Source organism: Pedobacter sp. 22163 (assembly GCF_052045595.1).
GTDB lineage: Bacteria > Bacteroidota > Bacteroidia > Sphingobacteriales > Sphingobacteriaceae > Pedobacter.
This window is the reverse complement of the sequence record NZ_JBQEPM010000005.1, coordinates 1-115,343: the sequence shown is the minus strand read 5'-3', so window position 1 is coordinate 115,343 and position 115,343 is coordinate 1. Positions and strand designations below refer to the sequence as shown.

General features: G+C 40.5%; 86 protein-coding genes (1 of these 86 running past the window's edge). 35 read left to right on the top strand and 51 right to left on the bottom strand.

Going from position 1 to position 115,343, the window contains the following annotated elements; translation table 11 throughout:
• The 7 genes from ACTJKN_RS14520 to ACTJKN_RS14490 form a co-directional block, all read right to left on the bottom strand.
• Window positions 1-183 carry the 5' portion of a molybdopterin-binding protein gene (locus ACTJKN_RS14520; protein WP_440826042.1) on the bottom strand. It extends 315 nt beyond the left edge of the window, so only the first 183 of its 498 coding nucleotides appear in the window; it begins with the start codon at window positions 181-183; its stop codon lies beyond the left edge, outside the window.
• A gap of 1 nt (window position 184) precedes the next feature.
• Window positions 185-925, bottom strand: coding sequence for a sulfite exporter TauE/SafE family protein (locus ACTJKN_RS14515; protein ID WP_440826041.1), 741 nt, complete (start codon window positions 923-925; stop codon window positions 185-187).
• 3 nt (window positions 926-928) lie between these two features.
• Complete coding sequence (locus ACTJKN_RS14510) at window positions 929-2,107, bottom strand: molybdopterin molybdotransferase MoeA (protein WP_440826039.1); 1,179 nt, start codon at window positions 2,105-2,107, stop codon at window positions 929-931.
• A 7-nt stretch (window positions 2,108-2,114) separates the two neighbouring features.
• The gene (moaA, locus tag ACTJKN_RS14505; protein WP_440826037.1) at window positions 2,115-3,095 is read right to left on the bottom strand and encodes a GTP 3',8-cyclase MoaA; all 981 of its coding nucleotides are present in this window, start codon (window positions 3,093-3,095) and stop codon (window positions 2,115-2,117) included.
• Window positions 3,092-3,682: a nucleotidyltransferase family protein gene (locus ACTJKN_RS14500; RefSeq protein ID WP_440826035.1), complete on the bottom strand. Its 591-nt coding sequence runs from the start codon at window positions 3,680-3,682 to the stop codon at window positions 3,092-3,094. Before ACTJKN_RS14500 ends, moaA begins: the two co-directional genes overlap by 4 nt.
• A gap of 3 nt (window positions 3,683-3,685) precedes the next feature.
• Window positions 3,686-4,801, bottom strand: coding sequence for an XdhC family protein (locus ACTJKN_RS14495; protein WP_440826033.1), 1,116 nt, complete (start codon window positions 4,799-4,801; stop codon window positions 3,686-3,688).
• A 253-nt stretch (window positions 4,802-5,054) separates the two neighbouring features.
• Window positions 5,055-5,285 carry a hypothetical protein gene (locus ACTJKN_RS14490; protein WP_440826032.1) on the bottom strand — a complete coding sequence of 77 codons (231 nt, stop codon included), beginning with the start codon at window positions 5,283-5,285 and terminating at the stop codon, window positions 5,055-5,057.
• Between the two features lie 216 nt (window positions 5,286-5,501).
• Between ACTJKN_RS14490 and ACTJKN_RS14485 the strand changes: the two genes are divergently transcribed.
• The 5 genes from ACTJKN_RS14485 to ACTJKN_RS14465 all read left to right on the top strand — a co-directional run bounded on the left by ACTJKN_RS14485 (window position 5,502) and on the right by ACTJKN_RS14465 (window position 8,590).
• Window positions 5,502-6,092 carry a sigma-70 family RNA polymerase sigma factor gene (locus ACTJKN_RS14485; RefSeq protein WP_440826030.1) on the top strand — a complete coding sequence of 197 codons (591 nt, stop codon included), beginning with the start codon at window positions 5,502-5,504 and terminating at the stop codon, window positions 6,090-6,092.
• A gap of 52 nt (window positions 6,093-6,144) precedes the next feature.
• Window positions 6,145-6,360, top strand: a complete 216-nt coding sequence (locus ACTJKN_RS14480; RefSeq protein WP_440826028.1) for a hypothetical protein — start codon at window positions 6,145-6,147, stop codon at window positions 6,358-6,360.
• 58 nt (window positions 6,361-6,418) lie between these two features.
• Complete coding sequence (locus ACTJKN_RS14475) at window positions 6,419-7,000, top strand: peroxiredoxin family protein (RefSeq protein WP_440826026.1); 582 nt, start codon at window positions 6,419-6,421, stop codon at window positions 6,998-7,000.
• Window positions 7,001-7,479: 479 nt separating this feature from the next.
• Window positions 7,480-7,965, top strand: coding sequence for a hypothetical protein (locus tag ACTJKN_RS14470; protein WP_440826024.1), 486 nt, complete (start codon window positions 7,480-7,482; stop codon window positions 7,963-7,965).
• A 7-nt stretch (window positions 7,966-7,972) separates the two neighbouring features.
• The gene (locus tag ACTJKN_RS14465; protein ID WP_440826022.1) at window positions 7,973-8,590 is read left to right on the top strand and encodes a glycine-rich domain-containing protein; all 618 of its coding nucleotides are present in this window, start codon (window positions 7,973-7,975) and stop codon (window positions 8,588-8,590) included.
• Window positions 8,591-8,774: 184 nt separating this feature from the next.
• On the opposite strand, the gene ACTJKN_RS14460 is transcribed toward ACTJKN_RS14465, so the two are convergent.
• Entirely contained in the window at window positions 8,775-9,746 is a 972-nt protein-coding gene (locus ACTJKN_RS14460; protein WP_440826020.1) for a Gfo/Idh/MocA family protein, read from the bottom strand.
• Between the two features lie 276 nt (window positions 9,747-10,022).
• Here ACTJKN_RS14460 and ACTJKN_RS14455 point away from each other — a divergent pair, with 276 nt between their 5' ends.
• Window positions 10,023-10,220 (top strand): hypothetical protein, encoded by a 198-nt coding sequence (locus ACTJKN_RS14455; RefSeq protein ID WP_440826018.1) that lies wholly within the window; start codon window positions 10,023-10,025, stop codon window positions 10,218-10,220.
• 9 nt (window positions 10,221-10,229) lie between these two features.
• On the opposite strand, the gene ACTJKN_RS14450 is transcribed toward ACTJKN_RS14455, so the two are convergent.
• Window positions 10,230-10,892: an RNA polymerase sigma factor gene (locus tag ACTJKN_RS14450; protein ID WP_440826016.1), complete on the bottom strand. Its 663-nt coding sequence runs from the start codon at window positions 10,890-10,892 to the stop codon at window positions 10,230-10,232.
• A 163-nt stretch (window positions 10,893-11,055) separates the two neighbouring features.
• Between ACTJKN_RS14450 and ACTJKN_RS14445 the strand changes: the two genes are divergently transcribed.
• The 4 genes from ACTJKN_RS14445 to ACTJKN_RS14430 all read left to right on the top strand — a co-directional run bounded on the left by ACTJKN_RS14445 (window position 11,056) and on the right by ACTJKN_RS14430 (window position 18,255).
• On the top strand, window positions 11,056-12,174 hold the full coding sequence (locus ACTJKN_RS14445) for a FecR family protein (protein ID WP_440826014.1): 1,119 nt from the start codon (window positions 11,056-11,058) through the stop codon (window positions 12,172-12,174).
• Window positions 12,175-12,386: 212 nt separating this feature from the next.
• Window positions 12,387-15,602, top strand: a complete 3,216-nt coding sequence (locus tag ACTJKN_RS14440; RefSeq protein ID WP_440826012.1) for a TonB-dependent receptor — start codon at window positions 12,387-12,389, stop codon at window positions 15,600-15,602.
• Between the two features lie 7 nt (window positions 15,603-15,609).
• Window positions 15,610-17,310 carry a RagB/SusD family nutrient uptake outer membrane protein gene (locus ACTJKN_RS14435; RefSeq protein ID WP_440826010.1) on the top strand — a complete coding sequence of 567 codons (1,701 nt, stop codon included), beginning with the start codon at window positions 15,610-15,612 and terminating at the stop codon, window positions 17,308-17,310.
• A 132-nt stretch (window positions 17,311-17,442) separates the two neighbouring features.
• Window positions 17,443-18,255 carry an endonuclease/exonuclease/phosphatase family protein gene (locus tag ACTJKN_RS14430; RefSeq protein WP_440826008.1) on the top strand — a complete coding sequence of 271 codons (813 nt, stop codon included), beginning with the start codon at window positions 17,443-17,445 and terminating at the stop codon, window positions 18,253-18,255.
• A gap of 20 nt (window positions 18,256-18,275) precedes the next feature.
• Here the strand turns inward: ACTJKN_RS14430 and ACTJKN_RS14425 are convergent, their stop codons facing one another.
• Window positions 18,276-19,229: an alpha/beta hydrolase gene (locus ACTJKN_RS14425; RefSeq protein WP_440826006.1), complete on the bottom strand. Its 954-nt coding sequence runs from the start codon at window positions 19,227-19,229 to the stop codon at window positions 18,276-18,278.
• 515 nt (window positions 19,230-19,744) lie between these two features.
• Here ACTJKN_RS14425 and ACTJKN_RS14420 point away from each other — a divergent pair.
• Complete coding sequence (locus tag ACTJKN_RS14420) at window positions 19,745-19,975, top strand: hypothetical protein (RefSeq protein WP_440826004.1); 231 nt, start codon at window positions 19,745-19,747, stop codon at window positions 19,973-19,975.
• A gap of 175 nt (window positions 19,976-20,150) precedes the next feature.
• Here ACTJKN_RS14420 and ACTJKN_RS14415 read toward each other — a convergent pair whose 3' ends face one another.
• Entirely contained in the window at window positions 20,151-21,974 is a 1,824-nt protein-coding gene (locus tag ACTJKN_RS14415) for a M60 family metallopeptidase (protein ID WP_440826002.1), read from the bottom strand.
• Between the two features lie 749 nt (window positions 21,975-22,723).
• Here ACTJKN_RS14415 and ACTJKN_RS14410 point away from each other — a divergent pair.
• Window positions 22,724-23,611, top strand: coding sequence for a helix-turn-helix domain-containing protein (locus ACTJKN_RS14410; RefSeq protein ID WP_440826000.1), 888 nt, complete (start codon window positions 22,724-22,726; stop codon window positions 23,609-23,611).
• 228 nt (window positions 23,612-23,839) lie between these two features.
• Here the strand turns inward: ACTJKN_RS14410 and ACTJKN_RS14405 are convergent, their stop codons facing one another.
• Together ACTJKN_RS14405 and ACTJKN_RS14400 are read right to left on the bottom strand one after the other, a co-directional pair.
• On the bottom strand, window positions 23,840-26,191 hold the full coding sequence (locus ACTJKN_RS14405; protein ID WP_440825998.1) for a glycoside hydrolase family 31 protein: 2,352 nt from the start codon (window positions 26,189-26,191) through the stop codon (window positions 23,840-23,842).
• Between the two features lie 90 nt (window positions 26,192-26,281).
• The gene (locus ACTJKN_RS14400) at window positions 26,282-28,864 is read right to left on the bottom strand and encodes a two-component regulator propeller domain-containing protein (RefSeq protein WP_440825996.1); all 2,583 of its coding nucleotides are present in this window, start codon (window positions 28,862-28,864) and stop codon (window positions 26,282-26,284) included.
• A gap of 585 nt (window positions 28,865-29,449) precedes the next feature.
• Between ACTJKN_RS14400 and ACTJKN_RS14395 the strand changes: the two genes are divergently transcribed.
• The 6 genes from ACTJKN_RS14395 to ACTJKN_RS14370 all read left to right on the top strand — a co-directional run bounded on the left by ACTJKN_RS14395 (window position 29,450) and on the right by ACTJKN_RS14370 (window position 38,800).
• Complete coding sequence (locus ACTJKN_RS14395; protein WP_440825994.1) at window positions 29,450-32,623, top strand: SusC/RagA family TonB-linked outer membrane protein; 3,174 nt, start codon at window positions 29,450-29,452, stop codon at window positions 32,621-32,623.
• Window positions 32,624-32,649: 26 nt separating this feature from the next.
• Window positions 32,650-34,245: a RagB/SusD family nutrient uptake outer membrane protein gene (locus ACTJKN_RS14390; RefSeq protein ID WP_440825992.1), complete on the top strand. Its 1,596-nt coding sequence runs from the start codon at window positions 32,650-32,652 to the stop codon at window positions 34,243-34,245.
• Between the two features lie 445 nt (window positions 34,246-34,690).
• Window positions 34,691-35,179 (top strand): Crp/Fnr family transcriptional regulator, encoded by a 489-nt coding sequence (locus ACTJKN_RS14385; protein ID WP_440825990.1) that lies wholly within the window; start codon window positions 34,691-34,693, stop codon window positions 35,177-35,179.
• A 64-nt stretch (window positions 35,180-35,243) separates the two neighbouring features.
• Window positions 35,244-36,254, top strand: a complete 1,011-nt coding sequence (locus ACTJKN_RS14380; RefSeq protein ID WP_440825989.1) for an NAD-dependent epimerase/dehydratase family protein — start codon at window positions 35,244-35,246, stop codon at window positions 36,252-36,254.
• A 633-nt stretch (window positions 36,255-36,887) separates the two neighbouring features.
• Window positions 36,888-38,531 (top strand): glycoside hydrolase family 97 catalytic domain-containing protein, encoded by a 1,644-nt coding sequence (locus ACTJKN_RS14375; RefSeq protein WP_440825987.1) that lies wholly within the window; start codon window positions 36,888-36,890, stop codon window positions 38,529-38,531.
• Between the two features lie 20 nt (window positions 38,532-38,551).
• Window positions 38,552-38,800, top strand: coding sequence for a glycoside hydrolase family 97 C-terminal domain-containing protein (locus ACTJKN_RS14370; protein WP_440825986.1), 249 nt, complete (start codon window positions 38,552-38,554; stop codon window positions 38,798-38,800).
• 62 nt (window positions 38,801-38,862) lie between these two features.
• On the opposite strand, the gene ACTJKN_RS14365 is transcribed toward ACTJKN_RS14370, so the two are convergent.
• The 4 genes from ACTJKN_RS14365 to ACTJKN_RS14350 form a co-directional block, all read right to left on the bottom strand.
• Window positions 38,863-39,297: an SRPBCC family protein gene (locus ACTJKN_RS14365; protein ID WP_440825984.1), complete on the bottom strand. Its 435-nt coding sequence runs from the start codon at window positions 39,295-39,297 to the stop codon at window positions 38,863-38,865.
• 185 nt (window positions 39,298-39,482) lie between these two features.
• Window positions 39,483-39,848, bottom strand: a complete 366-nt coding sequence (locus ACTJKN_RS14360) for a response regulator transcription factor (RefSeq protein WP_440825982.1) — start codon at window positions 39,846-39,848, stop codon at window positions 39,483-39,485.
• A gap of 16 nt (window positions 39,849-39,864) precedes the next feature.
• Entirely contained in the window at window positions 39,865-41,394 is a 1,530-nt protein-coding gene (locus ACTJKN_RS14355) for a PAS domain-containing sensor histidine kinase (protein ID WP_440825980.1), read from the bottom strand.
• A gap of 304 nt (window positions 41,395-41,698) precedes the next feature.
• The gene (locus tag ACTJKN_RS14350; RefSeq protein ID WP_440825978.1) at window positions 41,699-43,915 is read right to left on the bottom strand and encodes an alpha-N-acetylglucosaminidase; all 2,217 of its coding nucleotides are present in this window, start codon (window positions 43,913-43,915) and stop codon (window positions 41,699-41,701) included.
• A 1,023-nt stretch (window positions 43,916-44,938) separates the two neighbouring features.
• Between ACTJKN_RS14350 and ACTJKN_RS14345 the strand changes: the two genes are divergently transcribed.
• The 9 genes from ACTJKN_RS14345 (at window position 44,939) to ACTJKN_RS14305 (ending at window position 66,438) form a co-directional block, all read left to right on the top strand.
• A complete protein-coding gene (locus ACTJKN_RS14345) occupies window positions 44,939-48,112 on the top strand; it encodes a SusC/RagA family TonB-linked outer membrane protein (protein ID WP_440825976.1) in 3,174 nt (1,057 codons plus the stop codon).
• Between the two features lie 11 nt (window positions 48,113-48,123).
• Window positions 48,124-50,013: a RagB/SusD family nutrient uptake outer membrane protein gene (locus ACTJKN_RS14340; protein ID WP_440825974.1), complete on the top strand. Its 1,890-nt coding sequence runs from the start codon at window positions 48,124-48,126 to the stop codon at window positions 50,011-50,013.
• Between the two features lie 34 nt (window positions 50,014-50,047).
• The gene (locus ACTJKN_RS14335; protein WP_440825972.1) at window positions 50,048-53,089 is read left to right on the top strand and encodes a SusC/RagA family TonB-linked outer membrane protein; all 3,042 of its coding nucleotides are present in this window, start codon (window positions 50,048-50,050) and stop codon (window positions 53,087-53,089) included.
• 21 nt (window positions 53,090-53,110) lie between these two features.
• Window positions 53,111-54,871 carry a RagB/SusD family nutrient uptake outer membrane protein gene (locus tag ACTJKN_RS14330; RefSeq protein WP_440825970.1) on the top strand — a complete coding sequence of 587 codons (1,761 nt, stop codon included), beginning with the start codon at window positions 53,111-53,113 and terminating at the stop codon, window positions 54,869-54,871.
• A 28-nt stretch (window positions 54,872-54,899) separates the two neighbouring features.
• Window positions 54,900-55,871 carry a DUF5627 domain-containing protein gene (locus ACTJKN_RS14325; RefSeq protein WP_440825968.1) on the top strand — a complete coding sequence of 324 codons (972 nt, stop codon included), beginning with the start codon at window positions 54,900-54,902 and terminating at the stop codon, window positions 55,869-55,871.
• Between the two features lie 28 nt (window positions 55,872-55,899).
• Window positions 55,900-57,588: an endo-1,4-beta-xylanase gene (locus ACTJKN_RS14320; RefSeq protein ID WP_440825966.1), complete on the top strand. Its 1,689-nt coding sequence runs from the start codon at window positions 55,900-55,902 to the stop codon at window positions 57,586-57,588.
• A 401-nt stretch (window positions 57,589-57,989) separates the two neighbouring features.
• Window positions 57,990-59,912, top strand: a complete 1,923-nt coding sequence (locus tag ACTJKN_RS14315; protein ID WP_440825964.1) for a sialate O-acetylesterase — start codon at window positions 57,990-57,992, stop codon at window positions 59,910-59,912.
• A 130-nt stretch (window positions 59,913-60,042) separates the two neighbouring features.
• On the top strand, window positions 60,043-64,185 hold the full coding sequence (locus ACTJKN_RS14310; protein WP_440825963.1) for a hybrid sensor histidine kinase/response regulator transcription factor: 4,143 nt from the start codon (window positions 60,043-60,045) through the stop codon (window positions 64,183-64,185).
• A gap of 597 nt (window positions 64,186-64,782) precedes the next feature.
• Window positions 64,783-66,438, top strand: a complete 1,656-nt coding sequence (locus ACTJKN_RS14305; protein ID WP_440825960.1) for a glycoside hydrolase family 43 protein — start codon at window positions 64,783-64,785, stop codon at window positions 66,436-66,438.
• A gap of 164 nt (window positions 66,439-66,602) precedes the next feature.
• Here ACTJKN_RS14305 and ACTJKN_RS14300 read toward each other — a convergent pair whose 3' ends face one another.
• A complete protein-coding gene (locus tag ACTJKN_RS14300) occupies window positions 66,603-67,970 on the bottom strand; it encodes a glycoside hydrolase family 43 protein (RefSeq protein WP_440825958.1) in 1,368 nt (455 codons plus the stop codon).
• Window positions 67,971-68,219: 249 nt separating this feature from the next.
• Here ACTJKN_RS14300 and ACTJKN_RS14295 point away from each other — a divergent pair, with 249 nt between their 5' ends.
• Window positions 68,220-69,770, top strand: a complete 1,551-nt coding sequence (locus ACTJKN_RS14295) for a glycoside hydrolase family 43 protein (RefSeq protein WP_440825956.1) — start codon at window positions 68,220-68,222, stop codon at window positions 69,768-69,770.
• A 724-nt stretch (window positions 69,771-70,494) separates the two neighbouring features.
• On the opposite strand, the gene ACTJKN_RS14290 is transcribed toward ACTJKN_RS14295, so the two are convergent.
• From ACTJKN_RS14290 to ACTJKN_RS14230, 13 genes are all read right to left on the bottom strand, one after another.
• Window positions 70,495-71,595: a glycoside hydrolase family 43 protein gene (locus ACTJKN_RS14290; RefSeq protein ID WP_440825954.1), complete on the bottom strand. Its 1,101-nt coding sequence runs from the start codon at window positions 71,593-71,595 to the stop codon at window positions 70,495-70,497.
• A 21-nt stretch (window positions 71,596-71,616) separates the two neighbouring features.
• Window positions 71,617-74,469: a glycosyl hydrolase 115 family protein gene (locus ACTJKN_RS14285; protein WP_440825953.1), complete on the bottom strand. Its 2,853-nt coding sequence runs from the start codon at window positions 74,467-74,469 to the stop codon at window positions 71,617-71,619.
• A 3-nt stretch (window positions 74,470-74,472) separates the two neighbouring features.
• Window positions 74,473-75,579, bottom strand: coding sequence for an endo-1,4-beta-xylanase (locus ACTJKN_RS14280; protein ID WP_440825951.1), 1,107 nt, complete (start codon window positions 75,577-75,579; stop codon window positions 74,473-74,475).
• Between the two features lie 38 nt (window positions 75,580-75,617).
• Window positions 75,618-76,457, bottom strand: a complete 840-nt coding sequence (locus tag ACTJKN_RS14275; RefSeq protein ID WP_440825949.1) for a sialate O-acetylesterase — start codon at window positions 76,455-76,457, stop codon at window positions 75,618-75,620.
• A gap of 90 nt (window positions 76,458-76,547) precedes the next feature.
• The gene (locus ACTJKN_RS14270) at window positions 76,548-77,627 is read right to left on the bottom strand and encodes an endo-1,4-beta-xylanase (RefSeq protein WP_440825947.1); all 1,080 of its coding nucleotides are present in this window, start codon (window positions 77,625-77,627) and stop codon (window positions 76,548-76,550) included.
• Window positions 77,628-77,945: 318 nt separating this feature from the next.
• Window positions 77,946-78,827 (bottom strand): glycoside hydrolase family 43 protein, encoded by an 882-nt coding sequence (locus tag ACTJKN_RS14265; RefSeq protein WP_440825945.1) that lies wholly within the window; start codon window positions 78,825-78,827, stop codon window positions 77,946-77,948.
• Window positions 78,828-79,047: 220 nt separating this feature from the next.
• Window positions 79,048-79,605 carry a YciE/YciF ferroxidase family protein gene (locus ACTJKN_RS14260; RefSeq protein ID WP_230145298.1) on the bottom strand — a complete coding sequence of 186 codons (558 nt, stop codon included), beginning with the start codon at window positions 79,603-79,605 and terminating at the stop codon, window positions 79,048-79,050.
• Between the two features lie 98 nt (window positions 79,606-79,703).
• The gene (locus ACTJKN_RS14255; RefSeq protein ID WP_440825943.1) at window positions 79,704-80,498 is read right to left on the bottom strand and encodes an inorganic diphosphatase; all 795 of its coding nucleotides are present in this window, start codon (window positions 80,496-80,498) and stop codon (window positions 79,704-79,706) included.
• A 29-nt stretch (window positions 80,499-80,527) separates the two neighbouring features.
• Window positions 80,528-81,205, bottom strand: coding sequence for a DUF6766 family protein (locus tag ACTJKN_RS14250; RefSeq protein ID WP_440825941.1), 678 nt, complete (start codon window positions 81,203-81,205; stop codon window positions 80,528-80,530).
• A gap of 5 nt (window positions 81,206-81,210) precedes the next feature.
• Window positions 81,211-81,702, bottom strand: a complete 492-nt coding sequence (locus tag ACTJKN_RS14245) for a CinA family protein (RefSeq protein ID WP_440825939.1) — start codon at window positions 81,700-81,702, stop codon at window positions 81,211-81,213.
• A gap of 189 nt (window positions 81,703-81,891) precedes the next feature.
• Complete coding sequence (locus ACTJKN_RS14240; RefSeq protein WP_440825937.1) at window positions 81,892-82,173, bottom strand: hypothetical protein; 282 nt, start codon at window positions 82,171-82,173, stop codon at window positions 81,892-81,894.
• Window positions 82,174-82,260: 87 nt separating this feature from the next.
• Window positions 82,261-83,832, bottom strand: coding sequence for an FAD-dependent oxidoreductase (locus ACTJKN_RS14235; protein WP_440825935.1), 1,572 nt, complete (start codon window positions 83,830-83,832; stop codon window positions 82,261-82,263).
• A 185-nt stretch (window positions 83,833-84,017) separates the two neighbouring features.
• Entirely contained in the window at window positions 84,018-84,938 is a 921-nt protein-coding gene (locus ACTJKN_RS14230; RefSeq protein ID WP_440825933.1) for a diacylglycerol/lipid kinase family protein, read from the bottom strand.
• A 66-nt stretch (window positions 84,939-85,004) separates the two neighbouring features.
• Between ACTJKN_RS14230 and surE the strand changes: the two genes are divergently transcribed.
• Complete coding sequence (gene surE / locus ACTJKN_RS14225) at window positions 85,005-85,733, top strand: 5'/3'-nucleotidase SurE (RefSeq protein WP_440825931.1); 729 nt, start codon at window positions 85,005-85,007, stop codon at window positions 85,731-85,733.
• 55 nt (window positions 85,734-85,788) lie between these two features.
• On the opposite strand, the gene ACTJKN_RS14220 is transcribed toward surE, so the two are convergent.
• Window positions 85,789-85,989: a hypothetical protein gene (locus tag ACTJKN_RS14220; RefSeq protein WP_230145306.1), complete on the bottom strand. Its 201-nt coding sequence runs from the start codon at window positions 85,987-85,989 to the stop codon at window positions 85,789-85,791.
• 262 nt (window positions 85,990-86,251) lie between these two features.
• Between ACTJKN_RS14220 and ACTJKN_RS14215 the strand changes: the two genes are divergently transcribed.
• Window positions 86,252-86,755, top strand: coding sequence for a hypothetical protein (locus ACTJKN_RS14215; protein WP_440825930.1), 504 nt, complete (start codon window positions 86,252-86,254; stop codon window positions 86,753-86,755).
• A gap of 102 nt (window positions 86,756-86,857) precedes the next feature.
• Here the strand turns inward: ACTJKN_RS14215 and ACTJKN_RS14210 are convergent, their stop codons facing one another.
• From ACTJKN_RS14210 to ACTJKN_RS14195, 4 genes are all read right to left on the bottom strand, one after another.
• Entirely contained in the window at window positions 86,858-87,238 is a 381-nt protein-coding gene (locus ACTJKN_RS14210; RefSeq protein ID WP_440825928.1) for a response regulator transcription factor, read from the bottom strand.
• A 58-nt stretch (window positions 87,239-87,296) separates the two neighbouring features.
• Window positions 87,297-87,572 carry a hypothetical protein gene (locus ACTJKN_RS14205; RefSeq protein ID WP_440825927.1) on the bottom strand — a complete coding sequence of 92 codons (276 nt, stop codon included), beginning with the start codon at window positions 87,570-87,572 and terminating at the stop codon, window positions 87,297-87,299.
• A 111-nt stretch (window positions 87,573-87,683) separates the two neighbouring features.
• Window positions 87,684-88,427 (bottom strand): DUF72 domain-containing protein, encoded by a 744-nt coding sequence (locus ACTJKN_RS14200; RefSeq protein WP_440825925.1) that lies wholly within the window; start codon window positions 88,425-88,427, stop codon window positions 87,684-87,686.
• A 38-nt stretch (window positions 88,428-88,465) separates the two neighbouring features.
• On the bottom strand, window positions 88,466-88,777 hold the full coding sequence (locus ACTJKN_RS14195; protein WP_440825923.1) for a hypothetical protein: 312 nt from the start codon (window positions 88,775-88,777) through the stop codon (window positions 88,466-88,468).
• 233 nt (window positions 88,778-89,010) lie between these two features.
• On the opposite strand from ACTJKN_RS14195, the gene ACTJKN_RS14190 reads away from it, so the two are divergent.
• Window positions 89,011-89,484 carry a response regulator gene (locus tag ACTJKN_RS14190; protein WP_440825921.1) on the top strand — a complete coding sequence of 158 codons (474 nt, stop codon included), beginning with the start codon at window positions 89,011-89,013 and terminating at the stop codon, window positions 89,482-89,484.
• Window positions 89,485-89,731: 247 nt separating this feature from the next.
• On the opposite strand, the gene ACTJKN_RS14185 is transcribed toward ACTJKN_RS14190, so the two are convergent.
• The 9 genes from ACTJKN_RS14185 to ACTJKN_RS14145 all read right to left on the bottom strand — a co-directional run bounded on the left by ACTJKN_RS14185 (window position 89,732) and on the right by ACTJKN_RS14145 (window position 101,940).
• Window positions 89,732-89,923, bottom strand: coding sequence for a hypothetical protein (locus tag ACTJKN_RS14185; RefSeq protein WP_440825919.1), 192 nt, complete (start codon window positions 89,921-89,923; stop codon window positions 89,732-89,734).
• An 87-nt stretch (window positions 89,924-90,010) separates the two neighbouring features.
• On the bottom strand, window positions 90,011-90,658 hold the full coding sequence (locus tag ACTJKN_RS14180) for a response regulator (protein WP_440825917.1): 648 nt from the start codon (window positions 90,656-90,658) through the stop codon (window positions 90,011-90,013).
• Between the two features lie 16 nt (window positions 90,659-90,674).
• Window positions 90,675-91,673, bottom strand: a complete 999-nt coding sequence (locus ACTJKN_RS14175) for a chemotaxis protein CheB (protein WP_440825915.1) — start codon at window positions 91,671-91,673, stop codon at window positions 90,675-90,677.
• A gap of 2 nt (window positions 91,674-91,675) precedes the next feature.
• The gene (locus tag ACTJKN_RS14170) at window positions 91,676-93,289 is read right to left on the bottom strand and encodes a PAS domain-containing sensor histidine kinase (protein ID WP_440825913.1); all 1,614 of its coding nucleotides are present in this window, start codon (window positions 93,287-93,289) and stop codon (window positions 91,676-91,678) included.
• 6 nt (window positions 93,290-93,295) lie between these two features.
• Window positions 93,296-96,232, bottom strand: coding sequence for a CheR family methyltransferase (locus ACTJKN_RS14165; RefSeq protein ID WP_440825911.1), 2,937 nt, complete (start codon window positions 96,230-96,232; stop codon window positions 93,296-93,298).
• Window positions 96,233-97,034: 802 nt separating this feature from the next.
• On the bottom strand, window positions 97,035-97,541 hold the full coding sequence (locus ACTJKN_RS14160) for an RNA polymerase sigma factor (protein WP_440825909.1): 507 nt from the start codon (window positions 97,539-97,541) through the stop codon (window positions 97,035-97,037).
• 652 nt (window positions 97,542-98,193) lie between these two features.
• Window positions 98,194-98,556: a response regulator gene (locus ACTJKN_RS14155; RefSeq protein WP_440825907.1), complete on the bottom strand. Its 363-nt coding sequence runs from the start codon at window positions 98,554-98,556 to the stop codon at window positions 98,194-98,196.
• A gap of 285 nt (window positions 98,557-98,841) precedes the next feature.
• On the bottom strand, window positions 98,842-99,849 hold the full coding sequence (locus ACTJKN_RS14150) for an SDR family oxidoreductase (RefSeq protein ID WP_440825905.1): 1,008 nt from the start codon (window positions 99,847-99,849) through the stop codon (window positions 98,842-98,844).
• A gap of 1,734 nt (window positions 99,850-101,583) precedes the next feature.
• Window positions 101,584-101,940 carry a response regulator gene (locus tag ACTJKN_RS14145; RefSeq protein ID WP_440825903.1) on the bottom strand — a complete coding sequence of 119 codons (357 nt, stop codon included), beginning with the start codon at window positions 101,938-101,940 and terminating at the stop codon, window positions 101,584-101,586.
• Between the two features lie 587 nt (window positions 101,941-102,527).
• Here ACTJKN_RS14145 and ACTJKN_RS14140 point away from each other — a divergent pair.
• Entirely contained in the window at window positions 102,528-104,030 is a 1,503-nt protein-coding gene (locus tag ACTJKN_RS14140) for an MFS transporter (RefSeq protein WP_440825901.1), read from the top strand.
• Between the two features lie 2 nt (window positions 104,031-104,032).
• Here the strand turns inward: ACTJKN_RS14140 and ACTJKN_RS14135 are convergent, their stop codons facing one another.
• Window positions 104,033-104,677, bottom strand: a complete 645-nt coding sequence (locus ACTJKN_RS14135; protein WP_440825899.1) for a response regulator — start codon at window positions 104,675-104,677, stop codon at window positions 104,033-104,035.
• 221 nt (window positions 104,678-104,898) lie between these two features.
• Between ACTJKN_RS14135 and ACTJKN_RS14130 the strand changes: the two genes are divergently transcribed.
• From ACTJKN_RS14130 to ACTJKN_RS14120, 3 genes are read left to right on the top strand one after another with little or no spacing between them, the layout of a single operon-like run.
• Window positions 104,899-106,674: a carbamoyltransferase family protein gene (locus ACTJKN_RS14130; RefSeq protein ID WP_440825898.1), complete on the top strand. Its 1,776-nt coding sequence runs from the start codon at window positions 104,899-104,901 to the stop codon at window positions 106,672-106,674.
• The gene (locus ACTJKN_RS14125) at window positions 106,616-107,587 is read left to right on the top strand and encodes a glycosyltransferase family 2 protein (RefSeq protein WP_440825896.1); all 972 of its coding nucleotides are present in this window, start codon (window positions 106,616-106,618) and stop codon (window positions 107,585-107,587) included. The genes ACTJKN_RS14130 and ACTJKN_RS14125 overlap by 59 nt, the downstream gene beginning before the upstream one ends.
• Window positions 107,588-107,589: 2 nt before the next feature.
• Window positions 107,590-108,567, top strand: a complete 978-nt coding sequence (locus tag ACTJKN_RS14120) for a glycosyltransferase family 9 protein (RefSeq protein WP_440825893.1) — start codon at window positions 107,590-107,592, stop codon at window positions 108,565-108,567.
• Here the strand turns inward: ACTJKN_RS14120 and ACTJKN_RS14115 are convergent.
• The 5 genes from ACTJKN_RS14115 to ACTJKN_RS14095 are packed head-to-tail and all read right to left on the bottom strand — an operon-like array spanning window position 108,545 to window position 114,564.
• Complete coding sequence (locus ACTJKN_RS14115; protein ID WP_440825891.1) at window positions 108,545-109,615, bottom strand: glycosyltransferase family 9 protein; 1,071 nt, start codon at window positions 109,613-109,615, stop codon at window positions 108,545-108,547. The two genes, ACTJKN_RS14120 and ACTJKN_RS14115, sit on opposite strands and share 23 nt — an antisense overlap.
• Window positions 109,615-111,117 carry a PfkB family carbohydrate kinase gene (locus ACTJKN_RS14110; RefSeq protein WP_440825889.1) on the bottom strand — a complete coding sequence of 501 codons (1,503 nt, stop codon included), beginning with the start codon at window positions 111,115-111,117 and terminating at the stop codon, window positions 109,615-109,617. The genes ACTJKN_RS14115 and ACTJKN_RS14110 overlap by 1 nt, the downstream gene beginning before the upstream one ends.
• Complete coding sequence (locus ACTJKN_RS14105) at window positions 111,077-111,682, bottom strand: D-glycero-alpha-D-manno-heptose-1,7-bisphosphate 7-phosphatase (protein WP_440825887.1); 606 nt, start codon at window positions 111,680-111,682, stop codon at window positions 111,077-111,079. Before ACTJKN_RS14105 ends, ACTJKN_RS14110 begins: the two co-directional genes overlap by 41 nt.
• Window positions 111,672-113,573: a glycosyltransferase gene (locus ACTJKN_RS14100; protein WP_440825886.1), complete on the bottom strand. Its 1,902-nt coding sequence runs from the start codon at window positions 113,571-113,573 to the stop codon at window positions 111,672-111,674. The genes ACTJKN_RS14105 and ACTJKN_RS14100 overlap by 11 nt, the downstream gene beginning before the upstream one ends.
• A gap of 10 nt (window positions 113,574-113,583) precedes the next feature.
• Entirely contained in the window at window positions 113,584-114,564 is a 981-nt protein-coding gene (locus ACTJKN_RS14095; RefSeq protein ID WP_440825884.1) for a glycosyltransferase family 4 protein, read from the bottom strand.
• Window positions 114,565-115,343 lie beyond the last annotated feature (779 nt).

The window sequence follows — 115,343 nt, the reverse complement described above, 5'->3', positions numbered from 1 at the left end:
TTTACGCTGCATTAAGTGGTTAAAAATTGTCATACTATCCAAACTAACGGATTTATAAGCACTTAAATTGTCTAAAGTAACTGTTAGCGGAGCTTTAACCGTTCCTTCGATTACAAATTGCTTGCTCTCTTGTGCATTTACCGCAAAACTTAAAAATAATAAGGCGATGATAAGAAATTTCATATTACGCATGTGTAAATAGTAATTTATAGGCGGCCAGTGCCAATACACAGGCCAGAACATTTTTTAAAACGGTTTGCGGGAATTTTAAAGCACCAAAATAAGCCCCACAAATGCCACCCACGAAAGCTACGCAAACATAGGCGAGCATGTGGCTGTTAAATTCGAAGCCTTTAATGAGTTGGCCACCTAAACCAGCAACCGAATTAACGAAGATGAATGCTGCGCTAATGGCTGCGGTCTGTTTTTGATCCGTCCATTTTAAAAGCAACAGAATAGGAGAAAGGATAATGCCTCCACCGATACCGATCATACCGGAAAGTAAGCCGATAATACCGCCAATGGCAAGTGATAGCGGAATATTTGATGGTTTGAAATCTTTTGGATCGGTATTTTTAAAGAAGAAAAAACGGATGACCGGGAGGAGTAAAAGTAGCCCCAGGATTTTTTTATAAATTGAACTTTCGATTACCATCATACCACCCACAAAAGAGAGCGGAATAGAGGCAAGCGCAAAAGGCCAAAAGGTTTTCCACTTAAAATGACCACCACGGTAAAACTGAATAAATGAAGTGGAGGAAACAAACAGATTGAGTAATAATGCTGTAGGTTTCATGATGGCTGGCGAAATGGCAAAAATAGCCATCAGCGCGAGGTAACCGCTTGCTCCGCCATGCCCTACTGAGGCATATAAAAAGGCAACTATAAAAAGTAAACAGTAAAAAAGGATGAAACTTTCTTGCATGGTTTAGTTAGGTAAAATCATTACGGTTAGGATGTCGCTTTTTTTAAACTGTACTTGGGTTTCATCAAGGCAGATCAGACAATTGGCCTGTGCAAATGAGCTTAATCGATACGATTCCTGCGCGCTAAGCGGGGTAACCAGCCCATTTTCATATTTACCCTTCAGGAAATGGGTTAGTCCTGCGGCCTTGGAATAAGGATGTGTAAGTTTTGCCTGAACCTCAATTACACTATTGCTTTTATGGGATAAGGATTTAATGGATGGCAATACGTAATTATAGTAGCAGCTGAGTACAGATGATGGGTTACCCGGAAGTCCGAATATTAATTTTTGATCTTTTGTGCCAAAAAACAAAGGTTTGCCAGGTTTCTGTTTCACCTTATGGAAAATCTGTTTGATGCCACAATGTGCTGCTGCTTCGATTACAAAATCGTAATCGCCTACACTTACACCTCCGGTTAGCAGCACAACATCGCTGCTTTCTATCGCTGTTTGTAATACTTTTTTTAGGATCTCGAGATCATCATCGGCTTCGTAAATGGCAATTTGATCAATGCCTTCATATCTCAAAGCTGCAGAAAGCGAATAGGAATTCGATTCGTATACCTGCCCAAAATCGAGTATTTTTCCCGGTTGTTGTAATTCTTTTCCTGTAACAATAATCGAAATCTTTGGCATGGGATAAACGCTAACTTTGTTAATCCCAATTCCGGCCAGAAAGCCAATAGCGGCAGGACTGAGCAGGCTCTCTTTTTCCATTGCCAACGCTCCGGCCATAATTTCTGAACCTTTATTCCGTACGTTTAAGCCAAGCTTTAAATTAGAATCCTGGAAGGTGATTTTCCCATCTGTGCGTGTGATTTTTTCTTGCATCACCACAGTATCGGCACCTTCTGGCAAAGGCGCACCTGTAAATATCCTGCTGGTTTCGCCGTTTCGGATGGTCATGGTGGTTGCCGTTCCAGCCGCCATTTCGCCAATTAAGGAGAGTTCTTGTTTGTGATCTTCGAACTTGATGGCATAACCATCCATGGATGATTGACTAAATGCAGGAATATCGTATTTAGCATAAATATCGGCTGCAAGAATGTGCCCTGATGCCTTTGCCAAATCGATTGAAATGGGGTTGAGTGTTATGATGTTTTTAGAAATGAGATCTTTTGCTTCTTTAACGCTAATCATGAAAATTTTATCCTCCAATGGTAATCATACTTCTGTTTTGAATGGTGGTCACATCAATTTTTTCGAAATCGCTTACCAATTGCCCGCCTAATGCTTTCTTTTTGCTCCAAATGGCCGATTGAATTAGTGGAAGCACATCTTCATTTTTCCGCAATGCCGTAAGCAGATCGGTTTCATCATCCGAAAAAAGGCAGTTTTTGAGTTTGCCATCAGCAGTTAAGCGCATGCGGTTACAGGTATCGCAAAAAGGATTGGTCATGGTGCTTATAATGGCAAACGAGCCTTCATGACCAGGGATCATGAAACTTTTAGCCGTATCATGCGGTTCGCCTTTAACAGGTAATACGGTGAAATCTTTTTCGACCACGGATAGGATTTCATCTAAAGAAAACATCTTATTGCTCGTCCATTTGTTACCACTAAAGGGCATGAATTCAATAAACCTGATCTGGATTGGATTGTGTTTGGTCCAACTGATGAAATCATTGATTTCGTTATCATTAAGCCCTTTCATCACCACCATATTTACTTTTACCTTGATTTTATGCTGCAAAAGCAGTTCGATATTACTGCGTACCTGATGGAAAACATCCCTTCGGGTAATCATAAAAAACTTCTCAGGTTGTAATGTATCCAGACTAATATTAATGGTTTTAATACCTGCTTCTTTTAACACTGGGAGCATTTCGGCAATTCGGGTTCCGTTTGTGGTAATGACGAGCTCAACCGGAAGTTTGCCCAATGCCGCAATAATTTGGGCTGCATCTTTTCGCACCAAGGGTTCACCACCTGTAAGCCTGATTTTTTTTACGCCATTGGCCACAAAAATTTCTGCCAGCTTAATAATTTCGTCGGTTTGCATGAGCCGGGAGGCAGGGGTGAAGTCGTATTCTTCTTCGGGCATGCAATAAAAGCAGCGAAAATTGCAGTTATCGGTAAGCGATATCCGCAGGTAATCGTGTATTCTTCCAAAAGAATCTGCTATCATTGCTGGCTAATTAAATTGTTATAATCTGTTTCTGTATCAATATCAATTTCTCCATGTTCGAAAACAACTGTTTCTACATCTTCAGGATATTGTTTGAGTATCTTTTTTGCTCCTTCTGCTCCTGTGAGCGATAAAAGTGCTTCAAAATAATCTTTTTTGAAGAGGACAGGAGTTCCTATCGTTTCGGCATAGGTACTGGCAATTATATTTTTACCTGTTTCTTTCTGCTTTTCGATTAAGTTATTAAAGTTAATCATTTTTATAAAAGCCTGGTCGGCTACAGCAATAATGATACTTTCAATTTCGCTATTATTCCTGATTATAGCAGAAAGCCCGGCTATAATGCTCGATGCCATTCCATTTTCCCAACTTTCATTGATAACGAAATTAACCTGATCATGGTGATGCTGGCTGGCTATTTCTTTAGCATTTGAACCTAAAACAACGATAAGAGGTCTGCAACTTGTTTCTAAAGCTTCATTTATTACGGTTTGCAAGAGCGTTTTTCCTTGGTAATCCAAAAGCTGTTTTGGTCTTCCCAAACGTGAAGAACTACCAGCTGCCAATATGATAATGCCTGTTTTCAACGCTTAATTGCTTTTTAATTCGTAAACATGGATCGGTTTTTTCTTCTCTTTTAAAAACATGGCCGAAGCACCTGTAAAAACAGATTTAATTTCGGCGAGAATAGAAATGGCAATTTCTTCTGCCGTTTCTGCGCCAATATCCAGTCCAATCGGGCCATGCACACGTGATTGGTTTGCTGGCGTTTCCAAATCCAGTTCATCTAACATCCTGACAAGCTTTTTCTTTGGTCCCAGTGTGCCGATATACGGAGCATTTGTGGCCAATAGATACTTAAGTAGTTCGAGGTCGTAATTGTAATTATGCGTCATCAATACAAAAGCCGTTTGTTCATCTATCTGAATTTGAGCTAACACATTTTCAGGTTTGCTCACCAAAACCTTGGTTGCATTTGCAAAACGTTGTGGGGTAGCATGCGTAGGCCTTCCATCTATCACAGTTACTTCCCAACCCAAAAGGTAAGCCATTTCGGCTAAAGGCTGTGCGTCATTGCCTGCACCAGCTATAATCAATGAAATTGGGGGGTGGATAAACTCAAGAAAGGCATCAATCTGTTGGTTGTCAAAATTATAAGCTTTAATTGCGGTGGTCTTATGTTCAGAAACTTCATGGATATCTTTAATTGTCTCATCGAAGATCGCTTTGGGGATTTTAGAGAGAATTGGTTCATTTCTAAAAAGCATACTTGTACCCAACTGCAGTTTATCTGTTAGGGAAAAAAGTGTCGCCAAAACTGCATTTTCTCTTTTGTCTTGCAATGCGGTTAAAATGGCAATGGGATTTAACTCATCTTCTTCTATAATGGGTTCGAACAAAATATGTACAATACCATTGCAGCCCAGCTGAACGCCAAATTTGGCATCATCTTCATCGGTAGTATCGTAAGTAATTAATTTGTTTTCTTGCTTTACAATTGCCGAAAGTGCTTTCCGCAACGCATCGCCTTCTAAACAACCGCCACTAATGGCGCCTGTTAACTGGCCATCTTCAGTAATCAGCATTCTGGCACCAGGTCTACGGTATGAAGAACCTTCTACCTTAACTACCGTTGCAAGGGCTGTTTTTTTCTTTTCCTTCGTTGCTTTTTGATATGCCTTTATGATATCGGTAATTTCTTTCATTAGGGATTGATGCAATAGAGGATGCAATTTAATGATAATCTATTACAAATAGCCAACGCAAAAGGAAGATGTAGCCTTTAAAGAAGTATTACGAATAAAAAGCTTGCATTTTTTGATTCTAATTTAGGCAGTCATTTGTGTAGTCAGATGTTACCATCTGACTGATAAAGTAAACTAAATGCTTATTGTCTCTGAGAAAGAGATTAAGTGTCAGATTGTAATATCTGACACCGCTAGAATATGATATCCCGGCTTAAAAAGGCTCGGAATGAAAAATTTCGAGGTTAATACAGCGCAAACCAATACTGTTAAAGAGTTCGGTGATTTCTTTTGTCCAATCTCTTGGAGATTCTACCCGAAGGATTTTATCAGAATCCCATAAATCGATATTCCATTTAATTTCTTTGAACTGACTGTTCAGCAATGGGCTGATTACGTTTAACTCGTTATCCGTGGATACATTTGTTTTGAAAACGGCTATCATATAGAAAAGTTTTTAGGTTTGTTGGAACTGTAGACGTACAACTTTAGAAATTACTTTAAATACGACTGATTTTTTTTTATCTTTTTATTTGAGTCAATCTATGTAGTCGCTTTAACGATATGAGCGCTGCTAAAAAAATAAAATAAATTGTAAGGATGTTTCATTTCATGCGACAAAGCAATTATGGAGTATATTTATATTAGATACTAGCAAAAGATGCAAAACGAAACGGAAAAGGAATATACAATCAAGAAACCTCATTCAGATCCACTGCGTTGGGTAGAAAAATATGGCGATTACCTGTATGGCTTTGCGATGTCGAGAATAAGAAATGAAGATGTAGCCAAAGATTTGGTTCAGGATACCTTTTTGGCAGGTTTGCAAAGATTAGACGGTTTTGAGGGGAATAGTAAAGAGAAAACCTGGCTAACAGCAATCCTTAAAAATAAAATTGCGGATTTTTACCGAAAACGTTCTGTAAGTGATTTAAAGGAAATAAGCGCAACAAATGAAGTGCAGTTTTTTTTTGATGCTGAATCAGGACATTGGACGGAAAAAGATTATCCACGGGCATTTGGTTTGGAAGTAGATAACCCTTTAATGGTGAAAGAACTGGGCAGTATATTAAATGAATGTTTGGCTAAACTCCCTGGATTATGGTTTTCTGTATTTTCGATGAAACACATAGACGATCTTGAGTCGGAGCTGATCTGTACTGAATTAAAACTCAGCGCAGCTAATTTCTGGGTAATTATGCACCGCACAAAACTTAACCTGAGGGCCTGCCTTCAAAAAAACTGGAACTGATATGACGAGTGCGCTAAAAAATATAATCTATAACTGTAAACAGGCTACTTTTTTGATCGAAAAAAGAATTGCCGGAAAAATTACTGCTGCCGAAACACTACAATTGCATGTACATCTGGCAGGTTGTTCTGTGTGCAAAATTTATCAACAACAAAGTATGTTGATTAATAAGGTGTTTGTAGGGTTTGCAAACAATGATTTTAAACTGGATGAAGCCTTTAAAAAAATGTTAAACGAGAAGATTGAAAAAGAAATAAATAAAAATTAATTTTAACTGTAAGGTTAATGCTGCCGATTCGACTAAGCGGAAAAAACATAAAGACAAAATGAAAAGGATTATCTTATTTACAGCGTTAGTTGTTGTATTATCGCTACAAACAAAAGCACAAAAGGGTTTGAAGGAAGGTGATAAAGCGCCTATGTTTAGCGGAGTGGACCAGAACGGTAAAACCGTGAGTTTGAAAAGTGCACTTAAAGCACACCATTCTGTGGTATTATTTTTTTATCGCGGTCAATGGTGCCCTTACTGTAATAAACACATTAAAGAGCTGCAAGATTCTCTAAGTTTATTAAGCGGAAAAGACGCTTATGTGATCGGTGTTACACCCGAAACGAAAGAAAACATCGATAAAACAATCAAAAAAACGAGCGCAGGCTTTTCTATCCTTCAAGATAAAGACGATGAGATTATGAAAGCCTACAACGTTAATTTTATGATGGATGAAGCAACCTTTACCAAATACAAGGGCTATGGTATAAATTTAGAAGACAACAATGGGAATACCCGACATACCTTACCCGTTCCTGCAACCTATATCATCGATCGTTCAGGAAAAATTAAATATGTTCATTTCGATCCCAACTATCAAAAAAGGGCCTCTGTAAAACTTTTGCTTTCGAAACTTTAGGTAAAGTATAGCCTAATTTTTTATTGTTGCGAGGAGACATTTTAAATAAAATTAGATGATCCATCGGCCATGCCCATTTTTGTTTGGAAATGGAAGGGCAGTAACGCTTAGCGAACTTCAGCCCTGCTTTTGGTACAAGTCCCGATGAAGAATCGGGAGCATTCCCCGTCAATCAGGTTTATGAACCGCGTTTTGCAGCCTGCAGCCAAAAATGAAATGTAATTTTAGTCATTTAGCCGCGGATGAAGCGTTACCCCAATATCATTAATAAGAGTTTTTAATCACGGATGAGCACAGATACACACGGATTTTCATATCTGTGTGTATCCTTCTTATCTGTGGTTAAATTATTTTTGCTTGTGCCGAATGGCGCGTAACTTAATGACAATTGAGTGTACCTCGTAGGTTGGGGTACGAATAACTGAAGCGTAAAGCGTAATTTTTATCTGTTATTTTCTTACCTTCAGGTTATAAGGCTTATGGTAAAAGATGAAATGATTTTGTATAAAAAGGCTTGGGACCCTGGTAGTTGTTCATTTATGGCCAGCATGTTTTTGTTTACATTTATCATTATAGCCATTGTTTCCTTTTTTTCGGAAGAAAAAGAGGCCTTATCTATCTCCCTTTATGTTTCTGCGGTACTCACTTTTATATTAGTAACCGTAAGGGTAGTGGGTTATTGGGCTAAACGTGAAGAAAACACAGTGCTATTAACGGTATGTGAAGAAGGAATTCATTACTATGAGCATACTGCCCTTATTCAATGGAAAGTTATAACCGATATACAGATTGTTAACCGTAAACTTTCGGTTTCTGCTGGCGCCACGCCTGCATTAGATTTTACATTAAATTTATCGGACACCGACCTACTGGAAACGTTCGACGATTTCTGCCAGTTGCTTAACCGGTATTATTATCCCAAAACCGTTTATATCTATGAATCTTCAGTTTCTTGTGGCTGCTAAATAATTCATGATGAAACCTGAATATATCACGATATTACCTGATGAAAGAAATGTAAATTATGCAGACGATCCCTTGTGGCAACGGATTTATGCTTATTCGCCAGATAATGAAGATTTTGCAATCCCGTTTTCGCGGAAATTAGCAGTTACCGAGGGCTGGACTAGACGGTTTACTTTACTTGCGATAGCAGAGTATAAGCGGTTTGTGTATCTCTGCTGCATATCGCAGAACGGCGCATCGCCGTCTATTGTGGTTGATAAGGTATGGCATATGCACCTGCTATATACGGTAGAGTACTGGGAAAAATTCTGCCCATTGGTTTTAGGCCGGAATTTACATCATTATCCCAATGTGGGGGGAATTGTGGAATACAATAAACATCAGGATTGGTATTTGGAAACACTAAAACTTTATCTGTTTATTTTTAAAGAAAATCCTCCTCCTGATTTTTGGAGAATACCGAAGGATATTTTACCATATTTATTAAATAAGAAAGATGCCACCTCTTCACAAAACAGTAAGAAATCGTTTTACAATAGACTTATAGACATCACGATACGTAGATTTCAGTTTCTCCGTAATTTTAGGATTATGAGCGATAAAGAGCGGAAAAAATCGGTGTAAACTGACTTTAAGCCATTTATACCGCACAGACTCAGGACAAGAGTGCCCTTCGATATCAAAATAGATATGAACGACACCTTACAAATAGCCTAACACATAAGGAATTTAAGAAAATATAAGGCTGTTGAGCTGATATGGCCTTCTATATCTTATATGGTTCAATTAAAAAATCCTTCACTTCGACTTACTTCCGCGTAAAATCATCCATTAACTTCATGGTAATGAATGCATCTTCGCCACTACACGGATTTTGACCTTTGCCTAGAAAGTAATCGACTACTTTTTCAATCATGGGTTGTTGCACATGTTGCAAAGGTTTAAATACAAATTCTTGCGTTTGATCAGTTTTAACCGTGACTTTATTGCCGAACATCGGGAAGCTGATGTTACCTTTTGAACCATAAATTACGCAAACATCGGCCTGATCTTGTGCGGCAACAGAGAAACACCAGCTACCGCTGAAAATAACTCCATTTTCGAAAAGGATATTTCCGGCAACCAGATCATCAACCCCGGTGTTTTCCTGCTGCCTGGTGGCAACGCCCATAGCGTTTTTAACTGCACCGAAATAATAAGTCATAAGATCTAATTGGTGAGGAGCCAGGTCATGAAATAAACCACCACCAGAAATAGCTGGATTGATCCGCCAATTATCGGCTGTTTTGGCAATTAGTGCAGGGTTAGGCGGCTGGAGCATTTTTAACAGAACAAAACGAACATCGCCAATGGTATGTGCAGCCAATAGTTCTTTAACTTTTAAAAACATTGGTTGGGCACGGCGATAATGGGCCACGCAAAGCTTTATCTTTAGCTGATTAGCAGCATCAGTCATGCGTTGAGCAGCATTAGCATCTAAAGTCATGGGTTTTTCTATATATACCGGCTTGCCTGCTTTTAAAGCCTCGATGGTATAAGCTTCGTGTTGTAGTGGTGGGGTAGCAATGTAAATGGCATTAACCTCCGGATCGTTAATTAGTTGAGCCGCATTGTCATACCATTTCGGAACATTGTGTCTTTTTGCATAATCTGCTGCTCTGGCACCATCGCGGCGCATTACCGCCACCAATTTAGAATTGGCTATTTTATTAAAAGCTGGTCCGCTTTTTACTTCGGTCACATCTCCACAACCAATAATGCCCCATCTGATTTCTTCCATTATATAATCAATTTGAAAGGCTGAATTTAGAAAAATATTACCGGGAAATGGATTCAGATTACAGAATGCCTTATAAAAAAGAAAAGGGATTCACTTTGGGAGTGATCCCTAATCAACTAACCAAACAAACTATTCCGGAAACCACGCCGGAATCAATTTATAAACGAAAGAATTAGGAGATTGTTTTGCCAGGTTTGTCTATTTAGTGTATTTTTTTTAAATGAAAAATAAAACCTTTATCCAGAATTATAGCTTCCCTTTTTTTAGCTTTGTACCATGCAAAATCTTTCCAAGAAACTTCAGATTGATCTTATAGAACTTAAGGCAAAATATGCCTTTATTATGGATGAACTTGAAGTAACATTTGCAGATGCTTACCTGTCGAAATTGCAAGCTAAACAACGCCTGGCCGAGCAGATGATGATAGAAATGGAAAAGATATTGACCGGTGAGGCCGGAGCGCATGAAAACTAACCCATTAAACTAAATCAGCGGGTACAACAATAGCGATTCAATAAGGGAATTAATATTTTTGTCTGTCAAGGGATTTTGTGCCGTGTAAAAAAAAACAAATCCGCAAATAAAGAGATAGTTTTTGATATTAACCCGAAGGTGGTGAAGCGCTGCAGTTAACTGATTCTCAACGCTTCGTTTAGAAATATTAAGTTTCTCAGCAATTTCGCCATTTGTTAAATTTTCTTCCCTGCTCATTAAGAAAATTTCCCTGCAACGCTTAGGTAATATTCGTAAATATCCACTAATCTGGGCTTTTAGTGCAGACACGTTTAGCAATTCCTCACCATTATTTATGGCATAGGCCGATTCGTTTTCCAGATTTTCATCGGTAAAAATTACACTTCCTGCCAGCTTTTTACTCCTAATCACCTTATATACATGATATCTTGCTGCCGCTTTAAGGTAACTTCTAAAATCCCTGATCTCGAGCACTTCTCTTTTGAGCCATATATTGAGAAAAATATCCTGCACAATGTTTTCGCACTCATTTTCATCCTGCAAATAGTGCGAAGCTGTAGCTATTAAGATAGGAAAGTACCGATCAAATAATATTTTAAATGCCTTTTGATTCCCGAATTTAATGGCCTCCCATAATTCGCGCTCGTCTGCCTCTAGATGGATAGGTTTCATTTATGCAAAGTTCATTGATCAGGATAAAGAATTTGTTAAGCTAATATAAATATTTTGAACGATACCTTAATTATCGATCATTTTAGGCTTGTTAAATATTTTTTTTAAAAAAATAGGTGTGTGTGTGTGCGTCGTTGTGGCTCTATGATGAAAAGCGCTTTACATGACAAAACAGGAATATATTATTCTCTATCAAAAATCACTTCAAGGAAAGTGTACACCAGAAGAAATAGAAAGTTTAAATGCTTATGAAGATGATTTCGAACTGATTGAAAGCACAAAGCCTGGTGGCAAGCAAGCCGAACGCATATTCTTGCAGATCATGGAAACGGCGGGTGAACGCAAGCGTGTAAAACCATTTACACCGTGGACAAAGATAGCAGCAGCAGCGGCAATATTGGTTTTTATTGTCTCAATAGTTTTTTACTTCAATACTAACCATAAAACTGAGAAGAATGTGGTGGTATTAAATCATGCAAAAACGATCAGGCCTGGTTCTGATAAAGCCATACTTATACTTGGCAACGGACAACAGATTGTACTAAATACTGCAGCTCAAGGACAAATAGCTTCAGAAAGTGGTACTACCATCAATAAAACCGCCGATGGAACATTGGCTTACGATGTTATTTCCGAAGCATCGCAAGAAGTGGCGCTTAATACGGTATCGATTCCAAGAGGAGGGCAATATTCCCTTGTACTTCCTGATGGTTCTAAAGTTTGGTTAAACGCTGCCAGTTCCATCCGCTTTCCAACACGGTTTACGGGCCACAGTCGTGAGGTAGAGCTCGATGGTGAGGCCTATTTTGAAGTAGCAAAGAACAAACAAATGCCTTTTTATGTAAAAGCACAGGATATGAAGCTAAAGGTACTCGGTACACACTTTAATATAATGGCCTATAAAGACGAAGCTTTTATTAAAACAACGCTATTGGAAGGGAAAGTGATGCTCACATCAGCTTCAGCCGTTGCCTATCTTAAACCTGGCGAAGAAGGACTTTTATATGAAAACAAGTTTACTGTGAACAAAGCAGATATAGAACAGAGCATGGCTTGGAAGAATGGCTATTTCCTGTTTAATGAAGAAAATTTACCATCAGTAATGCGCAAAATTTCGAGGTGGTACGATATAGATATTGTATATAATACCCATAATAACAAATTATCATATACAGGTTCGGTATCGAAGTTTAAAGATATTTCTGAGGTACTAAAAGTGCTCAGTCTTACAGGAACGGTAAAATTCAACATTGCAGAAAGGAGGGTAACAGTTATCAACTAAATTTTTTGACCTAAACAACAAAACGGATTAACCACCCACTAAACAAACCATACAAAATGAATTTTTTTTATCTAAAAAGAACCACGCTGAGTTCCATGTTTCGACCACTTAAAGTGATGCGACTAACGATTGCCGTATTATTAATCTTCTGCGTCCAGGTAAGAGCATCCCTTTATGCACAGAAGATAAACTTCTCGCTAAAAGGAGCTTCATTGAAAGAAATTTTTCAGGAAATTAAAAAGCAGAGTGGATATGATTTTTTATACAACAACGAAATGATCGGTGAGGCCGGAACTTTCAATGTAACGGTAAAAGATATGACCATACAGCAGGTAATGGACAAAAGTCTTGAAAACCTGCCGCTTAGTTATGCCATAGAGCAGCATACCATTGTAATTACGAGAAAGGTGCTACCGCAAAAGCTTGATATTAAGGGCACCATTACTGATGAATCCGGAACCGGAATACCTGGAGCAAGTATTGTGAACGAAAGTTCTAAAAAAGCAGTGTCATCTGATGATATGGGCCGATTTAGTATTGTAGCATTTGCTGGCGATAAAATAAAAGTACGGATGGTAGGCTATGAAGATTACAGTTTCACAATTGGAAGCCAAACAACTTATACCATCAGTTTAAAACCATCAACTGTTGGCCTGAATGATGTGGTTATAGTTGGTTATGGAACGCAGCGCAAAGCAAATGTAACAGGAGCAATATCGCAGGTTGATGCCAAGGTTTTGGAAGACAGACCTATTACGGCAGTTTCTACAGGTTTACAAGGTACCATTACCGGGCTTACCACTATTGGTGGTAGCGGGCAACCAGGTGCTACACATTCGGCATTAAGGATAAGAGGAACAGGCACCACCAATAATCCAAATCCTTTTGTGTTGATTGATGGTATACCAGGTGATATGAACTGGATTAATCCCGATGATATAGAAAGCGTAACTGTGCTTAAAGATGCCGCATCTTCATCAATATATGGCTCCAGGGCAGCAAATGGTGTGATTTTGGTTACCACAAAAAAAGGTAAGTTTAATCAGAAGGCTGTTATTTCGTATAATGGTTATTATGGTTTTCAAACACCAACACGTTTGCCCAAAATGTTAGGATCGGTTGACTATATGACACTGCTTGGCGAGGCACAGATAAATGCAGGCCTTCCAAAATCGTATACCGATGCACAGATTGAGGTAGCACGTAACGGTTCTGATCCTAATTATTTTGCCAACACCAACTGGACAGATGCATTGATTAAAGATTATGCTCCACAACAGAACCATAGCATTAACGTGCAGGGAGGAAGCAGCGATTTTAATTATTATTTTTCTTACGGAAGAGAAAACCAGGATGGCCTAATTGCCGGCGATCAATATAAGTTTGCGAAAAACAATGCCAGGATAAAACTATCGGCATTAAAGCTACTTTCCCTATTGGATGTTGATGTGAATTTAGGCTATTTAGACCGGAACCAAAACCAGCCCGCTGCCGATACTGAAGGTGGTGGAGGTGCTATTTATACAGCATTTACCAGTTCCCCGTTAACACCTGTACGGTTTACTACAGGTACCTGGGGTTACGGTGGTGGATCTAGCAATCCTTTAGCTATTGCTACAGATGGCGGTTTTAATAATTTCTTCTCGAAAGAATTTACTTCCAATATTACCGGAACCTTGCATTTATTGAAAGGTTTGGATCTCAAATCGCAGTATGGTTTAATTGCCAGTTCTCAAAAAAGAAGAACATTTAATCGGAGGATCGATTATTTCAATCCAGCCACCAATGCCATTATTTATACTACGAGTCCAAACAATTCACTAAGGGAAGTTGCAACCACCACCACACTGCAAAATTTCTCTTTGCAGGCAGATTATACGCTTAATTTAGACGAACATCATATTAAACTGCTTGGCGGTTATCAGCAAGAAACTTACCGTTTTGATGCTTTTACCGCTGCTAAAACCAATTTGGTTAGTGATGATGTACCGGTACTGAATATTGGATCACTGAATCCAACGGCAACAGGAGATGCTTATCAATATGCTTTACAATCACTTTTTTCGAGAGTTAACTACGATTATGCAGGAAAATATCTGGTAGAATTTAATATGCGCTATGATGGATCTTCACGTTATGCGCCTGGAAAAAAATGGGGTGTGTTCCCTTCAGTTTCTGCAGGCTGGAGATTTAGCGAAGAAAGCTTCATAAAAGACAATAGCCGGTCCTGGTTTAGCGATGGTAAAATCCGCGCTTCTTACGGATCATTGGGTAATCAGTATGGAGCGGATGGACCTGCCTATTCTGAGTGGTATCCATATATTAAAGTATTAACCAGTGTGGGTACCATGCCAATTGGTAATATCCTGACTACTGGTTTTGCACAGACTATACTTTCTAATCCTTTGTTGAGATGGGAAAAAGCCACGATGCTCAATGTGGGGATGGATCTTGCCTTTTTTAACAACAGACTTACTTTTACCGGAGATATTTTTAATAAAAAGACGGTTGATATTCAACTTAAAGTACCACAGCCTGATGTAATAGGCCTTACCGTTCCCGATCAAAATGCGGGTGCCATATCAAACAAAGGATATGAATTGAGCCTGGGTTGGAACGATAAGATTGGGAATTTTAAATATGGCATTACCGGACAGTTTTTTGATATCAAAAATACCGTTACCGATTTGGGTGGCGTTCCACCAACCATTGGGGACAGAATCCGTCAGGTAGGGCAACCGCTTGATGCCTTTTATGGTTACCGGACAGATGGATTAGCTCAAGAGGCGGATTTTACCAAAGATGCCGCAGGAAAATACGTGCCAAAGTTTCCAATCTTTGCTGCAGATGCAGGTAAAGTGGCACCTGGCGATCTTAAATATCGTGATTTGAATGGTGATGGCTTGATTAGTGCCGATTTAGACCGTGAGGTAATTGGTGATGCTTATCCCCGATATAATTATTCTTTCAGGTTAGATGCTGCTTATCATAATTTTGATCTGAGTGTGTTTTTACAAGGAGTAGGCATGGCAAATGGTTACATTACAGGAGTGGGTTTACATGCTTATAATGCCGATGCTGCATTTCCTCAAGAAGTGCATATGGATAGATGGACCCCGCAAAATACAGGAGGTTCATACCCGCGTTTCGTATATAAAGATACCCGAAACACAGGAAGACTGGCCGATTATTGGTTACAGGATGCTGCTTATTTAAGGGTGAAAAACCTGCAGTTGGGTTATACTATCCCTGGAAATTTCTTGCAGAAAATTCATATAGATAGACTGAGGGTTTACGCTTCGGCCGATAACTTGTTTACCGATACCAATTTCTTTTATGCTTACGATCCCGAATCGCAGGCAACCAGTGGCGGATTATATCCACAAGTTAAAACGTTCATTTTCGGTCTTTCGATTAAGTTAAAATAAACCACCCATGAAAAATCAATATATAAACAGCCGCAGATCATTTTTAAAAGCAACGGGTCTGTTGGGCGGTGCTGCACTGATCCCTTCCTTTTTCTTAGCCGGTTGTAAAAAAGGATTTCTTGATCGTGAACCGCTGGATTCAGTAACCGATATCAGTTTCTGGAAAACGGAAGAACAGTTAAAACTGGCTGTAAATGCCTGTTACAGCAATTTAAGAAACAATAATACCATCGCCATGGAAAACATGGGCGACAATACTATTTATCCACCTAATTCAGAATATCAGGCCATTTCTGCAGGTAATTACGATTTTACTTCTGGTACATTAAACTCCGAATGGGTAAATTTATATGCTGCCATCAGGCGTTGTAACCATTTTCTCGAAAATTACACCAAAGCCACTAATATTAGTGCAACTGCCTTAGCGCAGTATGCAGGCGAAGTAAGGTTTTTAAGGGCTTTTATGTATACTTATCTGATCTTCCTTTTCGGCGATGTGCCGCTAATCTCTAAAACGCTCGATATTGGTGATGAGGAGGTATTTGGTCCGCGTAATAAAAGGGCGGAAGTGCTCGAATTTGTTTTTGCCGATTTAGATGCAGCAGCAGCTGGCCTTCCGATTACTTATACTGCTGCTGAACTTGGTCGTATTACCAAAGGTGCTGCATTTGCCTGGAAAGCCAGAGTAGCGCTCTTTTTCGAAAAATGGAGCATTGCCGAGGCTGCTGCTAAATCAGTAATAGATCTGAATGTTTATCAGCTATATACAGCTGGTGGTACAGCCAAATGTTATAACGACCTTTTTACCTACAAAGGAAAATTAGCTGCGGGAGCCAACAAAGAAACCATTTTAGCAAGACCAAATGTGGCCGGAGTAAGTGTGCACAATACCAGTCGCGAAATTCAGGTGCCCGATCAAACGAGCCGCTACTCGCCAACCAAATCTTTGGTTGATAGTTATTTATGTACAGACGGACTTCCGATAGATAAATCGCCATTGTATAGCGAAAGCACTTATGCTGATATCTTCAAAAACAGAGATCCACGTATGAACCAAACCATATTAACACCTGGTTGGGCTTGGGGCGGACAAGACGATGGTGATGCCGATGCCACTACAAATCCGATATTTAATACTCCTAAATGGAATGCCGATAAAAAGGGTTGTATAACAGGAACCGGATTTTACTTTAGCAAATACGTAGAAGTTGCTGCTGTGGGTACGGTAAGCCAGGATTCGAACGATATCCATCATATCCGTTATGCAGAAGTACTACTTACTTTAGCAGAGGTGAGGTTGGAGCAAGGTACACTTACCCAAACTGATATTGATAATACCATTAATAAGTTGCGCGACCGTGTGGGGATGAAGAGAATGGTAATTACTGAACTTGCAGCGGCTGGCTTGGATTTAAGAACCGAAATCAGACGCGAAAGAAGGGTTGAACTGGCACTTGAAGGACAGCGCTATTACGACATACTCCGCTGGAAACAAGGCGATTTATTGGCTCAGGATGTAAAGGGTATGAAGAAAAGTTTGGTTGAAAGTTTTAACCAGCAATATGTAGCTACCATTGCAACAGATGCCAACGGGTACTTTGTGGTAAATACAGGTAGAAAATTTGTTGCTCCTAAAAATTATCTCTGGCCAATTCCAATTACACAATTGCAACGCAACCCGGTACTGGGACAAAATCCAGGCTGGTAACTAATTTAAGAGGCTGTATCATTAATGTCGAACTGTCATCTTTGGTATCCACTTATCAGGAAGTTCAACAGAGATGGATTCGAATCGAAATTTTATGGTACAGCCTCTTTTTTATTTATTAATTTAACCAATATGAAATTATACTCTTTTTTAATACTAAGCATTTGCCTTTTGGGCGCTTGTTCGCCTAAGATCAACAGACAAGCTGAATCAAACAGTAACGTAATGCGCATTATGTCTTATAACCTTCACCACTGTAACCCGCCGTCAAAAGAGAAAGAAGGCCTTATTGATGTTGATGCCATTGCCAAAGCGATAGCACAACAAAAACCTGATCTTGTGGCTTTACAAGAAGTAGACGTGAATACCAAAAGATCGGGCAGTATTAACCAGGCCGTTGTGTTGGCAACTAAATTGAAGATGAATTTTTATTTTGGTAAAGCGATAGACCACGATGGGGGTGACTATGGCGTAGCCATTTTATCACGTTTTCCTTTATCTGCACAGCAGACTTTTATGTTACCTAAAAATAGCGATGCCAAAGCAGAACAAAGGGTTTTGGCCATTGCAACTGCCGAAATTGCCAAAGGAGTTTTTATCCGTTTTGCATCCACCCATCTTGATGCACAACGCCCGGAAGATAACCGGATCCTTCAGGCTAAAGAGATCAATCGTTTAACAGCCAAAGAAACCCTGCCACTAATTGTTGCAGGTGATTTAAACGCCGCTCCAGGTTCAGAAAGCATTAAAATATTCGATTCGAATTTTACCAGAACATGTACTGATTGTGGTTTTACCATTCCTGTGATCAACCCAAGGAAAACAATCGATCATATTGGCTTTAAAACCGGTAATCCTTTTAAAGTTGTTTCGCACGAGGTTATTCCTGAACGTTATGCCTCAGATCATTTGCCCATCGTTGCTGTGCTCGAACTGAAAAAATAATGGAAACCAATCGATTTACATTACCTCTTTTTTAAAGCAGGAGGTATGCTAAAAGTGGGTTTTTTGTCGGCATCTTTAAAGTCTACTTCCATAAAGTAATGCTTTTTTTTAATGATGTAATTTTCAATAAACCATAAAATATCAGGGAGGTTTTCAACCATTGGTGAACCTGCTATTTCGTGCCCCATATCTTGCACATATTGAAAGTAATACGGATATCCGTTTTTTCTGAAAGTACGTGCAAGATACTTGGAGCCAAAAAAGCCCCTGTTAAGCAACCTCACTTTGTTATAAGGAACAAGTTTATCGGCTGTGCCGTGAAAAAGCATCGTAGGTGCTGGTGGCATGGCATATTTTGGTGCACCATGATAACTTAATATTGCCCCGGCGAAAGAAATTACACCTTTATATTGAAAATGTGGTGGAAGTTTAGCTGATAAAGCTGTCGCATTCCGCTTGTTATAGTCGGCATGTAGCGCCGTAATAGCACCTGCACTTGATCCTGATAAGATGATCATAGCGGTATCGATACCGAGTTCTTTTGCATTTTTGATCAGGTACGCTGTTGCGTCGAAAACATCAGTCGTAGCGGTATCAATAGCTGCTTTTAAATTAGCGGTATTAAACGGACTTGGAAATTTCTTTCCCTTAAGCCCCAGTCGATAGTCAACAGAAACCACTTTAAAATTATGCGCTATTAAAGTGTTAAAGTATTGATCAAATAACTTGCTGTCTCTGTGGCCCATTACAAAGCCTCCACCAAATACAAAAAGTATTGTTGGCTTAGTTTCTGTTATTTTACCACTGTAATAAATATCTAACTTTAGTGTGCCTGAATCTGTTTGCGAAAATATTTTAGTATCTACGTGGTATTTTTTATCCTTGAGTACAATTTGCCCTATTGAAGATAAAGAGCTAAATAAAAGCGTCAGGAATAGCAGGCTTAGCGGATATACTTTGTTATTGGGCATCATCTGTTTTTTAGGAAGAGGTTCGCTATTAGCCAAATGGATCGGCTTTGATTTCTAAGCTAATTTATTGCATTTTCAGCTTAAGTGCAATTAAATAGACCATATTCTAAACCATAATTTAATTTAGTTTTAAATTTAGCCTTAAATATTAATTTAATAAGTTTTAATTGCGGATGAACTATTCTTTATAGCCGTTTAGATTAAAATAATAAGATATTTTTGCAAATAACTCCGTTTGTTAAAATAGTTGCAATAATTGGTGTTTTGCAATCTTTAAATTGAGATTCGGTCAAGTTTAATTTGTTTTCATCGTAAAGATTAGAAGGATTTATGTCATACCGTATGATTTGAGAATTCTTACCGATCTGTATGTCGATTGGAATAACCTCAAATATCGGTGCAAGGAGAGATTATATTGAAGAAAGCCCTTGTTAACATTTCTTAATAAGTTAATATGAAAGCGCTGATAAGTTAAAATGCTTTGTCTTGCTTTGTGGCAAAAGAATTAATAATTGATTATGCAAAACAATCAGGTAACAGTTAGTCCAGATCTACAGCAGTTTATTGATAAGTTTGAACCCACCAAATTTAAACTAATGTCTGGGGGAATCGAAATCAGGGGAATAAACGATATGCAAAGAAATATTACTCAAGCCAGAGCCATCATCGAAAGATTAAAACTCCGCCTGATTGTTTCGCATAATGCCGAAATGCTCAGCTATCGTGGTTTTGAAGTAAATAACCTATAAGCCAAAAACCGATTTTTTGGTTTATAATTAGCCTGTCCATCAGACTCATTATTAAAACGCTGTTTCCGTTATACTTATAACATTTTTTTGACTGTTAATATTAATCAAAAAGACAATGTGTACTGTGATAAATAAAAAGGAGGGCCACATATTGGCCCTCCTTTTTATCAAATTGTTAATTATATAAACCAAGCTCTGCAAGCGATGCAAACTGCAAACCATCTTGTGCCGAATTCATAATTACCTTGAGGTATCTTAATGTTTTGGTGCTGCCAAACCCAAAATATTGTACTCCGGCAGCATTTTGAGCTATATAATTGTTTACCGATGTGAAATTTATATTATCTGTACTTGTTAAAACCTGAAAGCTTTTAATCGCACGGCTCAATCCGCTTCTTTGCACTAAACTTAAGCCATTTGCCGATTTTGAAGATCCTAAATCAATCACAACCTGGTGCGGATAACTTGTTGCAGAAGTGGTCCAACGTGAGTGCCAGAATGTACTGTGGCTACCATCAATTAGAGTAGCAGCCCTGCCATTGATGGCTCCCTCACCACTGGTTTCTCCGGAGCTGAAAGAATTGATGCTCCAGCCAGTTTTACTTAATTCTGTTAAAGGTGCAACATTGTCTTGAAGGGTAGAGGGATCAGTGCTCGGCGCTGGTAAACCCAAAGCAGCCATGTCTGCATATATTTGAGTAGTAGCTGCTGAAGTAGATAAATTCAATCCCCATTTTTGGAAGAAGTTACTCAAGTTTCTGCCTGATATACCACAAGCCTTTAGCATGAAATAACGCATCCTGGCATCATCATTAGCTAAGGTTGGATTTTCAACCCGCATATCCTTGGCCAGGTTTCTATAAAAATTATCACCATAGGCTAAGGTTAATTGTTGAAACATGCAGAGCCTGATAAACAGATCGGTTAAAGGATTGGTATAACTTGTTGATCCGTTATAATCTTTGGTGCCGGCAGGTTTTCCTAAATAGGTAAAAGCTTTTGGCCACACGCCGTCGTTTACCAGCCTGTTGATAGAAGGGGTAAGGGTACGCTGCACATATAAACTATATAAATTTACAGAAACCTCGCCCAAGGCTCCCCAACGCCACATCATTTGATGCTGGTGGCCTAATTCGTGCCATAAGCCCCAACCATTGGTGCCTACTGCACTTAAAGTTAAAATGGCATTAACATCCGAAGTGATATAGGCTGTACGGTAATCATAAGCAAAAAAGTAATAGGCCGGATCTTCATGCTGTGTTAAAAGATAGGTATGGACATTTTTTGCGTGTGCAGGCAGAGAATTGTCTAAGCCGTTCAAATCATCCTCTAACGCAATAACCTGTGTAATCTTGTTCAGTATAGCATTCTGATCTTCTGCCTGGTATTGTATTGCTTTAGTTCTTGATACCACAATAAAGCAATTTGTGCCCTCCAAAACAACATCAGGAGTAGTGTAAGTCTGTAATTGATTAATCCAGTCTGAATTGGTGGTTACGCCAAGTTTGTAATATGGAGCGTATTGGAAACCGTTATTAAAAGCTACTTTTGCGGTAGAGCCAGTTGTAGAATTGGTGTACCTGATCCATAATAAGCCGCCAACAGCGTTGGTAATGGTATTGGTACCTGCCGTTAACTGTACGGATGTGGGCTGGGTGTTCCAGGTGCCATATCTAGAATAGGTACCAATTAATAATTTTGGCAGGCGGGTTCCGGTAGTTTGTTCTACAGTGATATCTAAAGTAGCACCCGGAGCCATGTATAAACCGGTTGCAGTAAAATCGGTTAAGTAGTATCCATTTTTTAAGCGGTCCCTTTCAATTGATGCACTAATTTTTTCGGTGACATTAAAAACATTGGTTTGAGTGAGGGATTGCACACCTACGCTGCCCATAGTTTTTTTGCTGTTTACAACTTCTTCTTGTAATACAGCCGTTTTTTTACAGGCAGAAAGACCTATAATCGCCGAAACGGTTAAGAGTAATAATTTTTTTTTCATTTTTTAGGTTTTAGTAAATATTTGGTTATAGGTAGCCATATTCCAATAATGGATTACGGTGATAATTTTTACTGTAATGTTTAGTTATCCAGTTTAAACACTAACCTAAATTGCTGTAAGTCTGTTTAAAATGTCAATACAATGTATTCATAATTACATTTAAATAAAATGAAAAAGACTGCGCAAACGTTTGATCCGCCTGTTCATTGCAGCAGAAAACCGCTATATCTACTTCAACTTTGAATCATTGTAACACTAATCTTGATTGCGAAACAGCAATAGCTTTTGTAGGCCATAGCGCCCTGGCTTCTGACCGATGCAATCTCCAATTGTGACTGTAATTCAGGCTCGTCGTCGATAACAATGCATGGTACAATCTTTTCATTGTTCATAATTAGATAGTACCAAATATTCCTTAAGGAAGGTAGGGTTGGAGTTTGGTATGTGAAATTTTGTACACCACTTTGTTTCTTATGATGAAACTAAAGGTGTTATAGGAATTTTATGCCCAATTAACTTTTTAAAGAAATGGATTAAGCCAATTGCTTTAATTTTAGGCTTTTATTTTCATATTTCCGTATTGGCGTGGTAAAACGAATAGTTAACGTGGTGATACTTGATTTTAACGCTTTTATCGGTTAATAGGTTTCGTTCTGAAACAACATTAAAATGGCATGGATCGATTTTATTATATTTGAAATCTTTACGCATGCTTAAGATATTAACGTAGTCTGCGTATTGTAGTTAAGATGATCAAAAGAAACTTACGACATAGCTTTTCACTTCTCAATGTTGACTATGTGCGACTTAACGCCAAATGGAATTATAGAAATGTGATCAGCCCGTACTACCGCATTTACTATATAGATGAGGGAGAAGGTGAAATATCAGATGCTGAAAGCTTGCTAAAGCTAGAGCCTGGCTATTTGTACATCGTTCCCAGTTTCACGCTATGTAATTTAAACTGTAAGAATTATCTGGGCCAGTATTTTGTCCAGTTTTTTGAGGATTCGACAGATGGAAGTTCACTTTTTGCCAATAACAGAAATGTATTGAAAACAGCGGCCACCGAAACAGATCTTAATCTTTTTGGCAGGCTGCTCCAGATTAATCCTGGAAGAGGAATAAACCGGTCTGATAATCCTAAAATCTACGAGAAGGATATTTATTATAAAGAATATCAGGAGCTTAACAACCAGCAGAACACTTCGGCGTATCTGGAAACCCAAGGGATTCTGATGTTATTAACTGCCAGGTTCTTAAATCCCCAGTTATTCAAAAGTCCGGAACGCAAGCTTATACCGGTAAAAATTGCAGAAACCTTAAATTATATCCTTATCAATTTACATACAGATCTTTCTGTGTATCAGCTTGCTTCCCGTGTAAATCAAAATCCCGATTATTTTTCAAGGCAGTTTAAACAGCATACGGGAACCAGACCTTTGAATTATATAAATGAAAAACGCATTGAACGGGCACAGTATCTAATGGCGACAAGCAGAATGTCATATTCAGAGATTTGTGCCCAGACTGGATTTGATAATCTTTCCTACTTTTCTAAAACCTTCAAAAAGTTAACCGGCATGGCACCTAGCGTATATAAGAAACAGATATATCAGGTTGGTTTTAACCATTAGACTAAATATTTATATTAAGTGATTGGCTCGAAAGGATAGCCTGAGGTTTTGTTAAAAGTGATTATTCTGGTCAATTTATTCATTTATTTTAGTGGTATGTGTTCCTGTATTTATCGTACTGAAAATTCCAAAAAAAGGAGATAAGGGTCCTGGCTTAATGAATAGCCAGGACTCTTTGTTGTTGGCTTTAACCGATCAGTAAATATTTTAATTCAGATCATGCTTGGTTTATAATTTTTGGCTTACACTATTTCCATTATATGAAACCGTTTTTGATTGTTTTGCTTGGGGATTTCCTGGGGAGTTATTATTGCCGATGAGTGTTAGCCTGAATTTTCTCGATTTGATCATTCCCGGAAAACTGCCCACTCTATTAGCTATGGTAAGGGTCCTTGCCATTTCATTCCATTTGAATTTGATAGTGGAATAGGCTCCTTTTTCGTAATTATAGTTATCATTCTCGTCTTCATAGAGTGTAAATTCGCCATCAGCTCCCGGGTAAATGCAAATTTCAAGGTTATCCCATTTTTTTTCTGTGCTGTATTGCACATCAGGCCCAAACGGGATGATAGCACCTGCTTTGATGTATAAAGGAACAATATCTACTGGTGCATCAGTATTAATTGTTTGTCCTCCTTTAAGGTATTTCCCTGTCCAGAAATTGTACCAGTTACTTCCTTCGGGCAAATAAACTGGCCAATTTTTAGCATTATATCGGGTAACAGGAGCCACCAATATTGATTGCCCGAACAGATATTCATTGCCTATTTCATGCGTTTTTTTATCTGCAGCGAAATCCATTATTAAGGGCCGCATAAAGGTGCCATCGTTTTTGCTTACATCCCATGATGTACTATAAATATAAGGCAGCAGGCTATAGCGCAGTTTGATTGATTTTTCCTGGGCATCAAAACACCATGTGCCACGATCGCCAAAGTTCCAGATTTCCCGGGGTAAATCTGTACCATGAGCGCGCATCATTGGACTAAAGACCCCAAATTGCATCCAGCGGACATATAATTCCTGGAATTCTGGATTTTTGTTACCCCCGTCCTTTTTCCAGCGGCCGGCAAAAAAGCCCCCAATATCGCTGTTCCAGTTTGGTATTCCCATTAAGGTATAATTTAATGCCGCGGGAATTTGTTTTTCAAGCATGTCCCAGGTCGAGTTTACATCACCGCTCCAGGTATTGGAACCATAAAGCTGTTGTCCGATAAATCCAGATCTGGTTAGGATCACGGCACGTTTGTTCTGATCTGTTGCCCGTTGATGGGTGGCAATTCCCTTATTGTGCATTAAGCTATAACCATTTTTAACGCTACGGTAGCTGCCCAGATAGGTGGGAAGGTTAAAATCTGATTGCTTCAGATTGATATGGTCGGGTTCTGTCGAGTCCAGCCACCAGCCATCATTTCCGATAGAGCTAAATATTCCTTTGTTTAAATAACGCCAATAAATATCAAGTGCCTCTGGGTTGTATACATCATAAGGCCTTGCACCACTATTTGGTGGCCAGGTATCGAAATTAATGATCATTTTCTTACTGTCGAATTCCTTGCGTTGTGCCGTTTTTGGCCCAAAGCCCGGCCAGGTAACAATCAGTAGCTTTGCATTAAGTTTGTGGATTTCATCGACCCATTTTTTTGGATCTGGAAAACGTTCTTTATCAAAACTTTGTGAATTCCATGCGCTATCAGATTTGTTGTATTCTGGCCAGTACCGCCAGTCTTGGATGACTACATCAAGAGGTACTTTTAGTCCCCGGTATTTTTTTAGCACATTCAGGCTTTCATCTTGTGTATGATAGCGTTCCTTGCTCTGGAAAAATCCATAAGCCCACAGTGGGAGCATAGGTGCTTTTCCGGTAAGTTCACGAACCTTCGAAATTACTCCATCTGCATTCTGTCCATACATAAAATAATAATCTGAGCAATGCCCAAGCCCCTCAAAGGAAAGCTCCTGACGATTATCATTAAATTCGGAAATGGAGTAATTGTCCCAAAATACGGCATATCCCTTTACTGATAGAAAATAAGGAGAATAGGTTGACATGTTCTCATTTTGCATGTGATGAGCAGAATTACGGCGGTTGAATTTATTATCCATGATCTGTCCTACACCATAAATCGCTTCATCTTTATCAAGCAGAAAACCGTTCCTTACTTTAAATGAAGGTGTACCCGCATCATCTAGTGGTGAAAACTGAGTGCCATAGTCCTTATCTTTAAGCAATTCCTTGCCTGATGCATCATAAAAACAGATGCCCCCAGTTTCAGCATTCACTTCAACTTGCACGCAGCTGCTCTTTATCAGGGTATTGTTTCCTTTTTTTATATACGTTAGGGGTGTGTTTTTTGGTGAACTCACCACCGAAAGGCTTTTTTTATTATAAGGTATACCACTTGGCGTTTTATAAACCCTTACAATATTTTCTGAATAGAACGCTATTTTGATATCCATTCCCTGAGCTGAAAAACTCAGCCCTTGTGCAGTTTGTTGGATTGATTGTGCACTTACATTTATTCTTGCAAGAGATATTGCCAGTATAAGTAAGAGCCATGGTTTCTTTGATAATTTCATGTTAACCTGATTATATTTGGTTTTGTAATACAGGCAAAATTATCTCTAAATGGTAGATCTAGACAACAATCACGTTGAAAAAAATAGCAATCAGGTTGATTTTTTTGTTTTTGCAGCATATTCTGATGGACGACAGCCATATCGCTCCTGAAAACATTTGCTGAGATAACTCGGGCTACTGAAACCGACCCTTTCGGTGATCTCCGAAATATTGAGTTCGCCTTCGAGGATCAAAACCGCTGCTTTATCCAAGCGGATATTCCTAATGAAAAGCGATGGAGACTTGTCCAATAGCATGATTAGTTTGCGATAAAGACCAGTGCGGTCCATATGTAGGTCGTGGCTCAGCTGTTCAACAGAATAATCGGACACATTAAGGTTCTTTTCGACCTGTGTCATTGCTCTGGCCAAAAATGCCGATTCGGCTTGATTCTGGTTGTTATTGTATGCTGTAGAGCTGGTATTAGTTGGTAGCTGTTCTCTTTCTTTTTCGGCCTGAAGCATATTTTGCTGCTCAATCAGGTTTCGGATTCTAAGTAATAATATATCCTCCTTATGGATGCGTTCGAGTTTTTGCCTGGTACTGCGGATATAACCATAAATTATTGCGAAAACTACTGTGATGAAAAATACTGTAAACAGAGAATAGGCAAGGGTAGTTTTCCACCATGGTGCGTGGATGATTAAAACTAACGACGATACCTGTTCGTTCCAATCCCGGTTATTATTGGAAGCCATAACCCTGAGCTTATAGTTTCCAGGTGGTAAGTTGGTATAGGATATATCAAGAATGCCATTACTAGCCATATTGTTATTTTCCCGTTTGCCTGAAGTTTCGCGCCAATCCGGATCTATGCCTTCCAACTGATAACGGTAATAGGTTTGTGAAGAATTTTGATAATTAAGGGCAGAAAATTCAAAGCTCAGGAAGTTCTGATTATAAGAAAGTTCTATACGTTTGGTGTAAGGTGCGCTTTTTGTCAGAATGATACGTCCATCGTAAATGTTTCTTGGTTCGATCTTTTCTCCACGTAAAAAAAGATTGGTGAAAAGCGGCCGAAACGGTATTTTTTTTGATGTGAGGCGATTCTGTTCCAATACGCTGAACCCGTTAATGCCACCAAAGTAAAGCGTGCCATTTCTACTTTCGAAGGCAGCGCCATCTGCATACTCTCCCTCTAATGTTCCATCCTCCGAATTGAAATTAGTAAAGTGGATTTTTTTACTTATAGGATCTACCTGAACTTTGTTTATGCCATAACTCGTCGTTATCCATATGTTATGATCGCGGTCTTCGAGTATTGCATGTATAAAATTATTTGATAATCCATCACTGGTATAAAAGGTTCGCTCTTTGTTGGTTTTGGGATCTAAGACTTTTAGTCCATCAGCTGTTCCCATCCATCGCCAACCGCGGATATCGGTAATTAACGCGGTGTGATTGGAACTATAATTTTTAGACGAGCCATTCAGATCCAGCTTTTGGCGTATTTTAGGGTCAATGGAAGAAATCTCGACTAATTGAAGAGAAATATTACTCTTTGTAGCGGGATGATACCGATAGATTTTAGATTCACAATTAAGATAGATGTTTCCGGATTGATCTTCTGCAAATGACTTAACTATAATATCTTTTGAAGGGCTTTGCTGTAAATATGACCGCCCGATATGGGTAAACATATAGCGGGAGGGATGGTAATAAAGTAGGCCCTGGTTTAATGTTCCGAGCCACAAACCTCCCTGCTTATCATAAAATATTGTACTGATCTCGGTATTGAGGGTACTTCCGTCTGTTTTTTTTAATGCAGGCAGGTAGCGTTTTTTGTCATTTGGGCAATCAATTATCCAGATACCGTTCGGGCAGCTGATCAATGCAGTTCCATATGGGTCAACCACCAAAGTATTGAGGGTGTAGGGGGTCTCAAGGATTTTTTTCCAGATATGTTTTTCGGTATCGAAAAAGAAAAAGCCGCCCATGCTGCCATTTCTGAGTTGATAAAACCCGTTTTTCCCTGTAACCACTAACGAGGTATTCTTAAACATTCCCTGTTGTGCGGCCGGATATGCAGCACGACTGTAGCGCTTGGTTTTTGTTTTCAGGTCATAGCACACAACGGTTCCCGTATTGTAAAAAAGGTACAAGTTGTTTTTTTTCGATGCCAAATCTTGCAGGGCTCCTTCATTGGCCGATAGGTCTAGAGATTGGGTCTGATCTTTAGACACTAGTTTGCCGCCTGTTAGTATCCATAAATGCCGGTCTGAATCCATGAATATATCCTCAACAGGTGTTTTGAATCCAATCTTCTTAAAATAGCTTTCCAAATCAGGGAGATATTTTTCACTGCGCAGATCGACATACATCAGCTTATGGCTGTCTTTTATCCAAAGGGCTGAATCTCCCGCCTGATAGATCCTATAGAATCCGTCATAGTTTTTTAAGGGCAAAGTATGCTGCAGATTTTGATGAATATATTTAAAATGTGCACCATCATAGATGTTAATATTGCCAATTGTTTTAAAAACCATTCGGCCATCAGGTAACTGAATGATATAACGGATTTGGTTATCACTTAATCCTTGGAGCACATTGAGCGGCGAAAAAACAAAATCCTGGGCCTTTGTGACTGAGTTAGCCAAAAGAAAGATTATGATTGCCTTAATTATCTGCTTCATCTGTTATTGTTGCGTGCAAGTGAGAGGGCAATTTAAGCTTATTTAAGAAGATTGTAAACTTAAGGTCTTTACTAGTTTTAGCATGCACTTTTAGGTGTGATTGCGTACGCCTGATTAATAGTTTACCGCCATGAAAAAATGATGGCTATGATGATAATCCTGCCTTGTCTCAATGGGGAAGATCTGATTATCATTTGTACCATTCTGGATGAAATAAAACCTGCTTTCGATTTGTTCATTCGCAGTGTATCAGCGTCTTCTTTTTCCTTACCAGATATGCCTGTTTAGACGCTTCTAGGCTTAGTTTGTCCATGTTAACTTGATGCAAGTACTCCATGTTTATACCCAGTATGCCACTTTCTGGCAAGGCCATGGCAACAAATAGGTTAACATTTATATACCTATTTTTTATCAAATGTGCCCTTTCTGAAACCAGCTTATGGCTATTTTAGAAACGCTGACCATATAGACCGTCTTTCACTTTTAATGCAAAGCATGCCCGGACTTGTAGATTTCTGTCATGGTTCAGTCCGACAATTAAAATATTAGAAATAACCATTTATATACAAAAAAACAATTATGAGCATGAAAATTACCCATTTAACAAGGCTGCTAGGACCAGCCAGATTATGGCTCTTGCTGCTGTTGCTTGTGCCGATGAGTGCATTACGCGTTACGGCACAAACAGTCACCATAAAAGGAGTTGTAACATCAGCCGATGATAACAGTCCGCTTCCCGGAGTTACTGTATTGGAAAAAGGAAAGCAGAATGGTATGGTTACCGGTACCGATGGTTCTTATTCGGTTAATGTACCACAGGATGCTACACTCGTATTTTCTTCTATAGGATTTACAAAGCAGGAAGTTAAATTAAACGGAAAAACAGTATTGAATATAAAGCTGCAGAGTGATGTAAGCGCCCTTAATGATGTAGTGGTAATAGGTTATGGAACAGCCAGAAAAAAGGACCTGATAGGTTCGGTAAATGTTGTGTCTGCAAAGGATGCAGGCGCTAACACGAATACCAGTGCCGCACAGCTCCTTATCGGTAAAGCCCCGGGTGTACAGGTATTAAATTCAAACGGTAATCCTGGTTCAAATGCCCAGATCATTGTACGTGGTACTGGTTCATTTACCAATGTGGAGCCATTGTATGTTGTTGACGGTATACAGAGTGATGCCAATCTTTTTAATACAATCAATCCACAGGACATTGATAATATTACCATTTTAAAAGATGCAGCCTCTACCGCTATTTATGGTGTTGCTGCCGCTAATGGTGTGGTTATCGTTACCACTAAAAAGGCCAAAAGCGGTATCCCGCAGATATTATTTGACTCGCAGGTTGGTACTTCATCAGTGCGCAAACAACTTGACCTGCTTAATGCAAACGACTATGTTAATCTTATAAAAGATATAGCCGCTACCAATAACCTTACGCCTCCGGCCAAACTGAATACTCCTTTTGTAGGTGTTGACCGTACCGATTGGCAAAAAGAAATATTTAAAACAGCTTTATCTACCCAAAATAATGCAAGTATAAGCGGTGGCAGCGAAAAGGTCACGTATAATCTCTCACTAGGTTATTTAACCCAGCAGGCTATTGTTAAAGATTACCGTTTAAGAAGATTAAACAGCCGTTTTTCTCTAGATGAGAAACTTGGGCGTTTTCATTTTGGTCAAAGCCTTAATATCCGCTATACCAACACTAACGGACAGACAGCAAGCATATTAAACGCGATCAGCTATGCGCCTTATCAGCCAATATACGACCCCGCTATTTTGGGTGGCTACTCTATCCTTACCAATGTTGATGACAACAGTAACGCCGTAAATCCATTACAGAGTTTAGGCGTTCAAACCTTATCAAGCAACGATCTGGTATTGTATCCGCAGGTTTTTGGCGAAGTAAATATTATTAAAGGTTTAACTTTTAGGTCGCAGCTGGCGGGTGTATACGGCACTTCGACAAACGATTCATACCAAATACCTTATATTACATCCAACAACCTGGGTTTCAGTCGGCAGGCAGGGCGTGCATTTAACAGTTATTCCAATTATACTTTTGAAAACTACCTGTCGTACAACCGTATTTTTGGTAAACATAGTATATCGGCAACCGCAGGTACCAGTTATATTGATGCCGGATCGAGCAAATACCTGAGCGTATTGGGTACAGGAATGTTGAATGACAATGTGAAAGATATAGGTGTAGCGCCAACCATCACCAGCCAGGCCAACACATCTGGTTACTATACACAGTTTGGCCGGGCAATTTCTTATTATGGCCGCTTGGTATATACCTTTAACGATCGCTATATCTTATCGGGAAGTATCCGTCGTGATGGCTCATCAAACTTTGGCCCTCAAAGCCGTTATGGAAACTTTCCAGGAGCTGGCTTTGCATGGCGTATCAGCGAAGAGGAATTTGTAAAATCGGCACTTCCGTTTATCAGCGATGCAAAATTTCGCATAGGCTGGGGCCGTACAGGCAATAATAAGTTTGGTTTAACCACAACACAGGTATTTACTTTTGGCGGTTCGCCGACTGGCAACCTGATTTATTCACTGGGGGATAACAAAAGTTTTGTAAACGGAACAACGGTAACTTCCATTGCAAACCCGCTGCTGAGATGGGAGCAGACCGACCAGACCGACATTGGGCTTGATCTGGGTTTCCTGAAAAACAAACTTACGCTTACCCTTGATTACTATAACCGAAAAAGCAGCGGTTTGTTAGTGGGAATTCCGGTACCGACCAGCGTAGGCATTGGCGGATTAAGCGGATTCAGCAGTACTTTAATTACCAATGCTGCAGATGCTCAAAATAAAGGTTTCGAATTTCAGTTGGCCTATGCTGATAAAACCAGTGACTTTAACTACAATATAAGTGTAAATGGAGGTTATAACCAAAATAAAACATTATCACTGGGTGCACAATCGTCAACCCCTATAATTGGAGGATACTTTAATAATTTAAATGGTATTACATTAACACAACCAGGTTCGCCTATTGGTGCTTTTTATGGGTATGCGGTTGATCATGTAGCAAGTACACAAGCAGAAATTGATGCATTAAATGCCACTACCAGACAAAAAACCGGAAATCCTGCCAGCTTATACCAGGATGGATTATTGCCAGGAGATTTTATATTTAAAGATCTTAATAACGATGGTGTTGTAGATAGTAAGGACCAGAAGGTACTGGGCAGTCCAATTCCGAAGTTTACATACGGTTTTAATGCCGGGGCATCTTATAAAAACTTCGACCTCAATATCGTCATCTCTGGTGTTCAGGGTGTTCAATTAGCCAACTCACTTAAATTTTACACCGAAAATGCCTCCACCGGGCATAATGCTTCTACCGCCATTTTAAACAGGTGGAGAAAACCGGGCGATATTGCCGCTTTGCCAAGGGCAGGCCAAAATGTTACGGCAACAGGAAATTTGAGGCCTTCTGATTTTTTTATTGAGAATGGATCATACCTGCGGGTACGTAACGTAACCTTAGGTTATACTTTTACAAAAACGGCATTAAATTCTTTCTCGGGTAATGTATTAAGCAGGTTACGGGTTTATGTAGCGGCTCAAAACTTATTTACCATCACAAAATATACTGGATATGACCCCGAAATAAGCACCCAAACCAATGGCGGTGTTAATGGAGGGGCCAGCGATTATATATTTAACCGGGGCATTGATGATGGGCAGATACCACAACCACGCACATTTTTGGCGGGCATACAAGTTGGATTTTAATGATGAAAAATATTAAAGATATAATAATGAAAAAATATATAAAATATCTGATTGTTGTAGTTTTAATGATTGCAACTGAGGGATGTAAGAAGGATTTGGATTTACAGAGTAAAAGCGCATATACCTATGACACTTATTTCACAAGTGATGCAGCCATAAATCAAGCCGTGATAGCTAGCTACGCTACTTTATTACACCAAGGTTTGTGGGCTCGGGAGTGGTATTATATTTTTGATCTGCTGGGCTATGATGCCAAAAATGCCCAACCACTCCAAGGGGATTTATTGGCCCTGGCACAATATAATTTTGCTCCGAACCAACCGCAGTTGGAAGCCATGTGGTCTTCGCTATACCGAATGGTAATGCGTTCGAATGTGGTGATTAACCGTGCCCAGGCATGGGCTCCTGCCAATGCAACCGAACAGGCAAACCAAAAGCAATATATTGCCGAGGCTAAATTTTTAAGGGCTTATGCTTACTTCAATCTGGTTAACCTGTACGGACGTGTACCCTTGCGTAAAGCATATATCCCGCTGCCAACAGCAGAAGAAATTAACCTACCCCGTGCAGCTGTAGCAGATGTATGGGCTTTTATTGAACAGGATTTAAAAGACGCACAAGCTGACCTTCCTATTTCTTATGCTCCAGCCAGTTTTGGACGTACTACGCGGGGGGCTGCGGTTGCTTTGCTTGGTAAATCATACCTGTACGAAAAAAAATGGGGAGATGCTGTTACTGAACTGACTAAACTGACCCAGGCTCCATATACCTATGCGCTCACACCCGTATATAACAACCTGTTTGATGATCCGAATCAGAATAATACAGCCCTTAATAAGGAAACCATTTTTCAGGTCATGAACCAGGCCTGGACCGATTGGGGTATCGGTAACCAGTATGCTCCGTTTGGCGGTCAGGAAACATGGGGTGGGAAAGCAAGCCACTCTGCCCGTGCACAGGAATATGGCTTTAACGATTGGAATAATGTGTTTATTACCACTACGGCTGTTAAAGCTTTTACTTATACCAACCCACAAACCAATACCACTTACATCGATCCGCGTGCGGCTTATACTTTTTATGGAGATGCTGCAAGCGGGGGACAAACCCAATATTGCCAGGAATGTAAAGACGGGCCAATAGCCTTTCCCTATGCCTCAGCCGGATACAAATATTTAAAATATGAGTATTATAATAAAGTAGCAAGCTTTGGTGGCCCGCAAAGCGGTATCAACGGGCAGGTAATCCGTTATGCAGATGTATTGCTGATGCTTGCCGAGGCTTACATACAGCAGGGTAATACAGGATCGCAGCCATTGGCACTGATTAACCAGGTGCGTAGCAGGCCGAGCGTTAATGCGCCACTTTATATTAGTTTGGGCAGCCAGCCTCAAGCCATGACCATCCTGATGCGCGAAAGACAATTGGAACTGACCGGCGAACAGTCCCGCTATTTTGATCTGATCCGCTGGGGGATAGCTAAGCAGACCATTAATTCGCAAAGGCAGATAGAAGATGGTACCCAACCTTTTCAGGATAAAAATGTTTTATTTCCTATCCCACTATCTGAAAAGAACGCAAACCCCAATGTTGGTAAGGATATAGGTAGTGATTGGAATTAAATCAACAAAAGAGATGAGGCTGTATCATAAATTGTAATTTACTTCGAATTTGTCACGTTGAGCCTGTCGAAACACCTTTTACGACATTAAAAAAAGGTCCTTCGACAGGCTCTCCGTAGGAGTCCTTTGGACAGGATGACAATTCTGTATTTTATGATACAGCCTCTTTTATCTGCCTATCTATTACGGTATCCATTTACGGGCAGGCCAGTACTTAACAATTATGCTACTGGCAAGATCATATCACGAACCGTTATTGCTTTTTCGTTGGCTAGGTTGTGGCACTTTCTTTTCTCCTAAAAGTCCTGGAACAGGTTTCATTTGGGATTGATCAGCATTGTTTTTTTATCTTTGTACCATGCACGGTCAACTGATAAGTCTTATTACAAAAAGTCTACAACTTTCTAACCGGGAAAGAGATTTGTGCATACAGTACTTTGAACCGGTGAGATATCCGAAAAACCGGATAATCGAAGAAGAAGGGAAAGTACCTGGGCATCTATATTTTGTGGTTTCAGGTTTTGCGAGGCTATTCCATTATAATGATAAAGGCGATGAGGTTACAACGCATATAAACTGTCCGCCTGGTTTCATTACTTCTTATGCTGATTTTACCAACCAGAAAAAGTCGGATGAAAATCTTGAATGTATTACAGAATGTGAACTTTTGCGCATCAGTAAAGCAAATCTTGATCAGCTTATACAACAGAGTCCTACTTTTATGGATTTTAGCTTCTTGGTATTTCAACAATCCTTATCCTATAACGAAACACGTGCCAGGGAGCTGGCTACCCTTGATGCAGAACAGCGTTATTTAAAAATGATGGACCAGTACCCCGAAGTTCTCCAGAATGTTCCCATGCAATACATTGCGTCTTTTCTTGGGATGAACCCTAAAAGTCTGAGCCGTATCAGAAAGAAGATTATTAGGTAACATTTGTGAAGTGGTTTTAAATCTGCAAAGTTCAACTTTGCCACAGCATTTAAAATCAATGGCTATGACAGATAAAAAACTAGTACTGGTATCCGGTGCCAATGGGCATTTAGGCAACAACCTTGTAAGACTATTGATCGAAAAAGGGATCCCGGTAAGGGCTTCAGTCCGTAACATCAAAAGCAAAAAATGTCTCAAAGATCTGAACTGCGAGGTTGTTCAGGCAGATATAACGGATAAAGCTTCCTTCAAAAGCGCACTGCAGGATGTTGATACTTTTTTTGCAGTAGGCGCTGCTTTCAAGCTGTGGGCTAAAAACCCCAAGAAAGAAATCTATGATGTGAATATATTTGGTACCCGGAATACGATAGAAGCAGCTGCAGAAGCGGGCGTAAAAAGAATCGTCTATGTGAGTTCCATTGCTGCACTGGATTATATCAATCTTCCGACAAAAGAAAGCAACGGATACAATTCCGACCGAAGGGATATGTACTACAATTCCAAGAATGACGGTGAAAAGCTGGCTTTTGATCTGGCAAGAGAATTCGGTATAGAATTGGTATCGGTTATGCCCGGAGCAATGATAGGAGGTGAAGCGTTTCTTCCACTAAATGTTTCCTATAATATCCTAAAACTGATTCTTAATAAGCAGATCCCCATGGACACCAAGATTACCCTGAACTGGGTAGATGTTAAAGATGTAGCAGAAGGCTGTTACCTTGCTGCACAGAAAGGCCGGTCTGGTGAGCGTTATATCCTTGCCAACGAAAAATGTATGACCATTACCGATACAACTAAACTGGCACAAAAACTTTATCCTGAATTGAAGATCAAAGTACCTGGAACTGTGCCAAAGTTTATTTTGTATGCTATTGCAGGTTTTATGGAGCTTTCAGCTAAAATAATTGGAAAACCTCCACTGCTCACCACTAAAGATATTGCTATGTTTTCAGGATTGCAGCAGGATTTTGATATTTCGAAATCAAGAAACGAATTAGGGTTTAATCCGAAAGATGGTCAACAGGCAGTACAGGAAGCATTGGCTTACCTGACGGAACATAGAGAATTAATTTAATTTTAGAAAAAAATTATGGTTTGGGCACACTATGATAGTATCTTTCAAAATATGCATTGACATAAACATTTATACATATATCTTTCAATAAACTCATACGCCTGAACGTCGCCTTGGATTATTTAGCATTTTTGAGATAAAAAACGGCTCTGAACAAAATCAGCTGATTTCCTAAATCGATTTAAGTGTGATCTTACGCAAGGAGATCGTGTTTTTCATTACAATGGATTTAGTTTTCAGTTTATATTTTGTCGGTTTTGTACAAAATAAAGTCTATTTAGTATAACGCTTAGAAAGCGGCTTTATATAACTTTGTTATAATACCGACAGGTGACCTTGAGATTGGAAAAATAGCATCTTCCTTGATTCAGTAATATGGTTAACGGTATAAAATATAACCAGTATAAACCAGACATAAAAGAGCAGCATGTTATAGAACGCTGAGATTTTTGTCATAGGTAAGCTAATGAACTTTCATTTAGTTTAACCTAAATTATGAGGCAATACCAAATCAGGGAATGGAAAAAATCAATATGAATTTCGGGAATCTCTTTTCTGGACAATGGAGAGCGAAATGGAGTTTGCAGATAAATATTTCACCTTTAGCAACCCTTTTATAAAAATAAAAAACAAATGAAAATTCTTTTTTTTGTACTGAGCTTTATTTTCAGTTCAGTTGGGTATGCCCAACAAATTCTATCGCCCAATAAAAAAATTAAAGTAGTTGTGGAAATGCAACAGGCTGGTCAGGGAGGTTCAGGCCAGGTACATTTTAAAGTGCTTTATAAAAAAGGAAGTGCTTATATTGAAGTGCTGCCCAGCTCACCGCTAGGCATTTCAAGGGAAGATCAGCAGTTTATATCGAATCTCCGGCTTACTGGGGAAGGTAAAGCTGTTGCTGTTCATGACAAATATGAAATGGTGACTGGAAAGCGAAAGTTCTGCGAGAATTTTGGTACTGAAAAAACATTCAGGTATAAGAATCCATCCGATCAGCCCTTGGATATCACTTTTAAAGTTTATAACGATGGGGTTGCGTTCAGGTATAGCTTTCCCAATAGCAAAGGCTCTAGTTTCTCTATTATAGATGAAACTACAGCCTATGTAGTTCCTCCAGGCAGCGAAAGATGGATACAACCCTATAACCAAGCTTACGAGGATTTTTTTCCTTTTTCTACTACTGGAACAAACGAAAAAAACAATAGCGACTGGGGGTATCCGGCATTATATAAAGTTAACAGTCAGCCATTATGGGTGTTAATTTCTGAGGCAGGCATCAGTAAAGAAAATTGCGCAGCCCTGCTTAACAATAAAGAAAACAAAAACATATATAAGGTAACCTACCCTTCGGCCAAAAAGAACCTGCCGGGCGGCGCTATTTCCAGTCTTCCCTGGAAATCGCAGTGGCACGTGATGATCATCGGGGAGTTGGCCGATCTGGTACAGAGTACATTGATTACCGACGTGAGTGAGCCTACTGCCTTTAAAGACACCAAATGGATTGAACCTGGAAGTGCAGCCTGGGTATATTGGGCATATAATCACGGATCAAAGGACTATAAGAAAGTAATTGAATACATCGACCTTGCCGTAAAAATGCACTGGCCATATGTACTGATCGACTGGGAATGGGATGTAATGTCAAATGGGGGAAAGGTGGAAGATGCCTTGGGCTACGCAAAGAGCAAGGGTATCAAGACGCTTTTATGGTACAATTCAGGTACAGATTGGCTTGGCGCGACTCCGGTAGACAGGCTGTTGACAAAAGAGAAAAGAGAAAAGGAATTTTCATGGCTGAGAAGCGTTGGGGTTTCAGGCATTAAGGTCGATTTTTTTGCGGGAGACCAGCAAAATATGATGAAATATTACATAGATATTCTGGAAGATGCTGCAAAATATCATTTATTGGTTAACTTTCACGGTGCTACCATACCCCGCGGCTGGGCCCGTACTTATCCGAACTTAATGACAACCGAAGCAGTTTACGGAGCAGAATGGTATAACAATAACTCAATCTTAACGGATAAGGCTGCTGCACATAATACCACGCTTCCATTTACCCGTAATATAATCGGTTCTATGGACTACACGCCAGTAACGTTTTCAGATTCGCAGCATGCGCATATAACATCTTTTGCGCACGAACTGGCATTAGCAGTGGTGTTTGAGTCTGGTTTACAGCATTTTGCAGACAGGCCATCTGCATATTATAATTTATCAGCAGGCCCCCAGAATTTTCTAAAGGCTTCCCTACAACCTGGGATGAAACCAAACTGATCCAGGGCTATCCTGGTGAAATGATCGTTATTGCACGAAGAAAGGGGAAGCTCTGGTATGTAGCCGGACTTAACGGAAAAGATACCCCGCAAACACTCGATCTAAATTTGAAATTTTTGGGCAATTTAGATTATTCTCTCCAGTTATTTAAAGATGGGGCAGATACGAAATCTATTACCAGCGAAACCAAAAGCGTCAGAAAATCGGGTATACTTCAAATCCAGTGCTTGCCTAGAGGCGGCTTTGCAGGAGTAGTCAGCAGCTTGTAAGACTCAAAGTTGGATCCTTAATATGGAACGCTAAATAGGTATTGATGTTACCTAGCAAGTATTTATAATTGACGGTTTTCTGTTTGTTGCTTGATGAGTTCAACTGTTGGCCCCCAGTACAGCTCCAGATGCTTACGGATCACCTCGTCAGGAAAATTGCGAATGGTAAGCTCAAGCCTAGTCTGTTTATCTTCAGGTGTCAAATTAAATTCCAATATACAATAGCTCTCTTCGGTATCGGGCAAATTGGAGAGCGAACTTAAAAAACTATAACAGAGTTTGCTGCCGGGATCCAGTTCCAGGATTGTTCCTGAATTGATGAACTGGATCCCATGCAGATTTCCTTTTGTGATTATTGCGCTACCGACCTCCCAATCCGTCTGTATTTCAATAGGGTTATCATCTGTCCATTCCTGAATAAATTCAGGAACAGTAAGGCTATCCCACACCGCATGTATTGGGGCATTGATAAACACGGTTTTTTGCAGTATATCCATAGTCACAAATTACAATATTTGTATTTTAGGCAACAGGCATGGGATTCTCATTTGTTAATGCCAAAGTTAAAGAAGAATTTCAGCCTGAAGTACCCATGTTAGTCACGATGATCATAATGCGGACAAAAAATCAATGGAACGAGACTTAACACAAAACGCTTAGCAATTTTTCAATAATTAAGCAATCATTCTTGAAGCAGCTTCTCAATTTCCTCCAACATCACAGCGAGATCAAAGGGTTTGGAAATATAACTATCTGCTCCACAGCTTTCCGCAATATTTTTGCCATCAGTACTCGCAGAGTACATCAATACAGGAGTGGAAGAGACCTTAGGGTTATCTCTTAACGACCTCAGGATCTGATCTCCTGAGATCATAGGCATCCAGATATCCAGAAGAACAATATCCGGAGATTCCCGCTCGATGGCTTTAAGCGCATTCACGCTGTTCGGCTCAAGCACTACCTGGTAGCCATCTTCCTCCAGCAACAGTTCAAGCATTTCCAATATGCCCTGATCATCATCACAAACCAAAATCTTTTTATCTTTCATACTTAAATAGGGCTAGTTAATACATTGGTAAAGTAAAGCTGAACGTAGATCCGGTATTTTTTTGGCTTTCGGCCCAAATTGTACCACCGTGGTTGGTAATGATCTGCTGGCATAGATAAAGCCCAATTCCCATTCCAGGGTAATGTTTCTGCACTTCACCAACGCGATAGAAACGGTCAAAAACCTTATTCAGCTCATCCTCGCTAATGCCCATTCCCTTATCTTCTACAGATACCTTAATGAAATCGCTAATGGAGGAAACCCTGACTTCGATTTTGGTATTATCAGCAGAGTATTTGATCGCATTGCTCAATAAGTTGGAAACAACCTGAATTAGATGGGATTCATCCCCATTGAAATTTCTGCCGATTTTTCCAGTAAGGGATATCTCTCTAGATGGCGTTGCCGCCCTGATACTTTCGATAGTTTCAGCCACCATTTTATCAAAGTCAAATTCTTCCCGGTGCAGGGTGATATTGCCGGTCTGGATCCTGGATACATCCAAGAGTTCAGACAACAACTGGTTAAGGCGCTGGATGTATTTTCCGGTTTTCTCTACAACTCCTTTAAACTTATCACTCGCATTTTCCGGCATCATCCTGTTCATAAGCTGCATATAACCAACGATCGTAGTTAATGGTGTTTTAAGCTCGTGGCTCGCAATAGAAAGAAAATCGTCCTTACGCTGCTGTAAGGCACGCTGATCGGTAATATCCTCTATAGCGAGCAATATCCAGTCCTTATATCTGCCTTCGAGCTCAATACGGTGCGCATTGAGCAGCATCAGTTTTTTGCCGATATGAGGGAAATCGTGTTCTACTTCATAGTCCAATACCGGATTGTTCGTGGGAAGGATTTCTTCCATCATTTTCTTTAGCTCTGGAATATTCCATTGGCCATTACCAAGATCGTAAAGCAATTTGCCCTTTGTTTCATTTATAGAAACCTTAAAAGTATTGAGAAAATGATTGTTGGCGCTTAAAACCTTATAATCCTTGTCCATTACAACAAGGCTCTCCCGAATGGTTTCCACAATGCTGCTCAAATATTCCTGGCTCTCCCGGTACATTCTGGTTCTTTCTTCAACTTTGCGTTCGGTCTCCTGTTGCACAAGTTCGAGCTCTTGCTGAGTCCTTCGCCTTGAAGATACGTCGTTCTGAATCCCAATAAAATGCGTGATCTGACCATTTTCGTCTTTGACCGGGGAGATATACAGTTCATTATAAAACAATTTCCCCTTTTTGGTATAGTTTCTAATCTCGACCCTGCAGCTCTCTCCAGAGGCTAGTGCCGTCGAAATTGTCTTACGTTCAGGCTGGTTACGGTCCTTACCCTGCAGGAACCTGCAGTTGTGTCCAATAATTTCACCCCTTATATACCCTGAAATTTCTTCGAAAGCAGGGTTGCAGTAGATTATCGGATTATCTGGCAGCAGATTATCGGTGATAACAATTCCGGTAACAGATGCGTCTAAAACCTTATAAAGTACGTCAAGATCCAATGGCGTATTTATTTTTTTCGTATTGATATGATTTTCCTTACCCAAATTGATAAAATTTATTTTTTATAAACGATACATGCCCCAATTTGGTTTTTAAAGATTTAAAGTTTTTGGTCGTGAAAAAAAATAGATTTTATAATAGGGATTTTTTTAATCTGTGGGTACAGTGATTCTATCATATTGCTCAAAAGAGCCTTAAAGCAAACGAAGGCCTTGAAGGATTAGTTTTTCTATGTCAGAAACGATGTTTATGTTGTTAATTGACAATGTCTTAGCTGTGTAACAGGTTTTGGAATTAGAGTCAATATAGGCCCAATAAGCTGTGAAAAATGCTCACATTAATGTTAGCTTAGCGATGCTGATGCGCTTTCTCAACTATGCTTCTGTATTTTTTATGCATCTCAATGGCGATACTTACTGAACTGCCCACCGTTTTTAAGGGGTAATCTTTCCTTTTGTTTACCCAACTCCATTCCCAGGCACTTACCTCTCTGTTAAACTGTTTGATGTTGATTTCTTTCTGATTGTCGATGGCCTTTGATGCATATTTGAAAAAAAGCGCCCATCGCGGTTTGTAAAAATCATTGAACAAACCACTCCATTGTCTGCAGGCATATTCGTTTAACGGACTTTTTTCATCACCCCATAGCGTAATTAAATCTTTCGCATTCATTTCGTAAAGTGCTTTTTCAGCTGGATTGTTTCCCCATGTTCTTGCCTGTTCAACCCACGGACCAAGCATAAAATCTTTTCGGGTAGCTAATAGTTTATCCATATCGTCAATAAGCTGAAGAAATTTTTGGCTTTCTGCTTTAAAGGTAACCATATCCTTTTTTTTGTAGGCGGTTATAAAATTTCGCTGTAGGGGCAAGGCATAATTTGCCATGGCCTGTCGGGTTACATCCACGATGTCGTACTGAAAACCATCACTACTACCGCAGACAGGCGCGGCTTTTATGAGTTCATCCCAGGCTGGTAACAGATCCCGCTCCTGATAATTTAAGGTCGTTTTGGCCCAACGGGTCAGCGAATCAAGTGTGGGGCGTGCCTGAATAATAGATTCTGCACCATCTCTGATGTATTTATCTTGAGGTACATTATATACTGTTTTTCTTAAAATTTCCCATGCCTTTTGTGCATTGGGATTGTTTTTTCCGTATCTGTTAAAAACAAAATTAGGCAGCCATGTTTTTAGATCTATCGGTTTGGATTGCCAAACATTGGCCATCATTAACTCGTACAATACCGGGTTTTGTTCAATACCTTCCATGGTGAGGCCAATACCTTTCATTTTGCCACTTTGCGGATCGTTCAAGGCTTGTGCAGGTGCGGTGGCAATTACGTCCATCCGGCCAAAAAGATTGGTGTTTCCGCCAAAATTGTGCAGCATATTCCAGATCCAGGGTTTTCCATAAAAACCCGAAGTGCGTTTCCATACCGGTTCTATTTCTGTGGCCAGGTCTAACAGTATCATCTTGTCGTTGGGTACGGCCTTTAAAAGAGCTTCTGTTTGGGGTTCTTTCCAGAATTTTCTATCACTATAAAATAGCCAGCCCTGCATTACCCAGATCGCCTTAGGATCTGCTTGCGACATCCCGTCATAAATCCTTGCACTCAGTTTACCTAAAAAATCAGGTGCTGATGATGGTGGTTCATTTTCGTTAAAGGTATCGGCAGAGTAAAGGTGATCGGTGCCCAGCAACGCGGTCTGTTTCTGTAAAAACTTTTTCCCGATAGCTGCGAACATAGGATCTTCCGAATCGAGGATATAAGTGTCTGCGAAACCATTGGTCCAATTGGTAGCCTTAAGTTTCGCATTTGGAAATTTCTTTTTAAATGCGGCTGGTACATGCCCTGTAAATGCAGGCAGAACCGGTTTCATACCAAGAGAACGCTGTCTGGCCAAGATTTTCTTTTGCAGTTCGAAGTGACTTTTCATCCAATCTATTGGCAGGGGACCGCCCCAACCATCTATATTTCCCATCCAGAACCACGAAAAATAAGCCGGTCCCGTAAAGAAATCCTTCAGATCGTTATCACTAAAACCCATTTCTTTATACAAGAGATACCAGGTATATTCTTCTCCGGTAATAGCTAAGGGCATATTAATGCCATGTAGTGCCATCCAGTCTATTTCTTTTTCCCACCTGGCCCAGTCCCACCAGCTCATGCTGTAATTAAAAGTGCAGTAGTTAAGGTAATAGCGGTACTCGTAAGGTGTAGATTTCCTTACTTTATTTTTCACCATCGGTAGGTTTTGTGGCAATTTAAGGTTAACGCCGTTCCAGGTTACCTGGCAATGGGCGTATTCCGTTAAATAATAATAAAAAGCCGAAGCAATAGCTACGCCGCTGCTCCCCCTTAAAATAATGGAGTTTTTTTTGCTTTCAATTTCAAAGACATCCATGCCGTTCTCAGAAACGATGCTTTGAATTAAAAAAAACTGATGCTGTTTGGGTAGAACCCTTTTGATCAGTTCAGCTGATGAAGAAAGATAAGCTTGGGCCCTTGTCTTAGCAGATGCCATTACCAAAAATGCAGCAAGAAAGTATATTTTATATTTCATCTGTTTGTTTTATTTTGAGAGATAACCATGGCTTTTGCTATCCTGGTATTAAAAATTATTAGCGGTTCAATATACAGATAATAAATAATGGGGCAGGTATAGTCTGGCTTCATAAAATATATTTTAACCATCATCTGGTTTTGTTATTGTGCTGCCGTTTTTTTGTTTACAGGAATATAAACTAGCGTTACAAAAGCAATTAATGTTGAAAAGATAAGCCCGTAGTTGTTTTTTCTCTGTGATGATTTAATTAAGATTATTTCTGTAGATAGATAGCTAAAGAAACTTTTGGGCAAAGGTTAAATCACATTTTTGTCTGCTACATATATAATATAGGTTCGCTAAATGGAAAACAGCGTGACGTACAATAGTTAAAAGACGATACACATTGGATTTATACCCTACCTATATGCTAATATGGATAAGACAATTGTGTTTAAAATAAAATGGATGTTATCACTTTAATGCTTTTTTTGATGCATAAAGGCACTTTCTACACCACTTAAACAAACTGGGTATAAATTTAAACAATTGTGCTATCCTTAAAATTATAGTTGTCTTAGCTTCGAATACTCAATACAGGTAAACCAATACCTTTCCGTTCGAACATGATGCTGACGTAAGTAAGACCAACACTTACACTACGAGTGCTTAACGCTGATCTTAAATCTCAGTGTGATGCCAAAGGCAGATTGTTTGATTATCAGGAAAGCTAAAATTGGTTTTTATAGTAAGGGGCTAACCAAATAAATATGAACCAAACTGAACAAACGCTCATGAAAGCACCTGGTTAAATCCAAATTGATCTCACACCGATACAGATTGAATCCGTTCAATAGTATCAAATATTAATCCTAACCAAAATAAACCAAATTTTATGACTAAAAACTACTACTACTTCAAAGAGGGGTTATTCCGCTCTACGCGAACTAAAACAATTGAAAAATCTGTTTTGGTGATCCTAATTCACTAGGACTGGCATACAATTATCCAAATCTATTTCTCTTTAAATGATTTTAAATAATGGAAAAAATAACCAATATGGGTAATGATGTGCGCTCCAGATATAGGGGAGCAAAGCAGTTATTACTCGTGATGTATTTAACACTGATTATCTCCGCGCTGTTGATTGATACAGCTGCCGCACAACAACGACGAAAAATAACCGGGACGGTAGTTGATGAACAAAAACAGCTATTAATAGGAGTTACTATTATTGTAAAAGGCACTGGTTCTAAAGTGCAAACTGGCACAAATGGAGAGTTTGCTATAGAGGTGCCTGCTGATCGGCAGACGCTTACCGTTGCATATGTAGGAATGAAAACTCAGGATGTGAGTATTGCCGGCAAAAATACGATAAACATAACCATGAAATCCAACTCAGATCAATTGGGGGATGTAGTGATTGTAGGGTACGGCGTTCAAAAGAAACAGAGTGTTGTTGGTGCAATTACACAAACCACAAGTGAAGTACTGGAACGAACAGGTGGCGTATCTAGTTTAGGTGCAGCATTAACCGGGAATTTGCCGGGAGTAATTACTACCGCCAGCACTGGAATGCCAGGGGATGAAGATCCTCAGATTCTTATCCGGGGCCGAAGTACCTGGAACAATTCCAGTCCGCTTATTTTAGTAGATGGAGTTGAACGATCGATAAATAACATCGATATCAGCTCTGTAGCTTCAGTATCTGTTCTTAAAGATGCTTCAGCCACAGCGGTATTTGGGGTAAAAGGAGCAAACGGCGTAATCTTGATTACCACCAAAAGGGGGCGTGAAGGGAAGGCAGAAATCAGAGCAGCTGCGAATACGGTTGTTAAATCTGCATCTAAATTGCCAGGTAAGCTCGATTCGTACGATATGTTCCAGGTGCGTAACCGAACAATCGAATACGAATTAGCGCTCGCTCCGGGCGCCTGGAGTTCATATCTTCCCGAAGCTGTGATGCAAAAATATCGCTCGCCAGCCAATCTTGAAGAAGCTGAGCGTTATCCAAACGTAGACTGGGTTAATACCTTGTTTAGAGACAATGCAATGTCTTACAATGCCAATCTTAATGTAAGTGGTGGAACATCGTTTGTAAAGTATTTTTCTTCTGTTGATTACCTTGATGAAGGCGATTTGTTCAGAAGGTTTGGTAACGATCGCGGTTATAGCGGTGGCTATAGTTTCAAAAGATTGAACGTAAGAAGCAACCTGGATTTTCAATTAACACCATCAACAGTATTCAGAACAAATATCTCTGGTTCAAGAGGTACATCAGAGCGCCCATGGATTGATGTTAACCCTTACAACACCTGGACAGCTGCTTATTCTGCAGCACCAAATCTCTATCTACCAGTTTATTCGGATGGCACATGGGGATATTATAAGCCCAATGAACAACAAAGTTTAAACTCTGTCAGGATTTTGTCTACCAGTGGCCTTCAAACGACCACAACTTCCCGCATCACCACAGACTTTACCTTAGATCAAAGCTTAAATTCTCTTGTTAAAGGATTAAGCTTAAAAGGAACACTTTCCATCGATAATACATTTATCGAAGCTGGTCGTGGAATTGACGACCGGAATAATGGAACACTAAGTAAATACATCGATCCTGAAACAGGAATAGTAAGCTATTCACAAACCAAAGATGCAGCAACAGAGCTGGAATGGAGAGAAAGTGTAAGATGGGCAAGCCGGGCAGGAGACGTTAACGACGGCGCAACCTACCGCAGAATGTTTTCTCAAGTGCAGGTCAATTATGCCCGAACAATTGCGCAAAATCATAATGTAACGGCTATGGGGCTTTGGAGCAGAGATAATACTGCCACGGGAAGTATTATCCCTTCTTACCGTGAAGACTGGGTTTTCCGTACCACGTACAATTATGCAGGTAAGTATAGTGTAGAATATAATGGAGCCTATAATGGTTCTGAGCGATTTGCACCTGCCTATCGTTTTGATTTCTTTTCTTCTGGTGGACTTGGATGGATGATCTCTGAAGAAAAATTCATGAAACCGATCAAATTCATCAATTCATTGAAATTACGTGGATCGTATGGTGGAATTGGTGATGATGGTGGTTCTCCCAGGTTTGCCTTCCTGACGAACTGGGTATTTGGAGGCACTACGCCACTCGGTACTACTGGTGAAGCTGCAGAGAATAGTCCTTATAACTGGTATAGGGAAACTACGGTAGGTAATCCAAATGTACGTTGGGAAAAGGTTGTAAAGAAGAATATTGCGCTTGATTTTGGGCTTTTTGGAAACACAATCTCTGGAAGTGTAGATTTCTTCCAGGACGACAGGAGCGATATCCTTACCAACAATCGTGCTGTTCCAAGTTACTATGGTGCCACACCGCCTACGTTTAACGTTGGTAAGGTGCGGTCCAGAGGTTATGAAATTGATATCCGGTTCAACAAAAAAATCACTAGCAATTTTACTGCGTGGGCCAATATCAATTATACTCATGCCAAGAACAAAGTTGTATATGCTGATGTTGCCGGATTGTTACCATTATATGCTAAGCCTCTTGATAAACAGATTGGACAGGCTTATTCTTATGTGAGCGCTGGTTATTACAATACCTGGGATCAGCTTTATGGAAGTACCATGCACAATGCCAATGACCAATTAAAAATCCCAGGAAACTATCATCTTGTAGATTACAATGCTGATGGGATAATTGATGCGAATGATAACATTCCTTATGGTTATTCTGGCGCTCCTGAAAACACCTACAATGCGACTATAGGTTTTGAATGGAAAGGATTTAGTGCCTTTGCTCAGTTTTACGGTGTGAACAATGTTACCCGCCAGGTAGTGCTGGGATCTTTTTCAGGAAAGAATACAGTTGCCTATGATGAAGGAAGTTATTGGTCAAAAGACAATACAAACCCTGATGGTCCGATGCCGCGTTGGGAAACAACTCCAGCGGGTTTTTATACAGGAGACAGGTACTTCTATGATGCTTCTTACCTGCGCTTAAAAAATGCTGAGGTGGCTTACACTTTTAGGCAAGACTGGGTTAAAAAAGCAGGAATCTCGAGCATACGTATATTCATAAATGGAAACAATTTACACGTATGGACTAAGATGCCGGATGACCGTGAAGCAAATTATCAAAGTGCGGGCGGACAGAGCTGGGCATCGCAGGGTGCATATCCAACTGTAAAACGCTATAATCTAGGCGCTAATTTCATTTTCTAAACATGATCATTATGAAAAAATATATAACACGCCTATTATTGATAGGAATGATTTGGGCGGGAATCGGTATGGTATCTTGTAAAAAATATTTAGACAGAGATCCTGAAGCAACTGTGTCAGCAGAATCTGCCTTCAAAGACTTTCGCAGTTTTCAGGGCTTTACCGAGGAGCTATATAATTGTATTCCAGATTTTACCAACCGGTATTGGACCAACAGTTTCAACTGGGGTGAAGACGAAATCCAGTCTACAGTTCAAAATTTCCACTTGGTTAACAAAATAGATAACGGCGATTTTTGGGGCTGGCAAAGAGAGTTTGATGGATGGGGTGCTGGATTTTTAGACAATGCCAACGCGAATACAAATAATGATCGTTTTACCAAGGGCCTATATCCACTGGCCTGGTATGGCATTCGTAAAGCGAATTTAGGCCTTGAGAATCTAAACCTGATGGCAAACGCAACCGACGAAGAACGCAACCTGATCAGAGGTCAACTATTATTCTTTAGGGGTTGGTTCCATTTCCAGCTCATGCAATATTTTGGAGGGCTGCCATACATTGATAAAGTATTGCCAGCAGATGAAGAATTGAGATTACCAAGGCTAAAATACCAAGAATGTGCAGCAAAGGCGGCATTGGATTTAAGAGCCGCCGCCGATCTTTTGCCAATCAATTGGGATAATACAACAGCCGGGATCCAAACCCTGGGTAAAAACCAGTTGCGCATCAATAAAATCATGGCATTAGGTTATTTAGGTAAAAACTATCTGTGGGCCGCTAGTCCATTAATGAACTTAGAATCTACCGGTAGCAAAACCTACAATGCAGAACTAAGTAAAAAAGCGGCTGCTGCATTTGCCGAGTTATTGAAACTGACAGAAAGTGGCGCTGCTGCTCATAAGTTATTGCCTTTTGCACAATACAGTACCAATTTTTATACAACTGGCCAAAATTTCTTAATCCCGGGAGGTACTGAAGTAATATTTACAGGGCCATATTGGGGAGCGCATGGTTCAACCTATGGCACTGCAAAACAATATACACCAGCAATTGTAGGTGCCGATGCACTGGTATTTGCGCCCACCGCAAATTATGTTAATTATTATGGGATGAAAAATGGTTTGCCCATTTCGAATTCGGCCCAGGCTGATCCTACTGGCTCAGGATATGATCCGCAATTTCCCTGGCGCGATCGTGATCCAAGGTTCTATAATGATATTATATACGATGGAGTTAAAGTGGTGCAGGGAACTTTGGCAGCGAATATGGAACCACACCGATATGCAAATCTGTTCACAAACGGAAGTTATAGAGATGAACGTTCTGGTAGCCGTACAGGGTATATGATGTTCAAATTTGTGCCCAGGACTGCCAATAACTTTGATCAGGGCTGGAATTATGGACAAAACCTGAATATCAAGGTTTCATATATGCGTTTGGCCGATATCTACCTGATGTACGCAGAATCGGTTGCAACAGGGTACGACTCCCCAAGTGCAACCGCAGAGGGATTTAGCAAAACTGCAGTAGATGCGATCAATGTGATCCGTGATCGTGCTGGTGTTGGACGTGTTGCCGCACAGTTTTTAGTGTCTACAACAGAGTTTATGAAAGAAGTAAGACGCGAACGCGCTGTTGAACTTGCCTTTGAAGGACATCGGTTTAATGATCTTCGCCGCTGGCATTTGCTCGCCGAAGTGCCTTATACCTTAAAAACAGCCGCGGAATTTGATCGCGCTGCTCCTTTAAGCCCTACGGCCGACACCAAATTAAACAAGGTTGTAAACTACCGCGAGCGATTAATATTACAACGTCCGTTTAGTGAAAAGCATTATTGGTTGCCACTTAAACGGGCAGATGTAAATATGTATAAGGAGTTTCCGCAAAACCCTGGATGGTAAGGTAGTTCATGATCACAAATAATTAAAGACAAGAATGATGAAATTTTTAAGAAATGCATTGGCGCTGTGTGTCTTTTTTACACTGTTTGTCGGTGTAATCAAAGGTCAGGACGCCGTTAAGATACCTATAAAAGCTGTAGTTCGGGATATCAATGGAAATCCGGTAAAAGGGGCATCCATAACTATTGAAGGAAACGACGTGCTCACCATAGCAAACCAGGCAGGTGAATTCTCCCTATCGATAGAGGAGAACAGCACATTTACGGTAAATGCTAAAGGTTATAAAACCTTGCCGGTAATCGCATTAGCCAACCTAAAGCAGGTTACCTTAACCAAAGAGGATAGACTAATAAATGTGGGTTTTAAAAATGCCACCGAAAGTAACCTTCCTGCCGGCGTTTCAAGCGTTAACCTGGCACAGCTCTTTGAAAAAAACTTTATAACCTATGGATTGGACGGGATGGAGGCTTTTGCTCCGGGCTTTAATGGTAACAACCTTTGGGGTATGAATACCTCGTTTATATTGATTGATGGAGTTCCGAGGGATGTGAACAGTGTTACACCAAATGAAATTGAGGAGATCACTTTTCTCAAGAGCGCTTCGGCCGTTGCCCTATATGGCAGCCGTGGTGCAAAAGGAGTAATCTTGATCACCACAAAAAGGGGTACGGCCACTAAGCAAAAAATAAATGTTCGTTCCAACATCGGATTAAATACACCAAAAAGATTCGCTCAATATCTGGGCTCTTCAGAGTACATGACTTTGTATAATGAGGCTTTATCTAATGATGGTTTGGCAGCTGCTTATACACCGGAAACTATTTATAATCATTCTGGTGTTAACCCTTATCGTTATCCAAGTGTAGATTATTATGCTTCAGAATACCTTAAAAATAGTTTTTCACGCTATGATGGTGTGGCAGAAATTTCAGGAGGGAATGATCGAGCCCGTTATTACACCAATGTTGGGTTTGCATCTACAGGTTCGCTGCTTAACTTCGGCGAAGCCAAAGAAAATAATACATCAGAACGCTTTAACATCCGCGGAAATGTTGATATGCAGCTAACCAAAGCACTAAAAGCCCGGGTAGACGCAAGCGCTGTGTTTTCTAGCAGTGGCGGAGTAAATACGAATTACTGGGCTAACGCTGCAACCTTGCGCCCTCATTTATTTACCCCGTTAATCCCAATTAATTTATTGGAACAGAGCGATGAGGTGAGCAAAGCGATGATTAAAAACGCTACAATTATTGATGGACAATACATCCTTGGTGGTACCCAGTTAGATCAAACGAATCCCTTTGCGGCCATTTATGCTGGTGGTAACAATAAATTTGTACAACGCCAGTTTCAGTTTACCACAGGCATTGATGCTGATTTGAAAGGAATTTTGAATGGACTTACCTTTAGTACCACTATGGGGGTTGATTACCTGAATAGCTATAATCAAGGTTATAGAAACGGATATGCAACTTACCAGCCTAACTGGACAACCTACGCTGGCACAACGATGATTGGAAGCTTAACGCGCTGGGGAGAAGATACTAAAACCGGAGTTCAGAACATTGCCGATAGTTATTATAGACAGACCATTTCGTTATCTGGCCAATTTAACTACAATACTACAATCCGTAATAATCATCATATCTCTGCAGTATTGCTGGCTGCGGCATATCGTCAATCGCAATCTGAAATCTACCAGCCAACAACAAATTCTAATTTAGGATTGCAGTTAAATTATGATTTTAGCCATAAGTATTTTGCCGAAATTACCGGAGCTGTGGTGCGCTCGCCAAAAATGCCACCGGGAAACAGGATTGCACTCTCTCCTGCAGCTTCTATTGGATGGCGCCTTAGCGAAGAGCCATTTCTGAAAAAAGTTTCGTTCATTAATGACTTAACACTAACCGCATCAGCAGGTATTTTAAATACCGATCTTGATTTTGATGAGTATTTTGCCTACGAGAGCATTTATACAGGCACAGGGGGTAACTGGTATGGTTGGAATGATGGTACAGGTACACAGTCTACAGATTCGCGCCGTGGATCCAACATGGATTTAACTTTTGCTAAAAGGAAAGAAATCAGTATCGGGATAAAAGGCGGAATGTTCAAAAATCAGTTTAATTTCGGAGCAAATGTTTTTAGAAATAACATCACCGGGATTATCGGTCAGATTAATGTTCTTTATCCAAACTATTTCACTACTGGGTTTCCAAGTTCTTCTTTTGTTCCTTACAGCAATTATAATAGCGATCAGCGTACCGGGTTGGATTTTTACTTAAATTTTAATAAACGTATTGGCGCTATTGACTGGACTTTTGGGGCGTCAGGAACATATTATACCACCAAAGCAACTAAACGTGCCGATCTGTTAACTTACGAAAATAGCTATCAATACCGTGCCGGCAGACCACTCGATGCGATATGGGGATTAAAAAGCAATGGTTTTTACATGGATGCTAACGAAGTTGCAGCGGCGGATGGAATTAGTAGTGCAAAACCAGCATTTGGATCAGCATTGGCTCCTGGCGATATCAAATATATTGACCAGAACGGTGACAAAATCATTGATGATAAGGATCAGGTATATCTTGGTCGCGGTGGATGGTTCGGTGCTCCGTTTACAGCAGGATTGAACCTAACTGCCAAATGGAAAAATCTTACTCTATTTATCTTGGGTACTGGCCGCTTCGGTGGAAGTGCCATGAAAAGCGATAACTATTTTTGGGTTAACGGAAGCGATAAGTATTCGGCAGTGGTGCGCGACAGATGGACACCTCAAACAAAAAATACGGCAACCTTTCCGCGGCTTACCACTTTAAATGGTGATAATAATTTCAGAGCGTCCGATTTCTGGTTGTACAGCACAGATCGGTTTGATTTATCTAAAGTTCAAATCTCCTATACAATTTCCGATAAATTGTTCAAAAGTAAAGTGTTGAAAGAACTGGGGCTGTATGTGGCAGGATTTAATCTTTTAACAATAGCGAAGGAAAGAGAAATACTTGAGCTGAATTTAGGGGGTGCCCCACAAACTAGGTTATATAACCTGGGCGTAAAGGCAATGTTTTAATTGAATTTTAGATTAGAAAAGATGAACAGAATATTAATACGATTTATAGTTGTCGTTGTGATGCTCTCGGGCTGTAAAAAGTTTACCGACCCCGCTCCACAAAATAATGGAGATTTTGAGAATATCTATACCGAACCCGCACTTGCCCATGGGTTATTGCTAAATGGTTACACAAGGCTTCCATCAAATGGCTGGTCGTTTAACGATGTAGCTACAGATGATGCAGTAAGTAATGATATCAATAATAATTTTAGGAAAATTGCCACGGGTCAATGGTCGGCTGCATTTAATCCATTAGATCAATGGACCAATGCAAGAGCAGGTATACAGTATATCAACTTATTTTTGGCAGAGACAGATAAGGTGCTTTGGGATTCCAAAGACCCGGTGTTGAGCAGGATGTTTAACGACAGGCAAAAAGGTGAAGCGTATGCTTTGAGAGCCTACTTAATGTCGTATATGCTACAGGCACATGCCGGAAAAGTAGGGGGTAATTTATATGGTTTCCCTATTGTACTCGAACCTGAAACACCGGCTTCTAACTTTAACCAGCCAAGGGCCACCTTTGATGCCTGTATTAAACAGATTTATGGAGATTTGGATAAGGCAGAACAATTGCTTCCTTTGGATTATGCTGATATCAATAGCACCAGTCAGATCCCGACAAAATATGCCGGAATTAATGTAGAGACCTATAACCGGGTTTTTGGTAAGTTTTTTAATCAACGCATGACGGGTCGTATTTCCAAAGCCATTCGTGCCCGCGTAGCACTAATGGGCGCAAGTCCGGCTTTCAGTACAGGTAATTCTACCACATGGGCCGATGCCGCCAGCTACGCAGCACAGGTACTTTCACTTAATAACTGGTTGGCCAACTTAGATCCTAATGGTGTTACCTGGTATGATAACAAAGCAGAAATTGATGCACTGGCTTCAGGCGCTAGTCCCAGAGAAGTGCTTTGGCGTACAAATGTTGGATCAAACAGCGATTTAGAAGCTGCTAACTATCCACCAACCTTGTCTGGACAGGGCCGCATAAACCCAACTCAAAATCTGGTTAATGCTTTCCCGATGCAAAATGGTTACCCAATTGCCAATACGCCACAGAGTGGATACAATCCTGCCGCTCCATTTACGGGTAGAGATCCGCGTTTAGCAAAGTTTATAGTGTACAATGGAAATACTATCGGGCCAACAAACAAAGTAATCAATACCACAACAGATGTGGCAACGAATGATGATGGACTGAATAGAAAAGAAGTTTCTACAAGAACTGGTTACTACATGAAAAAATTGTTAAGACAGGATGTTAGTCGTACACCAACCGTAAATAATCAGAAACACTATAGACCACATATCCGCTATACGGAAATGTTTCTGATCTATGCAGAGGCAGCAAATGAGGCATGGGGCCCTACAGCAAATGGTGGCAATCCCTATTCTGCTTATGATATCATTAAAGCTATTCGTGCCAGGGCCGGTGTTGGAACTACAAACGGTGATGCTTACCTCGAATCGATTAAAACAGATAAAGATGCCATGAGAACATTGATTAGGAATGAGCGTAGGTTAGAATTGGCTTTCGAAGGATTTCGTTTCTGGGATCTTCGTAGATGGAACGCAGCATTAACCGAACCGGTGAAAGGAGTGAGTATTTCGCAAGGCACCTATCAGGAAATCAATGTAGAAGCAAGAAGCTATCAGGAATATATGAGATTTGGACCAATTCCTTACAGCGAAACGCTAAAGTATAATGCTTTGCAACAAAACACGGGATGGTAATATTCATTCACTATAACAAAATAACATCATGAAAAATAAAGTATATATTTTACTTGCGCTCGTCTTAACACTTGGCGCTTGCAAAAACGAAGAATGGGCATTTCCAGATAATGATACCCAAACTGTTTATTTTGCCTATCAGGGGCCAATTCGGACCATCACCATAGGCGAAGATATTTTTGATACCTCACTTGATAACCAGCATAAATTTCAGATTATGGGTACGGTTGGTGGAGTTTACTCAAATAAGGAAGATATTACCATTGGCATCAGTGTAGATAACGCGCTAACTCAGGGACTATCTTTTCCATCACCCTACAGCGGTATCGTAAGGCCCATGCCAACTAATTATTATACGCTTGCGGCTAATAAAATTGTTATCCCGAAAGGAAGTTTGATAGGTGGAGTAGATGTACAGCTAACCGATGCTTTTTTCGCAGACCCATTGGCTATCAATACCACTTATGTGATCCCTTTAACGATGACCAGTGTTGATCAGAACAAAATGATCTTGCCGGAAAAAAAATATACCTTATATGCCGTAAAGTACATCAATACATGGCAGGGTTTTTATCTCCGCAGAGGAAAGGACGTGATTGCCGGCAAAGGTGGTAACACCGCACTCAATCAAACCGTAGTTCGCCATATGAAATATGTGGAGAATGATGAAATCAACAAATTAAACACACGTTCACTTACCCAGGCCGAGTTTCCTGTCACATTTAAAGTAACAGGCGGAACCAGTATCAGCCGAACCTTATTGTTAACTTTTGATAACACGGGCAACTGTACAATTGCAGCCGGTGATGCCAGTTTTACGGCAAGTGGTACTGGAAAATTTGTTAAACGGGGAGAGAAAAACAGCTGGGGCAGCCAGGATCGCGATGCTCTTTATCTGAACTATCAGATCGATCTGAATGATAGGACGGTGAATAGCGTAGATACCCTGGTAATGCGCGACCGTGGCGTGAAGGCCGAAACATTTACGCCGGTCAAATAATTAAATATTTAATCAAAAAATTGAGAAAATGAAACGATTATACAAAATAGCATTTGGTCTGGCGGGGGCAATATTGCTTGCTTCCTGCCACAAATACGAGGCACTCGATTTTCAGGTGGCTAAACCCACAAGCTTCTCGGCCCAGGAGCAGATCGATGCCTATCAGCCATTAAAAACCTATATTGATAGAACGGCAAATCCTAAATTTAAATTTGGTGCCGGAGCCAGTCTGCAACCCTATCTCTCCAAAGGCGTAATTTACAGGCTCATTAACAGCAATTTTGATGAAATTACACTAGGTTACGAAATGAAACATGGTGCCGTTGTACAGGCTGACGGAAGTTTGGCCTTAACCAATGTGAAAAATCTGCTGGAGACAGCGTCTAAAGCCGGTATTACAGTTTTTGGGCATACACTGGCCTGGCATGCCAATCAAAATGCAACATATTTAAAAGGGCTGATTGCCCCAGTTGTAACTCAGTCAAACGGAGGCCCAACATGGGATTTGGTAACAGGCGCTGATTTTGAAACCGATAATGCTGCAAATTATCAAACCAATACCAATGCGGTAGCCTCATTTACAGCCTTAGGTCAGGGAGCAAATGGTATAGGTAGGGCATTGAAAATAAGTAATGCAAGCGTTCGGGCTAACGATTATGACGCACAGTTATTTGTAAAATTCTCCCCAGCTATGCAGCTCAACGAAATATATGAGCTAAAAATGGATGTACGTTCCGATGTGGCAGCATCTTATCCTACACAAGCACATAGTACCCCTGGGACTTACTTATGGCATGATTTTTTTGGTACAATTTCCTCAACAACAACATGGACAACCTATACCAAACAGATTACCATTACTCAAAAAGAAATGGCAAACACTGGTACAATTGCTTTTAACCTGGGTAAAACAGCTACAAATTTTTATTTCGATAATATCACGCTCAAAAAATACAACTCGCTTGGTGGTACTACAATTGTAGAAAAAACTGCCGAGCAGAAAAAGACCATTTTAACCACGGCATTAGATACCTGGATTAAAGGCATAGTTACCGCTTCAAAAGATTATGTTAAAGCTTGGGATGTGGTAAACGAGCCAATGGATGATGCAAAACCAGCTGAGCTTAAAACTGCTGCGGGTAGAACTTCCATTGCGGCTGATGAATTTTTTTGGCAAGATTACCTGGGTAAGGATTATGCGCTAAAGGCATTTCAATTGGCTAGGCAGTATGGTAATGCGACTGATATCCATTTTATTAATGATTATAACCTCGAATATAGCATCGATAAATGCAAAGGATTAATTGATTACGTAAAGTATTTAGAAGGCAAAGGCGCAAAAATAGATGGTATTGGTACGCAAATGCACATTGTAGCTACTTCTGATAAAGCCAAGATTGAAGAAATGTTCAAATTGTTGGCCGCAACCGGTAAACTGATCAAAATATCAGAATTGGATATGGGTTTTACAGGAAATATAAAAACTGCACAGGCAACACCCGAGCAATATGCAGCTCAAGCTGAGATGTACAAATATGTCATCAAGAAATATTTTGAGCTAATTCCAGCAGCTCAGCGATATGGAATCACCATATGGGCGCCTCAGGATAGTCCAGCAACCTCAAGTTGGAGGGCAGGCGAGCCAATTGGCTTATGGACAGAAGGTTTTGTACGAAAACCAGCCTATGTTGGCACAGCAGAAGGCTTAAAAAAATAAATAAATTTACCACGCGATTAAAGCCAGGAACAACGTTAACCGTTTTCCTGGCTTTTTTATTTGAAATTACCAGTAAAATTGACTCAGATCTAATTGCGGTTTATGCTGTCTCTTCCATCCGCATAATTTACCATTTCATTTTCCCTGGCGCCATTTACCAGCCAGATTATAACAAATTTAATATAGTTATGCAACCGATTGTTTTTTTCGAAAGTAAATGATATATTCGAATAGAAATTACTCAGGTATGAGCTTTACATGAGCATAATTTTTTTAAAAAGAAAATAACCAAATATTAACAATTAAACGATGTATTTCTGTGATGAAACTGGGGTAGGGTTTGTAAGAATCCACATTTCCCCGAAAATTATCTGTTGCCATATTTTTCAGACTTTATAAGCATGACCGTAAAATCTTTTCTTCCGCTTTGCGCTTTGCTCGTTACAGTTTTGTTCACTAGCCTAACGGCAAAAGCCGAGGTAAAACTTCCACAGCTAATCAGTAATCGAATGGTGCTACAACGAAATACAGATTTAAAGATCTGGGGTTGGGCCAATGCAAATGAGAAAGTTAAACTTTCTTTTAACAATAGAAAGTTTGAGGCAATTACCGGCAGCGACGGGAAGTGGTTGATTATGCTTCCTAAAATGAAAGCCGGAGGCCCGTATACCATGACCATTGAAGGGCAGAATTTGATTACTTTAACCGATATTTTAATTGGAGATGTATATTTTTGTGCCGGCCAATCTAACATGGTGTTAGCAATGGAAAGACTGAAAGAAAATTATCCAAATGAAGTTAAGAACGATAATTTTCCTCAGATCAGGAATTTCTTTGTACCCACAAAAGCTGATGTATCCAATGAATCACTGGATCTACCAAAAGGGGAGTGGAAGTTGGCATCAGGTAAAGAATTGCTTGAGTTTGGAGGAGTTACTTACTTCTTCGCAAAGAAACTGTATCAAAAATACAAAATCCCCATTGGGATCATTAATTCCAGTGTGGGTGGAACACCAATAGAGGCCTGGATGAGTATGGATGCATTTAAGGATTTTCCTGCAGCTGAAGCCCAGATCAAAAACTTTAGGGATACCATTTATATGAACAACCTAAAAAAACAGGGGCTACCTATGCCAGTTAAAATCTTGCAATCATCCTATGTGCCAAAAACATGGCATAAGTTCTGGATGCCGGGTTATTGGGCAGATCAGGGCGTGAGAAACCTGAATGGCATCCTGTACTTTAAAAAAGAAATTGATGTTCCTGCGGGGATGACAGGTGTACAGGCAAAACTTTTTATGGGGCGTATTATCGATGCTGATTCTACTTTCGTAAATGGCGTTTTTGTAGGCAATATTACTTATCAATATCCTCCAAGAAGATACAATGTGCCAGCAAACCTGTTAAAACCTGGAAAAAATACCATTTTAGTAAAAGTTACAAATACAATGGGCAAAGGTGGCTTTGTGCCTGATAAAAATTATTCGCTACAGGCTAACGGACAAATAATTGACTTAAGAGGCGAATGGGATTACCAGGTGAACCAGGTATTTCCTAAACCAAGTTATTCCCTGTCAGGGCAACAGATTATCCAGCCAATTGTGGCGCAAAGTTCTCCTACTGGACTTTACAATACCATGGTTGCACCTGCAATCAATTATAGTATAAGTGGCTTTTTATGGTACCAGGGTGAAACAAACTCAGGCAAGCCAAGAGAATACGCCAAACTGCTACCTGCACTAATTAACGATTGGAGGAGTAAATGGGGCTTAGGCAATATTCCTTTTTTATTTGCACAGCTACCCAATTATATGGAGGTTGATTATGTTCCCGTTGAGAGTGACTGGGCGGAACTTCGGCAGAGCCAACTCCAAACTTTAAAAGTACCAAATACAGGAATGTCTGTTGGACTCGGTGCCGGCGAATGGAATGATATTCATCCCCTGAACAAAAAAACAATTGGCGAGCGTTTGGCTTTGTGGGCCCAAAAGCTGATTTATGGTGAAAAAAACATCGTTTACTCAGGTCCGATCTACAAATCGGCGACAGTTCAAGGCAATAAGGTGATTTTGAATTTTGATCATGTTGGAAGTGGGCTAACTGCAAAAGGTGAACCCGAACTTTATCATTTTGCCATTGCAGGTGCCGATAAAAAATATATTTGGGCCAAGGCTAAAATTGAAGGTAACACCATAATTGTTTGGAACGATAGCATTTCCAGTCCTGTTGCTGTTCGATACGCCTGGGCGGATAATCCCGACGGTGCAAATTTATATAACGCAGATGGCTTGCCGGCATCTCCGTTCGAGGCTGAAATAAAATAGTTTAAATTAGGGGTGTTAACTATATTTACGCACAAAGCAAATATAAATCCACAGTGTACCAAGGTGAGCTAAGCAAGCCCTGCACTAGTACAAATCACAATCCAGATCGCTAAAGCGTGAATCTATTGTTATGATGTTAAAACGAGTATCAGGTATAAGCGCAATGTTTCTTCTAGGGATATTGTTATTGACGTACACCATTGTAAAGGGGCAAGGTAACCCCAATTTCATTACCCTTAATACAAAAAATGGCCTTTCTTCAAATACTGTAAATACAATCCTGCAAGATCATAACGGCCTTGTATGGTTTGGTACCAGCGATGGACTGAATAAGTTCGATGGTACCAATTTTACCGTTTATACTACTAAAAGTGGCGATAGCACAAGCATTCCCTCTAACAATATCTCGGCACTTTTAGAAGACCGGAGTGGAAGACTTTGGGTGGGTACAAACGGAGGGGGCCTGGCTTACTACGATGCGATGAAAAATACATTTAAATCATTTGTAGGCGAAGGTATCCCGAATCGCAACGTCCCGTTTAATGTATTAACGCTTTACGAAGATAGAACCGGAAATATCTGGGTAGGTACTTTTGGCGGCTACCGGGTGATCAATACCAAAACTTTTAAGGTAAAAAATGTAGGTATCGGTGCATTGATGGGCAACGGTTCCAGTGTGCTTTCTTTTCTTCAAGGTAGTGGCAATAAGATATGGATCGGCACGAATTTAGGACTTTTGGCGCTTAATTTAACCACCGGTGCCACCGAGAAGTTTACCCATCATCCCAATGACCGTTCAGGCCTTACTGATAATTTCATTAAAACCATGGTGAAGGATGAAAAAGGGCGGATATTTTTTGGCACCTACAATGGCCTCAATATGTTGCTGGATGATGAAAAACATTTCAAATCCTTTTTGCAATCGGGTGATAAGCTGTTTTCAAACGACATTATTTATGCTGCCAGATTGGAAAAAGGAGGTAAATTGTGGTTAGGAACCGAGGATGGGGTAACTATTTTTGATACCGCCACCGAGGTTTTCTCAAACATTCGCCCCAACAAACGCGAAACCTTTGGCTTAAGTCATAAGTCGGTTAGAAGCATTTGTATGGCTAATAATGGCATTATCTGGCTAGGTACCTACCAAGGCGGGGTAAATAAGTTCGATCCAAATTTAGCACTGTTTAACCTAAAGCGTAGCAGCCCGTTTGATCCTAAAGGACTTTCATCACCCATTGTCACTTCTTTTGCCGAATTTTCTAAACGAAAAATCTTTGTGGGCACAGATGGTGGAGGCTTACACTTTTTCGATCGTGATAAAGGTGTGTTCGAGCATATTGACATTAAAAGCAAAATTGATTTTTCCCGGAATCCATTGGCCATCCTTACGCTAATGCTCGATTCTCGGGGCACGCTTTGGGTGGGCACATACCAGCACGGCTTATTTGCCTATAATCCCAAAACCAAAACTTACAAACAATTCCTGGCCGGACCATCGGCAACTGATCTTAGCCAAAACGAAATTTTCGCTATCAAAGAAGACAGCAAGGGTTTGATATGGATTGGTACAAATGGAACCGGAGTGAATGTATTTGATTATAAGACGAATTCATTTACCCGTTACGGCACTCAATCCTCTCCACCTATGGTGCTCCCTAGCAATGGTTTTATACGGGCAATTGTCGAAGATCCTTACGGAAATATGTGGATATCATCCAGTGGAACGGGAATAGCCGTATTTCAACGTAACAACGGGAAATTTAAAGTATATCGAAAAGCAAATAGCGTGCTTTCTAACGATGTGGTATTGAGTTTGTTATGTGATAGTAGAGGAAATATATGGGCCGGAACAGATGGCGCAGGGCTCGATCTTTTCAATCGCCGTACCGGAAAATTTACCAATTTTAACGAAACAAATGGATTGCCAAATGCTATTGTTTACAAAATATTGGAAGGCAGAGATGGGCTGATTTGGTTTAGTACTGATAATGGCATCAGTTGTCTTGATCCAGAAACAAAAAAAATAAAAAATTTCGGACGTCCCAATGGAGTGCAAGACAGTCCTTTTATATTGAGTTCGGGAATCAGCACTTCAGATGGTGAGCTTTATTTTGGCGGCCAAGACGGTTTCAACTATTTTAACCCGCTCGAACTGCCCTCCAATAATGTGGTTCCAAATGTATTGCTTACCGAACTAAAAGTAGCCAATACTGTTGTACTTCCTGGTGAAAAATCACCTATTCAAGAGCAAATTGGCTTTGCAAAAAAGATTAAACTGAGCTATGGGCAAAATTTCTCCATTAGTTATGTAGCGTTAAATTACACAGCGCCGCAACAAAACCACTATTCTTATCGCCTTGTTGGCTTGGATGATGGTTGGAATGAAGTTGGTAAAGAGAAAACAGCATATTATACGAATTTGGACCCTGGAGATTACATTTTTCAGGTAAGGGCAAGTAACAACGACGGGGTTTGGAGTGATAAAATCACCTCAATTTCTGTTCATATACAACCGCCCTTCTGGAGAACCATTTATGCTTATGTTTTTTATGCAGTCTTAATTGGTACAATCCTGTTTGCCATCAGGCGACGGGGAATTCAGCGCATCAAACAGCAACTTGCTATTGAACAAGCCCAGATCAATGCTGAACAAAGGATCCTACAGCAGCGAAAGGATGCTGAACGTGCCCATGCATTGGATATACAAAAGATTAAATTCCTCACCAATTTAAGCCATGAGTTTAGAACACCTATTTCATTGATTTTGGCACCCGTTGATAAGTTGCTTGCCGTTAAACAGGAATCTGCTGTAGCCGGTCAGGTAAAGATGATCCGTAGAAACGCACGGAGGCTGTTAAATCTGGTCAATCAACTGCTCGATTTTAGAAAAATGGAAGAACAGGAGCTGAAGTTGAACCTAAACGAGGCCGATCTCATTACTTTTATCAGTGAAGCCGCAGAAGCATTCCAGGATCTTTCAGAACGCAAGAAAATTTCTCTTCGCATTAACAGCGATATTAAAAATCTGAAAACGCATTTTGATCAGGATAAAATGGAAAGGATTATATTTAATCTGCTTTCTAATGCATTTAAATTTACAAAAGAAGGCGGGGAAGTATCTCTTAACATGTTCCTAAGATCCGTTGCCGATCAGACTAAGCCTGTATTTTGTATTGAGGTTTCTGATACCGGGATTGGCATTGCACATCAGAGTAAAGATAGGGTGTTCGATCGCTTTTTTATGGATAACAATGTGAGTTCTATCTTAAATCAAGGCAGTGGAATCGGGTTGTCGATTGTAAAAGAGTTTGTAGAACTGCATGGTGGGCAGATTACCGTGGAAAGTGAACTTGGAAAAGGAACAGCATTTTTGGTTTCGATTCCAGTTGAAATAGTGGATGAAGGAAATGATCAAGAGGTTGATGATTCAGCCTATAGTTTTACGAACGAAGAACTGGATGAATCCGTTGCTGAGTCGGCAACTAATGAGGTCAGGATGCCCACAATCCTTTTGGTTGAAGATAATGAGGAATTTAGATTTTACCTAAAAGATAGTCTGCAGCCATTTTATCATATTATAGAGGCGTCAAATGGTAAAGAAGGTTGGCAGAAAACACTTTCCGGACACCCGCAATTAGTTGTTACCGACATCAGTATGCCGGAAATGAATGGCATTGAGCTAAGCCAGAAAATAAAGGCAGACAAAAGAACAAGTCATATCCCAGTTATCCTGTTAACCGCAATCAGTGGAGAAGAGGACCAGGTCAAAGGCCTGAAATCCGGTGCCAACGACTACCTCACCAAGCCTTTTAATTTTGATATTCTCCATGCGAAAATCGACAACTTATTGTTGTTTAATCGCTCGGTAAAAAATGCGTATTCTAAACAGGTGCAGGTACAGGCTAAAGAAATCGAAATTGAGTCTAGTGAAGTTAAGTTGTTGAATAAAATTGTCCAGTACATCGATGAAAAGCTTAATAATCCAGAACTCTCAGTAGAGGAACTAAGCAGGCATGTGGGCATGAGCCGAGGTTCCCTTTACCACAAGCTGCTCGAAATTACCGGTTTAACACCAATCGAATACATTCGATCCGTAAAACTGGAAAGGGCAGTAGAATTACTGGAGAAAAGTGATTACAACGTTGCACAAATCGCATACATGACAGGTTTTGGTACACCAAGCTATTTTTCGAAGCTTTTTAAAGCGCAGTTTAACATGCTTCCATCCGAATATATCAATGTAAAACGAAAAGATAAACGCGTAAAGCTTTAAAATCCATCTAATAGCTTGTTTAAATTTTAATAAAAATAATTGCGATGTCAGTCTGAGGGATAATTTATTCCATAAAAATCAATATGAATGACGTGTATAATTCCAATATTTCTTTTGCCCTATGACTCATCCTTGCCTCGGCTCGCCGCCGCCGATGGGGCTCTTTCTTTTTGCTGTCAAAAAGAAACAAAAAACACCGGCTGAAAATTTTTCTTTCTAAGCTAGTGGGGTAGCTAGGTCGGTGGAGCCCGAAAAATTTGTTAGGCCGGATTTAAGTGGAACGGGGATACGGTGCTGTGGCCTAGCTGGGTGGAAATGTATAGTATTGCAAGTATGTTATAGTAGCAATTGGGAAATCACGTCATGGTAGCCTGTCGAAGATCCCTATTTTTAATACAAAGAAAGTACTTCAACAAGCTATCATTTACAGATTCCAATAGAAAGGTCGTCAGCAATGACGATACATTGTGAGCTATAAAATCCCCTGTCACCCATATCGATTTTTTTAAAACAAACATCTGGAGCTTTCTTTTGAACAAATCGCTCATGCCAGTAAGGCCATAGATGTTAGTTTTGAGCATAACCAACATGCATTTTATGAAAAAACTTCTTCTATTGATCGCCTTTCTTTATACTGGCTATTCGTACGGACAAATTAAATTTACAAACCCGATTATGGCAGGGTTTTACCCTGATCCCAGTGTAACCAGAGTGGGAAGCGATTATTACCTTGTCAACTCAACCTTCGCTTACTTTCCAGGGGTTCCGGTGTTCCATAGCAAGGATTTAAAAAATTGGAAGCAGATCGGCAATGTGATCGATCGCCCATCACAAATGACTTTTTTCGGTGATCGTACCTCGAGAGGGCTTTTTGCACCTTCAATCAATTATCATAAAGGAACATTTTATATGACCTGCACCAATATCGATAAGCGCGGAAATTTTGTAATGACGTCAAAAAAACCTGAAGGGCCATGGAGTGATCCCGTTTGGTTACCGCAAGTGAGAGGGATAGATCCCTCACTGTTTTTTGATCAGGACAAAGCCTACATCGTTTATAACAGCGATGCGCCAGATAATAAACCGCTATATCCGGGGCACAGAACCATCCGTACTTTTCAGTTCGATCCAGTAGGGCTAAAAGTAGTGGGTGAAGAAGTTCAGCTGGTAAACGGTGGGGTAGACCTCAGCAAAAAACCGGTCTGGATTGAAGGACCGCACATTTTTAAACGTGGCGATTGGTATTATCTCTGTGCTGCCGAAGGAGGTACTTCCGTTAATCACTCACAGGTAATTTTAAGAAGTAAGCAAGCCACCGGACCTTATGTTCCTTATGAGAAAAACCCGATATTGACGCAGCGCGATTTAGATCCAAGCCGTAAAGATCCGATTACTTCTACCGGGCATGCAGAATTGGTTGATGGTCCAGATGGTAAAACTTACGCCATTTTCCTGGCGGTAAGACCTTATGAAGGCAATCATTATAATACCGGGAGGGAAACATTTATCGCGCCGGTTAAATGGGTAGATGGCTGGCCAATCATTAATCCAGACCAAAAAGAAGTTCAATATAGTTATGCTGCTGATTTTAAGGAGGTAAAACAGGTTGCCCCACCACAAAGTGGAAACTTTACCTACAGAACTACCTTTGATAAAAAACTGGATCAATCATTATTGTTTCTAAGAACCAATGATACCAGCTGGTATAGGTTAGATAAAGAAAATGGCTTGACAATCAAGTTACTGCCAGAAACGTGCATGGGGCTAGGAAATCCGGCATTTATCGGTAAAAGACAGCAGCATTTAACAGGTAGCGCTTCAACTGAGATGACCTTTACGGCGGCGCAGCCAAATGAAAAAGCAGGAATGCTTATCTTTCAAGGTGAATATAATTTTTACTATATCTGCAAATCAATAAAAGATGGCCAGCAGGTAGTTCAGCTTTACAAAGGAAACCGGGCTACTAAGGGTATGGACTTGATTATTGAAACTCCGGTAAAAGCTAAGACCCTGCAGTTTAAAATAGAAGCTGATCGAGGGCTTTACAATTTTCTCTACGCTGAAAGTCCGGGCAAATGGAAAATATTAAAGGATAAAGTGGACGGAAAGTTTTTGAGTACTGAAACCGCAGGAGGTTTTGTCGGCTCACTTTACGCGCTTTATGGTACTTCATCCGGAGAAAACACTAAAAGTACTGCGTCTTTTAAATGGTTAGATTATAGTGGCAATGATACCATTTACAAGCAAAAATAAATAAGACAGGTGTCTGTTGATCTTATTGCCTGAAGCATATTGAAGAATAGTTGATGTTACCTAGGCTACCTGCGAAAAGTTCTTCCAGGTTAATTAGTTATAAAAAAATCTCGCAGGTGCTGTAATACCTGCGAGGTTATTTTATTTAAACATAGGGCGAAATTCTATTTCGCAGAAAATGTCCAAAAATCGATATTTACTTCTGGTTTTTCTGCACCTTTAATGGTTAGGAAAAGATCTTGTTTTCCTAACGCGCCATTAACTTTACAGCTTATTTCTTTCCAGGTTTGCGCATCACCAGTATTTGGCACGGCAAGTGTTCCAATTACTTTTCCGTCAGGGCTGCCTAATCGGAGTTCAATTTTATTGTCCTTCCCGATACTTGCTACAGAAGCTGAAAACTTTTTTGCTCCTTTGCCGAAGTCTACGCCCCTGATTTTTATCCAGTCTCCGTTTTTAATATGCGTAACGTTTAAACCACCTTTGCTACATGTTTCAGTTTTAACACCTTGTTGGTCACTCATTGTTTCGGCCTCCACACGCATGTAGGGATTTAATCCTTCCACCTGTGGTACTCCATCTGCCGTGTAGGTTACTTGCTCTATACTGCCATCGGCTTTGTAATTTAGCACCTCAACAGCCAGATTTCTTTTAAATTCTGTGGGGATTCCCAATTTGTATGCGACCGCCCTGTTGTGGTAGGCGTGGTACCATTGTCCTTTAAATTCGAAAATTCCCTGATGGTTGTTGTTATTGTTTTTTGGTGGTTGCGCGGCAACTATTCCTCCATAAGTAAATCCGGTTGTGGGGCTTTTACTCATCATATAGTCGATGCGCATCTGCGCTTTTGGATTGGTTGAGTAAGAGAAATAATAAATCCCATTTCTTTTATGCATCCATGAAGCCTCAAAAAATGCAGGAGCAGTAATAGAAGTTGCAGGGCCAGCTACGCTGATCATATCACGGTTAAGTTTAATTACCCTAACATTGCTCTCGCCGTTACCGCCAAAATACATATAGGCCTGGCCATCATCATCAATAAAGGTCATTGGATCAAATAACCACATGTTTGGCGCAGGAAGTACACCTGGCGTTTCGGTTTCAACGAGTTTTTTCCCAATTGGATCTTTAAATGGCCCTATCGGACTGCTCGAGGTTGCTACGCCGATGCCATTGCCACCATTTCCGAAGTATAGAAAAATTTTGCCGTCGCGGGCAATTGCTGCCGGAGCCCAGGTTCTGCCTGCCCAGGTTACATCTCTCGGTGCTTCAAATACCACACCATGGTCTGTCCAGTTTTTCATGTCACTGCTCGAAATGCAAACGATCGATTTCATTTTGTATCCGCTATTTTTATCGTAGGAGTTTTCATCGTCGTTAGATGCGTAGAGATAAACTCTTCCGTTGTAAACAAGGGTGCCAGGGTCTGCCAAATGGCGGTAGCCGACTATAACATCATCGGCAGAGCTGATTTGAGCGGTTGTAAGAAGAAACAGAAAAGCGCAGAAGGCTAAGATGGATTTAAGGTTCATAAAAGATAAATTTGGTTAATTTCAATCAATGCCGCTAAATTATTGAGAAGCCTAGTCAGCAACTACTTTATTTCGTCAATTTTACTAGCACATTTGGTTAGTTTGCTTGTTTTTCTGTAACAGGATTGATTGAATTAAAAACATTTGTAACATAGATTTGAACAAAGCGGTTCGTTGATCTGCACATTTCTGAATAGCTTTGAATACCAAATATAAACGCAGCGCAAGTTGAAAAGCTGATTAACCTGTATGAAGAACCTTAAATTATTTACATTATTGCTCTTTTTTGTGCTAAATGTAGCTAGTGTTGATGCGCAAAAAGCAACAAATCCGCTCATTTTTGCCGATGTACCCGATCTTTCGATGATCAGAGTAGGGAAAGTGTATTACATGAGCAGCACCACGATGCACATGAATCCTGGTGTGCCCATCATGAAATCAACTGACCTGGTAAACTGGAAAATTGTAAGTTACGCTTATGATACCCTCGGAAATGCTGACGAATTAACTTTATCCAATGGGAAATGGGATTATGGTCGGGGATCGTGGGCAAGTAGCCTTCGCTTTCATCAAGGCGTTTATTATGTAAGCACTTTTTCTGGTACCACAGGCAAAACGTATATCTACAGTACAAAAGATATCGAAAAAGGTCCGTGGAAAGTTACCTCTTTTAAACCTTCGCTCCATGATCATTCCCTGTTTTTTGAGGATGGAAAAGTTTACATGGTATACGGTACAGGCAAAATTACTTTGGTGGAATTAAAGGAAGATTTAACTGGAATAAAACCCAATACGAAACCCGTAACGATTATCGAAAACGCAAGTCTTCCCACAGGTACGGGCGCCGGATTACCAGCTGAGGGCTCCCAACTGTTTAAAATTAATGGCAAATATTATCTTTTTAACATTACCTGGCCACGAAATGGTATGCGTACGGTTGTGGTACATCGTTCCGACAAACTTATGGGGCCATATGAAGGTCGGGTAGCACTTAAAGATAAGGGGGTTGCGCAAGGTGGTTTAATCAGTACGCCAGAAGGAAAATGGTTTTCTTATCTTTTTAGAGATTTTGGATCCGTTGGCCGCATTCCGTATTTAGTTCCGGTTACCTGGGAAGATGGCTGGCCGGTGTTGGGTGTTGATGGTAAAGTCCCCGAAACATTGGAACTTCCGGTTAGTAAGGGCTTAATTCCCGGCATTGTGGCATCAGACGAATTTACCCGCAAAAAAGGCGACCCTGCGCTTCCACTGGTATGGCAATGGAACCACAATCCAGACCATGCATTTTGGTCGCTAACCAAACGCCCGGGATTTTTACGGATTAGCACTTCCAGATTGGATACCAATATTCTTCTGGCCCGCAATACATTAACCCAGCGTACCATTGGCCCCGTATCAACCGCAATCACTTCAATTGATATTTCCAATATGAAAACCGGAGACCAGGCGGGATTGATGTTGTTGCAACGTAAATTTGGTTGGGTTGGCGTAAAACATACAGGGTCAAAGAAAACGGTGGTAACGGTAAGCGCCCAAAGTGGCACTGTAAATGGTGAAGATGTTCCAGCCGGACAGCAAACCGTTTATCTCAAAGCAAGATGTGATTTTGAGAACCGAACAGATAAAGGTTACTTTTTTTACAGCTTTGATGGCAAAACCTGGAAACCAATAGGGGAGCCGCTGCAAATGTCGTATACGCTTCCCCATTTTATAGGCTACCGTTTCGGACTGTTTAATTACGCAACTGAAAATGCTGGAGGATATGTTGACTTTGATTATTTTAGGATTGAAGCAAAATAAAATAGTTTCAGCCTAATCTTATCCAAGGGATAAATCGTAAAAAGATGTTACCCTGAGGCTTAATTTATTGCATAAAAATCAATATGAGTGACGTTTAATTGATTTCTTTTGCCCTAAGGCGCAGTCTTGCCTCGGCTCGCCGCCGCCGAAAGGCTCTTTCTTTTTGGCATCAAAAAGAAACAAAAAATGCCGGCTGAAAATTTTTCTTTTAAAGCCAGTTGTGCGGTCAGAACAGTGCAGCCCGAAAAATTTGTTAGGCCGGATTTAAGTAGAACGGGGATACCGTGCTATGGCCTAGCTAAATGGAAATGCGAAAGTCGATAAATGTTGATTAATAATGATTGTAAAATAATGTCAATGATAGGCTTAATTTATTTCATGAAAATCAATATAAATGACAGGAGAATTTAAAAGAAATAATATCGTCATTTCGACTGAAGCTTACCGATTTTTCATCGGTAGCGCAATGGAGAAATCTTTAAACCTTTCGGTAACATAGTTCAAAGATTTCTCCATTCCACTGTGTTCCAGTCGAAATGACGACCAATTTTAGAAATTTGTCATTGATTGTGTATTCGAAGGGCATTTATTCGCTGTATTGCGTGTTTTTTGCCCCCAGATTTCTCAATTTACCAATTCGAAACCTGGGGTAATAATAATTCTATCAGGATTAACTTCATCAATTGCTTCAATTCCCCATAACAACCTTATTTTCAGCATATATTTATTGAACCCATGGTTCAATCATTTCGATCGTTCCATCGGCATTGTGCTTCAATTCCGTCACTTTCACATTTCTAAGGTGTGTTTTGCCCGAAAGCTGGGTGTCGTGGTAAAAGATATACCATTTGCCTTTTATCTCTAAAATGGAATGGTGGGTGGTCCAGCCTTGAACGGGCTTCATAAAAGTGCCTTCGTAAACAAATGGTCCGTAAGGTTTGTCGCCAATAGCGTAAGCTAAATAATGGGTATCGCCTGTTGAATAAGTGAAATAATATTTACCATTAAATTTGTGCATCCAGGCACCTTCAAAGAAACGTCTGTCGTGGTCATTAGTAAGTAATGCTTTTCCTTGTTTATCTACTAGCTGAACATCTTTCACTTCGCCATCAAACGATAACATATCGCTGCTCAATTTCGCTACTTTAGCGCTCAATGCGGGTTCATTTTCTTTCTGTGAGTCGGTTTTAGAGCCATTTGCATCGTATTTTCCGTTATTCCAACGTTGCAACTGCCCGCCCCAAATTCCACCAAAATACATATAGCTGGCACCATCAGTATCTGTAAACACCGCCGGATCGATACTAAAACTCCCTTTAATGGGTTCAGGTTCAGCCTTAAATGGTCCTGCCGGATTTTTTGATGTAGCAACACCTATTCTAAATACATCAGATTTATCTTTAACCGGGAAATACAGGTAATAGGTTCCGTTTTTAAAGGCAGCATCCGGAGCCCAAAGTTGTCTGCCGGCCCATGGTATATCTTTTATGCTTAATGCCACACCGTGATCGGTAACTTTACCATTAACACTGTCCATGCTCAAAATGTGGTAATCCCTCATGTCAAAATGATCACCATTATCATTTTCCGGAGTGCCAGTCTCGATATCATGTGAAGGGTAAACATAAATTTTTCCATTAAAAACGTGCGCAGACGGGTCGGCCGTATAAATTTTGGAGATTATTGGCTGCGATAAATAGCTGGTTTTTTTAGGCGTGTTTGCCGTTTCCTTCTCCGTTTTTTGGTTTGCTTGCTGGCAGGAGCTGGCAATAGCCATTCCCATAATGGATGAAAAAAGGGTGATTTTTTTTAATTCGTTAATCATGTTGCTCATGGTTTTGGTTAATTAATTTTCTGTGCTTTTAATGCTTTCCGGTGGTCCTAAGTAACTCGGTTTTAATTCTCCAAGATCTAGTACTAATTTTTGCAGTACCACGCCTGGATTAATCATCCAATAGTTGATAGTGTGTTTTCCGGTCTTGTTAAAGACAAGAGGAGTTTTAAAAATTTTGATATTGTTGGCTACCGATTGTCCCCAGGCATAATCGGAGGTATAATCCTTGCTGATATTAACTACTATGGGAGATTGCCCGTCTAATGAAACGGCGAACTTTAGTCCATCTTTCCCAGTGAAATCAATAGTAGGGGAGATAAAGGTATTTAAGGTGAAATTGCCCGTTTCAGTTACAAAAATGTCATAAGCTAAATGTGGTGAACCTTCGCCAGGTTGCTGAATTGGTGAAGTTACAGGTGTTGCAATTACGCCGCCCCGGGTTTTTCCGTAATTGGGGATGGTTTTCCAGAAAATAGGTCTGCTGTTTACCGCTCTGCTATAACTTGTCGCTTCCATCGAAATGTAGCCCTTATCAGGGAGGAATAAATTAGCAGGTAAGTCAGTTAGTATAATGTTTTCGGTTTTAATGGGGATGGTGATGCTCGATTTATCACTGCCAGAAACGAGAATTTCGCTTGTTTTGGTGTTTTTTGGCGCTTTATTCCAATCGATGCTGATCTGAATTTTCTGATCATCGTTAAGTGTTCCCTTTTTGCTGCTTAACATAACAAAATCAGGCGCTTTGATGTTGTATTTCATTTCACCCGCACCTGTTCTAAAAATTTCGAGCGTATGTGATGTATTTGCAAGCGCTGAAAAAGTGAAACCCTGCGCTACCTTTGTTTTTCCAGTAAAATGGAGCTCAGAGCTTTCCAGTGAAACACCCAGGGTAGTAGAAGTATTGTTAATCAGCATAGTTTTAGGGATAATATTGCTATCAGGTTGTTGCCAGGATGTGTAGCCAATATGCGTTTGATCCATCATATGGTCCCATTTTCCTCCAGCCATTGTTTTGTTGTAGTAAGTGCTGATTTCGGCATCCCGCTTAAAAAGAGAATCAACTTTACCGGCGAAACTATTCGTAGAAAACCTGCCCTGTTTGGCATATAGTTTGTTTTTGGCTACCGCGAGATACATTTCATATAAATTAGCCACAGCCTCAATTTGGTGAAGAACCAATTGGTAATAGGCATCTTTTTGATTACCAGCTAGCTGGTTACTGGTGCTTGTAGCTTGTTCTTTAAGTTTTTTAAAATCAGCGGTAACTTGTTCGAACTCGTTATAGTTGCTTAAACTATAGGTATTTGCATTAAGCAGTTCTGGTTTAATTCTGCCTGCGTATTTTAGGTAAGTATCTATATGGCTGGCAATTGCTGTGGCGTGTTCATTACCAAACTGGTTGGCCGACCAATTAGTAGTGTAATCCGTTAATTTATCGGCCGGGATGGCGTCAGGATTCCAGGCATAATCTAAAAAGAACTGGATGGGGAACTCCATTGGTTTTAAATCGCCTACGTTTACGATCCAGATCTGATTGGCATCATGTTCGTATGCCAGTCGCATCTGTTCCCAAATTTTTTGGATAGGGTTGGTGTTTACCCATTTGTAGTTTCTGGGGCCGCCCACGTAGTCGAAATGATAATAAATCCCATAACCGCCTTTTCTGGGCGCTTCACCTAAACCTGGCAATTTTCTAATGTTGCCCCAATTATCATCGCATAAAAGCAAAGTTACATCATCGGGAACGCGCATCCCTTTGTCGTAATAATCCTGAACTTCCTTATACAAGGCCCATAGCTGTGGCGTTTGCGCTGCAGGTTTTTTGGTTACTTTTTCAATTATTTCACGTTGATCTTTTACAATTCTTTCCAATAGTGCGGTAGCTGTGCCTGTAGACATAGGCTCGTCGCCATCGCCACGCATGCCAACAGTAATGATCTGTTCTTTATCGGCTACACGTTGCAGACCGCTTTCCCAAAATGCACGTAACTGTTCGGGATTTTGATCATAGTTCCATTTGCCGCCTTTATATCTTTTCCATTCATCATGGGCCCGTGTTAAGGGCTCGTGATGAGAAGTTCCAATCACTACGCCATATTCGTCGGCTAAAACAGGGTTGAGTTTATCGTCGTCGTTAAATGCACTTCCCCACATGGCGGGCCATAAATAATTTCCTTTTAAGCGAAGAATCAATTCGAATACCTTCTCATAAAATTTATGGTTAAAACCTCCAAATTCTTTTCTGCTCCATCCCGAAAGTGCGGGCGCTTCGTCATTTAAGAATATCCCCCGGTATTTTACCGCAGGTGAAGAAATTACATGACGCTCGGCAATAACATAGAGCGAATTGCTTTTTTTTACCGGAACATCAGCCCAATAATACCACGGCGAAACACCAATTTGAGCAGAAAGCTCGTATATTCCATATATTGTTCCCCGTTTATCGCTTCCGGCAATTACTAAAGCAGAATCTACGCCCTTAATTGGGTTTTTAACCACCTGGATTATGGTGGCCTCCCATTTTCCGGCAATTTCGGAGACATTTAGACTATGGTTCCTGATCATTTCGTCGATGATTTTGCTGTTGCCGATAGTGCCGATAATGATCGGCATGCCGCTTGTTTTATCCGTTAAAAAATCGGGTTCAAGTCCACTTACCTTTTTAATATCGTTTTGAAGATTTTGGGCAGCACGTATAGCGCCTGGCCATTCATTGGCACTTACTAAAATAGATGGAACCTTACCTTTGCTCACCACAGCAAAACTTCCAGGCAAATAAGTATTTACCGTAATTGGACCGAGCCCAGCGGCTTGTGCAATGAGGACGTTGAAAAGGAGTAAGATTAACGGAAATATTTTCTTCATTGCTTAAAATTTAATAACGCTCCAATAGGCTCTTTTTGGTTTTAATTGCGTGTCGAAAAGTAGGGGGTAATTTTTGCGGCCAGGTACAGGATAACCATCCAGCCAGGTACGACGATCAGAAATGTTCCAGAAGGTAACGTTGGTGATTACACTTTTATACTTTCTGAATACGTTGAACACCATTTTGTATTTTGCAACCTGTTGATTTTCAAGTTCGGCGGTGTAAGCATCGCTTTCATTCGCACGTTTGGCACGTTTATTTTTCTCCCATGGATAAATGGAAAGATCTAACTCGGTAAACTGTATTTTAAGGCCTAAAGATGAATAGCGTTCAATTGCGGTAACGAGTTCTTTTTCACTAGGTTCGTAGATAGACCAATGTGCCTGGAGGCCAACACCGTCTATAGGTACATCTTTGTCTTTCAGGCTTTTGAGTAACTTGTATACGCGTTCTCTTTTTTCTGGTCGTTCGGTATTGTAATCATTGTAATAAAGCTTTGCATCAGGATCGGCGGCATGTGCATATTCAAAGGCTTTAATGATAAAGTCTTCACCACAGATTTGGTACCATTTCGAATTTCTTAAGTATTTTGTAGAATCGTCATCAATAGCCTCATTTACCACATCCCAGGCATATATTTTTCCCTTATATCGCCCAACTACGGCATCAATATGTGCCTTCAACCGTTGTAGCAACACTATTTTACTTACTTCCTTTCCCTCCTTATCAGTGAAAAACCATGAGGGTGCCTGTTCGTGCCAGCATAAATTATGGCCACGTACTTTGATGTTATTTTGCGCTGCAAAGCTGATAATTGAATCCGCTTCCCGCCAATTAAATTTACCCTCTATAGGCTGCATCGACTCCATTTTCATGTCGTTTTCTGCTGTAATGCTGTTAAAATGTTTTTTGATCAACGCACCTTCCTCTCCGCTCAGATTTCTTTTGCCAACGGCAACACCAATTGAGAAGTAATCTTTGTAAAAATCTTTTAATCCCCTGCTATCTGTTTGATAACTGGAAACCGATTGTCCCGTTTTACATCCTCCGAAGCCCAGTAAGAAGAATAGAAATAGGATATAACTAGAAAATATATTTTTGGCACTCATTGTATCTTGATCAGTTCGGAAAAGTATAGGCTATTTGATTATTTTTTGCCAAGTAAACTCAGCATCTTTTCTCCATATCTTTTGCCTAACATGCGGTAGCCTTCGGCAGAAAAATGAAGATTGTCCGGTCCATCAGGGCAGCCCGCAGAAGAAATAACGTGTGCGTTGGGGATGGTTTGCGGTAAAGTTGCAATAATAGCATTCATGTTGGCACAAACTCCGCCCTGATCGGCATTTACCACTTCTCCGGCCAGTAGTGGCGTATTTTTAGCTTCTAATTTCAGGTCTCTTAATAAGTTTTCATATACGCCCTTTACTTTTTCAGGCCAGGCCTTGTCACCGGTGTTTGATTCTCCCTGATGCAACAATATTCCTTTGATTATGCCACTTTGCTGTGCAATTTTAGCCATCTCTACCATACGGGCATATGGGTTTCCCTCATATTCAGCTAACATACCCTTCATCCAATCTGGCGCTGTTGCCGTGTAGGATTGGTAATTTTCTTTGTCGAACAGTTCAATTTTACATCCGCCTACGGCGACATTGATTACACCGATTTTAATATTTTTGGGCAGGTTGGCAACAAGTGTCCGACCGAAATAATCTACCGGGCCCAGTCCCGTTTTACATCGTGTTAGCGGTGGAACAGCAGTATACCAGTTGCCTTTTGTACGATTTAAGTTGTCGCAATTAACGGCTTCCAACAGGCGAAACCGTTGGTTAACCGCTGTAGTATCTTGTGTTTCAAATTTGGCGGCACCTTCCATGTTCGATTGTCCGAAACACAGAAATATATAAAAATTTGAATCTTGTGAAAATGAGGGAATACTGATCAGCAATAAAGCTGCGCAAGTAAAGATGGCACGTAGTTTAGTCATATTTGGTTATAATTGATATATGTATTGTTACGCTTAATAACTGATGATTTAGCAGTAGCTATTGTCTTTAATCATCAAATGGTTGTTTGTTTAAAACTTTGTAACCTCGTAGTATGCTTTTTTGGGTTTTAAATCGGCATCAAATAGTAATGGAAAGTTTTTCCTACCTCTGGCATCAAGCCAGCTATACCGGTCGGAGAGGTTCCAAAAGGTAACACCTGTAATGTTTTTTTTATATTTTCTGAACACCTCAAAAACCATCTTGTATTTTTCCAATTGCTGTTGTTCCATTTCTGGTGTAAAAACAGCTGCATCAGTGCCTTTTTCTCCTGTAATCATCTGGCCACCCTGTCTTCCCGAATACACGGAAATATCTAACTCGGTAAATTGGATCTGAAGACCAAGAGATGAAAACAATTCAATGGATTTTTCAAGTTCGGAGCGGGTAGGGTTACTGATAGACCAATGTGCCTGTAATCCAACGCCATGGATAGGAACTCCTTTGGCTAACAGCTTTTTAAGCATCTGATAGATCTTATCCCGTCTTATAGGATTTTCCGTATTATAATCGTTATAAAACAACAAGGCTTTTGGATCTGCCGCATGTGCATCCCTAAATGCTTGTTCAATGAAATCCTCTCCGGCAATATTATACAGCTGAGATTTTCGGAAAGTACTGGTGTCATCTGCAATTACTTCATTCACTACATCCCAGGCATAAATTTTCCCACGATAACGGGATACAACGGTGTTAATATGGTTTTTGATCCTGGAAAGTAACACTTCTTTAGTTACCTGGTTTCCTGTGGAGTCTTTAAATAGCCATCTTGGTGTTTGGGCATACCAGACTAAGCAGTGGCCCCTTACTTTTATTTTGTTCTCTAATCCAAATTGAACAATTGAATCTGCAATTTTCCAGAAAAACCTATTTTCAAAAGGGTGTATTGGACCCATTTTCATTGCATTTTCTGCTGTGATACTATTAAAATGTGTTAAAATCAGGGCTTTTTCTTGATTATGGAGATCGCTCGGCTTAACGGCAACACCTATGGGAAAATAATTTTTATAGTAATCTTTAAGCCCGCTGGCTCTTTTGTATGCACTTAAGGTTAGGATTCCTAAGAAAAGGAATAGAAGAATCGCTAATAATTTATTTGGCTTTCGGCTCATAATCTGGTTTGATGATCAGTAGGCTAAATTATTCGGATTGTGGCTATGGGGATAGTTTATTTCGTCATTTTTACTAGTACATTTGAATAATCGGGTGTTTTTTGTAACACTTGTTTATTTATGCTTCCCTAGTAAATGCAAATGCAGCAATCTGGATTAGAACCATTAAATCATTGCTGGAGTGTGTTAGGACGGTGTTTTTTGGTGGTCAGATCTGGATCTAATCCACAAGACGTTAATGTGAAATTTGTGCGGGAGATATTTCGGTGAAAATTAGTTCAAATTGCAAGCAGTCTAGCTTTCTTTGGTCAGAGCGCGCTAGCGCAATCCTTCGCTGGTCATGAGCACCCGCTTGATTGTCCCATCTGGATTATAATAAAGATAATCAACGCAGACCGAACGCCTGTGACTGCCTCCGCCTTTTAATGCACCGTTATGGTAAAAGAAGTAGTTTTTTCCTTTGAATTCGACAATGGCAGGACGGTTTGTTTCGCAGTTTCCGGCCAGTTCATTCAATATTCCTTTAAATATCCATGGCCCATGTATGCTGGGGCTCATAGCATAGGCTACCTTTTCAGGATTGCCATAACCGTAAGTTAGATAATACCAGTCGTTTCGTTTAAAAACATGCGCACCTTCAGAGAAACCAGGTAGCTCAATCGTATTGATTTTGCCCTGCAAACTGAGCATGTCGTCACTTAATTTAGCGAAATAGCACTTTTGGTTACCCCAAAAGATATATGCCTGCCCGTCGGTGTCAATGATTACAGAAGGATCTAGGTTCGCCATTGGATTTTTGTCGAGAGGAATATCATCCCCTGTAATTAGTGCCGATCCTAATGCATCACGGAAAGGACCCGTAGGTGTTTCTGATATGCCTAGTGCAATTGCTTTGCCTGGTATATCGCGATGGGAGACTGCAGCAAACCAATAAAATTGCTGTTTGTTAAAAACCACACAAGATGCAAATGCATCCCCGCTGGCCCAGCTAAAATCTTTTGCCTGCAATGGTACCTGATGTTCTTCCCAGTTGATCAGGTCGGCAGAAGAAAAGCAGAGCCAGTTGCGCATGACGTAGCTTTGTACCCCTGGCGGTGCTTCATCGTGCCCGGTGTATAAGTATACTTTCTGATCGTATAACAAAACAGTTGGGTCAGAAGTGAATTTGTGGCTGAATATGGGATTTCCTGTGTTGATCATATCATTTGAATAATAACACTAGATGGTCTCGAAGTATCGTCATTTCGACCGTAGTGGAGAAATCTTTTAAATTTGATTTCAATAACTTGGTACAAAGATCTCTCCATTTCGCTGCGCTACAGTCGAGATGACGACCATTCTATTGGAGGCTTTCAGTAGGAGTCTTTTGGACAACATGACAGCATCCGGGGTGAAATCGCCCTTATGATACACCCTATTTTTATTCTGCAACGGCCTCTTCGTTAACCGCGTTGACAGCAATCTCGGTAAGTGCCACATCGGTTGCCTTTTCATTTTCAAGGGTTTGAGAAAGAAGTTCGGCAATGTCCGTGTGTCCTATATTTTCGGCAAACACCCTAAGGGTACCATAGGTTGCAATTTCATAATGTTCCACTTTTTGAGCCGCCAGGATGAGTCCTGCATCTCTTATCATCGTACCTTTGTCGGTATCGGCGATAATTCCATCGGCCTCTTCCAGTAAACCTGCCATTGCATCACACTTTTTAGCCGCTGGTTTTTCACCTAAAAGTCCAAAAACTTCTTCCAGTGTAGTCACATGTTGTTGGGTTTCAGTTGTGTGTTTTTCAAAAGCAGCTGCAAGCTCAGGGCTGGTGGCCGCTTTCTGCATTTTTGGAAGCGCTTTAGCAAGGTGTTTTTCTGCCCAATAAATATCCTTTAATTCATCAATAAAAAAATCATGGAATTCAGAATTTTCTATTTTTCCTGTTTTTGATGTAGACTTTGAGGCTTTGTTGCCCGCTGTTTTTGTAGTTGCCATAATTATATTTTAATAGGTTTTGATGTCTATAGAACAGGTTGAAATTTCAAATGGTTTTATGTATTTCATTTTAAGCGCTCCCTGATGTATTCAGTACCTCAGATAACCCCAATATCAAACACTCTGATCAGTATTTCTTTTTGATGAAACTGTTTTTCGAGTTTACTTTTGATGGCTTTCCAAAATTCTTTATCAAATAATGCCACCATAACTTCAAACACAATCATTTTATCTTTTTCCAGCCTTGTCTGGTCCTGCCATTTACCTAACACGGGTTGGTGTGCATAGATGCTAAGCCCGCCGAATTTTTTTATCAGCAGCTGCTCGAGTGTTTTTAGCCTTGTATCAGCAGCAGGAAGGTCTGTAAGGGGCAAAAACAATTGGATGAGTTTCTGTTTATCAGGATTTTTCCCGTAGCTTTTCTCGATCAGTTTGAAGGCCTGATCAGTTTGGATATGCCCGAGTATATCAAAAGACTTTTCAGCTTGTTTGTTGTAGTTTACAAAAAATTCTTCTATAGCTGTCAATAACCCCGAGGGGAGGTCCTTTAATGAATTTATTTTTGCGTATGCTGTACTTATGTTAGCTATCGCGATAAAACGATCGTTACGTACTGTTTTCCCATCTTGCTCGCGCTTTTGAGCCTTTATCCCTCCAATTATCCTGCATTCTACCGCACAGCCTGTAAAATTTTTGAGTTCGGAGATGACCACGATATCAAGGGGATCACCGTCTTCTCCTACAGTTCCGGGTAAAAAGCCAAAATCAAAAGGAAAAACCATCCCAGCAGGCAATAATTTGCTCAGGATAAAAATATTGCTCTTGGGTTCATAATCAAATTTCTGGCGACTGCCTTTTGGGCTTTCAATAATGGCCTGTACCAATTTATCCATCAGGATCAATTTTAATATTTCTGGTCTTTTTATTTTCCGGTTTCCATGTGCGGTGCATCTACCGGCTTAGATTCCGGAGAACCTTTCTGTCTTAAGAAAATGGTAAATACCACAATAGCAGCTACTGAAAGGAATTCGCTCTGCCAGTTTTGAAAGGTCTCGAACCAAAAGTTGGCCTGGCCAAGATAGGCGGTCATGGTATCTGTTGCTTTACCTTTTAATATTTGCTCAGCGTTGTGATCTCGCCAGCTACCATAAAAATGGAGGTACCAGCTTAACAGAAAAAGTATGCTAAAAGCAATAGAAAGTGAGTTGGAATACAGCTTTAAGATCAGCCCGCCCTGGCGTACAGGCCATGGGGCACTCTCCGAGGCAACAGGCTCGCGGTCTACCTCTTCTTCTTCATCAAGTTTTTTAGACTCGGCAGAACCGATCTGACGCAGTTTTACGGTTAGCAGCACATAAAGAACCATTTGCAGAAATTCGCTTTCAAAATTTTCGAAAGTGGCGGAAATAAAATGCCCAGTATGAAGGTAATTATTAAAAGAGATCGGCGAAGCTCCCTCGTCGCTGAGTTCACTATTGTGTTCTTTCCAGCCGGTAATCGCCTGTGCCAGGAGTGTAAAAACAAATAGGCTGATAAAGGTTATGGAGAGCCCATTTCGGTACAGCCAGGTCTTTTTTGGAAATACTTTCTTTGCTTTCATATCTATTATTGGTTATCCAAAGAGGTGAGGTAATCTTCTAACATGGTTGCGCAAGCCAATACGGTTGCTGCAACAATTTCCTCACGACTGCCGGTAAAATTGAGCCTTTCCGAAAAAGCCAGTTCGTTGTGGTGGGTAGCGTAGATGAACATGGTGCCTACTGGTTTTTCCTGTGTTTCACTTCCTCCTGGCGCTGCAAGTCCGGTGATGCCGATATGGATGTCTGCTTCTATCAATTTCGACAGTCCCAGGGTTATGGCCTTTGTAACCTCCATTGATTCAGGGGTGTAGGTCTTGATCAACGAGGCGTCAACCTGTAAAAGATCTTCCTTTAAACAGGCATCATAACAGGTAATACCTCCTTTAAGGAATTTGCCAGCATTTTCTATCATCGAAAAATCCGCAGAAAGCCGGCCTGCGGTTGCGCTTTCAGCAAAAGCAATTGTGAGGTTTCTGGCAATAAGCATTTTGCCTACACTTTTCATCTTGTTCTCCATTGTAAAATCTGACTATTGGCCTCAACATTAACAGATCAGTTTGCAGGTCTTTGCAGAGCCTGATCGCGATAGTGTGGAGGTCTTTTGGCCTAAATAACAACCTTTATTGATAAATGGTTTTATTAGTGTTGGGTAAGCGCAGAACTTTTGTGATCAACAAAACGAAGGTCTGGCTAAGGCTTTTATTAATCACTGATTTACAAGATGATTTTCAATTTCGCCCGCAATGAGGTTAATTTCATGAATGCCTAATGATACCTGTGCCGCTTCTGAATTCAGTTTATGGTCGAAATATGCTAGTATTCCAGGATCAATCTCTTCCTGCTGGAGTAGTATCCAGTCGAGCCCCATTTTTCTGATGGCACCGAGAATACCGCCAAAATAAACGATTATATAATAATCTTCCTTTGGAATAATGGTCAGGGTAATTTTATCATCACCATGATCGATCTGGATATTAAATGGAACCATAAAATTACAACCCTAATGTTGATGGATTTGTTTGGACATTGATCTTTTTTAGCTCCCTTTGGTAAAGGTTGAAATCTTTGTTCAGATTTATAGCTGAGCTTTTTTATCAGGCTGTCCAGTCTTCTGGATTTCTATTCTCTCCAATGCTTTCCTTGGTGGCCCGGTAAGAACCTTACCATCAGTAGTGAATCTGCCTCCGTGACAAGGGCAGTCCCAGCTCTTTTCACTGGCGTTCCAGTTAACAATGCAACCGGCATGTGTGCATACAGGGCTTAAGGCGATAGCCTGGCCGTTTAGATCTTTATACAAAGCGAGCTTTTTGCCGTCTAGTTCTACTATTTTGCCTTCATCGTTTTCTAGTTCTTTTGTTGACTGGATAATTTCTGTTCCAAACCGGTCAGCAACGAAATGATAGGCCACGTCTGCATTTTCCTGCACAAAATCCATAAAACCAGAAATAGGTTTCAATCGCGACGGGCTGAGCAGTTTTGCAAGATCGTTTTCAATACCCAATATCAAATCGGTCAAGATCATTGCCGAAAGACTGCCGAAAATCATCCCGTTCCCGTTAAAACCTGTTGCTACAAAGCTATTTGCATCACCACCCGGAAACTGCCCAATATAGGGTAGGCCATCTACAGGAACATAATACTGTGATGACCATCGATAATCGATTGAGCTGATGTCAAAGTTTTCCCTTGCATATTTCTCTAAAGCTGAAAAGGCCTTTTCCGGATCATCATGTCCCGTCTTATGGTCAGCGCCACCAATTAACAAGTATTGATCTCCATCTATTTCATGACTTCGGAAGTAGTGGTAAGGCTCTTGCATATCATAGGCCAGGCAGTTAGGGTAATCTCCGTTTTTAAGTTTAACGGCCAGTACATAACTTCGGTAAGGCGCATTCCTGAGCGACAGGATATTAATTCCAGGCGGAATGTGTGTAGCCCATACCAAATGTCTGCCCTGAACGGTTATATTACCTGCTTTTATATAGTGGATCTCGTCTTTATACTCGCTGTTTTCAACAAAGGTATGCTCCAGGATATCTCCGCCCAGTTTAAGGAATTCTCTGGCGAGGCCAAGTATATATTTTATGGGATGGAATTGCGCTTGCTCTTTAAATAATAATACGTGTTGGAAATCGATTGGAATGCCGTTTTCAAGCACTTCGCTTACCTTAACACCAGCCTGCCGGGAAGAGGAAAGGATAGATTTTAGCTGCTCGGTTTCTTCCTGGTTCTGTGAGAAGAGGAAGGCATCTTTGTATTCAAAGTCTGCATCGATTTCGAGCGCATTGATATTGCTGCGGATCATTTCGATTATTTCTTTTGTTGCACGGGCAAGTTGGGCAGAGGCTTCTTTTCCAAAATCGCTATCGATCTCCGGGTAGGTGGCATCCAAAAAGGTATTCAGGTGTGCGCTTGTGCCACCTGTTGTACCGAAGCCCAGGTTTTGCGCTTCCATCAAAAGACATTTTTTACCCTTTCGCTGTAGTTCAAGTGCAGTGGTTACACCTGTAATCCCTCCACCAATGATTACTACATCGTAAATTATATTTTCTTTAAGCGGTTTGATCTCCAGGCGGGGATGCGATCCCTGCCATAAACTTTCATTTTCTCCGTCCCTGGCGGACATAAGGTCTGTACGGTTTTCCATAAGCTGTTTTTATACTAAACAGGAGGTAAAGCGCAAAGGTTTTTGAATTATACGTGATTTTCCGGGGCTTATCTTTTTACCTTGAACAGAAGGTTGTTCTTTTTGGATAAAAAAAGACCGGTTAATTTCTGGAGAATCTTTGATAAGTAGGATGATCGGTAATGACAGTGTTAAATGGCGCAAATTTATTTGAGTTTTTCACTTTCAACCATTATTTCTACAAGGCTGTGCATCAGGTTTACTTTTAAACCGCTCTTTTTTATGTCATTTATCAGTTGGTCATCTACGTGTGCATCTTTTCCGTTCCATTTTATCTTTAAATGTTTTGTTCTTATCGGCGGTACAGGAAACACTATATCTTTTCCTTTTGCAACTTCTGCAATATAGTTTTTTAGGATTTCCCTTTGGTTTTCTTCTACAATTACCACATCAAAAAAACCATCACTGGGATCGGCATGTTCGCTTAACCTCAAATTAGGACCAAGGCGCGAAATATTCATGATTTCGACCATGATACATTTTTTCCTTATTTTTTCATCCGGGAACTCTATACTACAGGTATGAGCAGCATAGGTTTCGGTAATTGCCAATAGCGTATCCAGTGCAATTTCGAATTCATCCTCAGCCGTTTTGATTGTTGTGGTATCCATGCCTTCGAGCTTTTGCATCAGTTTAGGAAAAATGCCAAAGCCAAAAGATTCGATGAAAAACAGTGGTTCTGCTGTTCCGGTAACCTGTCCGATATCAAATTTTCGCAGATTGTAATTAGACCAGGAAGCTATATTACGGTCCAGATCGTCTGAAATACCAAGAGAGGTTGCAATATTGTTTGCAGTACCGAAAGGGAGAAGCGCTACCGGCCGTTTGTAACGCAGTTTTTTATCAAGAAGTTTGATAATTGTTTTTTTTATGGTTCCATCGCCGCCAGCAATGACAATAAATGAAGTTTCAGGTCGGATATCTTTTAACGAACGTTTTTCAGACGAGGCGTAATCTACCGAAAAACCATGACGCTCAATGGCTGACGAGAGTTTTTTTTCTGAATGTTTTTGCTGTCCCGCTCCAGGATTATGGATTACATGAACTAAAGGCGCTGGCTTTTTCATCTTTATCTGAACAATATAGGCCAGACTTAGTTTTATTAAGAGGTATGAACAGTAAAAAAAATAGAAATGAATATCTTGATCACCAATGACGACGGCATTTACAGCCCCGGAATAGCAGCACTTGCCAACATTGCCAGAACTTTTGGCACAGTAAGAATTGTTGCCCCTGATGTAGAACAGTCATCCATGGGCCACGCAATAACACATTCGCGGCCTTTGAGTTACAAGAAATCGCCGATTGCTTTTGAGGGGATAGACGCCTTTAGGGTAAACGGTACACCGGCCGATTGTGTTGCACTTGGCCTGCACCTATATCCTGATACCAACGTGGTGCTTTCGGGCATTAATATGGGACCAAATTTAGGCAATTCCATGTGGCATTCGGGAACATTGGCTGCGGCAAAACAAGCCGTTCTTTTGGGCGTAAAAGGCATTGCTTTAAGTACGCCGGTTGGCCGTACCGAACCTGATTTCGAAAAACTAAAAACCTTTGTGGTCAGTTCACTCAAGGAATTATTTATAAACAACGAGCTTGCCCTGTATAATGTTAATTTTCCGCCAGAACCTAAAGGTATTAAGTGGACGCGGCAGTCCGTGCGCCTGTATGATGGAAATGTTGTTCCGGGAGAAGATCCGATGGGAAGGAAACATTTTTGGATTACGGTAACTCCGCTTGAACCAGCCGAAGAAGACACCGACCGTTGGGCTGTTGACCATGGTTATGTTTCTATTACGCCATTGCGGTTAGATTTGACCAATGAGGTTGAGCTTGTAAGCCACTTGATGTCTAAATAGCTTAAATTTTTTAGAAATTGTTAATGCATTAAAAAAGGCCCGTGAGGGCCCTTGCTTAATGTACTGGATTGGTTTTTTGCATCGTGTCACGTTTGAGTGTGTCACGTTTGGTGGTGTCTTTTTTAGACGGCCATTCTTTGCTTTTCTTTGCAGGTTTTGTTTTTTCTGTCTTTTTTTTGGTGGTGTCTTGCCGTGTTTGTGCAACCGATGCCAGGCAGATTGAGCAGGCCAGCATCATCATCATAAGTTTTTTCATAAGAATAGAATTATTGTTAAAATACTAGCAATAAAACAATTGTGCTTTTGTGAAAGTTTTACGAATTTTTCTTTTAGTCTGTGCAATTTTTCAACGCATAGCCAGTGGTGTATTTTTTTGTACTGGTTCTTCATCAACCAATTAATTTTATAAAACCATCTCTGTTTTTACTTTGTTTTATGGTGAAGACCGGATAAGTAAACCGAACAATTTGTGCTGGTTTATCGACTGGTAAATTAATTTTTGTAAAAGCGCTAAAATCATGAAACACCCTCAGTTTTGTCTATTTCTTATTGTTTCGCTGTTTTTGCTTGGCTGTAAGCATGATCAGACCGAATTTGCCATGCACGATCGCGAATTTACCGACTCTGTATATCCTGAAATGCAATATCAGCAGCAGTTGAATCTTGAACTGCAAAAGATGGCTGATACACCAGAAATTAAGGGCCTAGGCATCAGGAGAGGGAATGAAAATCAAACCTATATTCAGCAGTTAGCTGCAAATACAAATACGCAGGATCAATTTCCGCAAACTTCGCTCAAAGAAGAACACTTACAAAAACTAACACTAATGCGTCAACATAATCCAGTCCAATTTGAGCAGTTATATTCACTTCTTATCGATTCAGACCAAAAAATGATTGGTTTCCATGTAAAAGCTACGGGTTCTACAGGATTGCTCAATCCTGATTTGAGAGCCTGGGCTGAAGCAAAAATCGCCGATTGGACAGCAGACTTGAGTGAAATCCAACGTTTGAAAAAATAAGCAAAGCTGATGCTGCCGCCTTGGTTTTTATCGTTTTGATGTTCGCCTTGTAATGATATAGAGTTTTAAGCTAACCTGGTTGGTTTAAGTTTAATTAACCAATTATGTATCCTTTGCAGCACCTTTTAAATTTAACAGATCGACAATCTTTTTTAATAATACAAAGATATCAAAGGGTTTTACCACAAATTCTTCGGCATTACATCCACTGGTCATTTGTTGTATATCGGCATGGGCACTCATCATAATTATCGGTGTTGCAGCAGTTTTAGGATCAGCTTTAAGCAGTTTACACACCGCCATGCCGTTGCCATCGGGCAGCATTACGTCCAATAAATAAAGGTCTGGATTGATATCCTTTCTGCTCAAAAACTCATTAACGGTAGTATAACATGCTACCTGGTAGCCTTCTTCTAAAAGCAGGAACTGTAATATATCTCTTATCCCTGCATCATCCTCAAGTATACAGATCAGTTTACTCATAAATAAATAGTTTGTACACTAAAATTTGTTCATTAAAAATACCATTTGCGTTTTCACGTTACTCTTTAGTGGCATTTTTTTGATCTTTATTGTTGCCTTCTTCATACCTGTCTTTATCCTTTTCGTCTTCGTGTACAATAAGCGAATGGGGGGTGGCCGCGGCAGGGTTCGAACCTGTGCCATCGGTTTTGGGCAAACTTAAAAGATCGTTGTTATTGGTTAACGGCGTGTTTTTTATATCAGTATTACCCAAAGCAATTTGATTTAGCTGTTCCTGGTTTTTCCTTAGATTCCCTTTCTCAAGGTCTTTTCTGTCGTTTTTGGTATTTGCCATAATGCGATTTACTTTGTTAAAATAACAGAACCACTAGATTAAAAGTTTTAAGCAAAGCGAAAATTAACCAATATAAGTTTGGGTATTTCGTTTAACTTTTTATTTGCTAAATTATTTTTGATGCGTTGAGCCGATCATTTTTTTTATTTCGAGCGCATTAAAAGCCGCATAACCAGCCTGGTCATTATCGAAATAGAGGTACATGTCTTTTCCTTCTTTCATCCACGAAATCAACATGTTGTCCCACTTTGTTAAACTATTGTTGTTATAACTTCCCTGATATTTTCCTTCAGGTCCGTGTAGTCTGATATACACAAAATCTGCTGTGCTCAAAATAGGAGATTGATGCCCGGCCAGCTCATAAATGCAAAAAGCACAGTTATATTTGGCGAGCAGGGTAAATACCTCATCATGATACCAACTTGGATTTCTGAATTCGAAAGTATACCGGTGCTTTTTAGGGAGCATTTCTAAAAATCGCTCCAGCCTTTCGGTATTTAATTGCCATTTAGGCGGGAGCTGAAAAAGGATAGGTCCCAGTTTGTTTTCCAGCCCTTCAGTAGCTTTTAAAAAATCCAGGATTTCGGCCTGTTCCACATTCAATTTCTTGAGGTGGGTAAAATATCTATTGGCCTTAACAGCATAAGTGAAATTTTTAGGACTTTGCAATTTCCATTGCTTAAAATTATCGATGCTTGGCTGGCGATAAAATGAATTATTCAGCTCTACAGTATCGAAATGTTTGGTAAAATATTTAAACTGATCTTTCTTTTTAAGATCATCTGGATAAAAATTGCCCTCCCAATGACGGTATTTCCATCCCGATGTGCCGATGTATGCTTTTCCTAATTTCATATTTCGTTATCAGTTTGTTTGCACATTGCTGCTACCACTTATTCAATTTCTCCATCAGCCATGCCATCTAAAAACCAGCCAGACCTGTATTCGAATCTTGCTGATGAAGTTTTCGATTTATTGGTAACCTTGCCAATAAAATCATGGGCAATATCGCCTTCGCTTTCCAGAATTTGTTTGGCCAGGTTAGCATATTGGTTTAAATCCAACCCATCGTTGATAATATAGGTCAATTCTCCGTTTTCGCTCCATGATGATTCAATTAATCCGTCATTAAATTTTTTCTTTAATGAATTCAAATCTTCTTGATTATGGTTTAAAGGTAGGTCTCTCATCTTTAGTTTTATCATAATTTCAGTTGATTGCTTAATTGCTGTATTTATTAATAAACAATAAAAAAGCGATGTTGGTTCGGGCTGTTTTTATTTTTTATGGCAGAAATATAAGTTTAGCTTATTTAACTAATGTACTATGCTTAAATGTTTGTATTTCAGGTATTTTGTTCTTTTAAAACAGTATTAACCACATTGCAAAAGGATGTGTTTTTGGGTAAATTGCTCTTAACAGCGTTATCAATAAGGTTATGGAAAAACGGGTACAGTTCATTACGGTTGAAAAACAGGTGCATTTGCCGCAGAGGCTAATGATTATTGAGGATGATCCCGCACTTTCTGAAGTGCTTGGAAATCTTTTTACCGATATGGGATTTTACTGCCGTATAGAGACAGATGCTCCTGAAATGAATGTGATAGCGGCATTCAGGCCAGACCTCATCATTATTGACTACCATTTGCCGAAGGTAAATGGTGGAGAGATTTGCACAGCACTTAAAGAAAATGAGCATTTATCTAAAATTCCGGTGGTAATCATTTCGGCCTATAGCAGTATTTTACTCCAGTTGGAGGGAAGTACATTTGATTGTTTTATTGAGAAACCTTTTAGTATTGAAGAGATATTGAAGCCAGTAAAACGTTTATTGCTTAAAAAAAAACCGAAAAAGTTAAACAGTAACGCTATGCTCATGTATTTTAAGCCCTGGCGTATAAAATTTAACTAATCTTCCAATCTTTTAACATGAGTTCGATTATCAAGTCTCATTTTGTGACGTTTTAATCAAGTTTTCTGTTAAGGCGGTCGTCACCCTGAATTTATTTCAGGGTCTTTCACACTAACAAGATGCTGAAATAAATTCAGCATGACGATAAAGCGGGATTAGGCGTACATAAGATATGATTTTTAGCAAATAATTATCGAACTCAGGTTTTTAATAAGAACGCTTAATTAAATACCAACCGTCATTTAAGTTAGATATCTGTAATTTTCTTGCTTTTAGGAATTCCAAACCTGGCATATTCGCCAATAGGCATCGCCTGTGGAAATTCTCTCCGGTCTACTATTTTACCATTTTTAAGCAAGCCACCAAAACCACTCAAATAAATGGAGCGTATTTTAAGAAGTACCGCTAATTTTTCTCTTTTATCTACCATTGCCTTCATCACTAAGACATACGCAAATGGATATTTAACAGATTTTGTTATGGGTAGATTGCCAGGTTGTTTTGGCTGGTTACTGCGAGTTTTGACCTAATTGATGAAGCCGTTGACTACCGCAAAGCGGATAAGTGCAGCGGTATTTTTAGCGCCTGTTTTGTCTATAAGTGCCTGGCGGTGCCCCTCAATGGTACGTTTACTTAAAAATAGTTTATCGGCCATTTCAGTATTCGTATATCCTTCGGCGATTAAATGTAATACTTCCATTTCCCTTAGTGAAAAATCGATATGCTGTCCGTTTGTTTCGGGGTGTTGTATGGTCGTTTGGGTGAGTTTATCGAGCAACTTTTCGGCCAGTTCGGCACAAAGGTATTTGCCTCCGCCAGCTACGTAGCGTAGTGCGAAATTTAGTTCATCCTCGCCTACATTTTTGAGCAGGTAGCCCCGGGCACCTTCAATAAATGCCTGGGCAACGTATTTTTCATTATCAAGCATAGAGAGCATCACAACATGAGTAGAGGGACTCAGCGTTCTGAGTTGCGCGATCAGGCTGATTCCATCCATTTCAGGCATATTAATGTCGGCAATTACAATATCGGCATGCCCACCTTCAGCAAAATAGCTGAGTACTTCGAGGCCATTGTTAGCTTCGGCTACAACCGTTATTTCTCCTTGCGATTCCAAAAGCATTTTAATGCCGTTTCGAACAATGTTGTGATCTTCTGCGAGTATTACTTTCAAGGCTTCTATGGTTTAATTATTTAATTTTTTGACGATCTTTTGCCATCCCCTGCATTACCAGTTTGAGCCTTTCTATGTGTGCCTGGAGCTCCTTGTCTTTGGCTTCCCTCTCCGGTTCGTTTATGCCATTATCCTTGCGCATGGTATTGTTAAAGTTTCGGCGTTCTTCCATCATGCGGATGGCCACCCAAAGGGTTTCTTCTGTTTTATCGGCATACTCATTATCCAAAAAACTTTCGCTAAAAACATGACCGGTAAAACAGCGGTAGTGTTTTTCTCCATTCAGATCTTCAATCTCGGTAAGAATCCCTCCGCAATCCGGGCAGGTAAAAGGCGTAAGCTGCCCGAGCTGAGCGGTTGCCGGGAGGCTGGTAGACATTCGGATGGTAATTTCTGATTCCAGTTTAACTTCTTCAGGAACGGCAGCGGCTTCGCATTCATTTCTGGAATACAGGTCGCTAAGAATATAGCCCATTTCTTCAATCTGTACCCGGTAATCAACCTCCATGTTGTTGATCACATTGTTGGGCATGTCAGGAAATTCGGCGCCCTCAGGCTCTTGTACAATGCAACGGCCACCGCATTTTTTTATTGCGGCCATTCCAGATGTTCCATCATCTAAAAGGCCAGTAAGTATAATGCCTGTTACACACGAATCGTAAGCAGCTGCAGCAGTGCGGAACAGTACATCGATAGATGGGCGCCAATGGTTTTCTTTAGCGCCCCGTTTAATTAAAATGTGCCCTTTCTGCAGCATCATATGGGCATCGGCTGGTGCAAGGTAAACCTGTCCGTTGCTGATCGGGGTACCATCTTCTGGTATGCTGATCGGAAGCGGCGAATTTTTGCCAAGCATGTTAAGTACAACATCTACAAGGGCTGCCTTACCCAAATGGATTACAATAAATATAGCAGCATCCAGATCGGCAGGAAGTTTAGAAAGCAGCTTAGACACCGCTGATAGTCCTCCCGCAGATGCGCCTATGGTAATAATATTTCTGATATTTTTTGACATGATCACTCTTCTTTAAATTCCGCTGGATCGAAAGAGATGCTAAAACATGCTCCATTGTTGTTATAGGCACTAAATGTACCATTTAACATGGCTACCCTGTTTTTAATTCCCCTTAATCCAGACCCTGCGCGTAGATGTTTTTCGTTTTTTAGATCAATCCCTTTTCCGTTATCGCAGACCGTAATGTTTACTTTTCCATCTTCGGTACATACCGATATGGAGGCCTGTGTAGCACCCGAATACTTGATACTGTTGTTGATCAGTTCCTGGATGATGCGAAAAGCATATAACTGTACATCGCCCGGTAACTTATCGGCATTCCGGTGTATCTGATTGTTGATTTTAAAAACGCTATTGCTCAGGCGTTGGCTCATCTCTTTTATCCCGGCTGTAAATCCGAAATCTTTAAGTACAGAAGGGGTAAGTTCGTAAGAGATATCCCTGATTTCGCGTATGGCCTGATCGAGCAATTTGGTCACATTACCCATTTCGGCCTTAAGTTGAGCTTCATCTGCTTTTTTAAGGTGATTGATGTTGAACCTGATGCCATAAAGCAGCTGGCAGATACTATCGTGCAGGGCCGCACTGATTTTACTTCGCTCTTTTTCCTGTGCATCAAGCACGGCCTGTGTTAACAAACGTTGTTGAGACCGTTTATTCGCCTCTTCAATTTCGTGCGCACGTTTACGTTCAGAAATATCGAATAAAATTCCGGTAAAATAACAGTCTTCGCCAGGTTTTGAAATTTCTCTTCCTTTAGCCAGGATTGTTTTTGGCAGCCCGTGGTCTGATTTTAAACGGAACTCCATGTCTATTTCTCTCAGCGTATTGCTTTTTTCACATACTGTTTTTATTTTTTCACGGTCTTCACTGATTACCAGCTTAAGTAAACCATCTAAAGTACCATCAAAATCATTAGCATTAAGTGCGAGGATGTTTTTACTAAATTCATCAAAATATACCTTTTTTTTATCGGGCCATATGGTCCATGTACCTGTAAAAGAGGCTTTTAATGTCTGGTTAAGTCGTTCGGTAGTTTCTTTAAGTATCTGTGCAGCATTTTTTGATGCTGTAATATCTGTTAAGGTAATGTAATATTCAGCTGCATCGGTTTGCGGGTTTTTCATGGCTATTCCGCCCAACTGTGCTTGCATTATTTTTTCATCCGAAAGCCGGATGAGTGTTTCATAACTTCCGGTATGATCTAAATTTTCCAGTCCTAAAATAAAAGTATAAAAATGCTCCTTTACTTCAGGTAAAATCCAGAAAGAGAAATGTTTGCCCAAAATTGCATCTCTGTGTGTGTGGAGCAGGTTTATGCCTGTATTATTCACCTCGCTAACCATGCCCAACGCATCGAGAATAAAATAACCTATGGGTGCAGCATCGAAAAAGCCGGTGAACCTTGAGCGCTCTATATCGATTGCCCTGTAGGACTCACGGAGTTCATCGTTTTGCATATCCACTTCAATTTCGTGGATCTCCAGTTCGTTAATTAAAACAGCCATTTCGCTGTCTGGAGGTATTCTCTGGCCAGCAAAATTTCTTTCGGCTAAAAGTTCTTCTGCTTTAGCCCTGAGTGCCGAAAGAATAACTTCTTTTGATGTTTTGTTCAAATTTTTTTATTTTTCCTTAAAACTCAATATCATGATTAAAGTACTCCCTGTTCCTTTTTCCATGATCCTTTCTATTTTAATTTCCAAGTGTTTTAAGCCCAGCCCGTTAAAATGGTGCTGCACATATATTTCTTCACTTGTTAGGGATGAATCGGAGAGCTTGTCAGAGAGAAGATCCATCTGCCACTTATTAATAACAATTTCTTTGAAAGAAAGTTCTCTTATTTCATATTCTTGTATACGGAACATGTTCTGAAACTTCTCATTGCACACCAATACCTTTCGGTCTGCATCCAATACAACAGTAGCCTGAGGATGTAGGTCGGCTGTTGATTGTGCATATTGCAATAAGCCGAGCATCCTGGCATTCATTGATTTTATTGGTGTAATTTTAGTAAACGTAAGTACAGCACCATTGATGAAATTATCCATTGTACGGTAGGGCATGATGCGTAGGTTATACCATTCGCCTTTTTTGGTCTTGATTTCAAGTTCTTTACCTGATAAGCTGGTAATTACTTCATTAATGGTCTGCTCAATAGAAGGATATTCGAAATTTGAAACAATATGGGTAATGGAACGGCCAATATCGGATGTAATTACATTGAACAGTCTGGTTACCTGGGGGGTGAAACGTAAGATGTTAAGCTGGTTATCAAGAAATATGGTGCCGATCTCGGTATTGTCCAGCAGGTTTTTCATATCATTGTTCAGCTGGGTGAGCTCTTCTGCCTTGTTCTGGTATTGGAGGTTAATCGTCATCAGTTCTTCGTTGAGCGATTGCATTTCCTCTTTGGTGGTTAATGCTTCTTCATTGGTGCTCTGCAGTTCCTCATTGGTGCTCTGCAGCTCTTCATTGGTCGATTTTAGTTCTTCCAGGGAGGTTTCCATCTGCTCAATGGTGGTGTGCAGTTGCTGTTTGGTATAGGTAAGTTCTTTTTCAAGTTCTTCTACCGCCCCTTCGCTGATATTGGATGCAGACTTAGATTTTCTTGCTACAGATTTTCTAACCAGCCCCTTTTCATAAAAATTTACCAGTAAAAGACCTTGAAGTGCAGGCTCGTTAAGATACTCGACAGAAAAGCCCATCAGGTAAGTACGGTTGTTTTCTTTGATCCGGATATCGTTAATTTCGACCTTTGTGTGGTTGGTCAGGCACAAGTGAATGGCATTTCCCAATACGTATTTAAGTTCTTCCCTTACCATCCGATGGATATTCATTACCGCCTCGCCGGGATTAAGCTGGATAAACCGGTTTGTTTTACCGTTGATGTAAAGGATTTCGCCCTTCTCATTCAACAATAAAGAAGCGGGGGTGTAATTTTCGAGCAGTACCTTATTAAAGTTTTCGGCAATTGGGTTTTTAACCACTGCTTTTGCCGCACTGTCTATTTTACCCAGTTTATCCTGATTGGCGATGTGGAAAGGGAAATCCAATATTTTTCCAATGGCACTTACACCTTCCTTACGTTCAAAAATCTTCCATTTCGAATCTATACTGTTAAAAATATCGTTAAAAGCACCCACAGATTCGGCAGGTCCTAGAAAAAGGAGGCCGTTTGCTTGCAGCGAATAATGGAAAACCGGAATAATCTTTTTCTGCAGCTCTGTAGTCAGGTAAATCATCACATTGCGGCAGCAAAGCAGATCGAGCCTGGTAAAAGGGGCATCTTTGATCAGGTTGTGTTGTGCAAAAACAATCATCTCTCTGATTTCCTTTTTTACAGTATAGCCATTTGGTTTTTTAACAAAGAATCTCTCAAGCTGTTGTGCAGACAATTCTGCAACGATATTCGAAAAATAAAAACCTGCGCGTGCATGGTCTATCGCATTTGGATCGAGGTCGGTAGCGAAAATCTGGGCTTTAGGCTTCCGCTTCGACTTAAGGTTGTCTAAAAACTCGGTAATGATGATGGCAACAGAGTAGGCCTCTTCACCTGTTGAGCATCCCGCAATCCAGATCCTGATCGGCTCTTCCGGGCTTTTTTGTTCAAGCAAGCGGTAAATATGTTCTTTTAGGCTATCGAAGGCATGGCGGTCTCTGAAGAATTTTGTTACCCCGATCAGAAGTTCGTTGAACAGGGTATCTATTTCTGCCGGATTTTCCCTTAAATAATTTACATAGCTTTCGTAATCTGGCAATTGGTGAAAGGCAATCCTGCGCTCTATGCGGCGGGAAATGGTATTTTTTTTATATAAAGTGAAATCATGTCCGGTTTGCGAACGCAATAACATTAGTATTTTTTGTATGTGTACCTTATTGGTAAGGGGTGAAGTTAGCTCTTCGTTTGCTTCACCTACTAGGACCGGATGATTAAGGTATTGGATCAGTTTTAATGGCATTTCTTCCGGGGGAAGAACATAATCGGCCATGTGGGTTTTAATCGCAGCAGAAGGCATGCTCGAAAATTCGGCTGTATCTGGCTCTTGTACCATGGCCATGCCGAGTTTTTCCTTGATCATTCTCAAACCTGTTTCCCCATCGGCCCCTAAACCAGAAAAGATGATGGCAACAGCCTTGTTCCATTGATCTTCAGCTAAACTCTGGAAAAAATAATCAATAGGCATGTGTGCGCCTTTTGGTCGTGAGGCGTTAAAAAGTAATAGATGGCCATTATGAATACCCATATCAACGTTCGGGGGAATAACATAGATGTGGTTTTCGCATACTTCCATACCATCTTTTGCTGTCAATACCTGCATACTGGTCGACTCCTTGAGCAAGACGGTGTAATCCAGTTCTTCGGCTTTATCATGGTGGATAATAATTACGAAAGCCATGCCGGCATTGGCAGGCATATGGGTAAAGAATTTTTGATAGGCAGGTAAGGATCCGCTGGCTCCGCCCATACCTATAATTGGGAAAGAAGCAGCCTGCTGAGGCGTTTCCCTGTTCAGCTCTGCTGGATGATGTGACTGAGCACCATCTTGGTTTTCTTGCATTTCTTTTATGTTTTTCGCATCTCAATTATCATTGTGGAATGGATAAGGGGAACGCGGATACTTGCTATACTGCCCTGATGCCGCATTTTGTTCGACATTGGGATTATGGGTCAGATCAAACGCTGGAAAGTCCATGTGTAGTTCCCATAGGATAATTAAAGGATAAATATAAGCGAAATTTTGGGCCAGTCAAAACCCGCAGGTGCTTGTGCTTAAAATTGTAAAGATTAGCCTTAAAACGATTTACAAAACTTAGCATTATTTAAAATGCCGATCTAACTGAAAATGAAAACAATAGCCAGGAGATCTCTTTTTCTGTCTTCAAACTTAAGAGACTAATAAATCTTGAATTGTAGTGGAGGAAAATGCTTTTTTAAGAATTTTGTAGTGATAATTGAATTGGTTTGGTGTTAATTGATTGATATTTAATCTGTTGTGTGTTGTTTTTGAGTACTCGAATTTTCTCATATATCCGATAGTATTTTGGGTATTATTTGTTCAAAATTGGGTATTAGTCGCAAGCAGACGGAGAAATACGGTGTGTAGTATTTGGAACAGTTGTATCATAAATATAATTGTCATATTGAGGCCTAATTTATTGCATAAAAATCCTTATCTAGCGCAAGTCTTAGCGCCCCAGCCCATGCAAAGGCCTGACTTGTGCTTTAAGTCAAATCAATTTATTAATCTCTTAAGAAAATTTAAAGCACAAGTCAACCACCAGCACTGCCCTAGCTACTAAGACTTGCGCTAGTGAGGGGGTTAAAACATTTAATGTCATTGAACGTAGACGTCAGCCTGCTTATTTTTTATACTGTTTGAGCTGTTTTTTTAACAGTTGCCTGGCCTGGTGTATGTGGGTTTTCACCGTGCCAACAGGTATGTCGAGCTCAAGTGCGATTTCCTGGTACTTATAACCTTCAAAATATCTGATAAAGGGCACCGAATAAGCCTTGGGTAACCTTTTTAAAGCATTTTTAATATCTTCCATTGCAAACTTGCTCTCGGCCTGGTTTAAAGTTGCGCTGCCGCCGAGCTGTACCGATGAAATTTCTTCAACCTGTACCACATGGTCGCGGTGCCTTTGATGTTTGCGATAAGTATTTATAAAGGTATTGCGCATAATTACAAATAGCCATCCCTTTATATTGGTGCCTTCATCAAATTTCGAAGCAAAGCGTGTTGCTTTTACCAAAGTATCCTGCAAGAGGTCATTTGCATCATCATGATCGTTAGTAAATTTCAAAGCGTGTGAGCGCAGTGCCCCAGAATAGAGGCTGATGTTTTGTGAGAATTCGTACTGTGTCATAGGTATATGTTTTTAGGTGTATAAAATCCATCAAAGGATATACCATTTGGCACTGCGCTTTTAGGCTGCCCTGAGTTTGAGGGTATAAACCACAGGTAGCGGAAAGTACCCGATTATCAGCCGGTTGAACGTCAGGCAAATCGCCCTTAAAACAACGCTTGGGCAAAAAAACATTAGCCACGGAAACACAGAAATCATGGAGGGATTAAAGTTTTTGCGTGTTTTTCGTGCTTCCATGGCAAACATAATGCTTAAGTATGCGCAAAAAGGAGGAAAAATTATTGAATAAAAGTTAAAAGCAATTCCTTAGGTTGAATGCGATGAATTCTTTTTTAAAAATATCCGAAGTGCACAAATGCCTGTTCTGCCGTTACATGATCAGCATATGTGATTCGATTAGCCGGCTTAATGTTAGGCAAATCGCTCTCAAAACAACGCCTGTGCAAAAAGAACATTAGCCACGGAAACACAGAAATCACGGAGGGGATTAAAGTTTTTGCGTGTTTTTCGTGCTTCCGTGGCAAATATAATGCTTAAGTATGCGCAAAGAAGAGGGACATTATTGAACAAAAGTTAAAAGCAATTTCCCTGGGCTGAATGTGATGAATTCTTTTTTAAGAATATTCGAAGTGGACAAATGCCTGTTCTGCCTTTACATGATCAGCATATGAGATTCGATTAGCCGGTACATTTCATCTATATCAAATGGTTTCTCGATAAAAGCATCTGCCTGACAATCCCTTATTGCTGATATATTGCTGTTAACAGAGGTAAGGATTACAGGTAAATGGCTAATATCAGGTGTTTCCCTGATCATGCTGCATAACTTTCTTCCATCTTCATACCCGAGCATGATATCGATGATAATCATATCGGGTATGATGGATCTAATGCTTTCTATCATCTGCATACCATTTAAAAAACCAAATACCTGATACTGGTTGCAGGTTAGGGCAAGTGTTAAGGCATCTAGATTGGACGGGTCATCTTCTATAAGGATAATTTTTTTGGGCATAACCTCAGTTATATGAGAACTGAGATTAAAATTAGATATTATCGTACAGAGGTAACTACCTGATTTATAGTATTAAAGATGTTATCAGATCCGTATTTTGCGCAATTGTTTTGCGGGAAATACGGGGTTGGCTAAATGATGATCTACTTTTTCAATTCTTATTAATACTGCTTCTGGCACAGTAGCGATTACCCTTTCCGGTTTGCTTAATGATCCGTCTTTTGGGGAAATTCAGATTATCATGCTTTCCGGTCAGGTTTTCTAACGGTTTCATAAGCCTGTTATTTAAGGCTGTCCGTTTCCACCTGCAGCACCATAAATCTGGCCGGTTGAAAAACTAGCATCATTTGCTGCAAGCTGGACATAAATGGATGCCAGTTCAGCTGGCTGGCCAGGCCTGCCCATGGGTGTATCTTTACCAAATTCTTTAAGTTTTTCAGGTGTTGATCCACCTCCCATCTGTAGCGGTGTCCAAATGGGGCCGGGTGCTACTCCATTTACCCTTATTCCCTTCGGACCTAGCTGTTTAGCAAGTGATTTTACAAAATTGGTCGTAGCAGCCTTTGTTTGTGCATAATCAAAAAGATCAGGAGAGGGGTCGGTTGCCTGAACAGAAGTAGTGCCAATGATCGATGAACCCGGTTTTAAATGTGGCAATGCTGCTTTGATAATCCAAAATGGCGCGTATATATTTGTTTTGATTGTCCAGTCAAACTGTTCGCTGGTTAAGTCTGCCAGTGATGGGGTACTTTGCTGTCTTGCAGCGTTGCTAATGAGGATGTCAAGGCCGCCAAGCTGGCTTACAGCAGTATCTACCAATTTTTTACAGAAGGCTTCATCCCTGATATCACCAGGAATGGCTACTGCTTTACGACCAGCTTTTTTAATCAGTTCAATTACTTCTTTTGCATCAGGTTCCTCTTGTGGGAGATAGTTTATGGCAACATCGGCACCTTCTCTGGCATAAGCAATTGCGGCAGCTCTGCCCATGCCCGAATCGCCACCGGTAATAAGTGCTTTTCTGCCAGCTAGCCTACCGGAACCTTTGTAACTGCTTTCGCCATGATCGGGCCTCGGTACCATTTTACTGGCCAGTGCCGGCCAGGGCTGGTTCTGGTGGTTAAAAGGAGGACGTGGGTATTTTGTTGTGGGATCTTCTAACGCATTGTTCGGGCTATCGTTATGCTGTACCAAAGTTGCAGCATTTAAATTTGACGACATGGCCACGCCAGCCAGTCCAATGCCGAGGCTGCCAATAGCCTCCCGTCGGGTGATTATATTTTTCTTGTCCATAATGAAGTTTTTAATTGCTTCATATATAACCACATCAGATTTTAGTTGGTTTGGTTTTTTTGAAATTATTACATCATGTTTCCCCCGTAGAACTTGAGCTGCTGCCATTTCATGTCTCTGTCAATGTCGTTAAGTTAAGCGCTTTAACCACAGATGCACACAGATAAACACGGATGAGAGGTTGAGATAAATCGTCATCTCGACCGCAGTGGAGAGATCTTTTAAACATGGTCAAAGATCTCTCCTCCGAAGGAGTTCCTTTGGAACACTCCGCCTTGCTCCGGTCGAGATGACGCCGATTTTTAGTATCTGTCATTGATAGAGTTTAGAATTTTTCAAATACACCGGAGGGTTGATGATATGGTTTGGCGGTTCGTCATTCCCCAACTTGATTGGGAACCGTAATGCAAGCGCTTTAAGATTAGCTTTGCTGAGCAATCGTGGTTCCCGCCTGCGTCTATCGTGTGTACACATCTTTTGTTAATTCTATATTTGTTTTTTAGTACGTTTTCATTAAGGCGGTCGTCATGCTGTCCCGAATATTCGGGATCAGCATCTTTCCAGCTACAAAAAGGTATTTTTTTGAAAAATATTAGTTACGCAAACATTGTCATTTCCGCTCTATGCCGCGGCGGCATGGTAGTTTTTCGCAGATCAAGTTGTTTTTATTTGTGCTCAAGAATGCTGGCGCATTTTGGAGCGCCAAAGTACCCAAAGCGCTCTGTCAATCCAGCAAGGGGCTTTTACACAACCCTGCCCACATCAAAAAAACAGCGGCACTTCGTTTAATCAGGTGTTGTTTATGTTTTCTTTGGGCTGATTGAGCCCTTCGGGGTTTGTGTTCAATATTTCTTAAAACTTTAAATTAGCATCTATGAACACAAAACCACTACGTTTTAGGTTTGGCAGTGCTATTAGTTCTTTCCTGAAACTGTTTTTTTGATTCCCGAGCCCTTGGGATTGACGGCGTTCTTCGGTTAAAACAATGGGTTATTTGAGGAAGCTAGCAAAACGCCTAAAAAATTAACTCAAAAAGACCCTCTCCACATGATAGGCCTGCGCGGGAAAGACGACCACTCTATCGGAGTATGTAATTGATAGACCGGATTACCTGTAACAGATCCGGCTGCGTTACTCAATAGCCATATCCAATCTTATCTTTTATGCTATTGTACATGATTTTTATGATTAGTCTTAGAGCCTGTTTAAAGTTAATGTAATTATTTTACTTATCTAATATTTCTGTTACACTGAGGGTTAATTAATCTTATAAAAAATCAATATTAATGACAGCAGAGAAAAGATTAACCACTAAGTCACAAAGAACACAAAGTTTAGTGCCTCTATGATATAGCGGGCCAAAAAACTGAACCATATAAGAGCACATAAGTTACATATAAGCTCAATGCCTCCTATGTTCTTACATTCCTTATATGGTGAAAAACTATAATAAAAGTAATACCCAGAAACAAGTACAGGGTGACGGACCGAGAGTGTGACCGTCATCCGATAGCTATGGGTTGAGAGAAGGCTTTTTCAGACAACAAAGCAACCTTTACGCAAGGATCACTAGCATGAAAGATTGCTTCGTCGTTTCTGCTCGCAATAACGACCTTTCTTTTAAATCTGTCAATGGTAGCGAGTTGATTGCTTTTAATAATCAAAAAATGGGTCTTCGACTACGCTCAGACTGACATACGAATAAATTCTGATAAAATTTAAACATGCTCTTAATCAATGTATTAACCGGCGTACCTTGCGGTGAAGTTTGACGTAGTCGAATGGTTTAAAGATGATTCCATCAGCCATGCTTGGAATCTTTTCCGCCTGCGATTCAAGCATTGCCGTTATTAACAAAACGGGGATATTTCTGGTTTCAGTATTACGTTTAATGGCATTACATAGCTCCCTACCGTCACCTTTATCCAACAGGATATCCATCACAATCAAATCCGGTTGAAAATTTTTGATGGCGCTCTGCAGCTCGTCGCTATGGTTAATACTCACCACCACAAATGCCTGATCTTCCAATACCATTTGGATAACATCGGCATTACTCTGATCATCGTCTAATACAAGAATTTTTGACATAATTGTTTTATTTTAATATGAAATCCAAAAAAAACTGTCGCCCCGATCTTATCACAGGGAATTAAATGTTGTCGTTATTTGTTCAGCAACGCTGGTTTGTCTAAATGGATCTTAGGTGCTTTAATCCATATAGCTGTTTTTGATATAGTTAAATTACGGCTTTAAAGGTTATTCTAATAGCTTTTAGCTAAAAAGGGGTAGTTCTTGCAGCATTTTAAGTAGTTCACTACCTGTTTGAAATGAAAAACTGCTAATTAGCGCAGCCCGGCTTATGCATTTTGGTAATATAGCAAAGGTGAGTTGCGCAACGCAGTTTTATAAAAAAAAATGATAAATGCTTAGGAATAAAGCTTTTATTAAGCATTGTAGCATTATACTCCTTTTAAAATACGTATACAAAACCATAAAACAGGTATTTATTGGGTAATCAAATGGTTGGCTGTGCTGTTGTTATACATAGTACCAATAAAAAAACAGCAATGGGAATTCCATTGATCCGGAGTAATTAGCACGATAGAAAATCTCCGGATTTAGTTGTCCAATTGAAAGTGCCAAACCGCATCCCGCAATTGATTAAACCGCTAGTTATGTTTCTATCACCGAAAGAATCGCTCACCGAACGAGATGTACAAAAAGGCCTGAAAATTGTAATATGGGATGGTTTGGCTGCTGAGGCAATGACCGTTTTTTCCAGCGGAACATTTTTGGTTTCCATGGCATTACTTTTGGGTGCCAATAGTATCCAGATTGGACTACTGGCAGCCCTTCCACTTGCAACAAACGTATTTCAACTGGTATCGGTATGGCTGGTTGGGCGGTACCACAACCGCAGAGCAGTAGCTGTACTCTGTGCTTACCTGGCAAGGGTTCCGTTACTGCTGGTGGGCTTTAGTGTACTCCTTTTTTCCAAACTTTCTTTAGATCTGCTGATATTTATGCTTTTTTTTCACTACCTGTTTGGATCTATAGCAGGGCCTAGCTGGAATTCGTGGATTAAAGACATGGTACCCGAAAGTGTGCTCGGAGAATATTTTTCAAGGAGGAACAGATACACGCAGCTACTCAATGTGGTTTTGAGTATTATTCTGGCATTGCTTTTGGATTACGTTAAGAGCCGGTTTCCTGATTTTCAGCTGATGGTTTACGCTATCTTTTTTTCGGTTGCCGGAGGTGTGGGGCTAATTGGTGGGTTTATTCTTTCAAGGGCACAGGAACCGCAATCTTATCTTTCTGAACGTAATGTTTTCGGACTGTTTAAAACTCCATTTAAAAATCCAAACTTTCGTAAACTTCTTGTTTTTAACTGCTCATGGGCATTTGCACTTAATATCGCAACGCCATTTTTTACTGTTTTTATGCTTACTACCTTAAAACTTTCGCTCTCCTATGTGATTATTTTAGGCGTTGCCGGACAAATGGCCGGTATATTAACACTGCGGCTTTGGGGCACCTTTTCAGATCGTTACAGCAATAAAAGTATTATAGGTGTTGCAGCACCACTTTATATCCTCTGTATTTTGGCCTGGTGTTTTGTTGGGATCTACTCAAGGCAATACGCCAATCTGTTACTGTTGTTGGGTATTCATTTGGCCAGTGGATTTGCAATTGCGGGCATTAACCTTTCACTTAACAATATAGGGCTTAAGCTGGCGCCAAAAAAAGATGCCATTGTTTATCTTTCTGTAAAGAACATTGTAGTGGCTATAGCTTCTTCACTAGGCCCGTTGATAGGTGGGCTGCTTGCAGGATATTTCGTAAAACGCAAACTGTTAATGACTATTGACTGGAGTTCGCCGATATTGCACAAAACTTTTAAACTGCTCGAGCTCCACGGATGGAACTTTTTGTTTGTGATCGGTGCATTTTTTGCACTGCTTGCACTCAATCAGCTTTCGTATGTAAAGGAATTAGGAGAAATTCATAAAAATACAGTCCGCAGGATTATGCGCACCACCATCAGGAACAATCTTCGTGATTATTTTCTGATCGGCGATATCATTGCCATTCATGAGCAATTAAAAGCCAGTGTTAAAGCAGGGCGGAACAGATTTAAACGTTCAAAAGATACAAATGAACAAATCCCTAGGTAAGGTTAGCTTAATATAAGTCCGTAACGGTAGGCAAAGCCAATTAATTCAGCGGTGTTTTTTGAAACCGTTTTTTCGATCAGGCTTTGCCGATGGCCTTCTACTGTGCGCCTGCTGATAAAAAGCTTTTCAGCAATGCTACTATTTGTAAAGCCCTGAGCAATAAGCTGTAATATTTCACTTTCGCGTGAAGTAAAAATAATATTGGGAAAGAGCTCTTGTTTTTTTGTCTGCACAACAAGGTCAACCATCTTTACCCCAAGGTCCGCACCAAGATACCGTCCGCCCGAATGGATATGCCTGATGGCAAAAATAAGTTCATTGGGCTGCGCACTTTTACTCAGGTAGCCTTTGCATCCATTGTTAAATGCCTGGGTAACATGATTTTCATCTTCTGAAACAGAAAGTACCATTGTTTTGATCTCAGGGCGATCGGTTTTAAGTTTATAGATCAGTGAGAGGCCGTCCATTACGGGCATATTGAGATCTGAAATGACAATATCAGGGTTAAGACCTGAATCGATCAGGCCTAAAACCTGTTTTCCATCGCCTGCTTCTCCGATAACGTCAATCTCCTCACCGGAATTTAAAAGCATTTTTATACCATCCCTTACGACATGATGGTCGTCAACTATAATTACTTTGATCATATTATTATATGTAACCGTATGAGCGGTTTGAAAGCTATTCCTTGTTACAAAATAAACATGTTCTTGAAAAAAAAAGTTTTACGCCACGTGTAAAGAGGGGCCACTTTAAGTATTTATACGATAGCTATAGTGGATTATACCTGTTTATAAAAAACCAAAATCACTTCACTTTATAAATGGTTAATAAAGGGAATACTTCCTTCACTTAACCCTTATCGAATATGATTACACTCGGTATCAATGCAGTTTTTCACGATTCTGCAGCTTGCATTGTAAAAGACGGAATGCTTTTGGCTGCTGTAGAAGATGAACGTTTTACCCATATCAAACATGGCAAACGGCCTATTCCCTTTAATACGTACGAGCTTCCTTTCCATGCAATAGATTATTGTTTGAAGGTTGCCGGCATCCATTTAAAAGACGTCGATCATATTGCTTATTCTTTTGATCCCGCATTGTTGATACCACCACACGAACAGAATCAGCCAGGTTGTGAAATTCCGTTTTACCCCGATAACGGTTCTGCTGGTACCGTGAGGCAATCATGGGATAATTTATTTCTTTCTTCCATATTAAATGCACCACACCAACTCGTAGATGGTTATCCGCACCACCTGCAAAAACGTTTTTATGGTTCAAAAGTTAGCGATTGGCAGTGGCATTATGTAGATCATCATGCCGCACATTCGGCAAGTGCATTTTTTCCTTCGCCCTATGATCATGCAGCCATACTTACATTAGATGGTAGGGGTGAAGTGGCTTCTACTACCTATGGAATAGGGAAGGGGACAGAAATGACCCGGATCAATCAGGTCAATCTTCCACATTCACTTGGTTTGCTTTATGAGCGGCTAACGACTCATCTGGGTTTCCTGCATTCATCCGACGAATACAAGGTAATGGCTTTGGCCTCGTACGGGCAGCCACGTTTTGCTGCAGCGTTTAGAGATATCATCAAGCTGGGTGATAATGGCCAGTACACAGTAAGCGGTGAAAACCTAAGTGAAAGGTTTGGTCCGGCGAGGCTAAAAGATGAACCTTTTACTGCATTTCATTTCGATCTTGCCCGTTCATTGCAGCTGGTATTAGAAGAAACGGTACTCAAGCTGGTCGAATACCTTTACCAGGTTACAAAAGTGCCAAACCTGGTTATGGCCGGAGGGGTAGCGCTTAATTGTGTACTGAACGCCAGAATAAGGGATTTAGGGCCATTTGAAAACGTGTGGGTACAACCTGCAGCTGGTGATTCGGGTACAGCTTTAGGGGCGGCGATGTACGTAGACATTAATGAGCGCAAGTCGGTAAAAAAAGAATTTATTATGGATCACGTTTATTGGGGTCCTGAATACAGTGATGCAGAGATTGAGCATTTTTTAAAATGGGCAAAAGTACCCTTTACTAAGATGGATGATGTTGCATCAGAAACCGCAGGCTTACTTGCTGATAACCAGATCATCGGGTGGTACCAGGGCCGAATGGAATTTGGCCCCAGGGCACTGGGCAGCAGATCTATACTCGCATCGCCCATTGATCCGAGGATGCAGGCAATGCTAAACGAAGTGAAAGACCGTGAAGATTTCCGCCCTGTGGCGCCGGTAGTGCTACAGGAGGATGCACATTTATGGTTTAAGGATGCAGATTTTTCGCCTTTTATGCTTTTTATTTATGATGTGCTTAAAGAAAAAGAAGACCTTATTCCGGCTGTGAGGCATACCGATGGCACAGCAAGGGTACAAACCATAAACGAAGAACAGCATCCACAGTATTATCGGTTATTACAAGCCTTTAAGGAAATTACCGGGGTTCCGGTGCTCATCAATACGTCTTTCAATACCCTGGGGAAGCCAATTGTTTGCACACCCAGAGATGCGGTAGAATGTTTCTGGTCGTCGCCTTTTGATGCGCTTATTATCGGTTCATACTTAATCACTAAAACAGATGCCAAAAAAAATATCAGTAGTTATTCCAACCTACAACAGGTTGAACCTCTTGGTTAATTGCTTAGATGCACTAAATAAACAAAGTATTCCGGCTGATGATTTTGAAGTGATCGTGGTAAATGACGGGCCCAGTGAGGAAATCATTGAAGAACTTGACCGACGGAGCGAAAATTATACTTTCCGGCTGGTTGTGCGCTGCACTGCTGAAAAGAAAGGACCAGCGGCTGCCCGGAATTTAGGCTGGTTAATGGCGAGTGCACAGCTTGTGGCTTTTACCGATGATGATTGCCTGCCACAGGAAGATTGGCTAAAGGGTTTTATGGACCATCACCAGGCCCGGGAACTGGTAGCCTATAGTGGTAAAACAGTTGTTCCCCTTTATGCCGAGCCTACTGACTTTGCCTTGAATACAGCGAGGCTTTCGGAGGCTGACTTTATAACTGCCAACTGCGCCTGTACCAAAGCTGCATTGTTTAAAACCGGTGGTTTTGACGAACAGTTTAGTATGGCATGGCGTGAAGATTCTGACCTTGAGTTTAAATTAATGCTCGCAAATGTTCCCATATACAGAAATGAGCAGGCGGTGGTTGTTCATCCTGTGCGCGAAGCAGCCTGGGGAATAAGTTTAAAAGAGCAGCGAAAAGGGATTTTTGATGTACTGTTATTCAAAAAATATCCAGGGCTTTACCGGCAAAAAATACAGCGGTCGCCCTTGTGGAATTACTATGTTATTGTAGTGCTTTGTATACTTGGTTTGGTTACAGCATTAGGGGGGCACAGCAGGCTTTCTGCGGGCATCACGTTCGTTATGCTTGTTTTAATTATAGGTTTTGCGCTTAAACGCCTGCAGAAAACCAGCCGCTCTCGCAGCCACGTTGCAGAGATGCTCATTACATCTGTTTTCATTCCTTTTCTCTCTGTATATTATCGGATTTACGGTAGCATCCGTTATCGGAAAATGCTTTTTTAAAAATGAAAAGGCCAATATTGCAGTTTAAAAAGATTGCCATTTTCAGAGCCCTCCAGCTCGGAGATTTACTGTGTGCAATGCCAGCCATAAAAAATTTACGTTTGGCATGCCCCCATGCAGAAATTGTTTTTATCGGTCTTCCATCCTCCAGGCAATTAATTGAACGTTTTGATGAACTTTTCGATCGTTTTATCGACTTTCCCGGTTATCCTGGATTACCTGAAAGACCATTTGATGAAGAAGGGTTTGTAGAATTTCGCAAATGCCTCATCACAGAAGCGTTTGATATCATTTTACAGATGCAGGGCAATGGTACAATTGTTAATGGAATGCTTGCCGATCTTTCTGATAGTAAACTTGGCGGCTTTGCCATTGATGCTGTAGAACTCGCAAATAATAATTTATTGATGACCTATCCCAATGCAGGGCACGAGAGCCAAAGGCACATTGCTTTAATGGCACATTTGGGCGTTCCTATTGTAACAACAGAAATGTTTTTCCCCTTATATGAAAGTGATTTTAAAAGGCTGAATAAATTAGATACAGGCAATAAATATATCTGCATGCACTGTGGTTCGCGCGGGGCCTGGAGGCAATGGCCACCTGCCAACTTTGCTAAACTGGCTAACTATTGTATTGAACAGGGTTTTCAGATCGTATTTACCGGAACAGCCGATGAATATGATATTATTGAACAGGTAACTAACCTTATAAAGGGTAAACCGGTTATTGTAGCGGGTAAAACCGATTTGGGAATGGTAGGTGCATTACTTAAAGGCTCGAATGGGTTAATATCCAATTGCACCGGCATATCGCATATGGCAGCGGCCCTTAAAGTACAAAGTGTTATCATCAGTATGGATGGAGAGCCCGGGCGCTGGGCTCCACTTGATGTGAGCAGACACCGAACTATCGATTGGACCGAAACGCCCGATTATACGCTGGTAGAACAAGCAGTTAAGGAGATGTTGTTTCGTTGAGCAGATCATTAAATTCGTTCACTATTGTGAAAGTATCTGGAAATGTAATGGGAAAAGGATAGATCTTTTCTGACTGAAAACGTAAAACCTGATTCTTACTCTGAAGTGACGGCGGCGCATCGAATTCGATAATTTTGCAGGGCACCATCCATGGCGTGTGCTGCGGGTTGGTTCTTGCGTATAACGCGAGTATAGGCGTGCCAGTGGCAGCAGCCAAATGCATAGGGCCGCTGTTTACACTAATGATCGCCCTTGCCATGGCAATGCAGCTGGCCAGTTCTTTTAAATTGAGCAGGCCTGCTATTGAAATAGCATCTTTGCCAATAGCTGCCGCAATGTCTGCTATCACACATTGCTCTTTTTTGCTTCCGCTCAACAGGAGTGGCAGTTTATACTTCTCGATAAGTGTTTTTCCTAGCTTTATCCACTCGTCTTTGGGATATTGTCGTTTTTTCTCTGAAACACCAATGTGGAGCATAAAAAAACCATCTTTTTTTAGATTAAGATCTTTTAATTTTCTGTTTTCGATATCACCTTCTAGTGTGATCCTGATGTGCGGATCTGCGGTGTTGGCACCAATAAACGAACAAAGTTTTAGATCGCGCAGTACCTGATGCCTGATTTCGAAATAAGGCTCTGTATCTGCGAGCCAATGGGTAAGCAGACCATAAAGATTTTCGCGGCAGTAGGCTGCACGCAAAGGGATGCCAGCCATAAAAGCAATCATTATTGATGGGACAGGATTCTGGCTGTATACGTTAAAAACGATGCAGCCATCAAAAGCCCTGCGCTTAATATCCGTTATTAGCGCTGGCAATGTTTCGGAGGGCTGGGCATCTTGTGTTTTTACCCAGGGAAAGTCGTAACAGATTACCTCGTTTACCCATGGAAGCAGCCCAGAGGCCTCAAGTGCCATAGTTGAGGTGAGCAGGGTAATATTGCATTTAAAGCTTTTGCTTAAAGCGCTAATGGCAGGAGCCGACATGAGCAGATCTCCCATATTGTCTGGTCGGATAACCAGAATGTTCTTACAGGATTTCCATTCCATTAATTTATCGTGTTAGCGTTAGACAAACCTAAGTTTTGCTGAATTTTGCTAATTACATTTGTAGTTGATCTGTTGGCAACAGTAGGCAAAAAGACAATCTTGCAACCCATATCCTGAAGTATTTTTTCTTCGGGCAGGAATTTATGACGGTAATCGCCACCCTTAACAAAAACATGTGGGCGAATCTGTTTGAGCAAACTTACAGGCGTATCATCTCCCTTTTCGCCAAAGGAAATAATATGGTCAATACAAGATAGTTCAGAAAGCACCTCAATGCGGTCTGCTAAAGAATTGATTGGGCGTTGAAGCCCTTTTAGCCTTTTAATACTCTCATCGTTGTTTAATCCCACAATGAGTATATCTCCCTCGGCCTTTGATCCTTTTAGGTAACTTACATGGCCACTATGCAGAATATCAAAACAACCATTGGTAAACACAATCCGTTTTCCCTGTGCCTTGTAAGTACTTATTAACTGTTTAATTTCGCGCCTATTAGTCAATAGTTTACGTTTTTCGCTGAAGTTTTCTGCTAAACGCTCAATATTACATACTGCCGTATGTGCTTCGTTTATTACTACCGAAGCTGCACTTACCGCAAGCGTGGTAGCAGCGCTAAGATCTGCACCACTGAGTAAAGCCATTAGTGCGGTAGCCATAAAAGTATCACCTGCACCGCTTACCTGTGGGTTGGCTACTTTCGGAACCGGACAATGAAAACTAAAGCGCCCCCGTTCAAAACAGCACACCCCGTCAGCATCCATACTCAGCAAAATGTTTTTTGCCCTGGTATGCTCATAAAGATTTTTCCCCCAGTTTTTTACCTGTTCCAGTCGGTTAGCGTTAATGGCTTTGTATTGGGCTAAGGCTAAGGCTTCAGCATAATTAGGTTTAATCAATGTAGGCTCAAAAGTTGCATAGCGGGTAAAGTCACGCGCATCAACAGCAAATATTTTTTTTGAGGTACCGCCCAATACACTTAATGCGCTGATCAGATCGCTCGTTATTACTCCTTTATCATAATCAGAAATAATTACAGCATCCACGCTATCAAATACTGTTTTAATATTGGCAATCAATTGTACTGTAGTGTTTTGTGCTATTGGATGGCAACTGCCTTCATCATAGCGGACAATCAGCTGTGAACCAGAACTCACCCTGGTTTTACAAAGGGTAGCCCGATCCGGGTCATTGATAATCAATGTTGTGTTTACGTTCAACGTTTTAAGCAGTGTTGTCAGGGTAGTGCCGTGCCCGTCGGCTCCTATAACCGAACATAAGGTAGTTTCTGCCCCTAATGCACTAAGGTTTGCCGCAACATTGGCTGCACCTCCAGGGCAATCTTTATTTAGATTAACATCGATAACCGGTACAGTAGCTTCAGGTGCCAATCGGGTGCAGTTACCTTGAAGATAGCGGTCGAGTATAAGGTCGCCGATTACCAATATTTTTTTGTGTTTAAATTTACTTAGAAAATGATGATATGGATTTGAGGTGTTTTTCATGTTTTAGAATGTTAAGAATATGGTTACCAGCATCCGCAAAATCGGTACAGATAAAGTCGGGAATACGGTTAGGCTCGTCTAAGTCCCATTCGGTTTCATTGCCGTTGTCAATCAGGATAGATTTACAGCCCGCTGCCTTTCCGGCCTGTACATCGTTGAGTATATCTCCGATCATCCATGAACCGGTTAATTCAATATCATGTTCAGCAGCAGCCCTGATAATTAAGCCTGGATTAGGTTTCCGACAATTGCACAATGTGATATAAGGGGCTACATGGCCGTTAGGATGGTGCGGGCAATAATAAAAACCGCTTAAGCTTACTCCGTATTCCTGCAGCAGGCTTTCAATACGTCTTTCCACCCTTTTCAGGTCGTTTTCATCGAAATACCCAAATGCAACTCCGCTCTGATTGGATACAATAATCAGTTTATAATGCACTGCTAACCTTGCAAGTGTTTGTCCTACATTTTTTTCGAGGCTGATCAACGCAGGATCCGTGTTGTATGGAATATCAGGAATAAGCGTTCCATCCTTATCTAAAAATATTGCATGTTTAACTGCCATAACTGTTGAACATTGTTTCAGATTGGGCCAGCACAGGCAATAGCTGTTCTTTGGCTGCTGTTTTGTTGGTAAAAGCAACGTTAAACATCCGGTTTTCGATGATTGTGCAGAGCAGGTGTACCAGATGCAGATGCATTTCCTGGATCCGTTGTGTACTCTGCGAAGGAACAACAAGGTTCAGCTCACCATAGCTTGCTGCCCGCCCGCCATCTTTACCGAGCATATTGATACAGCAAATCCCTTTCTTTTTTGCCATTTGCATGGCCTTTATGATGTTATCTGAGTTACCGCTGGTGCTCAGGCAAAGCAGTACATCGCCCTGGTTGCCATAGGCCTGAACCTGCCTGGCAAATACATCGTCGTATCCAAAATCGTTTGCCCAGGCAGTTATAATAGCCGTATCTGCATTAAGCGAAATAGCCGGAAGCCCTTTGCGGTGTGGTACTTCGAAACGTCCTACCAGTTCGGCAACAAAATGCTGACTTTCTGCAGCACTTCCGCCATTTCCGCAAACCAGTATTTTGTGACCGGCTTTTAATGCACTGCTCATCATTTCGCCAGCCAGCGCTACTTTTGTGCTTAGCTCCCTGGCGGTGCGCTCGAACGTTCTGGCGCCTTCTTCAAAGGCACGTTGTATCATTTCAAACTCCTGTTGCTGCATTTTTTGTTGATTGGCATGTATGCCTTCGTAACAATCATGTATCTGCCTGGCGATTTTTTTCCAGGTAAAGTTGCGCTGTACATGCTGTAGCGCATTATTAGACATGTTATTGAGCAGGGCAGGATCTGACAAAAGCATGCTTATTTTTTCTGCCAGTATATCTGGCTGTTTGGGAGGAACCAGATAACCTGTATGTCCGTCTTGTACAGTATATTTTATACCGCCTACGGCCGATCCGATAACGGGAGTACCACAGGCCATTGCCTCTATTGGCGTAATGCCAAAAGGTTCGTACCAAGGGGTCGTAATAAAAATATCTGCTGCACTATAATAATACCTTAACAGCTCGCGGCTTTTCTGCCCGACAAAACTTACCGAATTTTCAACACCACACTTAACCGTTAGTTCCTTCAACCGTTCCAGTTCGGGATCAGAACCTGAGGCATTTTCTTCACCACCAACAATAATCAGGCGTAGCTTATGGTTCGCTTTAACTTTGGCAAATGCTTCGATAACATTATCTATACCTTTACGTTTGACCATCCTTCCCAACTGAAGCACTATTTTTTCTTCTTCGCCTATTTTAAGCAGTGTTTTTGCGGTAGCCTTTGCAATCGGATAAAAATCTTCGGCGCTGAAACCGCATGGTATCATAACCATTTTTTCAGGGTCGGCACGGTAATAAGTTCTCAGATCCTCTTCATCCTGCGGGCACTCAGCAATTATTTTGTCTGCGCGCTGTACAATGGCACGTTCAATATCAACCCGCTCTGGCGGGAAGCGGTCTAATTCTTTCTGGTGCATTTTCCTGATATGGCCAAGGGCATGAAAGGTAATTACAAAAGGAATGTCGAGCCTTTCCTTTAGTTCCATTGCCACCAGGCCCGACATCCAAAAATTGGCGTGGATGAGCCTGTAGGAAATCTTATTTCTTTGGATAAAATATTCCATTTCCCTTCTAAAATCTTTCATAAAAGGCAGCAGGTCTTCCTTATCAACCTTTTCTTTAGGTCCTGCGTCAACTAAAATCACACGCACATTTAGGCTGAAATTATTCACTTCTTTTGAAATAATATCTTCCCTGCGCGTAAAAATATCAACCTGGTATCCCTGTTCTCCCAACTGCTTTGCAATTTCGGCAACGTAAACGTTCTGGCCTCCATTGTCTTTTCCTCCGAGCAGGGCAAGTGGTGAAGCATGTTCACTTATAAATGCAATTCTGTTTTTCATAGGTATTGTTTTAGGTATGATTCGTATTTTTGTATACAGGTTTGTTAACAGCCATATATTTAAATAGCTTGTGCCATTCCTGAGTAAACCGCTCGATGCCAAAACGTTCTTCTGCGGTGCGCTGCGCATTGCTTCCCATTTGGCGGGCCAGCTGCGGATTTTCCAGCAGCAGTTCCATATCTCTTTTTAGCATTTCAATATCGGTACGTACAAATCCGGAATAGCCATTTTTGATGGTTACAGCCATTTCGGTGGTCGCCATACCGATAATAGGCATGCCCTGCATCATCGCTTCGCACACAGCCAGGCCAAGACTGGTATAGCGTATCGGATTAAAAAAGAAACGGTAATTTGAAATAAAAGCAGGGAGCTGGGGATGAAGTACTTCGCCAATGCCATAACTTTCAGCGCCCATGCCCACCAGATCTAATGGTATGGTTTTGCTTAGCTCCTCGAAAATGTCGAACCCTAAAAGCCGGCCACGTGCGGGCAGATTGTTGATTACCACAATTCCACGTTCCAATGTGCCTTTATAAGGATGTGCGCCAGCTGTTACGCCGTGTTCAATTACGGTAGTTTGTATTCCGGGACTATACCACATTAACGCGTTAAAATGTGTTACATGCACAAGCATAACTGTTGGGTCTGTTACCGGATGTAGCGCATCGGTAGGGTGATTCCATGGCGGATCGTGTTCCAGATAAATTTTTGGCAGGCTACGCTGGTATCCGGTAAGTATTTCAAACTGATCGTAAAGGTAGTTTTCGTCTGTTTGAAAGAGAATGACATCGAAATCCAGACCAGGGATTTGTTCAACAGGAATTTCTATAACATTATTGCCAAAGGGAAATGTTTCTCCTCTGCCAACGTATCCTTCACTTTTAAGTTCATTTACGGGTATGTAAATATCATAGTCCCCCTGCGAAAGGTAGAAAAGATAACTGCCATGGATGTGCCACGTAAAAATTTTTAACCGGTTTAATTCGTGCATAATAATGAATTTATGGGGCGCTACGTTTAGCTGTAAATTAAATAGCCGCCCAAGGTAACTGCTTAAACAACTGCACTTCTAAGCGTTTTGTTCGTTGTGCAAATACCCGTTTTAACGTGGAAAATACCCGTACACCTGATCCGAATTACTTGTTTGTAGAATTTGGGTTTAGCAGGAACGTTTCTGCTTGGTTGGCTTAAAACCGTTTGGGAAATTGATGTGGTTTAAATTAAAACTGTGCAGAAGGAAAGTTCAAATAAACGGGATGGCTACTGTAAATACAGACTGATTTTTATGTAAGATTTAACATATCATGGTAAACGCTTGATGGAGTAAGCCCGAGAAAAATGGATATACTATGAGCCTGTTTAAATTTTACTGAAAGATTGTTCGTACGTCAGTCTGTCCAAAGGACTCCTACGGAGAGCATAGTCGAAGACCCGTTTTTTGATATATTAAAAGCAATCGACTACGCTATCATTGACGATGTTTTGCAAATTATTGTTAATCAGTGTTTTAATGGCTTTTGCATTTCCATCCGGCTAGGCCATAGCACGGTATCCCCGTTCCACTTAAATCCGGCCTAACAAATTTTTCGGGTTGCACTGTTCTGGCCGCGCTACTGGCTTCAAAAGAAAAATTTTCAGCCGGCATTTTTTGTTTCTTTTACTATATAACAAAAAAGATTAAGCTACTTGTAGCTTGAGTGCATTAAGTGTTTTTTCCAGTGCTGCAATTCGCGCTTTTTTCTGTTTATTAAGGTGCTCTTCATTGTTTAA

What these genes read in the sequence shown, in the direction of transcription:
- ACTJKN_RS14215 (WP_440825930.1), top strand. Translation starts at nt 86,252, where the DNA reads ATGAAACACCCTCAGTTTTGTCTATTTCTTATTGTTTCGCTGTTTTTG.
- ACTJKN_RS14300 (WP_440825958.1), bottom strand. Translation starts at nt 67,970, where the DNA reads ATGAACCTTAAATCCATCTTAGCCTTCTGCGCTTTTCTGTTTCTTCTT.
- ACTJKN_RS14275 (WP_440825949.1), bottom strand. Translation starts at nt 76,457, where the DNA reads ATGACTAAACTACGTGCCATCTTTACTTGCGCAGCTTTATTGCTGATC.
- moaA (WP_440826037.1), bottom strand. Translation starts at nt 3,095, where the DNA reads ATGATAGCAGATTCTTTTGGAAGAATACACGATTACCTGCGGATATCG.
- ACTJKN_RS14220 (WP_230145306.1), bottom strand. Translation starts at nt 85,989, where the DNA reads ATGAAAAAACTTATGATGATGATGCTGGCCTGCTCAATCTGCCTGGCA.
- ACTJKN_RS14400 (WP_440825996.1), bottom strand. Translation starts at nt 28,864, where the DNA reads ATGAAGCAGATAATTAAGGCAATCATAATCTTTCTTTTGGCTAACTCA.
- ACTJKN_RS14185 (WP_440825919.1), bottom strand. Translation starts at nt 89,923, where the DNA reads ATGAAGGCAATGGTAGATAAAAGAGAAAAATTAGCGGTACTTCTTAAA.
- ACTJKN_RS14360 (WP_440825982.1), bottom strand. Translation starts at nt 39,848, where the DNA reads ATGAAAGATAAAAAGATTTTGGTTTGTGATGATGATCAGGGCATATTG.
- ACTJKN_RS14305 (WP_440825960.1), top strand. Translation starts at nt 64,783, where the DNA reads ATGAAAAAACTTCTTCTATTGATCGCCTTTCTTTATACTGGCTATTCG.
- ACTJKN_RS14485 (WP_440826030.1), top strand. Translation starts at nt 5,502, where the DNA reads ATGCAAAACGAAACGGAAAAGGAATATACAATCAAGAAACCTCATTCA.
- ACTJKN_RS14165 (WP_440825911.1), bottom strand. Translation starts at nt 96,232, where the DNA reads ATGCAAGAAAACCAAGATGGTGCTCAGTCACATCATCCAGCAGAGCTG.
- ACTJKN_RS14375 (WP_440825987.1), top strand. Translation starts at nt 36,888, where the DNA reads ATGAAAATTCTTTTTTTTGTACTGAGCTTTATTTTCAGTTCAGTTGGG.
- ACTJKN_RS14200 (WP_440825925.1), bottom strand. Translation starts at nt 88,427, where the DNA reads ATGAAATTAGGAAAAGCATACATCGGCACATCGGGATGGAAATACCGT.
- ACTJKN_RS14135 (WP_440825899.1), bottom strand. Translation starts at nt 104,677, where the DNA reads ATGATCAAAGTAATTATAGTTGACGACCATCATGTCGTAAGGGATGGT.
- ACTJKN_RS14510 (WP_440826039.1), bottom strand. Translation starts at nt 2,107, where the DNA reads ATGATTAGCGTTAAAGAAGCAAAAGATCTCATTTCTAAAAACATCATA.
- ACTJKN_RS14160 (WP_440825909.1), bottom strand. Translation starts at nt 97,541, where the DNA reads ATGACACAGTACGAATTCTCACAAAACATCAGCCTCTATTCTGGGGCA.
- ACTJKN_RS14110 (WP_440825889.1), bottom strand. Translation starts at nt 111,117, where the DNA reads ATGAAAAACACCTCAAATCCATATCATCATTTTCTAAGTAAATTTAAA.
- ACTJKN_RS14390 (WP_440825992.1), top strand. Translation starts at nt 32,650, where the DNA reads ATGAAAAAATATATAAAATATCTGATTGTTGTAGTTTTAATGATTGCA.
- ACTJKN_RS14460 (WP_440826020.1), bottom strand. Translation starts at nt 9,746, where the DNA reads ATGGAAGAAATCAGATGGGGCATTATTGGTTGTGGAGATGTGACCGAA.
- ACTJKN_RS14125 (WP_440825896.1), top strand. Translation starts at nt 106,616, where the DNA reads ATGCCAAAAAAAATATCAGTAGTTATTCCAACCTACAACAGGTTGAAC.
- ACTJKN_RS14260 (WP_230145298.1), bottom strand. Translation starts at nt 79,605, where the DNA reads ATGGCAACTACAAAAACAGCGGGCAACAAAGCCTCAAAGTCTACATCA.
- ACTJKN_RS14250 (WP_440825941.1), bottom strand. Translation starts at nt 81,205, where the DNA reads ATGAAAGCAAAGAAAGTATTTCCAAAAAAGACCTGGCTGTACCGAAAT.
- ACTJKN_RS14380 (WP_440825989.1), top strand. Translation starts at nt 35,244, where the DNA reads ATGACAGATAAAAAACTAGTACTGGTATCCGGTGCCAATGGGCATTTA.
- ACTJKN_RS14310 (WP_440825963.1), top strand. Translation starts at nt 60,043, where the DNA reads ATGATGTTAAAACGAGTATCAGGTATAAGCGCAATGTTTCTTCTAGGG.
- ACTJKN_RS14475 (WP_440826026.1), top strand. Translation starts at nt 6,419, where the DNA reads ATGAAAAGGATTATCTTATTTACAGCGTTAGTTGTTGTATTATCGCTA.
- ACTJKN_RS14420 (WP_440826004.1), top strand. Translation starts at nt 19,745, where the DNA reads ATGCAAAACAATCAGGTAACAGTTAGTCCAGATCTACAGCAGTTTATT.
- ACTJKN_RS14325 (WP_440825968.1), top strand. Translation starts at nt 54,900, where the DNA reads ATGAAAAATAAAGTATATATTTTACTTGCGCTCGTCTTAACACTTGGC.
- ACTJKN_RS14150 (WP_440825905.1), bottom strand. Translation starts at nt 99,849, where the DNA reads ATGGACAAGAAAAATATAATCACCCGACGGGAGGCTATTGGCAGCCTC.
- ACTJKN_RS14430 (WP_440826008.1), top strand. Translation starts at nt 17,443, where the DNA reads ATGAAATTATACTCTTTTTTAATACTAAGCATTTGCCTTTTGGGCGCT.
- ACTJKN_RS14145 (WP_440825903.1), bottom strand. Translation starts at nt 101,940, where the DNA reads ATGTCAAAAATTCTTGTATTAGACGATGATCAGAGTAATGCCGATGTT.
- ACTJKN_RS14245 (WP_440825939.1), bottom strand. Translation starts at nt 81,702, where the DNA reads ATGGAGAACAAGATGAAAAGTGTAGGCAAAATGCTTATTGCCAGAAAC.
- ACTJKN_RS14285 (WP_440825953.1), bottom strand. Translation starts at nt 74,469, where the DNA reads ATGAAGAAAATATTTCCGTTAATCTTACTCCTTTTCAACGTCCTCATT.
- ACTJKN_RS14235 (WP_440825935.1), bottom strand. Translation starts at nt 83,832, where the DNA reads ATGGAAAACCGTACAGACCTTATGTCCGCCAGGGACGGAGAAAATGAA.
- ACTJKN_RS14255 (WP_440825943.1), bottom strand. Translation starts at nt 80,498, where the DNA reads ATGGATAAATTGGTACAGGCCATTATTGAAAGCCCAAAAGGCAGTCGC.
- ACTJKN_RS14115 (WP_440825891.1), bottom strand. Translation starts at nt 109,615, where the DNA reads ATGGAATGGAAATCCTGTAAGAACATTCTGGTTATCCGACCAGACAAT.
- ACTJKN_RS14435 (WP_440826010.1), top strand. Translation starts at nt 15,610, where the DNA reads ATGAAAAATCAATATATAAACAGCCGCAGATCATTTTTAAAAGCAACG.
- ACTJKN_RS14450 (WP_440826016.1), bottom strand. Translation starts at nt 10,892, where the DNA reads ATGAAACCTATCCATCTAGAGGCAGACGAGCGCGAATTATGGGAGGCC.
- ACTJKN_RS14295 (WP_440825956.1), top strand. Translation starts at nt 68,220, where the DNA reads ATGAAGAACCTTAAATTATTTACATTATTGCTCTTTTTTGTGCTAAAT.
- ACTJKN_RS14105 (WP_440825887.1), bottom strand. Translation starts at nt 111,682, where the DNA reads ATGGCAGTTAAACATGCAATATTTTTAGATAAGGATGGAACGCTTATT.
- ACTJKN_RS14195 (WP_440825923.1), bottom strand. Translation starts at nt 88,777, where the DNA reads ATGATAAAACTAAAGATGAGAGACCTACCTTTAAACCATAATCAAGAA.
- ACTJKN_RS14120 (WP_440825893.1), top strand. Translation starts at nt 107,590, where the DNA reads ATGAAAAGGCCAATATTGCAGTTTAAAAAGATTGCCATTTTCAGAGCC.
- ACTJKN_RS14320 (WP_440825966.1), top strand. Translation starts at nt 55,900, where the DNA reads ATGAAACGATTATACAAAATAGCATTTGGTCTGGCGGGGGCAATATTG.
- ACTJKN_RS14395 (WP_440825994.1), top strand. Translation starts at nt 29,450, where the DNA reads ATGAAAATTACCCATTTAACAAGGCTGCTAGGACCAGCCAGATTATGG.
- ACTJKN_RS14465 (WP_440826022.1), top strand. Translation starts at nt 7,973, where the DNA reads ATGATGAAACCTGAATATATCACGATATTACCTGATGAAAGAAATGTA.
- ACTJKN_RS14335 (WP_440825972.1), top strand. Translation starts at nt 50,048, where the DNA reads ATGATGAAATTTTTAAGAAATGCATTGGCGCTGTGTGTCTTTTTTACA.
- ACTJKN_RS14130 (WP_440825898.1), top strand. Translation starts at nt 104,899, where the DNA reads ATGATTACACTCGGTATCAATGCAGTTTTTCACGATTCTGCAGCTTGC.
- ACTJKN_RS14100 (WP_440825886.1), bottom strand. Translation starts at nt 113,573, where the DNA reads ATGAAAAACAGAATTGCATTTATAAGTGAACATGCTTCACCACTTGCC.
- ACTJKN_RS14455 (WP_440826018.1), top strand. Translation starts at nt 10,023, where the DNA reads ATGCAAAATCTTTCCAAGAAACTTCAGATTGATCTTATAGAACTTAAG.
- ACTJKN_RS14410 (WP_440826000.1), top strand. Translation starts at nt 22,724, where the DNA reads ATGATCAAAAGAAACTTACGACATAGCTTTTCACTTCTCAATGTTGAC.
- ACTJKN_RS14425 (WP_440826006.1), bottom strand. Translation starts at nt 19,229, where the DNA reads ATGATGCCCAATAACAAAGTATATCCGCTAAGCCTGCTATTCCTGACG.
- ACTJKN_RS14190 (WP_440825921.1), top strand. Translation starts at nt 89,011, where the DNA reads ATGGAAAAACGGGTACAGTTCATTACGGTTGAAAAACAGGTGCATTTG.
- ACTJKN_RS14265 (WP_440825945.1), bottom strand. Translation starts at nt 78,827, where the DNA reads ATGATCAACACAGGAAATCCCATATTCAGCCACAAATTCACTTCTGAC.
- ACTJKN_RS14415 (WP_440826002.1), bottom strand. Translation starts at nt 21,974, where the DNA reads ATGAAAAAAAAATTATTACTCTTAACCGTTTCGGCGATTATAGGTCTT.
- ACTJKN_RS14340 (WP_440825974.1), top strand. Translation starts at nt 48,124, where the DNA reads ATGAAAAAATATATAACACGCCTATTATTGATAGGAATGATTTGGGCG.
- ACTJKN_RS14205 (WP_440825927.1), bottom strand. Translation starts at nt 87,572, where the DNA reads ATGGCAAATACCAAAAACGACAGAAAAGACCTTGAGAAAGGGAATCTA.
- ACTJKN_RS14470 (WP_440826024.1), top strand. Translation starts at nt 7,480, where the DNA reads ATGGTAAAAGATGAAATGATTTTGTATAAAAAGGCTTGGGACCCTGGT.
- ACTJKN_RS14345 (WP_440825976.1), top strand. Translation starts at nt 44,939, where the DNA reads ATGGAAAAAATAACCAATATGGGTAATGATGTGCGCTCCAGATATAGG.
- ACTJKN_RS14095 (WP_440825884.1), bottom strand. Translation starts at nt 114,564, where the DNA reads ATGCACGAATTAAACCGGTTAAAAATTTTTACGTGGCACATCCATGGC.
- ACTJKN_RS14270 (WP_440825947.1), bottom strand. Translation starts at nt 77,627, where the DNA reads ATGAGCCGAAAGCCAAATAAATTATTAGCGATTCTTCTATTCCTTTTC.
- ACTJKN_RS14445 (WP_440826014.1), top strand. Translation starts at nt 11,056, where the DNA reads ATGACAAAACAGGAATATATTATTCTCTATCAAAAATCACTTCAAGGA.
- ACTJKN_RS14330 (WP_440825970.1), top strand. Translation starts at nt 53,111, where the DNA reads ATGAACAGAATATTAATACGATTTATAGTTGTCGTTGTGATGCTCTCG.
- ACTJKN_RS14315 (WP_440825964.1), top strand. Translation starts at nt 57,990, where the DNA reads ATGACCGTAAAATCTTTTCTTCCGCTTTGCGCTTTGCTCGTTACAGTT.
- ACTJKN_RS14240 (WP_440825937.1), bottom strand. Translation starts at nt 82,173, where the DNA reads ATGGTTCCATTTAATATCCAGATCGATCATGGTGATGATAAAATTACC.
- ACTJKN_RS14175 (WP_440825915.1), bottom strand. Translation starts at nt 91,673, where the DNA reads ATGTCAAAAAATATCAGAAATATTATTACCATAGGCGCATCTGCGGGA.
- ACTJKN_RS14280 (WP_440825951.1), bottom strand. Translation starts at nt 75,579, where the DNA reads ATGAGTGCCAAAAATATATTTTCTAGTTATATCCTATTTCTATTCTTC.
- ACTJKN_RS14490 (WP_440826032.1), bottom strand. Translation starts at nt 5,285, where the DNA reads ATGATAGCCGTTTTCAAAACAAATGTATCCACGGATAACGAGTTAAAC.
- ACTJKN_RS14405 (WP_440825998.1), bottom strand. Translation starts at nt 26,191, where the DNA reads ATGAAATTATCAAAGAAACCATGGCTCTTACTTATACTGGCAATATCT.
- ACTJKN_RS14155 (WP_440825907.1), bottom strand. Translation starts at nt 98,556, where the DNA reads ATGCCCAAAAAAATTATCCTTATAGAAGATGACCCGTCCAATCTAGAT.
- ACTJKN_RS14515 (WP_440826041.1), bottom strand. Translation starts at nt 925, where the DNA reads ATGCAAGAAAGTTTCATCCTTTTTTACTGTTTACTTTTTATAGTTGCC.
- surE (WP_440825931.1), top strand. Translation starts at nt 85,005, where the DNA reads ATGAATATCTTGATCACCAATGACGACGGCATTTACAGCCCCGGAATA.
- ACTJKN_RS14365 (WP_440825984.1), bottom strand. Translation starts at nt 39,297, where the DNA reads ATGGATATACTGCAAAAAACCGTGTTTATCAATGCCCCAATACATGCG.
- ACTJKN_RS14140 (WP_440825901.1), top strand. Translation starts at nt 102,528, where the DNA reads ATGTTTCTATCACCGAAAGAATCGCTCACCGAACGAGATGTACAAAAA.
- ACTJKN_RS14290 (WP_440825954.1), bottom strand. Translation starts at nt 71,595, where the DNA reads ATGATTAACGAATTAAAAAAAATCACCCTTTTTTCATCCATTATGGGA.
- ACTJKN_RS14210 (WP_440825928.1), bottom strand. Translation starts at nt 87,238, where the DNA reads ATGAGTAAACTGATCTGTATACTTGAGGATGATGCAGGGATAAGAGAT.
- ACTJKN_RS14495 (WP_440826033.1), bottom strand. Translation starts at nt 4,801, where the DNA reads ATGAAAGAAATTACCGATATCATAAAGGCATATCAAAAAGCAACGAAG.
- ACTJKN_RS14230 (WP_440825933.1), bottom strand. Translation starts at nt 84,938, where the DNA reads ATGAAAAAGCCAGCGCCTTTAGTTCATGTAATCCATAATCCTGGAGCG.
- ACTJKN_RS14350 (WP_440825978.1), bottom strand. Translation starts at nt 43,915, where the DNA reads ATGAAATATAAAATATACTTTCTTGCTGCATTTTTGGTAATGGCATCT.
- ACTJKN_RS14370 (WP_440825986.1), top strand. Translation starts at nt 38,552, where the DNA reads ATGATCGTTATTGCACGAAGAAAGGGGAAGCTCTGGTATGTAGCCGGA.